This window comes from Micromonospora sp. LOL_015, assembly GCF_048060275.1.
Taxonomy (GTDB): Bacteria; Actinomycetota; Actinomycetes; order Mycobacteriales; family Micromonosporaceae; genus Micromonospora_E.
The window spans coordinates 114075-228595 of sequence record NZ_JBHMIO010000006.1 but is presented as its reverse complement, the minus strand read 5'-3'; the positions used below and the strand labels follow the sequence as shown (position 1 = coordinate 228595).

Here is a 114521-nt window from a genome sequence, read left to right as displayed (position 1 = left end):
TATCTGGGACTTACACCTTCCGGCGTACCTATCACGCCGACGGCAGCCTGGCCTCAAGCTACTACCCAGCAAAGGGGGGCCTGCCGTCCGAGAACCTGAAGTACGAGTACGACCCCGTCACCGGACTTGCAGAAAGAGTCGCTATCGGCGTGTCCGATCAGTACGTGGCCAATACCGAGTACACACCTTTCGGTGATCCTGCACTGATTGTTTATCAGCCGGAGTCAACAGCATTCGTCGAGCGGGCATTTATTTATGATGACGTGACCCGCCGGTTGACTCAGGCGAGTACCAACCGCCAGGTGGTTCCCCAACAGATCGCGGACGTTACCTACAGCTATGACCCTGCCGGCAACATTACCAGGATTGCCGATGTTTCCACTGGTGGCGCTATTGATACGCAGTGTTTTGAGCACGACTACTTCCGCCAGTTGACCGAGGCGTGGACGCCGGGCAACGGTGATTGTGCCCAGTCGCCTAGCGTAGGGTCGCTCGGGGGGCCGGCGCCATACTGGCTGTCCTGGACGTTCGACAGTGTTGGGAACCGACTGACGGAGGTCTCGCACGCGGCAGGTGGGGACACTGTCCGGTCGTACAGCTACCCGGCCGCTGGTGGTAGCCGGCCGCATGCCCTTCTGTCCGTGACGACCACCGGTCCCGGCGTCAGCAGTTCGACCTCCTTCACCTATGACTCTGCTGGTAACACCGCGACACGGCCGAGCCCGACGTCTGGCACGCAGGTCTTGGACTGGGACTCCGAGGGACGGTTGTCGGAGGTTGACGACCCCGGTGACGATCATTCTTTCGTCTACGACGCGGATGGGACTCGTCTGGTCAGGCGGGATGGTGCGGGTAAGACGCTGTACCTGCCGAACATGGAGGTTCGGTACAACACCTCTACCGGGTCGACCACCGCCGACCGCTACTACACGTACGTTGACGGTGTCTACGCGATGAGGAACGGGCTTGGTCTGACCTGGCTGGTTGGTGACCACCAGTCGACGCATTCAATAGCCGTCACCTCGTCCAGCACGCAGCCGGTCACGCGTCGCAGGCAGACGCCGTACGGTATGCCTCGGGGCAGCGCGCCGAGCTGGCCGAACCTCAAGGGTTTCGTTGGCGGCGATGTCGATCCGACAGGGCTCGTTCACATCGGAGCACGCGAGTATGACTCCGAGCTTGGCCGGTTCACCAGTGTTGACCCTGTCCAGGATTTCGCAGAGCCGCAACAGTGGCACGGATACAATTACGCGAACAACAGCCCCGTCACCTTCTCTGACCCGACAGGGCTCTACGCTATCGGCGATAGTGCTGGGCACGTCAGGTCGTATCGCGAGAAGGAAAAGGATGGAACATACAGGGTTGATGATTATACGCCAAAAAATGCTCCAGACCATATGTTTCAAAAGGTTGTTTATGTTCTCAATCCTAGATATAAAGTTGAGGCTAATGGTTTCGGCCAGACGTTTCTGAATGGTTATCCGCTTCCTTCTGGTGGACCTAGTCCGGCCGAGCTGATTGGCTATCTCGAAGAACATTGTCAAGACCAGCATGCGTGCAACTTCGATTTTGCCTGCGGGAATTTCCTGAGTTGTGATCCTGCGATGACTGACCTGGAAGCCACCGCGGTCCTGCGGCACATCTGCGATAGAGGGCATTGTGATACCGACTTCCGAATCAAGGTCGAGGACGACAACATACTCCTCGTCGGGGTCGTGCACGGAATGTTTGGTATGCCTGGTGGGGTCGGTGGCGGTCGCAGGCGGGGTGCTGGTGGCGGTATAGGTACCGGTCATCGGATCAACTTGAGCGCCTGCAAAAACAGCTTCGCTGCCAAGACCGAGGTTCTCATGGCGGACGGCTCCACCAAAAAGATATCCGATGTGAATGTTGGGGATGAAGTCCTCGCCACCGATCCCGAGAGTGGCCTAACTGCGGCTCGAATGGTGACGGCGGTTATAGTCGGATCGGGCATCAAGCATCTTGTCCGGGTCGCTGTCAAGTCACAGTCGACAGGCGAGCGTGAAGGGTCTGTCGTTGCTACCAACGAACATCCGTTCTGGAGCGTTACAGACGGTCACTGGAATGACGCCGAGGATCTAGAGGCGGGCGAAGTGCTCCGGGCAAACGACGGGTCTTCGCTAGCGGTTCTCGACGTTGAGAGATCTCTTGATATTGCCACCGTTTACAACTTGACGGTTGCCGGTATTCACACGTATTATGTGCTCGCCGGCAACATGCCGGTCCTCGTGCACAATACGAACTGCCCTCCGGGGAAGTTGTCGGATCCCCTTCCCCGGGGTATGAACAACAAGATCGCCCAAGCGTATGACGACGTAAAGGCTGGGAGGCTCACCTCTCACGATACGTATCGCGGAGGTGAGCATCCGTGGTGGGCGGATGCAAAGGAGTATCGTGTTCCTGGTCGGCCTGATTCGGATAGAATTCTCGTGAAGACTTTGCCTAACGGTGCACAGGCCTATGGCTGGACATCTACGCACTATCGTAAGATTCAGCGTTTCAGTGCACCACACTTTCCGGACTCGGGTTGGAACTAATGTGTTGCGAAGTGATCGATGCGGCGATCCGGGGTTGTTGTATCGATGTTCGGACCGAATCGGAAATATATTCAAGGACTGTTGATGAGCAACGACGTAGAAGTTTCGCACTACGTTCTATTTGACGAAAGGACTGGGGAGGTGCTTGTCGCGGGCGACCATCTATCCGGATTTTTCGTTGATGTTGCGGACGAATTACCGAAAGTCATTTTTCGTGGAGTGCGCGAAATTAATGAGATTAAGGCCCGAACTGAAGATGGTACTCTAGAGATTTTCGATTGCCGTAGGGTCAAGGTTGGCGAATATTTTGTGGGTCACGTAGTGCGTGGGGGGGTTGAAAGGACGTCGGTTGGAGGCGTTGTCGTGACGAGTGTTGCGTTTCGATCCTTTGGCGGCCGCTGTGAATATGTAGGGGCTGAGGAGATCTGGCGACACTGGGTGTCGGACGCGGCGCCAAAGGCGGGAGAATGGCTTCGGTGGCCAGTTGATCGTCAGGAAGACTGGTTACACGTTGTCCAGAACTCGTGGTTTGCAAGTGGTCGTAGAGCCGGCCGCTACGGCACGAATGAGGATCTACTACTTGACGGATCCGAGATGCGCACTAGGGCGGGATTCTATTGCGCTTTAGGTGAGGCAGCTAATGGTCCTCGCGGCTACTTCGGATCCAACCTCGACGCTGTTGCTGACTGCCTTTCGTTTACCTATGGTGGAGCTCGACTTTCAAGAGTTTGCTGGCGAAACTTTACAGATTCTGAGATTTTGTTGGGTCGTTCTTTTGTAAAGTCCGTTGTAAGTCTTTTCCTGGAATTTGGTATTGAAGTGAATGTCTGATATCTCTTGTTGTCAATATCGTTCGGAGTTGGAAATTCCACCTGGCAGCGCAGCGGATGCCGTGGTTGGCATTACTCAGTTATGGGCCGCGAGTCTGACTGCGATGAGTGGCTGAGAGGACCCCGGTCACCCTTGTGTCGGCTGGTTGATGCAGGCGAATCCGGGACGTTTGCCTCCCAAACGATGCGAGGTGTGATGGCGGCTGCAGCGGCTGCATCCTGTCGCGGCCTGGAACTGCGTCTCCTCATCAACACAGACAACCTCAGGCGTGTGAGTAGAGCCTGCTGTCCGGCGATGGTGTTCGAGTCGATGCCGCCCGAGCGATCGTCGCTGCTCAACAGCCTCAGCTACCCGGCGGTTACTCCTTGCATCATCAGGAGGATCCCGGGCCGGTCAGGGCCCGGCGGGCGGGTACGCAGAGTAGGGTCAGCCGCGTGAGCGCGAAGACGTGAACCGCGTACCGCCGGGCTCCCCCGACCTCGCCCGGCGGGCGCGTGCAGGCCGCGAACGAAAGGCACCCCTGTGACCAGCCCAGCCAAGACCCGCGTCGCCATCGTCTTCGGCGGCCGCAGCACCGAGCACGCGATCTCCTGCGTCAGCGCCGGCAGCATCCTGGCCGCCCTGGACACCGACGAGTACGAGATCGTCCCGGTCGGCATCACCCGCGCCGGGCGGTGGGTGCTCACCACCGGCGACGGCAGCCAGCTGGCCATCACCGACCGGCAACTGCCGGAGATCACCGACCGGTCCGGCTCGGCCGTGGTGCTGCCCGCCGACCCGACCGGCAACGGGATCATGGTGCTCGACCCGGCCGACGGCCCGGCCGCCGCCCTGGCCGGCGTCGACGTCGTCTTCCCGGCGCTGCACGGCGCGTACGGCGAGGACGGCACCATCCAAGGGCTGCTGGAGATGGCCGGCATCCCGTACGTCGGGGCCGGGGTGTTCGCCTCGGCCGCCGCGATGGACAAGGAGTTCACCAAGAAGCTGGCCACCGTCGAGGGCATCCCGACCGGCCCGTACGCGGTGCTGCGCCCCGGGGTGAGCCTCAGCGACGCCGACAAGGAGCGCCTCGGCCTGCCGGTGTTCGTCAAGCCGTCGCGCGCCGGTTCGTCGTACGGCATCACCAAGGTCTCCGACTGGGCCGACCTGGACGCCGCCGTCGCCACCGCCCGGGAGATCGACCCGAAGGTGCTGATCGAGGCGGCGATCGTCGGCCGTGAGGTCGAGTGCGGGGTGATCGAGGGCGAGGCCGGCGGCGGCCCCGAGGCGTCCCTGCTGGCCGAGGTACGGGTGGTCACCGACCACGAGTTCTACGACTTCGAGGCCAAGTATCTCGACAACTCCTGCGAGTACGACATCCCGGCCGGGTTGTCGGAGCAGGTCACCCGGCAGGTGCAGGACTACGCCTGCCGCACCTTCACCGCGCTGGACTGCGCCGGGCTGGCCCGGGTCGACTTCTTCGTCACCGACGACGACCAGATCTACCTCAATGAGATCAACACGATGCCGGGGTTCACCCCGACGTCGATGTTCCCGCGGATGTGGGCGGCCGCCGGCCTGGAGTACCCGAAGCTGGTGGACCGGCTGATCCGTACCGCCCTCAGCCGGGGCACCGGGCTGCGCTGACCGACCGCCGGGACCGAGACCGGACCAGAGGAGCGGACCGAGACCGGACCCAGAGTCAGGCGCGGCAGCCGCGCGGGGCGGCATCCGCGTCGCTGGGCACCGTCTCGATCAGCGGGTCGGCGAACGCGGTCACCCACTGGCCCGGTTCGTCGTAGGAGCCGGGCACGCTCACCCGCACCGGGATCTCCCGGTCGACGGTGGTCCAGACGGTGGCGTCGGCCTGCTCGGCGGCGTGCCAGCAGACCCCGTCCAGCGCGTACACCAGGTCGGTCGGTGGGAACTGCGCCGCCGGCACCCCGCAGGCGACGGTGATCGGCGGTTCGCCGTACGCCGCGTTCTGCTCGGCGCCGGCGGTGACCCGCCGCTGCGGCAGGTCGCGCAGCGTACCCGGCAGTTGGGAGACCAGCGCCCGGCAGACGATCTCGGCGCGTTCGTCCAGCGTCGCGGCGGCGATCTGCACCGGCGTGGTCGGCACCGGCGCGACACCGGCGGACGCCGACGCCGACGGGTCAGCGGCGGCACCGGGGTCGTCGTCGGACCCGGCCGGGGCGAGCCGGCTGAACGCGGCGAGCGCCACGATCACGGTCAATGGCAACGCCACCACGGTCGCCCAGATCGCCGCCTGCCGGGTCGTCCGGTCCGGCCCACCCGGAGCCGGCCTGTCCGGAGACCGTCCGTCCGGAGCCGGGCTGCCGGCCGGCGACCCGGCGGCAGAGACGTCCACCTGCTCAGTTGTCACAGTCGTACCACCGAACACGTCAGGGTCCGGGTGATGCCCGGCACCATCTGGACCCGGCTGACTATCATCGTCCCGAGTTCGTCCACGGTGTGCGCCTCGGTGAGCACGACCACGTCGTACGGCCCGGTCACCGCGTCCACCCGGACCACGCCGGAGATGTCCGCGATCGCGTCGGCGACGTCGCGTGCCTTTCCGACTTCGGTCTGGATGAGGATGTATGCCTGGACCACGACCCGACTCCTATCCGCCGCCCGGGAGCGGCTCGAACGTGAAACTACCGTACGGAGCAGGCCGGATTCATGACGGTGCCCGAGTGGAGACGACAATGATCGAGGTGGACCGGTGAATGTGGCACAGGCCGGTGAATTCGGGCTCATCTCCCGGGTCACCGCGCGGCTGCACCCGGGGGCCGCCACCCTGCTCGGCCCCGGCGACGACGCGGCCGTGGTGGCCGCCTCGGACGGCCGGGTGGTCGCCTCCACCGACGTGCTCGTCGAGGGCCGGCACTTCCGGCGGGACTGGTCCAGCGCCGTCGACGTCGGGCACCGCGCGGCCGCCGCGAACCTCGCCGACATCGTGGCGATGGGGGCGGTGCCGACCGCGTTGCTGGTGGCGCTCTGCGCCCCGCCCGAGACCGACGCCGGCTGGGCCGAGGACCTGGCGGTCGGCCTGTCCGACGAGGCGGCCAAGGTCGGCGCGAGCGTGGTCGGCGGCGACATGTCGGCCAGCCCGACCCTGACCATCGCGGTGACCGCCCTCGGCGACCTGCACGGCGCCGCCCCGGTGCTGCGCAGCGGAGCGCACGCCGGTGACGTGCTGGCCATCGCGGGCCGGCTCGGCTACGCCGCCGCCGGCTACACGGTGCTGTCCCGCGGCTTCCGGTCACCGAAGCTGCTCGTGGAGGCGTACCGACGCCCCGAGGTGCCGTACGCCGCTGGCCCGGCCGCCGCGAACGTCGGCGCCAGCGCCATGATCGACATCTCGGACGGGCTGATCGCCGACCTGGGCCACGTCGCCACCGCCAGCCGGATCGGTATCGACCTGCGCCGGGCCGCGTTCGAGGTGCCGCCGCAGATGCGCGACACCGCCAACGCGCTCGGCGTCGACCCGTACCAGTGGATCTTCGGCGGTGGTGACGACCACGCCCTGGCCGCGACGTTCCCCGAGGATCTGCCGCTGCCCAAGGGCTGGCGGCGGGTCGGCCACGTGGTCAAGGGCGCCGGGGTCACCGTCGACGGCCAGCCGTACCAGGGCGTCGCCGGCTGGGAACACTTCCAGTGAGGCCGCGCCGGTCACCGCCGAGCCACCGCCGGTGACCGCACTACGCTTTACCGCGTGACTGATCTGCTTCAGGCTGGCGTCGAGATCCGCCGGGTCCGCTACACCGACGCGGTGGCGCAACGCCTGGTGGCCGCCGCCATGGCCGATCTGGGTGCCCGCTACGGCGGCACCGGCGACGACACCCCGGTCGACCCGGCCCACTTCGACCCGCCCGGCGGTGCCTTCCTGATCGCCCACCTGGACGGGGCACCGGCCGGCTGCGCCGGCTGGCGCAGCCACGGCACCTCCGGCGAGGACGCCGAGTTGAAGCGGATGTACGTCGCCGACGCCGCCCGCGGGCGCGGGGTGGCCCGCGCGCTGCTGGCCGCCGTCGAACGCTCCGCCGCCGGCCAGGGCCGCCGCCGGGTCATCCTGGAGTGCGGCGACAAGCAGCCCGAGGCGATCGCGCTCTACAGCAGCAGCGGGTACGCCAGGATCCCGAACTTCGGCTACTACCGGGACTCGCCGGGCTGCCTGTCCTTCGGCCGGGTGCTCACCGCCGACTGGTGACGGGTGTTCACCGCCCGACTGATGACCGTGCACAGTCAGCCGCCGGACCCGATCGGGTCCGGCGGCTGCTGAAACGTCGAGGTCGTGGGCGGCGCGGTCAGGCGCCCCGGACCACCTTGCCGGCCTTGAGGCAGGAGGTGCAGGCGTTCACCTTGCGGGTGTTGCCGCCACCGGCCGGGGTGCGAACGGTCTGGATGTTCGGGTTCCAACGGCGGTTGGTCTTCTTCTTCGACCACGGCACGTTGTGACCGAAGCCCGGCCCTTTGCCACAGACGTCGCACACGCTAGCCACGGGATACTCCTGGGGATTTGTCGTTCATCAGGTCGCCGGTCGCCGGGACACACCACGCCCAGACAACCTGGCCAGGCTACCCGATCGACCACGCGGGCGGCCAATCGCCCCGCCCCGACCGTCCCGCTGCCGCCGCCCGGCCGCACCGGGTCGTCTCCGCGCGCCGGCCGCCCGGCCGCACGCGGGTCGTCTTCACGGCGGCTGTCGGCGTGCGCCAGTAGGCTCATCGCCGTGCTGGACACCCTTGACGCCGCCGCCGTGCGCCGGTGGTGTTCGGGTGCGCTGGCAGCGCTGCGTCGCCACCAGGGCGAGATCGACGCGCTCAACGTCTACCCGGTGCCGGACGGTGACACCGGCACCAACCTGGTCCTCACCCTCACCTCGGCCCAGCATGCCCTGGCCCTCGACCTGGACAACTCCTCCGAGGGGGAGCAGACCTCGCACGGACGGGTGCTGCGGCTGATGGCCCGGGGCGCGCTGCTCGGCGCCCGGGGCAACTCCGGGGTGATCGTCTCGCAGATCCTGCGCGCGCTGGCCGACGCGCTCACCGACACCGCCGTGGTGCGCGGCCGGGCCCTCGCGTCGGCGCTGACCGCCGCAACCGACGCGGCGTACGCGGCGGTCGCCCGCCCGGTCGAGGGGACGGTGCTGACCGTGGTCGCCGCCGCCGCGCGGGCCGCCGACCGGACCGGCTCCGAAGACCTCGCCACCGTGGTACGGGCCGCCGCCTCGGCTGCCCGCGACGCCCTCGCCGCGACGCCCGGTCAGCTGCCGGTGCTGGCCCGCGCCGGGGTGGTCGACGCCGGGGGTCGCGGCCTGTGCCTGCTGCTCGACGCGTTGGCCGCCGTGGTCGGCACCCCGCTCACCGACAGCACCGACAGCACCGACAACCCTGACAACGCCGACAGCCCTGACAGCACTGACAACCCCGTCGGCCGCGCCACCGACCCCGGCGGCGCCGGCCGCGCCGTCGACCCCCACAGCGGGGCCGGCTCCGAGGAGTACGCCTACGAGGTGCAGTTCCTGCTCGAAGCGCCGGCCGGGGCGGTCGACCGGATGCGGGCCGCACTCGCCGAGATCGGCGACTCGCTGGTCGTCGTCGGCTCCGACGCAGCGGGCGATGACGACAGGGACGATGACGACAGGGACGATGACGACAAGGACGATGACGCCAGGAACGGTCCGGTGTGGAACGTGCACGTGCACGTCGACGACATCGGCGCCGCCATCGAGGCCGGCATCGCCGCCGGCCGCCCGTACCAGATCTCGGTCACCCGGTTCGCCGACCAGCCGGCACCGCCGCTCGCCGGCCGGGCCGCCGTGGTGGTCGCCGCCGGCACCGGCCTCGCCGCCCTGTTCACCGGTGAGGGTGCCGGCGTGGTCGGCGGCTCACCGTCCACCGCCGAGCTGCTCGACGCCATCCGCCGCACCGGCGCCGCCGAGGTGGTGGTGCTGCCCAACGACCCGGACACCCAGGCCGTCGCTGGCCTCGCCGCCCGGGAGGCCGAGGCCGGCGGCGTCACCGTCGCCGTCGTGCCGACCCGGTCACCGGTGCAGGCCCTCGCTGCGCTTGCCGTCCGCGACCCGCGACGCCGCTTCGACGACGACGTGATCGCGATGGCCGAGGCGGCCGGGGCCTGCCGGTACGCCGAGGTCTGCCACGCCGCCCGGGAAGCGCTCACCGTCGCCGGCCGCTGCCGCCCCGGCGACGTGCTCGCCCTGGTCGAGGGGGAGGTACTGCTGATCGGCACCGACCTGGCCGGCACCTGCCACAACCTGCTGGACCAGCTGCTCGGCGGCGGCGGTGAACTTGTCACTTTGATCGTCGGCGAGCAGGCACCGGACGGCCTGGGCGAGGCGGTGGCGGCGCACGTCGCCCGCTGCTGGCCGTTCGTCGAGGTGCACACCTTCGTCGGCGGGCAGCCGCACTACCCGCTGCTGGTAGGGATCGAATGACGCAGCCGTTGTTGGAGGCCGGATGACGCAGCCGTGCACGATGGACACTCCGCTGAAGGTCAACCTGGGCGCGAAGACCGCCAAGGCGATGGCCGACCACCTCGACCTGCACACCGTCGGGGACCTGCTCTACCACTTCCCGCGCCGCTACGACCAGCGCGGCGAACACACCGACATCCGCTCGCTGGAGGTGGGGGAGCAGGTCACCGTCCTGGGCCAGGTGCGGCGGACCACCGTACGGCCGATGCGCCAACGGCGCGGCAAGCTGCTCGAAGTGGTCGTCGAGGACGGCACCGGCGGCACCCTGACGTTGACCTTCTTCGGCAACCAGGCGTGGCGGGAACGGGACCTGAAACCGGGCCGCTGGGGGCTGTTCGCCGGCAAGGTGACCGAGTTCCGGGGCGTACGCCAGCTCAACGGCCCCGAGTACGTGCTGCTCGGGGACGGCGCCGCCGACGGCGAGGTGGCCGCCGAGGACCCGGTGGAGGAGTTCGCCGGTGCGCTGATCCCGGTCTACCCGGCCGCCGCCGCCGTACCGACCTGGGTGATCGCCCGCTGCGTACGGACCGTGCTGGACGTGCTCACCCCACCCGAGGATCCGATGCCGGCGGCGGTACGGGCCAGCCGCAACCTGCTCGGCCTGCACCCGGCGCTGCGGCAGATCCACCGCCCGGCCGACGAACCCGAGCTGTTCCAGGCCCGGCGGCGGCTCAAGTGGGACGAGGCGTTCGCCGTACAGCTGACGTTGGTGCAGCGCAAGCTGCGCGCCGCCGACTGGCCGGCGCGGCCCCGGCCCCGCGCGGACGCCGGCCTGCTGGCCGCGTTCGACGCCCGCCTGCCGTACGAGCTGACCGACGGTCAGCGGCGCATCGGCGAGGAGATCGCCGCCGACCTGGCCACCGCGCATCCGATGCACCGGCTGCTGCAGGGCGAGGTCGGCTCCGGTAAGACGGTGTGCGCGCTGCGGGCGATGCTGCAGGTCGTCGACGCCGGCGGGCAGGCGGCGCTGCTCGCCCCGACCGAGGTGCTCGCCGCCCAGCACCACCGGGGCATCCAGGAGCTGCTCGGCCCCCTGGGGCGGGCCGGTGAGCTGGACGGCGACCCGGCCGGCACCCGGTTGACGCTGGTCACCGGGTCGCTGGGCGCGGCGGCCCGCCGGGCCGCCCTCGACGAGGTCCGCGACGGCCGGGCCGGCATCGTCATCGGCACCCACGCCCTGCTGTACGAGGGCGTCGACTTCGCCGACCTGGGCCTGGTCGTCGTCGACGAGCAGCACCGGTTCGGGGTGGAGCAGCGCGACTCGTTGCGGGCCAAGGCCGAGCAGCCGCCGCACGTGCTGGTGATGACCGCCACCCCGATCCCGCGGACAGTCGCCATGACCGTGTACGGCGACCTGGAGGTGTCCGCGCTCACCCAGCTGCCCGGCGGCCGGTCGCCGATCGTCTCGCACGTGGTGCCGGCGGCGGAGAAACCGGCCTTTCTGGAGCGGGCCTGGCGGCGGGTCCGCGAGGAGGTGGCTGCCGGCCATCAGGCGTACGTAGTCTGCCCGCGCATCGGTGACGCGACCGGAACCGGCGCCGACGAGGAGCCCTCCGGCGACGGCGACGATCCCGGGGCGCGGCGGCCGCCGCTGGCGGTGACCGAGGTGGCGCCGCTGCTCGCCGACGGGCCGCTGCACGGGCTGCGGATCGAGGTGCTGCACGGTCGGCTGCCGGCCGACGCCAAGGACGCGGTGATGCGCTCCTTCGCCGCCGGTGACGTCGACGTGCTGGTCGCCACGACGGTGGTCGAGGTGGGGGTGAACGTGCCGAACGCCACCGTGATGATCGTGCTGGACGCCGACCGGTTCGGGGTGTCGCAGCTGCATCAGCTGCGCGGCCGGGTTGGTCGGGGCTCGGCGGCCGGGCTGTGCCTGCTGGTCACCGATGCCGCCGAGGGCACGCCGGCCCGCGAGCGACTGGCCGCGGTCGCGTCGACCACCGACGGGTTCCGCCTGGCCGAGCTGGATCTGGAGCAGCGCCGCGAAGGTGACGTGCTGGGCGCGACCCAGTCGGGTCGCCGGTCCCATCTGCGGCTGTTGTCGCTGCTGCGCGACGCCGACCTGATCGGGCAGGCCCGGGCCGAGGCGATCGACCTGCTCGGCGACGATCCGGAGCTGGCCCGGCATTCGGCGCTGGCGGCATCCGTCGGCACCTTGGTCGACGCCGAACGCGCCGAGTACCTGGAGAAGGGCTGAATCCGCGGCCGGGAGCGGCTGCGGCGGACCGGGGTACGGGGCTGCGGCGGGCCGGGGAACGGCTGCGGCCGGACAGGCGGAAGGGCGCCGACCGGGGGGATCGTCGGCGCCCTTCCAGGGGTGGTGCGGGGGGATGACTTGTCAGTCAGTCACGACCCAGGGTGGCTGACTCAGGCGGTGAAGGTGACCCGCCGACGACGCGCCAGGTAGAACAGCACGCCACCGATGGCCAGCAGCGCGATGGCGCCAGCGGCGAGACCGCCAGCGGCGGCACCGGTGACCGGCAGGGAACCGCCGCCCTCGCCACCGGTGTCACAGTCCTCCGGCAGCTCCCAGGCGAAGGCCTCGGACTCGTCCTCGAAGCCCTCGACGACCAAGGTGACCGCAAGGCCCTCGAACGCGTCGAACTCGGCCACGCCCGACTCACCGGGGCCGACAGTGACGGTGCGGGTGTCGCCCTCGTTCGGTACGAAGTCGACGGTGATGGTCTCGCCGTCCTCCGGATTGTTGATCGTGAAGATCAGCTGGTCGCAGGTGGACTCGATGATGCGCTCGGGCTCGCTGGGCTCCACCGCCGGCGGCTCGGTTGGCTCCGGCGTGACCGGCGCGGTCGGGCTCGGTTCGACGCTCGGCTGCACGGTCGGCTCGGTAGCGGAGACTTCAGACGGTTCACAGGTACTCCCGAGTGAGGGGTTCAGGGGCCCGGCGCGGACGTGCGGCAACCTGACTGGTGAGGTGCAGTCGATGATTGGTGCGACAACGACCCGTGTCGTGCGTCGTGTCCGGCGTTGTCCCACCGGCACAGCGCCTGACTCTAGCTGTTCCTGAACTGACAGGGTGCCCCACAGGTCCGGCTAAGGATGATGTTGTCGTTCCGAGATATTTCATAGACGCAACGTGTTCGCCTTCCGCTTTCCGAGTGGTTGTTGCCCACTCGGGTGTCTCTTTGCAACAACAGACGCACCTGGTCACACGAGGGCGGATTAAGCCGTCCGGGTCGGCATTCGACCGGTTCGGCTGATCGCGTAGCGTGCCGGGGATGAGTGCACCGGCCGCCGTGGGGGTCCGCCGCCGATGACCCGGATCATCTCCGGCCGGCTCGGCGGCCGGCGGATCGCCACACCGCCTGGCGCGAACACCCGGCCCACCTCCGACCGGGTCCGTGAGGCACTGTTCAGCACCCTCGGCACGATGACCGACCTGGTCGGGGCGCGGTTCGCCGATCTCTACGCGGGCAGCGGCGCGGTGGGTCTGGAGGCGCTGTCCCGGGGCGCCGAACACGTCCTGCTGGTCGAGTCCGACGCGCGGGCCGCCCGTACCGTGCGGGCGAACATCGCCGCGCTGGGAGCTGGCACCGGTGCGCGGCTGATCACTGCCAAGGTCGCGACCGCGCTGGCCACGCCGCCGGACGGCGGCGGCTACGACGTGGTCTTCGCCGACCCGCCGTACGCGGTGACCGACACCGAACTCCGGACCGCCCTGGACAGTCTCGTCGGCGGCGGCTGGCTCGCCCCGTACGCCGTCGTGGTGATCGAGCGGTCCGCCCGGGGACCGGCGTTGACCTGGGTGGAAGGCGTCACTGCCGAGCGCGGGCGGCGTTACGGCGAGACCATGCTTTGGTACGGTCGGCGATCATGAGACGAGCGGTGTGCCCCGGCTCTTTCGATCCGGTCACCAACGGACATCTCGACATCATCGGCCGGGCCAGCCGGCTGTTCGACGAGGTCATCGTGGGTGTCCTGATCAACCAGTCCAAGGCTGGCCTGTTCACCATCGACGAGCGAATATCGATGCTCCGCGAAGTAACCGGGTCGTACCGCAACGTTCGGGTCGCTTCGTTCCGTGGCCTACTGGTGGATTTCTGCCGTGCTCAGGAGGCGGCCGTCGTGGTCAAAGGCCTGCGGGCGGTCAGCGACTTCGACTACGAACTGCAGATGGCACAGATGAACATTGGCCTGGCCGGGGTGGAGACGCTGTTCATGCCGACCAACCCGCTCTACTCGTTCCTCTCTTCCAGCCTGGTCAAGGAGGTCGCCAAGTGGGGCGGTGACGTCTCGGCTCACCTGCCCGAGGCGGTCCACGACCGGCTGCTCGCCCGGGTCACCGCGCCGCCGACCCAGCAGGTGTGAACCGGGCTGGCCCGGCAGCTCCGGGCGGGCCGACCGAGCCGCGATGAACCGCCCGGCGCGTCGCGACGCGCCCGAACTCGGGGTGGGATGGACCACATGTCGTCCTGGGTCGCATCATGATGGAGCGCCGACCGGTCCGGCAGTTGGGATGATGACGTTCTGGCCCGGCCTTGCCATCATGGTGGGTCGACCCTCCGACAACAGGGAGTGAGATGCCGGTGGATCCATTCGACCGCATCGACGAGATCATCGCGATGGTGGAGACCGCGCGGGCCGTGCCGATGTCCCGGAACAACTGCATGATCGACCGGGCCGAGATGATCGGTGTCCTGGACCAGTTCCGGGCCGAGCTCCCCGCCGACCTGCGCCGGGCGGCGGCGCTGCTGGAGGAACGCGACAAGATCATGGACGCCGGCAAGCGCGAGGCGGACCGGATCATCAGTGAGGGCGAGGCCGAGCATGCCCGGCTGGTGTCGGTGAACGAGATCACCGTCTCCGCCGAGCACGAGGGTGCGCGGATCGTCGCCGAGGCCCGCGCCGAGGCGCAGCGGCTGCGCGCCGAGGTCGACGACTACGTCGACACCGCGTTGGCCAACTTCGAACAGTTCCTTACCCGGGCGCTGGCTTCGATAGAGCGTGGCCGGGACAAGATGCACGCGTTGCGGGAGATCGGTACCTTCTCCGGTGAGGAGAACGAACGCCCGCTGCCCTTCTGACTGACCGGTGCCCCGGTTCGACGCCGTCGCCGCTGCTCGGGTAACCTGTTTTGTCGGCCTCTACCAGGCCGGAGTCCAACTATGCGCAATCACTCGTCGAAGACACTCAACCCCAGGTCGCCGCTGGTTCTCGACACCCGGGAACTGCCGCGTCGCCCTGGCGCGTTGCGTACGGTGAGCCGGGTGGTGCCCGCGCCGGCGGACCTCGGGCTGGAGCTGAACGGCGTACCGGAAGGTGCCGACCTGAGCCTCGATCTACGGCTCGAGTCGGTCTCCGAAGGGGTGCTCGTTTCCGGGACGGTCTCCGGACCGGTCTCCGGCGAGTGCGGGCGGTGCCTGCGCTCGATCAGCGAGTCGCTGACCGTCCCGATCCAGGAGCTGTACGCATACGAGAACAGCACCACGGACGAGACGGCCGACATCGACGAGGTGGGCCGGTTGCAGGGCGATCTGATCGACCTGGAGCCGGCACTGCGGGACGCGGTGGTGCTTGCACTGCCGACCACCCCGCTGTGCCGCAGCGACTGCCCTGGGCTGTGCCCCGACTGCGGGGTGCACTGGGACGAGCTGCCGGACGACCACAACCACCAACAGGTCGACCCGAGGTGGGCCGGCCTGTCGCAACTGACCCGCCAAGAGGAGTAAGAACCGTGGCCGTTCCCAAGCGCCGGATGTCCCGCAGCAACACCCGTTCCCGCCGGTCCCAGTGGAAGACCACGCCGGTGGTGACCGTCGAGTGCCCGCAGTGCAAGTCCGCGAAGCTGCCGCACACCGCGTGCACCGTCTGCGGCACCTACAACGGCCGCCAGGTCATCGAGGTCTGATCCGGTCGTCGTGACGCCGCCGGTCTTCGACCGGGCGGCGCGGATCTCCCGGCGAACGCCGGGTGCCTCGTCCCAGGAGCCGGCCGGTCGGTCGGCACCGGCCGGCGCTGACTCCGGGACCGGCACCTCGCGGATCGCCGTCGACCTCCTCGGCGGGGATGGGGCACCCGCCGTCGTGGTTGACGGCGCTCTGCGCGCCTGCCGCGCCGATCCCGATCTCCAGCTCCTGCTCGTCGGCCCGCCGGATGCGGCGGACGACGTTCGCGCCGCGCTGCCCGACGAGCAGCGGAGCCGGATCACCGTACGGCCGACGGGTGACACCGTCCGCGCGGCGGCCGACACCGGCGAGCTTTCCGTCACCGCCGCGGGTTCTGTCACCGGCCGGGCCGACGAATCGATCCGGGCCGGCATGGCCGCCGTCGCCGACGGCGCGGCCGACGCGTTCATCTCCGCTGGGTCCAGCGGCGCGATCGTCACCGCCGCCGCGCTCGGTCTCGGCCGGTGGCCGACCGTACGCCGGCCCGCCCTGGTCGTCACCCTCCCGGCGGTCGCCGGCCCGGTGGTGCTGCTCGACGTCGGCGCCACAGTAGAGGCGCGCCCGGCCACCCTGACCCAGCACGCCCTGTTCGGGGCCGCATACGGTGCCGTGCGGCTCGGCCTGGACCGGCCCCGGGTCGGACTGCTCTCGATCGGCGCCGAGCCAGGCAAGGGCGACCGGGTCCGGCGTACCGCCGACACTCTGCTGCGGAGCCTCACCCTGCCCGCCGACGGCCGGTATGTCGGCTTGGTCGAAGGACACGACGTCATGCTCGGCGACGGCATCGACGTGGTAATCACCGACGGCTTCACCGGGAACGTGCTGCTCAAGGGCATCGAAGGTGCGTACGCGATGGCCGGCGGCCCGGAACCGGGCCGGGTCGCGCCCCGGGCGGCGGCCCTGCTCGGCGTCGCCGGGACGGTGGTCGTCTGCCACGGTGCCGCCACCGGTGCCGACATCGCCACCGGTATCACCCTCGCCGCCGGACTGCACCGTGGCCGGGTGACCTCGACTCTCGCCCGGATGCTCGATGACATCACCCGGCTGATCGCAGAACAGGACGAGGTATCGCCATGAGTAACAACCAGTCCCGTCGTCCGCCGGTTGCGCACCTGGAGGCCGCGTTCGGTGTGGCGTTCGAACCGGATCTGCTGGAACGGGCGTTGACCCACCGGTCGTACGCGTACGAGAACGGCGGTCTGCCCACCAACGAGCGGTTGGAGTTCCTCGGCGACTCGGTGCTCGGCGTGGTGATCACCTCGGCGCTGTTTCACAGCCACCCCGACCTGCCGGAAGGGCAACTGGCCAAGCTTCGGGCCAGCGTGGTCAACATGCGGGCGCTCGCCGAGGTGGCCCGGTCTCTCGGCCCGCATGGGCTTGGCCCGTACCTGCTGCTCGGCAAGGGGGAGGAGAGCACCGGCGGGCGGGACAAGGCGAGCATCCTGGCCGACACCCTGGAGGCGCTACTCGGTGCGATCTACCTGCAGTACGGGCTGGACACCGCGTCAATCGTGATCCGCCGGCTGTTCGACCCGTTGATGGCGGACTCCGCGAGCCGGGGCGCCGGGCTGGACTGGAAGACCAGCCTGCAGGAGCTGACCGCGACCCTCGGGCTGGGCGTACCCGAGTACCGCATCGACGACGCCGGTCCGGACCACGCAAAGACCTTCACCGCCTGGGTGGTGGTCGCCGGACAGCGCTACGGCGGGGCCGAAGGCCGCAGCAAGAAGGAGGCTGAGCAGCGGGCCGCCGAAGCCGCGTGGCGTACCCTTTCCGCGCAGATGGTGGACTCCACCGCGGTCGCCGGCACCGCAGCGGCCGTTGACCAGCCGGGTCCGGCTTCCGACGCCGACGCCGGTCCGCCGGACGAGGTCGCTGCCGGTCCGCCGGAGCCCGAGGACGGGCCGCCGGCCAGCCCGTCCGCCCAGGTCTGAGCACGAGAACACCACCGGCACCGGTCGGAGAAAGGCATGTCATGCCAGAGCTGCCCGAGGTCGAGACGGTCCGGCAAGGGCTGGCTGGCTGGGTGATCGGCCGGCGGCTGGACACCGTGGAGGTGCGCCATCCCCGGGCGATTCGCCGGCACCTGCCCGGCCCGGTGCACTTCGCCGCCGTACTCGCCGGCCGGCAGATCATCGACGTACGCCGCCGTGGCAAGTACCTGTGGCTGCCGCTGGACAGCGGCGACGCGGTGGTCGGCCATCTCGGCATGTCCGGACAGCTGCTGCTGCAGCCGGCCCACGCCCCGGACGAGACGCACCTGCGGGTCCGTTTCCGGTTCGTCGACGGCGACCCGCAGCTGCGCTTCGTCGACCAGCGGACGTTCGGCGGGCTCGCTGTGTCGGCCGGTGGCGCCGAGTTACCGGCCGAGATCGCGCACATCGCCCGGGATCCGCTCGACCCGGACTTCTCCGACACTGCGTTCGTCGCAGCGGTACGCCGACGTCGCACCGAGATCAAGCGGGCACTGCTTGACCAGTCGCTGATCTCCGGGATCGGCAACATCTATGCCGACGAGGCGCTGTGGCGGGCCGGCCTGCACGGCACCCGACCGACCGACCGGCTGCCGGCCGCGACGGTCACCAGGCTGCTGGCACAGGTACGGGACGTGCTGCGGGCGGCAGTTACCGAGGGCGGCACCAGTTTCGACGCGCTCTACGTCAACGTCAACGGCGAGAGCGGCTACTTCGACCGGTCACTCAATGTGTACGGGCGGGAGGATCAGCCCTGCGCCCGGTGCGGGGCGCTGATCCGCCGGGAGTCGTTCATGAACCGGTCGTCGTTCAGCTGCCCGCGCTGCCAACCTAGGCCGCGGGCCGTTCGCCGCTGACCGACGTCAGCTCAGCGCGCCGACCCGAACATCTGCGTCCAGTAGAGGGTCCCGTTCGACGAGGTGGCCGTGCCGACCCCCATGGCGACCGCGTCGCAGTTGAGGATGTTGGCCCGGTGGCCCGGGCTGTTCAACCAGCCCTCCATGACCGCCTCGGCGGTGGGGTAGCCGGCCGCCACGTTCTCGCCGATCGCCTGCTCGTAGCCGGCCCGCTTGGCGCGTTCCCACGGGTCGCTGCCGTCGCTGCCTTCGTGCGACATGTCGTTGTTGGTTGCCTGGTCCTCGCTGTGCAACCGGGACGCCTCGGTCAACTGGTCGTTGATTGTCACCGCGCCGCACCCGTTGTCGTCGCGCGCCGCGTTGACCAGCGCCAGGACCTGCTGCTGCCGGCTGGTGTCCCCGGTGGCGGTCTGCTGCGGCGCGGCGCTGGTCTTCGCCGGCGCGGCGGTCGTGCGCTCCGGACGGGAGCTTTCCGGGGCGGCGGCGCTACGGCGTGGGCTCGGGGCAGCCGAGGTCGGCGGTGGCGGTGCGGGGCTCACAGCCGGGGTCGGGGCGGCACCGAGTTCGGCGTCGAGCACCTCCGGCTCGCCGATCTGCGGGTCCTCCGTACCAGCGGACTGTTCGGTGAGTGGGTCGGTGACCGGATCGACATCCGTTGCCACGACGGTGTCGTCGGTGCCATCGGTTGAGTCGTCGCCGAACCCGGCGCGTAGCATCGCGCCGCCGCCACCGATCGCCACCAGCAGCACGACGACCAGCGTGGCCAGGGTGACCGGCCCGACGGCGGGCCGGCGCCGTCGGCCGTCGGCAACCTCCGGGTCGGAGTCGTCGCGCGCGTCGGACCGCCGCCGACGGGCGACGCGGGTCAGCGACCCGGTGTCGGTCGGGACCTCACGCGGACCCCGGTCGTCGTCGGTCCAGCGATCGTCGCCGCTGGCCCAGCCGTCGTCACCACCGGGCCAGCCGTTGGCCTCGCCGGGTCCGTCGGCCAGGTCTCGCAGCACGCTGTACCGGTGCGTCTCGGTCTCGTCGTGCCGGGTGTCGCGGCCGGCCCCGTCGTGTCCGTGCGGAGCCCCGGCGTACCCCGGCCCGTCGACGTACCCCGGTCCGTCGACGTACCCCGGCCCGTCGACGTACCCCGGCCCGTCCGGGCGGGCGGTCAGGTGGGTGTCGTACCCGTCGTCGGTGGGGAGGCCGTACGGCTGCGGGTGGTGTTCCGCCCCGCCGGGGAGCTGCCCGGTCGGGTCGGCGGGGTAGCCGCCGTGGTCCACGCCGTCGTACGCCGGGTGACCGCCGCCGCCGTAACTGCCGAGGTCGTAACCGCCGTCGCCGGGGAACCGGCCGGCGGTCGGGTAATCGTCGGCCGTCGCCAGGCCGGAGTACTCGTCGGCCGACGAAGGGCCGGGTCGCCAGCCGGCGTCGAGGTGGCCACGCCAGGAACTCTGTCCGAACCGGTCGGTGTCCCAGCCGGCATCACCGAATGCGGTGTGGCCAGCGGGCGGCGTCGGATCGCCGGGGATGGATCCATCGACCCGGTCGTTGCGCCGGTACAAGGTCGTTGCCTCCGCAGGTGGGTGGTCGGCCCAACGGGCCGCGTCCGGTGGGACCGGGGCGCTGTGCCGGGTGCGACGTTAAGGCGTTCGGTCGCGCCCGGCAACGCTGCTAAGACAAACCGGCGATGCCGCTAAGGAAGAGATAAGGCGGACAGCTGTCCGGCTGAGGTTCTGCCGTTGACACTGTGATCTGTGCCGCTAAACCACCGCTCTTCGTACCTTTTGGGCGATAGATTCGTGAAGGAGGTGGGGATCCACGTCTGGTGGAACTTGACGAAGCGGCGACTTCGGCGGACCATGGGGGTGTCGCCAGTCGCGCCCAGTCGCGCCCCCGCATGCCCGGGGGTTGACCGACGTGAGGGTTCACGGGCGCGCGTTGGCCGGCCTTTCCGGCAGCGCATTACAAGGAGACGAAATGGCGAAGGCCCTCTACGGCCACGTTGGTGCAGCACCCGACCGGCGCCTGCTCGACGAGGTCACCCGATTGCGTGCCACTGTACAGGCACTGGAGTTCGAGATCACCCGACTGCGGGCGGAGAACGACCGGCTCGCCGCAGCGGTCGCCGAAAGCGACGATCTGCTGCGGATCCCCGAGCCTGCGCTCACCTGATCTCCACGGGCGCCGGTGCAGGCCGGCGCCCGCCGCCAGTGACCGTACGTACCGCTGATCGCACGCACCCCGCGCGCCGACACTCAAGTGCCGGCGCGCAGCTTTTTGTCCGGCCCCGTCCGTTGCCCCGTTCACGTCCGTCCGTCTGCGGCCCGGTCCGGGCCCCGGCCACGGTGTCCCAGCCGCGTCGGATCCGGTGCCCGTCCGACCGACGGGTTAGCCTGTGCCGTACTGACCAGCACTGACGGCCGCACGGCGACCCGTCGGACGAGGAATCGGACCGTGCATCTCAAGAGTCTGACGGTGAAGGGCTTCAAGTCCTTCGCCTCCGCCACCACCCTGAAGCTGGAGCCCGGGATCACCTGCGTGGTCGGCCCGAACGGCTCCGGCAAGTCCAACGTCGTCGACGCCATCGCCTGGGTCCTCGGCGAGCAGGGCGCGAAGGCGCTGCGGGGCGGCAAGATGGAGGACGTCATCTTCGCCGGCACCGCCGGTCGGGCCCCGCTGGGCCGGGCCGAGGTCACGTTGACCATCGACAACACCGACGGTGCGTTGCCGATCGAGTACACCGAGGTGTCGATCACGCGCCGGATGTTCCGCTCCGGTGAGAGCGAGTACGAAATCAACGGCAACCACTGCCGGCTGCTCGACATCCAGGAACTGCTCTCCGACTCCGGCATCGGTCGGGAGATGCACGTCATCGTCGGCCAGGGTCAGCTCGACGCCGTACTGCACGCCAAGCCGGAGGACCGGCGGGCCTTCATCGAAGAGGCCGCCGGCGTGCTGAAACACCGCAAGCGCAAGGAAAAGGCGCTGCGCAAGCTGACCGCGATGCAGACCAACCTGGATCGGCTGACCGACCTGACCGGCGAGCTGCGCCGCCAGCTCAAACCGCTGGGCCGGCAGGCCGAGGTGGCCCGCCGGGCCGCCGGGATTCAGGCCGATCTACGCGACGCCCGGCTGCGGCTGCTCGCCGACGACCTGACCACCCTGCGGACCACCCTCGACAAGGAGATCGCCGACGAGACGGCGCTGCGGCACCGACGCACCGAGGTGGAGTCCGAACACACCGAGGTGCAGTCCCGGCTGGCCGAACTGGAGTCGGCGCTGGCCGAGGACGCGCCGCTGCTCGCCGCCGCCCAGGACACCTGGTACAAGCTCGCCGCCCTGCAGGAACGCTTCCGGTCGACCGAGCAGCTGGCCGGGGAACGGCTGCGGCACCTGTCGGGGATGCCGAACGACGAGCGACCCGGGCGTGACCCGGACCAGCTCACCGACGAGGCGCACCGGGTCCGTGAGCAGGAGGAGGAGCTGCGGGCCGCGCTGACCGAGGACCAGATCCGTCTCGCCGAGGCGGTGGAGGGCCGCCAACAGCTGGAGACGCAGCTGGCCCAGGCCGAGCGGGCGCTGGTCGCCGCCGCCAAGGCGATCGCCGACCGGCGGGAAGGGCTGGCCCGGTTGACCGGACAGGTCAACTCCGCGCGGGCCCGTACCTCCAGCGCCGCTGACGAGATATCCCGGCTCACCGCCGCGCACGCCGATGCGCAGGCCCGCGCTGACCAGGCCCAGCAGGACCTGGACGCGGCCACCGAACTGTCCACCGAGGCGGACCGGGACAACGCCGACCTGGACGCCCGGTACGCCGAGGCGGTCGCCGCACACGACGCGGCCGCCGCGCAGGTACGGCAGCTGTCCGACGCCGAGCGGAGGGCGGAGAAGGAGGCCGCCACCTGGCAGGCGCGGGAGGACGCGCTGGCGATGGGGTTGCGCAGGGGCGACGGTGCCGGCGCGCTGCTGGCCCGGGCCGACCAGGTGCCCGGCCTGCTGGGCAGCCTGGCCGGCCTGCTCACCGTCGCGCCCGGACACGAGGCGGCGCTGGCCGCCGCGCTGGGCGGTCTCGCCGACGCGGTGGCGGTCACCGGCGTCGACGAGGCGGCCGAGGCGATGCGGCTGCTCAAGATCCAGGACTCCGGTCGGGCCAGCCTGCTGGTCGCCGGGCCCGCCGGGCCGGGGATGATCGGCTCGCCGGACACCCTGCGGCCGGCCCTGCCGCCCGGGGCGACCTGGGCACCGGACGTGGTCAGCTGCCCCGACGAGCTCCGGCCGGCACTGCACCGGGCGCTGCGGGACGTGATCCTGGTCGGCGACCTCGCGGCGGCCACTGCGGCCGCCGCCGACCATCCGCAGCTGCGGGCGGTCACCCCGGACGGCGACATCGTCGGCGCCTACGCCGCCGCCGGCGGATCCGCCAAGGCCCCCAGCTTCATCGAGGTACAGGCGGCGGTCGAGGAGGCCCGCAGCAACCGGCTCACCGCCGAAGCCACCGTCGCCGAGCTGCGCGGGCAGCTCGACACCGCGCGGGAGGCGGCGGCCGGCCTCAAGGAGCAGGTCGCGCAGGCCGCCGCCGACCGGCGGCAGGCGGAGGGGCAGCGTAACGCCGCCGCTCGCCGGCTCGCCGAACTCGGCGCTGCGGCCAGGTCGGCACGGGCCGAGGCGGAGCGGCTCGGCGCCTCCCGGGACAAGGCCGCCGAGTCCCGGGACCGAGACTTGGCCACGCTGGAGGAGCTGGAGGAGCGGCTCCGGCTGGCCGAGGCGACCCCGATCGACGAGGAGCCGTCGACCGCCGAACGGGACTCCCTCGCCGCGATGCTGCCCGGTGCCCGGCAGAACGAGATGGAGGTCCGACTCGCCGTCCGCACCGCCGAGGAGCGGGTATCGTCGATCGCCGGCCGGGCGGACTCACTGCTGCGGCAGGCGGCGGCCGAGCGGGCCGCGCGGGAACGCGCCGCCGCCCGCCGGGCCGCCCGGGCCCGGGGCGCGCAGATCGCCCGCGCGGTCACCGCCGGGGCCCGGTTCGCGCTGACCAGGCTGGCCGACTCGATGGTCGACGCGGCCGCCGCCCGTGACGAGATCGCCAGCGCCCGCGCCGCGCGGGAGGCCGAGCTGCAGGAGGTACGCGGCGCGGCCAAGCGTCTCGGGGCTGAGCTGGAGCGGCTGACCAGCGCGGTGCACCGCGACGAGGTGGCCCGCGCCGAGCAGCGGCTGCGCATCGAGCAGCTGGAGGCGAAGGCGGCCGAGGACTTCTCGCTGGACGTGGAGACCCTGCTCGTCGAGTACGGCCCGCACCAGCCGGTGCCGCCCACCCAGGCCCAACTGGCGGCGGCCGCCGCCGAGGGCAAACCGGAACCGCAGCCGGTGCCGTTCGACCGGGCCACCCAGGAGAAGCGGTCGGCGAAGGCGGAACGGGAGCTGGCCCTGCTCGGCAAGGTCAACCCGCTGGCGTTGGAGGAGTTCGCCGCGCTGGAGGAGCGGTACAAGTTCCTCTCCGACCAGTTGGAGGACCTGAAGGCGACCCGCAAGGACCTGCTCACCGTCGTCGCGGACGTGGACGACCGGATCCTCGAGGTTTTCTCCAGCGCGTACGCCGACACGGCCCGCGAGTTCGAGCAGGTGTTCACCGTGCTGTTCCCGGGTGGCGAGGGACGGCTGGTGCTCACCGACCCGGACGACCTGCTGACCACCGGGGTGGAGGTGGAGGCCCGGCCACCGGGCAAGAAGATCAAGCGGCTGTCGCTGCTGTCCGGCGGGGAGCGGTCGCTGACCGCCGTCGCCATGCTGGTAGCCATCTTCCGGGCCCGGCCCAGCCCGTTCTACATCATGGACGAGGTGGAGGCGGCGCTGGACGACGTCAACCTCGGCCGGTTGATCACCCTGATGGCCCAGCTGCGGGACCGCAGCCAGCTGATCATCATCACCCACCAGAAGCGGACCATGGAGGTCGCCGACGCACTGTACGGCGTCACCATGCGCAACGGTGTCACCCAGGTGATCAGCCAGCGGCTCAAGTCGGCCGACGAGTCGGCTGGTCCGACCGTGCCGGAGCCGCCAACGCCTACTGCGGAAGCCCCGCAGCCTGCTGAGGAGGCCGAGGCGCCGGCTGCACCGTCGGATCGGTGAGCTGGCGGCGGGCCACCTCACGCAGCGCGCCGTCGGCCGTTGTGCCCTCCAGCGTCACCTCGGCCGTCGCGCCGTTGTGCAGCAGCGTACTGACCGCGTTGCCGAAGTACGGACCGTCCAGCTTGCGCCAGCGCACCGACGGCCTCGGCAGTCCGGCGGAGCGGGCCAGCGCCCGCAGCGCCGCCGTCGGCCCCCGCCACCAGCCCAACCGCATCAACGGCCGCATCAGTGCCGGCACCTGGTTGTGGATCGGTGAGCAGGTGAGCTGGTGCACCGGGGTGCGAACCTGCCCAGGCAGCGCGGCCCGCGCCACGTACGAGTGGTGCACGTCGCCGGAGAGCATGCTGATCGAGGCCGGCGGCGGGTGACCTGGCCCGGCACCGACCCGGGCGAACAACTGCCCGAGGTCGTCGAAGGAGCGCCGGAACGCGGCCCAGTGCTCCAGGTCCAGGACCTGGCGCAGCCACTCCGACGACGCCGCGACCCACCGCCGGGGCGACTCGGCCAGCCGTTCGTTCCACGACTCGAGGTGGTGGATGCCGGGCGGCATCAGCCAGGGCAGCGACGCGCCGACCACCAGATGGTCGTAGCGGCCGTGGGCCCGATCGGTGAACCAGGCCCACTCACCGGCTGGCAACATGCTGCGTGCTCCCGGCCGCAGTACCCGGCTGCACCGGTTGTCCAGCACGATCACCCGGGTCCGGCCGACGTCCAGCGAGAAGCTCCACTGGTACTGCACCTGCGACCAGCGCTGCGGGTCGTGCGCGACGTCCGCCTCGGCGTCCACCCGGGCGCCGAATTCGCGCAGCACATCGGTGGCGTCGTCGGCGGCGGTGACCGCCCGGAACACCGGGTCGGCGGCGACCTCGTCCGGGGCCAGGTTGCCCAGGTGCTGGTAGACCCAGTAGGAGGCGAGTCCGCTGCTGATCCGCTCCGGCCACCAGGGCTCGCCGCGCATCCGCGCCCGCCAGGCGGCCGAGGTGTTCCAGTCGTCGATCACCTCGTGGTCGTCGAAGATCATCACGCTGGGGACGGTCGACAGCAACCAGCGGATCTCCGGGTCCCGCCACGACTCCAGGTACAGCCGGGTGTACTCGGGGAAACTGACCACCTGGTCGGCTGGGGCACCGGGCGGCAGCCCACGATGTCGCCGCCGCCGCAGGAACCGTCGGATCACCGGCGACGTCTCGTCGGCGTACACCTGATCGCCGAGCAGGAGCAGCAGGTCGGGCCAGTCGCCGCCGGCCGGGTCCAGGCCGGCCAGCCGCCGGGCGTACGCGTCGAGCGCGTCCGGCGGCAACCGTCGGGCGGTGGAGTGCTGGGTGGTCTCCCGGCAGGATCCGAAGATCAGCCGCACCGGCTGGGCGTCGTCGTCGGCCCGCCGGGTCCGGATCACACTGCCCGGGTACGGCGAGTCCGGCTCCGGCCAGACCCGCCGGTCGTCGAGGAAGACCTCGTAGCGGTGGCTGGAGCCGGGGGCCAGCCCGTCGACCACCACGAGCGCGTAGTGGTGCCCGAACGCGCTGAAGGTGCGGGCCGAACCGCCCGCCGTGCCCGTCGTCGCGACCCGTACCGTGGCCGGGGCGTCGGTCTCCACCCAGACGGTGGCCTGCCCGCCGACCACCCGCCGCAGCAACGGCCCGATCAGTAGCCGGGGGCCGGCCGCCGGTCGGAGCTGCGGGTCCGGTCCACCGGCGGTTGTGCCGTCGGTCACCGGTGGTCCCTGCCGGGCTGGTGTGCAGACATGGTCGACCTTTCGCCAGGGACGCGGGACGGCCTCTTTTGTACCCCGCATGCAGGCCCGTCACCCAGTTCCCCGACCTGTTCCTGTGGGGTGTGGTCGCCGGCCGGCGACGCGGATGGTAGGGGTGTGGTCGCCGGCCGGCGACACTGTACCGGGGGGCGGGTGTCACCGATGGGTGCGGTGGGCGGGACGCGGTCGCGGCCATCTGTCAGGATTTCCGCATGGATTACCTCGTCCTTGCCGCGATCCTGCTCGGTGTGCTGCTGCTCGCCGGTCTGGGGCTGGTGGTGCCCCGGTTGCGCCGGCAGCCTCCGCTGCCGCCCGCGCCGCCGACCCCGCTCGGCGGCGAGCAGCCGCAGGAGCGCCCACCGACCGACGCCGACGGCGAGCGTCCGGTCGGCATCGCGGTCGAGGACCGTCCGGTCGCGCCACCGGCCGAACCGGAGCAGGCACCCGCGGAGCCGGTGGCACCGGCCCCGCCGACCCTGGAACGTCCGGAGCCCACGGCCGGGCGGCTGGTCCGGCTGCGGACCCGGCTGTCCCGGTCGCAGGGCCTGCTCGGCAAGGGACTGCTGAACCTGCTCTCCCGGGACCGGCTGGACGAGGAGGTCTGGGAGGAGATCGAGGAGAGCCTGATCACGGCGGACGTCGGCATCGAGCCGACCCGGGAGATTGTCGACCGGCTGCGGGAGCGTACCCGGGTCCTCGGCACCCGCAGCGCCACCGAACTGCGTACGCTGCTCACCGAGGAGCTGGTCGCCGCGCTGGACCCGCAGCTCGACCGGGCGTTGAACACCGGCGGCGAGCCGAGCGTGGTGCTGGTCGTCGGGGTCAACGGGGCCGGCAAGACCACCACCTGCGGCAAGATCGCCCGGGTGCTGGTCGCCGACGGCCGTACCGTGCTGCTGGGTGCCGCCGACACGTTCCGCGCCGCCGCCGCCGACCAGCTGACCACCTGGGCCTCCCGGGTCGGCGCCGAGGTGGTCCGCGGCCCGGAGGGTGCGGACCCGGCCAGCGTCGCCTTCGACGCGGTGAAGCGGGGCATCGACACCAAGGTCGACGCGGTGCTGATCGACACCGCCGGTCGGTTGCAGAACAAGATCGGCCTGATGGACGAGCTCGGCAAGGTCAAGCGGGTGGTGAGCAAGCATGGTCCGGTGCACGAGACACTGCTCGTGCTGGATGCCACCACCGGGCAGAATGGGTTGGAGCAGGCCCGGGTGTTCACTGAGGCGGTGGAGGTGACCGGGGTGGTGCTGACCAAACTCGACGGCACAGCCAAGGGCGGTATCGTCATTGCGGTGCAGCGCAAACTCGGCATTCCGGTCAAACTGGTCGGTCTCGGGGAAGGTCCGGACGACCTCGCCCCGTTCGATCCGGCGCAGTTCGTCGACGCCCTGATGGGCGCCGATCCACGTGAGATGGATGCGTAGCCTCGGGTGACGTACCGCAATCAGGAGCCACGTCTCGGGAGACCGTACGTGACCCAGCAGGAAATCCCACTGCGTGGCGGCAACGTCAGCACCGTGGTGCGGGTCGGAGACACCGTCCGGCGCAACGTCGGCCCGTGGACCCCCTCGGTGCACGCGCTGCTGCGGCATCTGGAGTACGTCGGGTTCACCGGCTCGCCCCGGGCCCTCGGCATGGACGAACGCAACCGCGAGGTCCTCTCCTACGTCGAGGGGGAGTGCGGCGAGTATCCGCTGGCGCCGCACTGGGTAAGCGACGAGGCGCTGGTCACCGTCGCGACGATGTTGCGGATGTTCCACGACGCCCAGTACGGGTTCAATCCGCCGCGTAGCGCGGTCTGGCGTTCGTTCGGCCCGCCGCCGCCGGACACCGAGGTGATCTGCCACCACGACGCGGCCCCGCACAACGTCATCTGGCGTCCGGACGGCACCCTCGCCCTGATCGACTTCGACCTGGCGTCGCCGGGGGCGCGGATCTACGACGTCGCGTACGCCGCGTGGACCTGGGTGCCGCTCTTCTCCGACCGGGACTCCTACACGCTGGGCTGGCGGCAACCGGACCGGCCGCGCCGGCTACGGCTGTTCGCCGACGCGTACGGGCTGATCCCCCGCGACCGGCACCGGCTGGTCCGGACCATCCGTAAGCGGGTCGTTGACCATGTGGAGGGGATCCGGCGGATGGCCGCCGCCGGAGATCCGGCGTTCGTCCGGATCGTGCACAAGGGCCATCTCCGCCGGCCGATGCGGGACCTGCGGCTGCTCGACTACGAACGACACATCCTGGAGTACGCGTTGCGCTGACCCGCGGCGGGCCGGGGCGGCAGTGGTCCGGGGACAGGTGACGAGTTCTGTCGTCCTCCGGACAGCCGGCGGTGGCTAATCGGTTGATCTGGCCCTGCCTGATCTGGCGATAGTGAAGTGTTCTTCACATGTTGGAAACAACCCGTCACGTGTTGGAAACGGCACGGGCACCCTGCGTGAAACAGCTGCCCAGCAAGCTTCGCGCAACCGGCGAACGGGCGATGCTGCCTCTTGGAGCCGGTTATGTTTCCAACTGAGAGGAGGCAGCGTGCCGGAACTAGATTCTGGTGCCACCGCCTGGATTTTGACTTCAGCCGCCCTGGTGTTGCTCATGACGCCCGGATTGGCGCTGTTCTATGGTGGCATGACGCGGTCCAAGTCCGTGCTCAACATGATGATGATGAGCTTCGGTGCGATCGGCCTGGTCAGCCTGCTGTGGGTCTGCTACGGCTACAGCATCGCCTTTGGCACCGACGTCGGCGGTGTCACCGGTGACCTCTCCATGGCCGGCCTGCGCGGCATGCTCGAGTCGGGCTCCGAGGGCGGCATCCCGGACCTGCTGTTCGTCGTCTTCCAGATGATGTTCGCGATCATCACCGTCGCACTGATCAGCGGTGCGATCGCGGACCGGGCGAAGTTCGGCGCCTGGCTGCTCTTCGCCGGCCTGTGGGCCACCCTGGTCTACTTCCCGGTCGCGCACTGGGTGTGGGGCGGCGGCTGGATCTTCGAGCTCGGCGTCCTCGACTTCGCCGGTGGTACCGCGGTGCACATCAACGCCGGTGCTGCGGCGCTCGCGCTGGCCCTGGTGCTCGGCAAGCGGGTCGGCTGGCCGAAGGACAAGTTCAAGCCGCATAACCTGCCGATGGTCCTGCTCGGCGCCGGCCTGCTGTGGTTCGGCTGGTTCGGCTTCAACGCCGGCTCCGCAGTCGCCGCCGACGGTGCCGCCGCGGTCGCCTTCATCAACACCCAGGTGGCCACCGCGGCCGCCGTGCTGGGCTGGATCGTCGTCGAGTGGTTCCGTGACGGCAAGCCGACCACCCTCGGCGCCGCCTCCGGTGCCATCGCCGGTCTGGTCGCCATCACCCCGGCCTGTGCCTTCCTGGAGCCGCTCGGGGCGATCGCGCTCGGCATCATCGCCGGTGTGGTCTGCGCCCTGGCGGTCGGCCTCAAGTACAAGCTCGGGTACGACGACTCGCTCGACGTGGTCGCCGTGCACATGATCGGCGGCATCATCGGTTCGCTGCTGATCGGCTTCCTGGCCGTCGAGGTGCTGGCCGGAGAGGGCAACGCCGGACTCATCTACGGCGGTGGCATCGACCTGCTCGGTCTGCAGGCGCTCGGTGTGGTCGCGGTGCTGGTCTACTCGTTCGTCGTCGCCTACATCATCGGCTTCGCGATCGAGAAGACCATCGGCTTCCGGGCCAGCGCCGACGCCGAGGTCGAGGGCATCGACACCGCCGAGCACGCGGAGAGTGCCTATGAGTTCGGTAGCACCTCGGGTGGCGGGTTCGCCGCCGCCGGCATCGGGAAGGCGCCCGCCGGTTCGGGCGAGTCCGCACCGGTCAGCGAGAAGGTCGCCGGTTAACGTTCCCTGATGGAGGGGTTAGACATGAAACTGGTGACCGCGGTCATCAAGCCGTACCAGCTCGACGCGGTCAAGGAGGCCCTGCACGCCCTCGGCGTCGCCGGCCTGACCGTGAGCGAGGTCCAGGGATACGGACGCCAGAAGGGCCACACCGAGGTGTACCGGGGTGCCGAGTACACCGTCGAGTTCCTGCCGAAGATCCGGATCGAGGTGCTGACCGACGAAATCGACGTCGAGAAGGTCGTCGATGCGGTCGTCACGGCGGCCCGTACCGGAAAGATCGGCGACGGCAAGGTCTGGGTGACGGCCGTCGAGGACGTCATCCGGGTCCGCACCGGCGAGCGTGGTCTCGACGCGCTCTGAGTCGGCGAGCCCACCCAACCGGTAGGGAGAACACATGACCGACGGAGTCGGGGTCCGGCAGCGTCCTGCGGCCGGCCCCGGCCCGTCGCTGTCCGACGGCATCGGTGCCGCCGCCCGCGTGGACCGGGCGGCGGCACTCGATGTCTGGCTGACCTCGCTGATGCCGGCCGGGCTGGCCGGGATCGCCCTGGTGGCGGTCGGCGGACTCGGTCGGTTGCAGTGCTCCCCGTACAGCGATCTCGACCTGGTGCTGCTCCATCGTGGCGTCGCCGGGATGGACGAGATCGCCGCCCGCCTCTGGTACCCGATCTGGGACGCCCGCCTCGGGCTGGACCACTCGGTGCGTACCCTGCCGGAGGCGCTGTCCGTCGCCCACGACGACGTCAAGGTCGCGCTCGGCCTGCTCGACGCCCGGCACGTCGCCGGCGACCGGCAACTCACCGCCGAGTTGCAGGCCGCCGCGACCGACCAGTGGCGGCGCACCGCCGTCCGCCAACTGCCGGCGCTGCGCGAGGTCACCGAGGCCCGCTGGCGGACCCACGGCGAACTGGCCTTCCTGCTGGAAGGCGATCTGAAGGAGGCCGCCGGCGGGCTGCGCGACGTCGGGATCCTGCGCGGCATCGCCCTGGCCGGCATCGCCGACAGCATGCGTCCGGCCGCCCGCGCGGCCCATCTGCGGCTGCTGGACACCCGCGACGCGCTGCACGTCGCCGTCGGCCGGCGGGTGGACCGGCTGGTGGCCCAGGACCGCGCCACCGTCGCCGGGCTGCTCGACCTGGACGATCCGGACACCCTGCTGCGCCGGGTCGCCTCCGACGCGCGCACCATCACCCACGCCCTCGACGACGCCTGGCGCAGCGCCGACCGGCTGCGCTCCGGCCGGCGGCGCGGCGGCGGCCCGCCGGTGCGTCGGCCGGTGGCCCGCGACGTCGTCGAGCACGACGGTGAGCTGGTCCTCGCCCGGACCGCGATCGGGGCCCGCCCGGACCCCAGCCTGTCGCTGCGGGTCGCCGCGGCCGCCGCCACCAGCCGGCTACCGATCGCCCGGGCGACCTGCGAGTGGCTCGCCGCGTACTGCCCGCCGCTGCCGGCGCCGTGGCCGGACGCGGCCCGGGCCGCGCTGATCACCCTGCTCGGTGCCGGTCCGGGTCTGGTGCCCACCTGGGAGACCTGCGACCGGTACGGGCTGGTCGACGGCTGGCTGCCGGAGTGGCCCCGGATGCGCAGCCTGCCGCAGCACAACCCGGTGCACCGGTTCACCCTGGACCGGCACCTGGTTCAGGCGGCGCAGGAGGCGACCGGGTTCACCCGCGAGGTGGACCGGCCCGACCTGCTGCTGCTCGGTGCCTTCCTGCACGACGTGGGCAAAGGGCTGCCCGGCGACCACAGTACGGTCGGCGCCCCGGTGGCGGCGCGGATCGCCGCCCGGACCGGGCTGCCGCCGACCGACGTCGACATGATCGACAAGCTGGTCCGGCTGCACCTGCTGCTGCCGGAGGTGGCCACCCGGCGTGACCTCAGCGATCCGGTGACGATTTCCCAGGTCGCTGCTGCGGTGGGCGACACCACCACGCTCGGCCTGCTGCACGGGCTGGCCCGCGCCGACGCGCTGGCGACCGGTCCGGCGGCCTGGTCGGACTGGAAGGGACGGCTGATTGCCGAACTGGTCCGCCGAGTACACACCGCGCTGGACACCGGGGTGCTTCCCGAGCCACCGAGACCCGATCCGGCGCTGGTGGCGGGTCCGCTACCGGCCGTACACATCGATGGTGGCGACCGGGTCGCGGTGGCCGCCGCGGACCGGCACGGCCTGCTCGCCGCGGTCGCCGGCTGCCTGGCCCTGCACCGGCTGGACGTGCTGACCGCCGACGCCTCCACGGTCGACGGGCGGGCGTTGGTCGAGTTCCGGATCCAGCCCCGGTACGGCACCCCGCCGGACACCATCGCGCTCACCGCCGACCTGCGGCGGGCGGTCACCGGTGACGTCTCGGTCACCCAGCGGCTTCGGGGCCGGGCACTCGCCGCCCGCCGGGCGGGGGCCGATTCCCGGGTGGTGTGGCACCGGGAGGCCGCCACCGACGCGGTGGTGCTGGAGCTGCGGGCGGCCGACTCGGCCGGCCTGCTCTACCGGGTGACCAGCGCGCTCGACGAGGCCGGCGCCCAGGTGCGGGCGGCCCGGATCTCCACCCTGGGTGGCGACGTGGTCGACGCCTTCTACCTGGTGGGGGTCGGCCCGGACGACGCCGAGCGGGCCCGACTCGAAGCCGCGGTGCTGGCCGCCGCCGGATGACCGGGCGGCGCAGCGGCGGAGCCGGGTGCCGGAGTGGCGAAAGCGGTCGGCTGATGCGGGCGGTGGAGTGGCAGAAGCGGTCGGTACGGACGGCGGCTAGGCTTGCCAGGTCGGGCGGAGTCCCGTCCCGACACCGCCGTGAGTTGCCCTGCCGGATCGACATACAGGATGTTGCGTCGTGTTTGACACTTTGAGTGATCGACTGTCCGGGATCTTCGGCAAGCTCCGGGGCAAGGGTCGGCTCACCGACGCCGACATCGACGCGACGGCCCGGGAGATCCGGCTGGCGCTGCTGGAGGCGGACGTCGCGCTGCCGGTGGTGAAGGCGTTCATCGGCCGGGTCAAGGAGCGCGCCCGTGGCTCCGAGGTCTCCCAGGCACTCAACCCGGCCCAGCAGGTCATCAAGATCGTGCACGAGGAGCTGGTCGGGGTCCTCGGCGGCGAGCAGCGCCGGCTTCGGTTCGCCAAGCAGCCGCCGACGGTGATCATGCTGGCCGGGTTGCAGGGTTCCGGCAAGACCACCCTCGCCGGCAAACTGTCCAACTGGCTCAAGGCGCAGGGGCACCAGCCGCTGCTGGTCGCCGCCGACCTGCAACGCCCGAACGCGGTCGGCCAGCTGCAGGTCCTCGGCGAGCGGGCCGGGGTCGAGGTGTTCGCCCCGGAGCCCGGCAACGGGGTCGGCGACCCGGTGGCCGTCGCGAAGGCGTCGATCGAGCACGCCCGCCGGTCGGCGCGCGACGTCGTCATCGTCGACACCGCCGGCCGGCTCGGCATCGACGCCGAGATGATGGCCCAGGCCGCCGCGATCCGCGACGCGGTCGCCCCGGACGAGGTCATCTTCGTCATCGACGCGATGGTCGGGCAGGACGCGGTCCGCACCGCCGAGGCGTTCCGCGACGGCGTCGGCATCACCGGCGTGGTGCTGTCCAAACTCGACGGCGACGCGCGCGGTGGTGCGGCGCTGTCCGTCCGGCAGGTCACCGGCGAACCGATCCTGTTCGCCTCCACCGGGGAGAAGCTGTCCGACTTCGACGTCTTCCACCCGGACCGGATGGCCAGCCGGATCCTCGGCATGGGCGACGTGCTCACTCTGATCGAGCAGGCCGAGCAGGCCTTCGACGCCGATCAGAAGGAGAAGATGACCGCCAAGCTGATGGGCGGCGAGCAGTTCACCCTGGAGGACTTCCTCGACCAGCTCATCGCGGTGCGCCGGATGGGGCCGATCGCCAACGTGCTGGCCATGATGCCCGGCATGGGGCAGATGAAGGACCAACTGGCCGAGGTCGACGACAAGCACTTCGACAAGGTCACCGCGATCATCCGCTCGATGACGCCCGGGGAGCGGAGCAACCCGAAGATCATCAACGGGTCGCGCCGGGCCCGGATCGCCAACGGCTCCGGGGTCACTGTGATGGACGTCAACCAGCTGCTCAACCGCTTCGCCGAGGCGCAGAAGATGATGAAGCAGATGGGCGGGATGATGGGTCTGCCCGGTGGCGGGCGGCGCAAGGCGACCAAATCGCCGAAGAACAAGCGCAAGGGGAACAAGGGCGGTAACCGTGGCGGCGGTGCCCGCCAGCGCGGCGGCGGGGTGCCGGCCGGCTTCCCGGGCGGTATGCCGCAACTGCCGCCCGGTCTCGACCCGAACGCGCTGGGCGGCGGCGACGGTCTGCCGCCCGGCTTCAAGCTTCCCAAGATCGACTTCAACAAATTGAACAAGCGGGAGAAAGGCTGAGCGCCGTCGACCCCGCAACCGTGCCGCTGCACGTCCGCGGGGTCGTACTGCCCGAGGACCGGACCCGGGACCTGTGGCTGGTCGGTGACCGGGTGACGCTGCACCCGGTGCCCGGCGCGACCACCGTGGTCGACGGCGGCTTCATCCTGCCCGGCTTGGTCGACGCGCACTGCCACCTCGGGATCGCCCGGGGCGGGACGCCGATCGGCTCGCTCGACGACGCCCGCCGGCTGGCCGGGGTCGATCGGGACGCCGGCGTACTGGCGCTGCGCGATGCCGGGTCCCCGTACCCGTACCCGCAACTCGACGACGAACCGGATCTGCCCCGGCTGGCCCGTGCCGGCCGGCACGTCGCGCCGCCCCGGCGCTATCTTCGCGACATCGGCGTCGAGGTGCCAGCGGAGCGGTTGTCCGACACGGTGGCCGAGCAGGCCAGGGCGGGCAACGGCTGGGTCAAGTTGGTCGGCGACTGGATCGAGCGGTCCGCGGGGGACCTCGCCCCGGCCTGGTCGGCGGAGGCGATGACCGACGCCATCGCCACCGCGCACCGGGCCAACGCCCGGGTCGCCGCGCACACCTTCGACGAGGAGGCGGTACGGATCCTGGTCCGGGCCGGGGTCGACTCGGTCGAGCACGGCACCGGGCTGAGCCCGGACCTGATCGACGAGATGGCCCGCCAGCGGACCGCGCTGATCCCGACGATGATCAACATCGCGACGTTCGGCGGGATCGCCGACCGGGCCCGGGAGAAGTTCCCCCGGTACGCCGCCCACATGATCAGCCTGCGGGACGGGTTCCCCGAGGTGGTACGCGCCGCGCACGAAGCCGGCGTACCGGTCTTCGTCGGCACCGACGCCGGTGGCGGCATCGCCCACGGCCGGGCCGCCGACGAGATGCTCACCCTGCACACCGAGGCGGGCATGCCGGCCGAGGCGGTGCTGGCCGCCGCCTCCTGGGGCGCCCGGGACTGGCTCGGCTTCCCCGGCCTGGTCGAGGGCGGGCTCGCCGACCTGGTCGTGTATCCGGCGGACCCGCGCGCCGACCTGCGGGTGGTCCGCGCACCTGAGCGGATCATCCTGCGTGGGCGGGTGCTGCGCTGAGCTGGCCGCTGGTCTCGCGCTCACCGTGACGGCCGGTGCTGCGCTGACCCGTCGGCGGCGGGTGCGTCGCGCAGCCGCCACCGCCGGCGCATAGGATGTCCGGTCATGGCCCGCGTGCTCACACCTCGTGCGGAGGACTTCCCCCGCTGGTACCAGGATCTGATCGCCAAGGCGCAGCTCGCCGACAACGGACCGGTGCGCGGCACCATGGTGATCCGGCCGGCCGGGTACGCCATCTGGGAGCGAATGCAGTCCGAGATGGACAACCGGATCAAGGCGGCTGGCGCGGAGAACGCGTACTTTCCGCTGTTCATCCCGGAGAGCTACCTGCGCCGCGAGGCCGAGCACGTCGAGGGCTTCTCACCGGAGCTCGCGGTGGTCACCCACGGCGGCGGCAAGCAACTCGCCGAGCCGGTGGTGGTCCGGCCGACCAGCGAGACGGTGATCGGCGAGTTCATGGCCAAGTGGGTCGACTCCTACCGGGACCTGCCGCTGCTGCTCAACCAGTGGGCCAACGTGGTGCGCTGGGAGCTGCGCCCCCGGGTGTTCCTGCGGACCAGCGAGTTCCTCTGGCAGGAGGGGCACACCGCGCACGCCGACGAAGCCGACGCACGGGCGTACGCCCGACGGATCCTGCACGAGGTCTACCAGGACTTCATGGTCAACGTGCTCGGCATCCCGGTGCTGGTCGGGCGTAAGACCGCCCGGGAGCGCTTCGCCGGAGCCACCAGCACGTACACCCTCGAAGGGATGATGGCCGACGGCAAGGCGCTGCAGCTGGGCACCTCGCACGAGCTCGGGCAGAACTTCGCCCGCGCGTTCGACATCACCTACACCTCCGCCGAGCGGGCCGTCGAACACGCCTGGACCACCTCCTGGGGGGTCTCCACCCGGATGCTGGGCGGGCTGATCATGGTGCACGGCGACGACAACGGGCTGCGGGTGCCGCCACGGCTGGCCCCGGTCCAGGCGTACGTCATGGTGGTCAAGGCCGGCGACGGGGTCGCCGAGGCGGCGGCCAAGCTGCGCGGCGCGTTGCGTGACGCCGGCGTTCGGGTCGGCCTGGACGACCGGGTGGACACGCCGTTCGGCCGCCGGGCTGTCGACGCCGAGCTCAAGGGATACCCGGTACGCGTCGAGGTCGGCCCGCGCGACCTGGCCGCCGGCAACGCGGTGCTGGTCCGGCGTATCGACGGGTCGAAGACCCCGGTGCCGGTCGCCGACGTGGTCGGCGCGGTCCGCGACGCCCTCGACGCCGACCAGCAGCGGCTCTACGACCAGGCGCTGGCGCTGCGTCAGACGCGCACCGTCGAGGTCGGCACCCTCGCCGACGCCGTCGCCGCCGCGGCGACCGGATGGGCCAGGGTGCCGTGGTCGGTGGTCGGCCCGGCGGGTGAGGCCGAGGTCAACGCGCAGGGCGTCACCGTACGCTGCCTGCTGCGTCCGGACGGCTCGGTGCCCGACTCCGACGACGAGCCCGACCTGGTCGCGGTGCTGGCCCGCTCGTACTGACGCCCTGCCCTGCCGTTCGTGGGCGGTGTCGCTGTCGTTGGGCATGGTGAGCGAGGGAGATGAGCATGCGGTTTCAGCCCGGTCAGTTGATCATGCATCGGAATGTGCGGCGCGGGCGTCTCGGCTGGGTCCGTCCGGCCCGGGTCGTCGTCGACGACGAGCGGGGCCTGCTGGTCTGGGTCGACCGGGGCTCGCCGGTGGTCAACGAGGTGGCCGACGACGGCCGTGGCATGCGGGCGATGCCGTTCACCGAGTGGATCACCCGGTCGTACCGGATCAAGCACGGCCGCTGGCTCGGCCCCCCGGTGCTGAAGTTCCTACCCGCCGGAGCCGCCCACTCGGTGTGGTGGTTCCGCGACGACGCCGGGAACTTCCTCAACTGGTACGTCAACCTCGAAGAGCCCGGCGTGCGCTGGGCCGACGGCGACCTCGCCGGGGTGGACGTGGTCGACCAGGACCTGGACGTGGTGGTCCGCCCGGACCGCAGTTGGGTCTGGAAGGACGAGGAGGAGTTCGCCGAGCGGCTCGCCTTCCCGGAGCACTACTGGGTGCGTGACGAGGCGGCGGTACGGGCTGAGGGACGGCGAGTGATCAAAATTGCCGAGGCGGGTGATTTTCCGTTCGACGGCACCTGGTGCGACTTCCGGCCGGACCCGGCCTGGACGCCGCCGGCCGAGCTGCCGCCCGGCTGGGACCGCCCGCCGGCAGCAGGCTGACCGCCGGGCACCGGACTGGCCGGCGACCCACCGGGGCCACCGGGTGTGGCGGTACGCCGCGGGTCTGGCACAATAGCGTGTTGGTATCCGGTACGTGTTCGGCGCCCTCTACCCGGGCACGTCGCCAGTCCACCCGAGCTGCCTCTGGCCCAACCCCACTGTGCCGGTCGGCGTTCACCCGCGCACCGCCCTCGGGGGCCGGTGAAGATCGCAACAGGAGCGAACAAACCGTGGCCGTAAAGATCCGGCTTCTGCGGATGGGCAAGATCCGCAACCCGCAGTACCGCATCGTCGTCGCCGACTCGCGTACCAAGCGCGACGGGCGGGCGATCGAGTTCGTCGGGATCTACCACCCGAAGGAAGATCCGTCGGTCATCGAGGTGACCTCGGACCGTGTCCAGTACTGGCTCTCGGTCGGCGCCCAACCGAGCGAGGCCGTCCAGCGCCTGCTGGAGAAGACCGGCGACTGGCAGAAGTTCAAGGGCCTGCCCGCCCCGCCACCGCTGCTGGTGGCGCCCGAGCGGGCCGACCGCAAGGCGGCGTACGAGGCGGAGGCCAAGGCCGCTGCGGGCGTCGCGGACACGCCGACCAAGCCGGCGAAGAAGGCCGAGAAGAAGGCCGAAGCGAAATCCGGGACGAAGGCCGAAGCGAAGTCCGAGCCGGCGGCTGCCGAAGCGCCGGCCAAGACCGAGGAGCCCACCGGTGCCGGCTCCGGCGAGCAGGCCTGACATGGTCCTCCGGCCCGCGCTGGAGCACCTGGTCAAGGGGATCGTCACCCACCCCGACGACGTACGGGTCCGGCTGGTCGACTCGCGCCGGGGCAAGCGCCTGGAGGTACGGGTGCACCCGGAGGACCTCGGCACCGTGATCGGCCGCGGCGGGCGCACCGCCAAGGCGCTGCGTCAGGTGATCGGTTCGATCGGCGGGCGTGGTGTGCGGGTCGACATCGTCGACTCGTACTGATGCTGTTGATCGTCGGTCGGATCGGCCGACCACACGGAATCCGTGGCGAGGTCACGGTCGAGGTCCGGACCGACGAACCGGAGATCCGGTTCGCCGCCGGATCGGTGTTGATCACCGATCCGGCGGCGGTGCCGGCCGCCCGCGAACCGCAGCAGCCGCCACCGCCCGGCGCGACCCTGGTCCGTGTCCCTGACCGGTTGACCATCGAGGCGGTCCGCTGGCATCAGGGCCGACCGTTGGTGCAGTTCGCCGGGGTTGTCGACCGCGACCTTGCCGAGGCGTTGCGGGGCGTACTGCTCTGCGTGGACAGCAGCGAGATCGCCACCCCGGAGGATCCGGACGAGTACCACGATCACCAATTGGTCGGCCTGTCGGCGGTCACGCCGTCCGGTGAGGCTCTCGGCGAGGTGGCCCGGATCGACCATGCGCCCGCATCCGATCTGCTGGTGCTCCGCCGGCCGGGCGGCGGGTCCGCCCTGGTGCCGTTCGTCCGGGCGATCGTGCCGGAAGTGGATCTCGCCGGTGGACGGGTGGTCGTCGACGCCCCACCCGGCCTGCTCGACCTGTGAGCGCCCCGATGCCGTCCGGCGCGGCGGCGCTGCAGGTAGACGTCGTCACCATATTTCCGGACTATCTGGCGCCGCTGGACCTGTCGCTGATCGGCCGGGCGCGCCGGGCCGGCCTGCTCAGTGTCGAGGTGCACGACCTGCGCCGCTGGACGCACGACGTGCATCGGACGGTGGACGACACTCCGTACGGCGGTGGTGCCGGAATGGTGATGCGCCCGGAGCCGTGGGGTGCGGCGTTGGACGAGTTGGCCGCTGCCGGACGGCCGCCCGCGCGGCTGGTGGTGCCGACCCCGGTGGGGGAGCGGTTCGACCAGGCGATGGCGCAGCGGTTGGCCGCCGAGCCCCGACTGATCTTCGCCTGTGGCCGCTACGAGGGGATCGACCAGCGGGTGATCGACGAGGCGGCGGCAGCGCTGCCGGTGACCGAGGTGTCCCTCGGTGATTTCGTCATCTTCGGCGGCGAGGTCGCCGTGCTGGCCATCCTGGAGGCGGTGACCAGGTTGATTCCCGGAGTGCTCGGCAACGCCGGATCGCTCGTCGAGGAGTCCCACTCGGACGGGTTGCTGGAGGGGCCGGTCTACACCAAGCCGCCGCAGTGGCGAGGACGCGAGGTGCCGGAGATACTACGATCGGGCGATCACGGCCGGATCGCCCGGTGGCGGCGAGATCAGGCGCTGCTCCGTACGGCGTCGCGTCGGCCGGATCTGATCGCCGGACTGCCTGCCGGAAAACTCGACAAAAAAGACATTGCGCTGCTGGTGGCGGCCGGATTTCAACTGCCGGCCGGTGATGTGGCAGAGTAGTGGGGTTGCCGCAGACGGGCATGCGTGTCCGGCTGCGAGGATCCCGCCAGCGGGAAGGCATCGAACGTTGAGGCATCGAGCGTTCCGGCCCGGGATCAGAATCATCCATCCGCGCACCGCGAGACGGTGCGCCTTGAGTAGCCCAAGGATGCAGCGATGAACACGCTGGACGCTCTTGACGCCCAGTCGCAGCGGACCGACCTTCCGGACTTCCGCGCCGGTGACACGCTCAAGGTGCACGCCCGGGTCGTCGAAGGTAACCGTTCCCGGGTGCAGGTCTTCCAGGGCGTGGTGATCCGCAGGCAGGGTGCCGGCCTGCGGGAGACCTTCACTGTCCGCAAGATCAGCTTCGGTGTCGGAGTCGAGCGGACCTACCCGGTCAACAGCCCGGCCATCGACCGGATCGAGATGGTGACCCGTGGTGACGTCCGTCGCGCCAAGCTGTACTACCTGCGGGAACTCCGTGGCAAGGCCGCCAAGATCAAAGAGAAGCGGGAAAAGCAGGTCAGCTGAGCCCGCTGATCCCGGTTCCCGATCTCAGGACTGCCGCTGGGAGCTTTCGCCAACTACCCTTGCGGTAGTGACCGATGGGGAGCGCTACGTCCGCGGCGATCGTCGCGGCGGCGGGAGTCAACTGTGCTACCGCTCGTGGCGCCTGACGAGAGGCGCCGTGGGCGGTAGCGCCGTGTCTCGGGACCGGGGAGATGCGTAGCGTGTATCAACAAGGAGACCAGGATCAGTGGCAGCGGCGGGCCGCGTCGGGCGCGCGCTCGCAGCGCAACCGTCGGGACGGCCGGTCGGTGGCACGCCCGCGTCGGTCGGGCCGGTCCGGCATGCAGATGGTGCAGCGCCGGCGTCGGCAGATGCCACTGTGGCAGGAGTTGCCGCTGTTGCTGGTGGTGGCCTTCTGCCTGGCGGTATTGATCCGCTCCTTCCTGCTGCAGGCGTTCTTCATCCCGTCCGGCTCCATGGAGGACACGCTGCTGGTCGGTGACCGGGTGTTGGTCAACAAAGTTGTTTACGACGTCCGGGATCCGGTGCGCGGCGAGGTCATCGTCTTCCGGGGCACCAACGACTGGGCACCGGAGCCCACCGACGACCCGGACCTCGGTTTCGTCGCTAAACTCGGCCGCACCGTTGGCGATCTGGTCGGGGTTGGTCGACCGGGTGAGAAAGACTTCATCAAGCGGGTCATCGGCGTGCCGGGTGACCGGATTCGTTGCTGCGACGACCAGGGCCGGTTGACCGTCAACGACCAGCCGCTGGACGAGGCCGGCTACGTCCTGGAGGACTCGCCGCTGGACGTCCCACCGAGCCCAGGTGAGTGCCGATCCCGGCAGTTCGCTGAGGTCGTGGTTGAGCCTGGACAGCTGTTCGTGATGGGCGACCATCGACTGGTCTCACAGGACTCCCGCTGCCAGGGCCCGGTGCCGATCGACAACGTCATCGGTCGGGCCTTTGTGATCGTCTGGCCCCAGGACCGCTGGGACGGACTGTCCGTGCCGGACACCTTCGACAGCCTGCCGCCGACGGCTCCGACCCCGGCGGCGGTCGACCAGCCGGCGGACGTTCCGGAGACCTCCGGTGACCTGGTGATCGTGCTACCGGTGATGATTCCGCTACTTTTTGCTTCGCGCTCCGTGCCGCTGTTCTCAGCCAGACGTCGTAGGCTCCGGTTGTGATCGACGAGCAGACCGAGAAGAAGCCCAGTTCCTTCTGGCGCGAACTACCGATCCTGTTGGGTGTGGCGGTCCTCGTCGCGGTCCTGGTCCGGGCGTTCGTCCTGCAGACCTTCTACATTCCGTCGCCGTCGATGGAGCACACCCTCGACATCAACGACCGGGTGCTGGTCAACAAGGTCGTCTACCACTTCCGATCGCCCGAGCGCGGCGAGATCGTCGTGTTCCGGGCGCCACCGGAGTGGAGCAGCAACCCGGACGGTGAGGACTTCATCAAGCGGATCATCGGGGTCGGTGGAGACCGGGTCGAGTGCTGTGACGCCGAGGAGCGGTTGATCATCAACGGCCAGCCGCTGGACGAGCCGTACATCTACTCCGAGGGCGGGATCAGCGATCCCGCCGCGGTCGGTCCGTTCGACATCACCGTGCCGGAAGGACGGCTCTGGGTGATGGGCGACCATCGGTCGGCCTCGGGCGACTCGCTGGAGCACTGGGACCGCAGCGGCGACATCGACTACGCGACCATCTCCGAGGGCGCCGTGGTCGGCCGAGCGTTCACCGTCTTCTGGCCACTGGACCGGGCCACCTGGCTCACCGTGCCGGAGCCGTTCGAAACCGTTCCGAGTTCGGGACCGTGACCGGTCGGTCCACGCCAACCCGGACGGTGCGCTCGGCAGCGGCTGCGGCCCACCTGTCGTGCCGGCCGGCTTGTTCTCCTACTCTGGTCGGGTGACCGACGCGGAGCTGACGGTGGACCGCGCGCCGGAGCCGGCGCGCAACCGGTACGCGGCCCGGGTCCTGCTCGTCGACTCTGCGGGTCGTGTGTTGCTGCTACGCGGGTGCGATCCGGCCCGTCCCGGACACCGGTACTGGTTCACCCCCGGCGGTGGACTGGAGTCCGGCGAGAACCCGGTCGACGGCGCGGTCCGCGAGTTGGCCGAGGAGACCGGCCTGCGCGTGAAACCTACCGAGTTGGGCGCGCCGGTCTGGCGGGAAACCGTCGAGTTCCCGTTCGACGGCTGGTGGTACCGCCAGGAACAACACTTCTTCCTGCTGCGGGTGCCCAACTGGCAGGTCGACACAAGCGGGTTCGACGACATCGAACGCCGTACGATCGACGCCCATCGGTGGTGGTCGGTCGGTGAGCTCGCGACCACCCGGGAACGGGTCTATCCGCCGGAGCTGCCGACCCTGCTGCGCCGGCTGACGGGAGAGGCCGAACTGTGCTGACTCCACCGCGTACCGTGGTGCGTCGCGACGCCGGGCTCTATGCGTTGGAGCAGGCTCTGCGGCGGCGCGGGTTCGCCCATGTGGCCGGCGCTGACGAGGCCGGCCGGGGTGCGTGCGCCGGGCCGCTGGTGGCGGCCGCAGTGGTGCTCGCGCCGGGCCGCCGGGGCGAGATCGACGGACTGGCCGATTCGAAGTTGCTCACCCCGGCGGCGCGGGAGCGGGTCTACGCCTCGGTTCGTGACCGGGCACTCGCCCACCGGATCGTGGTCGTATCAGCCGACGAGATCGACCGTCGGGGCCTGCACGTGTGCAATCTCGCCGCGATGCGCCGGGCACTGGCCGGGCTCAGCCCCGCACCTGAGTACGTGTTGATCGACGGGTTCGGCGTTGACGGGCTCGGTGCGCCCGGGCTCGCGGTGTGGAAGGGCGACCGGGTGGCAGCTTGCGTGGCGGCGGCCAGTGTGCTCGCGAAGGTCACTCGGGACCGGTTGATGGTCGAGCTCGACGGGCGGTTCCCGGGTTACGGCTTCGCCGAGCACAAGGGCTACGCCACCGCCGAGCATCAGGCCGCGTTGAGTCGGCAGGGGCCGTGTGTCGAGCACCGGTTCTCGTACGCCAACGTGGCGGCCGCCTCGGGCCGGTCCGCGAGTCCACCCCGCTCCCGCCGACCGGCCGCTGAAGCTGGCCGGGCCGATGGAACCGGCTCGGCCGAGATCGGCATCCGTGAGCCGATGGGGCGTCCGGACCCCATCCGGGGTACCGTCGGCGTGGCGTTGGACGAGCAGCTTCGCCAACCGGCGCTACTGGGGAAAGATGTGGTCATGGAAGGCGGATGGCGATGAGCGCCGAGGATCTCGAGAAGTACGAGACAGAGATGGAGCTGCAGCTCTACCGGGAGTACCGCGACATCGTCCGCCAGTTTTCGTACGTCGTCGAGACCGAGCGTCGCTTCTACCTGGCGAACCAGGTCGACCTGCACGTGCGCAATTCTGACGGCGAGGTGTACTTCGAGGTCGAGATGCACGATGCCTGGGTGTGGGACATGTATCGTCCTGCCCGTTTCGTGAAGAACGTCAGAGTAATGACGTTCAAAGATGTAAATGTGGAAGAGTTGGACAAGCCGGAAATCTCACTACCGGCAGATTCCGGATTCAGCGGCTGACATCAATGGCCGGTCCATAGCAGATCGACTGCGGCGAGTTCCGTTTTCCACAGCTGAGCCAGCATCCACAGCCTGTCGTCCGCACATCGAGGCCGTACCCCGGTCGGGTGCCAGCCTGTCGGCATGAGATTCCTGCTCCTGCCGATACTGGTCGCGGCGATCCTGTTCAGCACTGCGCCCGCAGTCCCCGCCACGGTGTCGGTCGCCGCTGCCAAACCACAACCGACCGGGTCCGCGCGCCCAGCCGCAGACCCGCGTTTCCACCTGCCACTGGCCGGCGCCGTCACGCTGAGCCGCCGATTCGACCCGCCCCCGGTGCCCTGGGGGCGCGGACACCGGGGCGTCGATCTCACCGCTGACGTCGGTGCCACCGTGTACACCGCCGGAGCCGGTACGGTCAGCCACTCCGGTCGGATCGTCGACCGGGGCGTGGTCAGCATCAGCCACCCGGGTGGATTCAGGACCACATACGAACCCGTGGACGGCTGGCTCGCTGTCGGCACTGCGGTCAGCGCCGGCCGTCCGATCGGCGCCGTCACCGAAGGCCATCCAGGCTGTCCTGCCGACGCGTGCCTGCACTGGGGCCTGCGGCTGACGGACGGCAGCTACCTCGATCCGTTGCTGTTGCTCGGCAACGGACGTGTCCGCCTGCTGCCGCTCGGGTCAGCCGGCCCGGTGTAGCAGCGCGGGCAGCAGCTCCGCGAGCCGGTCGTAGTCTGCTGCCCGGTTGTAGACCTGAGCGCAGATTCGCAACCACGCCCGATCGGACCACCAGGCGACCGACACCTCAGTGGCCAGGTCGTCGGCGATCCGACGACGCAGCGCGGCCGCTGCGACAGCGCTGTCGGCCACGCCGGTCGGTAGCGGGACCAGGCGCATGGCCAGCTGGGCCGACTCCGGTCGGTGCGGATCGGGTACCGGCAGCCGCTGCGGCGGGACCCCTAGCGCGTCGGCGATGGTCCGCTGGCCGTAACCGACCAGTGCGGCGTTGTGCGCTCGGACCCGGTCCAGGCCGAGGCTGCGCAACGCGTACAGGCCAGCCGGCGCAGCCAGCCACGCGGTGTAGTCGCGGGTGCCCTGCCACTCCACCCGCGACGGGAACCCGGATTCCTGCTCCCAGGAGACTCCCAGCGGCTCAAGCCGTTCCCGCCATCGGGGCGCGACCGCCAGCAGCGCCGTGCCGCGCGGCGCGAACGCCCACTTGTGCAGGTTGCCCACCCAGAAGTCGGCGCCGATCCGGTCGACCTCGACCGCCAGCATCCCCGGTACGTGGGCGGCGTCGACCAGGACCGGTACGCCGGCGTCACGGGCCACCGGGACCAGCTCGGCGACCGGAAACACCTGCGCGGTCGACGAGGTGACCTGGTCGACCACGAGTAGTCGGGTCCGGCCCGGCCGGAGCGCGGCGCGCAGCCGCTCGACGACCTCCTCGGCCGGTGCCCCCAGCGGCACCGCTACGACTCGTACCGTCGCGCCAGTACGCCGGCACTCCCGCTCGACCGAGAGCGCGACCGCGCCATACCCGTGGTCGGTCAACAGCACCTCGTCACCGCTACCCAGACGCAGCGTCTGCAGCACGGTAGCGGCGGCGACGGTGATGTTGTCGACCAGTGCGGCGCATTCCGGGTCGGCGCCGAGGAAAGCGGCCAGATGGCGGCGGGTGTGGCCGATCCGATCCAGCAGACCCTGGGTGAAGAACCGCTGCGGGTCGGCCTCCATCTCGTCGCGTAGCCGCTGCTGCACCCGCTGTACCGAGACCGGGACCGCGCCGAACGCGCCGTGGTTGAGGTGGGTGACCGCTGGGTCGAGGGAGAACAGCATCCGTGCGCCGGGTAGCGGTTCGGGTGGGGCCAGGCCGCCGCTCATCAGATGCCTTCCGTGGATACTCCGGCCGTCCGGCCGGGGAGGAAACGGACTCCTGCGGAGCAGGACAGGGGAAGTCGATTCGTCGCCGAGGCGGATCGACGTCCAGTACCCGCGCGCCAGGGCACCCGGCGTGCGGACAGGTGTGCTAACGAGGCGTTGCCCTTCCGACGACAACCAAGCCGGTCGGCCTACCTCCGGGCTGGTGGGAAGTAACGTCTGTGGAGTCTGTGTAAGACCGATGGGCGGTACTCTGTCCCTTGCCGTTGATTCGGGTCGGCTGTGGTCGGCGAAGCAGAGAACTCGACCCGTGAGGGTCGAATCTCCCTGCTTCAGCAGGGGGGAGATGCCAACGGCACATTCTAGGCGAGCCGTCTCGGCCCGGTCCGGCGAGCGGCCCCTCCCCGGGCCGGCAGCCTCAGGCCCGCGGATGTGCCTGCCGGTACGCCGCCCGCAATCGCTCCACCGACACGTGGGTGTAGAGCTGGGTGCTGGCCAGCGAGGCGTGCCCGAGCAACTCCTGGACCGACCGCAGGTCGGCGCCACCCTCCAACAGGTGGGTGGCCGCCGAGTGGCGCAGTCCGTGCGGGGTGACGCGGGGTAAGCCCGCGTCGCGGGCAGCCGCGGCGACGATCCGGCGCACCACCGTGGCCTGGAGCCGGCCACCCTTCGCGCCGAGCAGTAGCGCCCCGCCGGAGCGGGGCGACTCGAGCGTCGGTCGCCCCCGGGCCAGCCAGTCGTGGATTGCCGCCCCGGCCGGCACCCCGTACGGCACGGTCCGCTCCCGGCCGCCCTTGCCCAGCACCCGGAGTACCCGTCGGCCCGGGTCGAGGTCGGCGAGGTCGAGCCCGCAGAGTTCGCTCACCCGGACCCCGGTCGCGTACAGCAGCTCCAGGACCAGCCGGTCGCGCAGCCGCAGCGGGCCGTCCGGACCGGTGCCGGTCGGTTCCCGGGTCTGTTTCCCGGCCGGCTGAGCCTCCGAGTCGGTGCCGTCGCCGTCCGGCATCAGCTGCGCGGCCTGCTCGACCCGCAGCACCGCCGGCAGCGTCCGGTGCGGTCGAGGGCTGGCCAGCGCCGCACCGGGATCGGCTCTGGTCAATCCGGTTCGGTGCGCCCAGCCGCTGAAGGCACGGGCGGCCGCCGCCCGCCGGGCCAGCGTGGCGCGGGCGGCGCCGAACGTCCGTTGCCGAGCCAGCCAGCTGCGCAACACCGTGATGTCGAGTCCGGCGGGTGAGTAGACCCCCATCCGGGCGGCGTGGTCGAGTAGCGACACGACGTCACCGACGTACGCCCGTACGGTGTGGGCCGAACGGTTGTCGACCAGAGCGAGGTGCCGCGCGAAGGCGTCCACGGCGTCGCGCAGGCCGGACGGCAACCCGGCGTGCCGCGCGGCGGTGCCCCGGCTGCCGTCGTCGCTCATCCCCCGACCGTCGGCCCGGCGGCCTGATCGGTCAAGTCGCCACGCCGACCGACCCCGGTGGCGGACCGGGGCGGCAACCGGTAACGCCCATCCGCGCCGGTGAGCAGGCCTCGGGCCTGCAGAGCGGAGACCTTACGCATGGCGGTGCGGATGTCGACGCCGGCTCGGCCGGCCAGCTCGTCCAGGTCGACCGAGCCACGGCCGGGAACCGCTTCCAGGACCCGCGCCGCCTGGGGGTCGAGCGAGTCACGGGGACGCTCGGGCCCGCGTGGTGGTGGTGCGAGGTCGATACCGATCCGGCCGATCTCCTCCTGCACGTGGGCGACCCCGGCGACGAGCCGGGCCTGCGGGTGGTCGCGCAGAATCTCGTGACAGCCGACCGACACGGCGGAGGTGATCGGCCCCGGCACCACCATGGTCGCCCGGCCCAGGGCCAACGCGCGCCGGACTGTCTGGGCGGCTCCGCTACGGGCACCGGCCTCGACCAGCACGGTCCCGGCCGTCGCGGCGGCTATCAACCGGTTGCGGGTGAGGAACCGGTGCCGCAGCGGCTCGGCGCCGGGCAGCCACTCACTGACCAGCAGCCCGGACTCGGCGATCTGGTCGAACATCGCGGTGTTGCCGGCGGGGTACGGCCGGTCGATCCCGCAGGCCAGCACCGCTACCGTGCAGCCGCCAGCGGCGAGCGCACCGCGATGGGCGCAGGCGTCGATGCCGTACGCACCTCCGGAGACGATCGTCCAACCCTGCTCGGCAAGGCCGTGGCCGAACTCCATGCTGACGTGACGTCCGTACTCGCTGGGTGCCCGGGAACCGACCACGGCGACCGAACGGGCCAGCGCCTCGGCGAGCGGCCGTGGCCCGCGTACCCACATGGCCAGCGGTGGCGCACCGTCGCGGGAACCCCGGTAACCGGCACCGCCCGACCCGCCGTCGGGGCGACGGGCCAGCCGGGTCAGGTCCTCGACCTGGCGCGGCCAGTCCGGATCCTCCGGCGTCACCAGCCGGGCGCTGACCCGCGCCGCCCGGTCGAGAGCGGCGGCGGCCACCTGCAGCGGATCGGCGGTCGCCAGCCGCGCGGAGCTCGCCGTCCGGGTCGGTTCGTCCGGACTCCACCCGCCGCGTAGCCGGGCCAGCGCCTCGACCGGACCGACCGCCGCCACGAGCCGGTGAACGGCTTCGTTTCCGGGCTCGGCGAGCCAGGTCAACGCGATCCGGGCCAGCCGGCTGCCGGCCGGTTCGGTGCCCGGCATCACAGCTCGCCCGTCCGCAGCTGGATGGCTTCGTCGATGTCGGTCGAGTCCGGCCGGGACCGTCCGTCCAGGTCCGCGATTGACCAGGCGAGTCGCAGAATGCGGTCGAAGCCGCGGGCGGAGATCGCCCCGACGTCCAGCCGCCGCCGCAGTGCGGCGGTCTCGCCGGCGGCCAGCCGCCACGGCGGGCGTCGTAACGCGGGCCCGGGGACCACCGAGTTGGTCCGCCAGCCCTGGCCGGCCCAGCGCTGCCGGGCGGCCTCACGGGCGGCGGCCACCCGGGCGGCCACCGTCGCGGTCGGTTCCGCCGGCGGCTGGTTCGTCATCAGGTCCACGGCCCGCAGCGCGGTGAGGCTCACCTGCAGGTCGATGCGATCCATCAGGGGACCGGACAGCCGGTTGCGGTAGCGGCGCCGTACCACGGGCGGGCACTCGCAGAACTGATCGCCCGCCGGCCGGGCGCACGGGCACGGATTGGCCGCGAGCACGAGCTGGCACCGGGCGGGGTACTCGGTGACCCCCAGGGCACGGGTGATCAGCACCCGCCCCTTCTCCAGCGGCTGCCGCAACGAATCCAGCACCCGGCTGTGGAACTCGGGTGCCTCGTCGAGGAACAGGACACCATGATGGGCCAGTGAGACCGCGCCGGGGCGGGCCAGCCCGGAACCGCCGCCGACCAGCGATGCGACGGTCGCCGAGTGGTGCGGGGCCTGGAACGGCGGTCGGCGTAGCAGGGCGCTGCCCGGTGGCAGCACTCCGGCGATCGAGTGCAGCGCGGAGACCTCCAGCGCCGCCGTGTCGTCCAACGGCGGCAGCAGACCGGGGAGCCGTTCCGCCAGCATGGTCTTGCCGGCACCGGGCGGCCCGATCAGCGCCAGGTGGTGGCAGCCGGCGGCGGCGATCTCCAGGGCCCGCTTGCCGAACGCCTGCCCGGCGACGTCGGCGAGGTCCGGACCGGCCTGGACGACGCCTGGCTTCGGTGGCGGGGGATCGAGCAGCTCGTCGGCGCCGCGGATGAACGCGATCAGCCGGTGCAGCGTGTCGACGGCCTTGACCCGCACCCCCGGCACCACCGCCGCCTCGGCCGCGTTGGCGGCCGGCACCACCACCTGGGTCACCCCGGCCCGGGCCGCTGCCACCACCATGGGCAGCAGGCCGCGCACCGGCCGTACCGTGCCGTCCAGGCCCAACTCGCCGAGCAGCGCCACACCGTCGACCGGGGCAAGCGGCAGCTCTCCGGTGCCGCCGAGCAACGCGGTGGCCACTGCGAGATCGAACCCCGAACCGATCTTGGGCAGCGTCGCCGGTAGCAGGTTGACGGTGATCCGCCGGCTCGGCCAGTGCTGCCCGGAGTTGACGATCGCGGCGCGTACCCGGTCCCGTGCCTCGTGCAGGGTGGTGTCCGGCAACCCCGAGATGATCACTGCGGGGAGCCCGGCGGCGAGGTCGGCCTCCACCTCCACGAGATGCCCGGTGACGCCGACCAGGCCGACGCAGAGCACCTTCGCGTAGCTCATCGTCCGGTCTCCAGCGGTCGGTCGTCCTCCGTGGATGGTGGTGGTCGGTCGTCGGCGCGCGGCGGGCGATGGATGTCGTTTCTCATGGCACGACGGTGGCTGTCCACGACCGGGCCGCCGGGCCGGGCAGGTGCGCGCCTGTGGACGAAGGTCCCGCTGTGGACAACGCGGAAACCGGTTGACGCCGGCTGCTAGGCGGCGGCTGCCGGGCGACGCCGACGGGTCGGGCGATGCTGGTCAGAAGGCCGCCGTCAGGCGCCGGACCTGGGCCGCGCCGGACCGACCGACGGTCACGCAGATCAGATCGAATCGCACCGGCCGCCGGCCATGTCCCGGGTTGGCGGCCAGCCAGCCAGCGGCCAGCCGGCGGATCCGCCGGGCCTTGGCCGCGGTGACCGCTTCCTCCGGCGCGCCGTAGCGGTCACTGCGTCGGGTCTTCACTTCGCAGAACACGATGGTGTCGGCGTGCCGGGCGATGATGTCGATCTCGCCGGCCGCACAGCGCCAGTTGCGTTCGATGACGATGAGCCCGGCGTCAACGAGGTGCCGTACCGCACAGCGTTCGCCGTAGGCGCCGACGGCCTGCCTGATGTTGGTCATGTCCGGCAAAGTGCCCGGCGGTGCTGGCTCACGCCCGGTGCGGTACGCCGTGGTTGTGGACGGCGGGCTTGCTGTGGATGCCGCGAGGGCACCGGCCGCCGACCTGCTAGCGCCGGTCTACCAGCACCGGTACAAGATCGCCCGAGAGGTCAGTGGAGCGGACCCGAGTGGCGGCGGCGGTTGCGGTGACATACGGTCCCTGTCCGTGGACCCGAACCGAAACTATCCGGACGACCCCGATCCCCGGTGGTACTCCGAGCGCACCTACGTCGATCCGTCCTGGCAATCCACCGAGTCGAGCAGCGACCGGTTCGGTGACGATCCGTTCGGCGGCACCAGCCGGTACGCCAGTGGCGACAGCACCGGTGAACTGCGGGCAGCCCGGGCTGCCCGGGCGGATACGACGGAAGGTGGCCGGCGGCGCGCGGCGCCGGAACCGGCGTCGGCACCGCCGTTTGCTCCGCCGGCGTCGGCACCGCCGTTTGCTCCGCCGGCGTCGGCACCGCCCGGACCGGCGAGCGGTCCACCGTTCGCGACCCCGGAGCCCCGGTCGGAGCCGGGTCCAACGGTCGATGCCGGCCGGCGGTCCGAGTCCGCAAGGCGGCCCGACCCCGGTCGGCGGCCCGACCCGGCGCGGCCGGACGAGTCGGCTAGTTCGGTCGACATTCCCACCGGGCTCATGCCGCCGGTCACCCCCCGTCCGGCCGGTGATCCGCCGTCGATGGGGGAGTACGGCGGCCGGCGGGCACCGGTGGGCAGCGTAGTTAGCGACGGGGTGTACCGCAGTCGACGTCCTGCGCTGGGGATCCTGTTCGCCGTCCTGGTGATGATCTTCGAGGTGCCGGCGTTGCGGCTGTTGCTGGACGGAGCGCTGGCCGATCCGGCCGAGGTCGGCGCGGTGGTCGCCGGTACGGCGCTGATGATCGGACTGCCCGCGTTCGGTATCGGTCTCTACGCGCTGGCCACCGGGGCGACCAAGGTGGGTTCCCCGGTCGAGGCGTGGCTGCGTCCACCGACCGCGCATCTGCTGGTCGGCCTGCTGCTGTTCGTGGTGGCCGGACTCGCGGGCTGAACCATGCGGGCTGGCCGGGTCGTGACCCGGCGCAGGGCGTACACTTGACAACCGGCGACCGCCTCGTGCGGTCGACCTCGCGCGCCCTTCTCCCCGGCGACAGCCGTGGGGGCGACGGTCCCCTGGTCCTGATCATTCAGGCCCACCATGACCGCCGACCGGGCGCCAGGACGCCCGGCCGCCGGCCGGCGTGACAACCAGGGACGTACAGGGAGAAGACACCATGGCCGTGGTGACCATGCGTCAGCTGCTGGAGAGCGGTGTGCACTTCGGGCACCAGACCCGGCGCTGGAATCCGAAGATGAAGCGGTTCATCTTCACTGAGCGTAACGGCATTTACATCATCGACCTGCGCCAGACCCTCGACTACATCGAGAAGGCGTACACCTTCGTCCGTAACACGGTGGCCGACGGCGGCAACATCCTGTTCGTCGGGACCAAGAAGCAGGCGCAGGAGGCCATCGCCGAGCAGGCGACCCGGGTCGGTCAGCCGTACGTCAACCACCGCTGGCTCGGCGGCATGCTGACCAACTTCCAGACGGTGTACAAGCGACTGCAGCGGATGAAGGAGCTGGAGGCGCTGGACCTGACCGGCACCGCGCAGGGCTACACCAAGAAGGAGACCCTGCAGCTGTCCCGGGAGAAGGACAAGCTCAGCCGTACGCTCGGCGGCCTGCGGGACATGCAGAAGGTGCCGGCGGCGATCTGGGTCGTCGACACGAAGAAGGAGCACATCGCCGTCGACGAGGCCCGCAAGCTGGGCATTCCGGTGATCGCGGTGCTCGACACCAACTGTGACCCGGACGAGGTCGATTTCCCGATCCCGGGCAACGACGACGCGATCCGCTCCGCCGAGCTGCTCACCCGGGTCGTCGCGACCGCCGTGGCGGATGGTCTGATTGCCCGTTCCGGCAAGTCGCGTGGTGCCGAGGAGAAGCCGGAGCCGGGCGCCGTGGCCACCGACGAGCCGCTGCCCGAGTGGGAGCGCGAGCTGCTTGAGGGGCCGGCCAACAAGGAGAACGAGCCCTCGGCCGGCAAGGAAAACGAGCCCGCTGCCGCCGCTGCGGAATGACGACCACCCAAGCCGTCTGACGAGACTGAAGAGAGAGTCATGTCCAACTTCACCGCCGCGGACGTCAAGAAGCTCCGCGACCTCACCGGCGCCGGCATGATGGACTGCAAGAAGGCGCTGCAGGAGGCCGAGGGCGACTTCGACAAGGCCGTCGAGATTCTGCGGATCAAGGGTGCCAAGGACGTCGGCAAGCGGGCCGGCCGCACCGCCGCGAACGGCTTGGTGGCCCACGCCGGGTCGGCGCTGCTGGAGCTCAACTGCGAGACCGACTTCGTCGCGAAGAACACCGACTTCATCGATTTCGCGCAGTTGCTGGTCGAGCACGGCGAGCAGATCAAGGCCACCGACGCGGAGGCGCTGCTCAGCTCCACCCTGCCGGACGGTCGGCCGGTCGCCGACGCGGTCCAGGAACAGTCCGCCAAGATCGGCGAGAAGCTGGTGCTCAACCGGTTCGCCCGGCTCGACGGCACCGTCACGGTCTATCTGCACCGCAAGGCGCAGGACCTGCCGCCGCAGGTGGGCGTCCTGGTGGCGTACTCCGGCAAGGAGGACGAGGCGGCCGACGCCGACGCCCGCGGTGTGGCGATGCAGATCGCCGCGATGCGGCCGCGCTTCCTCACCCGTGAGGAGGTGCCGGCGGAGACGGTCGAGTCGGAGCGCCGGATCGCCGAGCAGACGGCCCGCGAGGAGGGCAAGCCAGAGGCGGCCATGCCGAAGATCATCGAGGGCCGGGTGAACGCCTTTTTCAAGGACTTCGTCCTGCTGGAGCAGGCCTCGGTGGCGGACAACAAGAAGACGGTCAAGAAGGTGCTGGCTGAGGCCGGCATCGATGTGACCGGGTTCGTCCGGTTCGAGGTCGGCCAGGCCTGACCCGGTCCGGGCCGGGTGTCCGGCGCGTCGGCCGGTCGGCGGCCGCGCAGGCAGGTCCCCGGTGAGGATCGAGACGATCGATCGACAGAGGAGGCCGTTGGTGTACGTGACAGGCACCACGGCCTCCTCGTTCCGTAGTGTGGGCACGAGGGTGAGTACGGCGGCGCTGAGGGCAGCTAACGAAGGGCGGGTCGGATGACGCAGGTAATGAGTGGACACACGCTGGCGGCGGACGACCCGACCGCGCCCCCACCCGGTCGGTCCCGGCGGGTGGTGCTGAAACTGTCCGGAGAGGTATTCGGCGGCGGAGCGATCGGCGTCGATCCGGATGTGGTGCAGGACATCGCCCGGCAGATCGCCACTGTCTCCCGGCTCGGGGTCCAGGTTTCGGTGGTGGTCGGCGGCGGTAACTTCTTCCGCGGTGCCGAGCTGCAGAAGCGCGGTATGGACCGGGCCCGAGCCGACTACATGGGCATGCTGGGCACTGTGATGAACTGCCTGGCCCTGCAGGACTTCCTGGAGAAGGAAGGCGTCGAAACCCGGGTGCAGAGCGCCATCACGATGGCCCAGGTCGCGGAGCCGTACATCCCGCTGCGGGCGATCCGGCACCTGGAAAAGGGCCGTGTGGTGATCTTTGGCGCGGGTGCCGGTATGCCGTACTTCTCCACCGACACCGTCTCGGCGCAGCGTGCCCTGGAGATCCACGCCGACGTGGTGCTGATGAGCAAGAACGGCGTGGACGGGGTGTACACCGCCGATCCACGGACCGACCCGACCGCCAGCAAGCTCGACACGGTGACCTTCGCCGAGGCGCTGCGGCGCGGGCTGCGGGTCGCCGACGCCGCCGCGTTCAGCCTCTGCATGGACAACGACCTGCCGATGTTGGTCTTCGGCGCGCAGGGCGACGACACGATCGTGCGCGCAGTCGCCGGCGAGCGCATCGGTACCTTGATCACGACCTAACCGGCCGGACCGTGCGGCGGATCCGTACCGGCAGGTGCCAGCAGGGACACCGGACCATCAGAAGGAGGCGACGGAACAGGTGATCGAGGAGACTCTGCTCGAAGCAGAGGAGAAGATGGAGCGCGCCGTCGAGCACGCCAAGGAGGAGTTGGGCGCGATCAGGACCGGTCGGGCCACTCCGGCGATGTTTTCCCGCATCGTGCTTGACTACTACGGAACCCCGACGCCGATCACCCAGATGGCATCCGTCGGGGTGCCCGAGCCGCGGATGGCCATCGTCAAGCCGTACGACATGTCGCAGCTCGCCGCGATGGAGAAGGCGATCCGCGACTCGGACCTCGGAGTCAACCCCAACAACGAGGGGACCCAGCTCCGGATCCTGCTGCCGCAGATGACCGAGGACCGCCGGCGAGAGATGATCAAGGTGGCGCGCGGCAAGGGCGAGGACGCCAAGGTCGCCATCCGCAACGTCCGTCGCAAGGCCAAGGAAGAACTCGACCGCATCGTCAAGGACGGCGAGGCCGGCGAGGACGAGGGACGCCGGGCCGAGAAGGAACTGGACGATCTCACCCACCGGTACGTGTCCAGCGTCGACGATCTGGTCAAACACAAGGAAACCGAGCTGCTCGAGGTCTGATGTCCTACCCCGAGACCGCTGGCGGCGATCAACCGGACGCTCGAACGAGGGCGCGGCACCCCGGCGCCGCGCCCGAACCGTCAGCTCCGGAGACCCGTAACGGCCACCCGCTGGCCGAGCGGTCCCAGCCGTACGGCGGCCCGAACGGAGTGCCCGGCGCCGGTTACGGTACCGCCGGTTACGGGGGCGCCGCGTACGGGGGTGCGGCCCATGGCGGTCCCCTCCCCACTGGGCCGTACACCGGTACCGGGGATTTCCCGAATGCCGGTTCCCACCTCGGCAACGGCGGTCTGCCCCAAGCCGGCGCGCCGACCGGCAACGGTCACGGCAACGGTCACTGGTCGACCGGGTACCGGGACGGCGAGCAGACAGAGCCGTCGACGGACCCGGACCCGCAGGTCGGGCCCGACAGCTCGGCAGCGCGTCGGCGGGCCGGCGCGCGACGCCGTCGATCCGGCCGGTCTGGTCCGGCCCGGCCGGCGACCGAGCGCTCCGACCCGGATCAGCCGCTGCCGGAGCCGACCGGCTCTCGTCGGGCCGGTCAGAATCCGTCCGGCGAAACCGGGAACGCATCGCCGGCTGCCGACCGTCGGCCGTCAGCCGGTCGAGATCTGCCGGCCGCCATCGGCGTCGGCCTCGGGCTGGTCGTCGTGGTGCTCGGTTCGTTGTTCCTGTGGCGGCCAGCCTTCCTGGTCGTCCTGCTGGCCGCCGTCAGCCTGGGCACCTGGGAGATGATCCGAGCGGTGCGCACCAGCGGCGCCCGCCCGCCGATGACCCCGTTGCTTGCCGGTGGCGCGCTGATGTCCGTGCTGGCCTGGCGGATCGGCCCGGATGCTCTGGCGCTCGGGCTGCTGGTGACGGTCCTGGCGATGCTGATCTGGCGGCTGGGCGACGGACCGTCCGGGTATCAGCGGGACGCGGCCACGGCCACGCTGATCACGGTCTACGTCCCGTTTCTGGGCGGTTTCGCCGCGTTGCTGGCCAGTCGGCCGGACGGCGACCTGCAGATTCTGGTCACCCTGGCCGCGGTGATCCTCTCCGATACCGGTGGCTATGCCGCTGGCGTCTTCTACGGCAGGCACCGGATGGCACCGACGATCAGCCCGAAGAAGTCCTGGGAAGGCTTCGCCGGGTCGGTGGCCGCCGCCGGGATCGGCAGCGCGGTGCTGCTGTTTCTGTTGCTCGACGTCATGCCGCTGTGGGGGGCGCTGTTCGGCGTGGCGGTGTCGGTCGCGGCTGTGCTGGGGGACCTCGGCGAGTCCATGCTCAAGCGGGATCTCGGGGTCAAGGACATGAGCAACCTGCTACCCGGACACGGCGGGCTGATGGACCGGCTCGACTCGATCCTGTTCGCGTTGCCGGTCTCCTACCTCGTGCTGTCGTTGATCGCGTTGGCCGGCTGAGCGGTCGTTCAGAAGGGGGTGGCCGGTCGATTCGCCCACCGTGGCGAGCTGGCCACGGCGGGATCGTGGGAGACTGGTCCTGCCATGAGAAGTCTGCCACTGACCCCGAGCCGTCCGGTGACCGCCGCGTCCGACGGTCGCCCCGCCCTGCCGCCCCAGCACCTGGCCGATCTCGATCTCGGCCAGCGGCAGACGCTGCTGGCCGGGCTCGGCCAGCCCGCGTACCGGGCGAAGCAGATCTCGACGCACTACTTCGGCCGGCTGACCCGGGACCCGCAGGCGATGACGGATCTGCCGGCCGCCGTCCGGGCCGGGGTCGCCGAGCGGCTGTTGCCGACCCTGCTCACTCCGGTGCGCGAAGACGCGTGTGACAGCGGTGCCACCCGCAAGGCGCTCTGGCGGTTGCACGACGGAGCCCTGGTGGAGAGCGTGTTGATGGGTTACCCGGACCGGGTGACCGTCTGCGTGTCCAGCCAGGCCGGGTGCGGGATGGCCTGTCCGTTCTGCGCCACCGGTCAGGCCGGGCTGACCCGAAACCTGTCCACCGCGGAGATCATCGACCAGGTCGTCCACCTCGCGGGAGTAGCCGCGGCGGGTGGCGTCACCGGGTCACCGCCCCGGCTGTCGCACGTCGTCTTCATGGGGATGGGCGAACCGTTGGCCAACTACGGCCGGGTGATCGCCGCCGTCCGCCGGCTCTGCGCGCCACCACCGGAAGGGCTGGGCCTGTCGCAGCGGCATGTGACCGTCTCGACCGTCGGACTGGTGCCGGCGATGCGCCGTCTCGCCGGGGAAGACCTATCGGTAACTCTTGCGCTGTCGTTGCATGCGCCCGATGATGATCTGCGCGACGAACTCGTGCCAGTCAACCAACGGTGGAAGGTCGCCGAAGTCCTGGACGCCGCGTGGGAATACGCGGACCGTACAGGTCGGCGGGTGTCCATCGAGTACGCGATGATCCGGGATGTGAACGACCAGCCATGGCGAGCCGATCTGCTGGGTCGATTGCTGGCTGGTCGCATGGCCCATGTGAATCTTATTCCGCTCAATCCGACTCCGGGCAGTCGTTGGGACGCCAGTCCCAAGCCGATCGAGCGGGAATTCGTTCGTCGGCTGCGTACAGCCGGCGTCGCGGTGACCGTCCGCGACACCCGGGGCCGGGAGATCGACGGAGCATGCGGGCAGCTCGCGGCCGCTGAGACGGCGTCGTGAGCTACCGGTGTGATCAGCGAGTGAATCAGGAGACGTAGTGGCGAGTCAGGGACAGCGCTTCCGGCGCCGGGCGCTTCGTCGGGGCTACAAGGTCGACGAAGTGGATGCCTTCCTCGACCGTGTCGAGGCCACACTCGCCGGCGAGCCGGTGGGGTCACCGGTTTCCGCACAGGAAGTGCACGATGTCGTATTCAGAGTCCGGTTCAACGGCTACGACGAATGGCAGGTCGACCTGCACCTGGACCGGGTGGAACGACAGCTGACCGAGCTGGAGGAGCGTGGCCCAGCCGGTCGTGGCGCGGACACCCGTGCCGGCCGCCCCGACCGGCTGACCCCGGCCGGGCGTGACGATCGTCCCGTGCCGTCGGCCGCCGCCGCGCTGCCGCCGCGGCCGATGCCCGGTCAGCCGGGGCCGATGCCCGGTCAGCCGGGGCCGATGCCCGGTCAGCCGGGGCCGGCCCCCGATCCGTACGGCCACTACGCCGACCAGCCGACCGGCAGTTACGGCCGCTACGAGGACCCCCGGGGCAGCTACCCGCCGGGAGCTCCGGCAGGCGGCCCGCCGGTCCCGGCACCGGGCGGGCCGCACCGCGGCTTCGGTCCCGGCCCGGACGGTCGGTTCGACGGCTTCGAGCAGGGCCGGCATGGCAAGGCCGACATGACGGCCGAGGTCTACTTCCCGGATCGGCGATCTGGCCCGTCCGGTCCGCCGCCAGGTGGACACCCCGGCCATCCCGGCATGGGTGGTTCCCCCGGCGGCCACCCTGGGATGGCTGGCGGCCACCCCGGCATGGGCGGCCCTCCCGGCGGTGGCCACCAGGGCATGGCGGGCGGCCGCCCGGCGATGCCGGGTCAGCCAGGCGTCGCCGGCTACCCGGGTGGGCCGGGCAGCCCCGGCCACCTGCCGGGCGGACCGGCGGGACCGTCCGGTGGTGGCAGCCTGCAGCGGGTGGACCAGATCCGGCGGACCTTCCAGGTCCGCCGGTTCGGCAGCGGCTACGACCCGGCGCAGGTGGACCGGCTGTTCGAGGAACTCCTTACCGCGATGGCCGGCCGGGGACCGATGCCGGTGGACACGGCGGAACTCGACACGGTGCAGTTCGGGCTGGTCACCGGCGGCTACTTCGAGGCCGAGGTCGACGCCGCACTGAAGGAGGTACAGGACATCCTGCAGCGCGGCCGGTGACCGCCGGCTGCGGCCGCCCTTGGCTGGATCAGCGCCAGCGGTCAGGCGCCGGATCAGCGCCAGCGGTGCGGCCCGGGCCCGGTCAGGAACGCAAGCCGTTGCGTCGTAGCACGGCGTCGCCGACAACGATGGCCAGCAGTCCAACGGCCAGGCCGATCAGCCAGATGTCCTCGACGCGGCCCTCATGGTTGCCGATCAGCATGGAGAGCAACACCAACGCTGAAACGACAGCACCGATCCGCCCCAACTTGCGATGGCCCGGCTTGTGCTGGTCGGGTGAGGTCACCGGCTCGGTTCCGGCCACGGCTGGTCCTCCTCTCGAACCGGCCCGTTCCGATGAACGGAGCCCGGTCACTCGCATGGATCCCGCCCAGTCTGGCATGGTGCCGGCGAGCGCGGCATCGCGACCCCGCCGTGGGACCCGTGCGGGAGCTGGTGGATCCGGACGTCGCCAGCCGGGGCGACTGCTGCCTCCGGTAGCGTTTCCGGCGTACACATCGCTTGTGACCGAGGGGGTCTGTACGGTGCGACTGACGGGAACCGGGCACGCCAGTATGCGGATCGACACGGCTGCGGGCAGCATCCTGTGCGACCCGTGGGTCAACCCGGCCTACTTCGCCTCATGGTTTCCCTTTCCGGACAACTCCCAGTTGGACTGGGAATCCCTCGGACAGGTCGACTATCTGTACGTCTCCCACCTGCACCGGGACCATTTCGACGCGGCGCACCTCAAGCACTTCGTGTCGAAGAAGGCGACCGTGCTGCTGCCCGAGTACCCCACCTCGGAGCTGGAGGACGAGCTGCGTGAGCTCGGCTTCACCAGCTTTCTACGGACAAAGACCAACGAGGTGGTCGAGCTGGACGGCGGCCTCAACGTCATGATCCAGGCGTTGACCAGCCCGACCGACGGCCCGATCGGTGACTCGTCGTTGTGGGTCGAACACGACGGCATCCGACTGCTCAACCAGAACGACGCCCGTCCCACCGATCTGTCGGTCTTCGCCGCACTCGGCCACGTGCACGCCCACCTGCTGCAGTTCTCCGGCGCCATCTGGTACCCGATGGTCTACGAGCTGCCCACCAACGCCAAGACCGCCTTCGGCAAGCAGAAACGGGAGCGCCAGTTCGATCGCACCTGGCGGTACATCGATGATCTAAAGGCATCGTACGTCTTTCCGATCGCCGGGCCGCCCTGCTTCCTCGACGACGCGCTGTGGCAGTTCAACGACATCCACGGCGACGAGGGCAACATCTTCCCCGACCAGCAGGTCTTCCTGTCCGAGTACACAAAGGTCGGCGGCACCAACGGAGTGGTGCTCCTGCCCGGTTCGGTCGCCGAGGTCACCGCCGACGACTGCCGCACCACGCACCCGCAGCCGGTCGACGAGTTCTTCGCCAACAAGCAGGCCCACCTGGTTGAGATGCGGGAGCGCAAGCGCCCGGTCATCGAGGCCGAGAAGGCCTCCTGGCGGCACCCGGAGATTGACGTACTGGGCGAGATGAAACGTCGTATCGAGCCGTTGCTGGAGGAGTCGGTCTACCTGGCCAAAGGGGTCGGCGGCCCGGTCCGGTTCGACCTGGTCGACTACGACGGCGAGTCGGTCGAGTCGATCGTGGTGGACTTCCCCGGCAAGCAGGTGCGGCCGTACGCCGACGAGAAGGTCCGCTACCGGTTCCGCACCGACCGGGCACTGGTGGAGCACCTGCTGCACACCGGCGAGGTCGACTGGGTCAACTCGCTCTTCCTGTCCTGCCGGTTCTCCGCCGCGCGGATCGGCCAGTACAACGAGTTCGTCTACGCCTTTTTCAAGTGCCTGTCCACTGAGCGGCTGCAGTACGCCGAGGGCTGGTACGCCGAGCAACGCCCGGACGCCGAGGACGTCAAGATCGGTGACTGGATCGTGCAGCGCCGCTGCCCGCACCTGAAGGCCGACCTGACCCGGTTCGGCATCATCGACGGCGATCAGCTCACCTGCCAGCTGCACGGTTGGCGGTTCGACCTGACCAGCGGGCGGTGCCTGACCAGCGTAGGGCACGAGATCCGGGCCCGCCGGGCGGGCACTCCGGCACCGGCGGAGTGCCAGATCCCGGCCGGCGAGCCGGCGGCGCAGGCCTAGCACCTGCCTGGCGCCGACGGCCTGGGGACCGCCGCGCCTAACGTCCGCCGCGCCCCAGGTCGGTGAGGATCCGCCGGGCGGCGTTGTGCCCGGCGGCGCCGATCACACTGCCCGCCGGGTGACAGCCGGCGCTGCCCGCGTACAGGCCGGGCAGCCCGGTGGCGTACGGCATCCGGTCGGTGAACGACACGGTGTTGTCCACGTGGTGGATGTGCCCTCCGGTGATGCCGAAGTGCGCCTCGATGCCGGGTGGGGCGAGCGGCACCGCGTCGGCGACCAGCGTGCTGGTGCCCGGCGCGTACCGGTCGCAGACGGCCAGCAGCTGTTCGACGTACCCGGGCAGCTGGGTCGACCACGACGAACCCGTCGGCTGCCACGGCACCGACTGGACGAACAACGCCGACGAGTGATGTCCGGCGGCGTCGCGCAGTGACGGGTCGGCCGTGGTATGCAGGTACCACTCGATGGTTGGCTCGGCCGGCAGCCGGCCGGCCCGCACATCGGCCCACATCGCCCGCAGCGCGGTCATCGGCGACTCGCCGCCGCCGGGCAGCAGCGACGCCGACCCGGGCAGCAGATGGATGGTGGCCCCGAACGGGCTGGGCGCGGCGTCCGGCAGGCAGCTGAACCGGGGCAGCCCGGTCAGCGCCAGGTTGACCTTCAACGTGCTGCCCGGCCGGCGGGTGGCGGCCATCCGGTCGGTCAACATGGCCGGCAGCGCGCCGTCGGGGGCCAGCTCCAGCAGCCGGTACGGGTCGCAGGCACCGAGCACCACCTCGGCGGCAACCGACCGGCCGTCGGCGACGACGACGCCGCTGGCGTTGCCGGCGTCCACGGTGATCCCGGTGACCGGTGTGTCGGTGACGATCCGCGCCCCGGCGGCTCGGGCGGCGTCGGCGAAGGTCCGCGACACGGTGCCCATCCCGCCGGCGGCGATCATCCAGGTGCCATCCGCGCCGGGCAGCCGGCACATGTTGTGGACCAGGAAGTTATGGCCGGTGGCGGGATCGTCCGGGCCGGCGGTCAGCCCGCTCAGCCCGTCGGTGACGGCGTACATGGCGACCAGCAGCTCGGAGCGGAACTCGAAGCGGGCCAGGTAGTCGGCGACCGAGCCGCGGACCAGGTCGATGAAGACCTGCCGCAGCGCCGGGCGGACGTAGCGCTGCGCGGTCTGCTCGACCGGCAGCGGCTCGGCCAGCCAGGCCGGTGCCAGGTCGTCGCGTAGCGCCGCCAGTTCGGCCTGCATGGCGTCGTCGGCGGCCACGTCGGCGGCGGAGAGAGTCGCCGCCATCTGCGCCCGGGTCGCGGCCCGGTCCGTGCCGAACAGCAGGTACGGCGACCCCGGCCCACCCGGGGTGGGCAGGAAGTAGTGCGGGTCGCGGCGCAGCACCGGGATGGTCACGTCGAGGGTGGCCAGCAGTTCCGGCGGCATCAGCCCGAGCAGGTACGAGCCGGTCGAGTGGCGCAGCCCTGGCACCCGGGTGAACGGCTGCTCGGTGCGGGTGGCGCCGCCGATCACCTCGGCCGCCTCCAGCACCAGCACGTTCAGCCCGGCCCGGGCCAGCAGGACCGCCGCGACCAGACCGTTGTGCCCGGACCCGATGACGACCACGTCGGCCCGGGCCGGCAGGCCGGCCGTGTTGGGCAGGTCCGCGCGGTCCGACGTGTCGGGTCGCGGTGCCGGAGACTGTGACGTACCCATGTCCCGACCCTAGTCGCCGTGCGGCGTCCATGATGGGCCTGCGATAGTCGAGACGTGTTCGCATGGTGGGGACGGACCGTGGTCCGGTTGCGATGGGTGGTGCTGGCCGCCGCCGCGTTGCTGGTCGTCGTCGGAGTGACCTGGGGGACCGGCCTGTTCGGGGCGGTCTCCGGTGGCGGTTTCGCCGACCCGGCGGCCGAGTCGACGCAGGCCCGGGAGCGGATCAACGCCGAGCTGGGCAACCAGGACGTCGACGTGCTGGTGCTGTACCGCAGTGACACGGCCACCGTCGACGACCCGGCGTTCCGCGAGCCGGTCACCGAGACCCTGGCGTCGCTGGCCACCCGGCCGGAGGTGACCAGTGTCACCAGCTACTACGACACCGAGTCACCGGCGCTGGTCGCCACCGACCGGCTGGCCACCTACGCCCTGGTCCAGCTCGCCGGCGACGACGAGGACGCCAAGACCGCCGCCTTCGAGCAGATCCGACCGCTGCTGGACGCGCCGGGGCTGACCACTCGGGCCGGCGGTGCCGTGCCGTTCCTCGACCAGGCCAACGAGCAGACCATCCGGGACATCACCCGGGCCGAGCTGATCGCCCTGCCGATCCTGCTGGTGCTGCTGGTGCTGATCTTCGGTGGGCTGGTCGCGGCGTCGATGCCGCTGCTGGTCGGCGTGCTCGCCATCCTCGGCGCGTTCGTGGCGGTCCGGGCCCTCACCCTGGCCACCGAGGTTTCGGTGTTCGCGATCAACGTGATCACCCTGATCGGGCTGGGCATGGCGATCGACTATGCGCTTTTCGTGGTCAGCCGGTTCCGGGAGGAGTTGGCCGCCGGCCACCCGACCCCGGAAGCGCTGGTGCGCACGGTCGCCACCGCCGGGCGTACCGTCGCGGTCTCCGGCCTGATCATCGGTACCTCGCTGATCAGCCTGCTGATCTTCCCGCAGCCGTTCCTGACCGGGATCGGCTTCGGCGGGATGGCCGCGGTGCTGGTCGCCATGCTCGCCTCGGTGACCGCGCTACCCGCCCTGTTGGCGGTGCTCGGCCCGCGGATCAACGCGCTCACCGTACCGTTGCCGTGGCGCCGCCGGGCGGTGCCGCCACCGCCGGGGGAGGCCGGCCGGGCCGGCGCCTGGGCCCGGATCGCCCGCAGCGTGATGCGGCGTCCGGTGCGGTACGCCACCGTCGTGGTGGTCGGGCTGCTGCTGCTGGCCACCCCGTTCCTGCGGGCCGAGTTCGGTGGCTTCGACGAGCGGGTGTTGCCGGCCGGTGCGCAGTCGCGGGTGGTGGCCGAGACGATCGCCGGGGAGTTCCCCGACGGCGCCAGCATCGGCCCGATCGAGGTGCTGGTCTCCGGCGCCGGCCCCGACTTGGTGCAGGCCTTCGCCGAGGACATCGCCGGGCTGCCGGGCGCCACCGGTGCCCAGATCGCGGCGGTACGCGACACCTCGGCGCTGATCCGGGTCAGCTACGTCGGCGAGCCGACCGGCGACGAGGCCGAGGCACTGGTTCGGGCCATCCGCCACCTGCCGCCCCCGGCCGGGGCCGAGGTCCTCGTCGGCGGCCGCACCGCCGCCGACATCGACATGCTGGACAGCCTCGGCAGCTACCTGCCGTGGATGGCGCTGCTGATGGCCACCGCCACCATGGTGCTGCTGTTCCTGGCGTTCGGCTCGGTGGTGTTGCCGGTCAAGGCGGTACTGATGAACCTGGTGTCGATCGGCGCCTCGTTCGGCGTGGTGGTCTGGGTGTTCCAGGACGGGCACTTCGCCGACTGGCTCGGCTTCACCCCGACCGGGTTCATCGATCCGACCAACCCGATCCTGATGTTGGCGGTGCTGTTCGGTCTGGCGACGGACTACGAGGTGTTCCTGCTGTCGCGGGTGCGGGAGGAGTGGGACCGCACCGGCGACAACACCGCGTCGGTCGCCGCCGGGCTGCAGCACACCGGACGGATCATCACCGCCGCGGCACTGCTGCTGATCGTGGTGGTGGCCGGCTTCGCCACCGGCGGCATCTCGTTCATCAAGCTGATCGGGGTTGGGATGATCGTGGCGATCGTCGTCGACGCGACCCTGGTGCGGGTGCTGCTGGTGCCGGCGACGATGCGGCTGCTGGGTCGGTGGAACTGGTGGGCGCCGGGTCCGTTGGGCCGGCTGTACCGCCGGTTCGGGCTGCACGAGACCCCGGCGCAGCCGCAGTTGGCATCGGTCGGCTCCGGTGCCGGCGCCGACGGCGCCACCGGCTGAACGCCAGCGTGGCGGAGTAGCCGGCCAGCACGATCACGTGCAGCAGGTAGAGCCAGAGCAGCACCGCGACCGCCGCGCCGACCTGGTCGAGCCCGCCGAACGGCACCCCGAGGTCCAGCGGCAGCGAGCAGAACAGGATGAACCCGTGCAGGAAACCGGACAGGTTGGCGGCGGTGAACGAGCCGACCGCGACCGTGGCCAGCCAGTCCGGTTTGCCTGGCCCGACCACCCGGAACACCCACACCAGCACTGGGCTCAGCCCCAGCCAGACGGCCAGGAACGACACCACCACCCCGAGCGCGCCGGCCCAGCCGCCCCGGGCGAACAGCCCGGCGGCCGACGGTAGGGCCAGCAGCACCAGCAGCATCAGCGCCGGTGCTGCGCCGAGCAGCGGCAGCAGCAGCACCCGGCCCCGCCAGCCGACCATCGACTCGGCCGGCTCCGGCGGTGGTGCCACCGACACGAACGCTCGGCGCAGCCCTTCGCCGTACAGCGAGGCGGGCAGCACGGCGGCCAGCGCCAGCACCGGGGTAAGGTGCAGGCCGGCGTCGATCAGGGCGGCGGCGGCCCGGTCGGCGCCGAGCTGTCCGGGCAGGGTGTCGATCGCCGGGTCGGTGAGCCGGCGGATCCGGCCCGCACCGGCGAACAGTCCGGTCAGCCAGATCGCCAGCAGCACCACCGGGACGACCGCGATCGCGCCGAAGAAGGTGATCGAGGCGGCGTGCAATGACAGGTCCCGCCCGCGCAGCGGCCGGAACGCTGCCCGGACGAGCCGGCGACCTCGGGAGACCATGTCCCTCAGCATTCCCCACCGGGGCGGTCGCCACTCCCGTACGGGCGGTCGGCCGGCGCGGGGTGGCCGTCCGGTCCGGCGGCGGTTGGCTTGCCGACATGGCCCGGTGCGCCGCCGTGGCGGGGCGGCGCGGCTAGTCTGGTCGGTGCATCATGTCCCGCGGAAAGGGGTGAGCACGTTGGCACAGCCGGCATTCGTGCCCGATCCGGAGCCGCGGCGTGAGCCGTCGTTCGACGTACTCGGCGATTTCGACGAGCCGTGGACCGCGCAGCTCGCCCTTGACCTGTTGCCGGAGACCAATGGTCCCAAGGTCGAGGTCCTCAGCGGGAGCGTGATCGTGACACCATATGCCGGAGTTGACCACCAGTCGGTCGAGCGGGAGCTTTCCTACCTGCTGCATCGGGCTGCGCGCAGGGCCGGCCTATGGGCCTATCCGGAGATCAACGTGGTTTCCGGGGCTGACCTGTTCATACCCGACCTGGTCGTGCTGCGGACGTCCGGTGGCGGCAGGACGACCGTTGACGTGGCGGACGCCGTACTGCTGGGCGAGATCGTGTCGCGCGGCAACCGGCGCAAGGACGTGATCGACCGGCCCCGGCAGTACGCCGCAGCCGGCGTTGCCTGGTTCCTCCGAGTGGATCTTCGGAACCGAGTGCCGGCGCTGGTGTTGCACGAGCTGAGCGACGGGGAGTACCGGCCGGTGGCGGCGGCTGCGGCCGGGACCACGTTCGTGATGAAGGAGCCGTTCGAGTTCACCATCGATCCGGCCGATCTGCTCGACGAGGCCGACGACGGCGTACGGTGACGCGGTGTCCGGGCGGCTGCGCCGCTACGGGACAATGAGTCGGTGACTTCCTCCCCACGGGATATCGTCCTGCTCGGCTCCACCGGCTCGATCGGCACCCAGGCGGTCGACATCGTCACCCGCAGCCCTGACCGGTTCCGCATCGTCGGGCTCGGTGCCGGCGGCGGCAACGTCGAGTTGCTCGCCGTACAGGCACTGCAGTTGCAGGTCGAGGTGGTGGCGGTGGCCCGGGCCTCGGCGGCGCAGGACCTGCAGCTCGCCTTCTACGCCGAGGCGTCCCGGCGCGGCTACCCGACCGGTGGGTTCCGAATTCCGAAGATCCTGGCCGGCCCGTCGGCGATGGCCGAACTCGCCGAGTGGCCGTGCGACGTGGTGCTCAACGGGGTGGACGGCTCCCGGGGGCTGGCCCCGACGTTGGCGGCGTTGCGGGCCGGTCGGACCCTGGCGCTGGCCAACAAGGAGTCGCTGATCGCCGGCGGCCCGATCGTGCGGGCGGCGATCCAGCGCCCGGACCAGATCGTGCCGGTGGATTCCGAGCACTCGGCGCTCGCCCAGTGCCTGCGCTCCGGTGCCGCCGACGAGGTGCGCAAGCTGGTGGTGACGGCGAGCGGCGGCCCGTTCCGGGGGCGGGCGCGCGCCGAGCTGACCGAGGTCACCCCGGAGCAGGCGATGGCCCACCCGACCTGGAACATGGGCCCGGTCATCACGATCAACTCGGCGACGTTGGTGAACAAGGGCCTGGAGATCATCGAGGCGCACGAACTGTTCGGCATCCCGTACCCGAGGATCGAGGTGGTGGTCCACCCGCAGTCGGTGATCCATTCGATGGTGGAGTTCGTGGACGGTTCAACGATCGCCCAGGCCAGCCCACCGGACATGCGACTGCCGATCGCGCTGGCCCTGGGCTGGCCGGCCCGGGTGCCGGCGGCGGCCGCCCCGGTCGACTGGACCCGGGCGCAGAGTTGGGAGTTCGCCCCGCTCGACGAGACGTCGTTCCCGGCGGTGGCGCTGGCCAAGCAGGCCGGCGCGGACGGCCGCTGCCGGCCGGCGGTCTACAACGCCGCGAACGAGGAGTGCGTGGCGGCGTTCGTCGCCGGCAGGCTACCGTTCCTCGGCATCGTCGACACGGTGGAGCGGGTGCTGCAGTCGGCACCGGATTTTGGTGAACCGGGTACGGTCGACGATGTGCTCACTGCGGAATCCTGGGCGCGAACCCGGGCGCATGAGCTGATCGGTGCATCGGCGGAGGGAGCTTGATGGCGTACCTGCTCGGGGTGGTTCTCTTCGCCCTCGCGATTCTCATCTCGGTCAGCCTGCACGAGGCCGGTCACATGGTGACCGCGAAGAAGTTCGGGATGAAGGTGACCCGGTACTTCGTCGGTTTCGGCCCGACCATCTGGTCGTTCCGGCGCGGTGAGACCGAGTACGGCCTCAAGGCCATCCCGCTGGGTGGCTTCTGCAAGATCGTCGGCATGACCCCGCAGGACGACGACGTGGCACCCGCCGACGAGTCCCGGGTGATGTGGCGCTTCCCGGTGTGGAAGCGGACGGTGGTGATGTCCGCCGGTTCGGTGACCCACTTCGGGCTGGCGATCGTCGCCCTCTGGCTGGCTGCGGTCTTCATGGGTTTGCCGAACCCGGACTTCCCCGCCACCGAGGAGCAGGCCCGTCAGGAGCCGGCGGTGGTCGCGGTCACCGACTGTGTGGTCGTCGAGTACGTGGCCCGTGCCTGCGAGGCCGGCGACCCGGCCAGCCCGGCCGCGCAGGCGGGCCTGCGCGACGGCGACCGGATCCTCGCGGTGAGCGGCACCCCGGTCGACACCTGGGGTGACATGCTGGAGGCGATCCGGGGTGCCGATCCGGGGCCGGCGACCGTCCGCTACGAGCGGGACGGGACGACCGGCACCGTCGAGGCGGAGCTCGCCGCGGTGCAGCGTCCCGAGCTGGGCACCGACGAAGGCCCGTTGAGTACGGTCGCCGCGCTCGGTGTCGGGTTGCGGATCGAGAAGCCGGGCATGGTGACGTACGGGCCGATCGAGGCGTTCGGCGCGACCGGCGACTACCTGCGCCAGATGGCGGTCGGCACCGTCGAGGCGATGATGCGGATCCCGGAGAAGATCCCGGCGCTGTGGGCGTCGATCACCGGCGCGGAGCGCGACATCGACACCCCGATCAGCGTGGTCGGTGCCAGCCGGCTCGGCGGGGAGGCGGTGGCCAACGACGCCTGGGAGCTGTTCGTGCTGCTGTTCATCTCGCTGAATTTCTTCGTCGGGGTGTTCAATCTGCTGCCGCTGCTGCCGTTGGACGGCGGGCACATCGCGATTGCCTGGTTCGAGAAGGCCAGGTCCTGGCTGTACGCGGTGCTCGGCCGGCCCGATCCGGGCCGGGTCGACTATTTCAAACTGATGCCACTCACGTACGCGGTTCTGCTGATCGGTGGCGCGTTCACGCTGCTGACCATCACCGCGGACGTGGTCAACCCGATCACGCTGTTCTCGAGGTGAGTTGAAGTGACCGCAGTCAGTCTGGGCGTGCCCGCAGTGCCGCCGCCGCCGTTGGCGTCGCGCCGGGCCAGCCGGCGGATCATGGTCGGTCCGGTGCCGGTGGGTGGCGGTGCGCCGGTCTCCGTACAGTCGATGACCACCACGGTGACCTCGGACATCAACGCCACCCTGCAGCAGATCGCCGAGCTGACCGCGTCCGGCTGCCAGATCGTGCGGGTCGCCGTGCCGTCGCAGGACGACGCGGACGCGTTGCCGACGATCGCCCGTAAGTCGCAGATCCCGGTGATCGCCGACATCCACTTCCAGCCGAAGTACGTCTTCGCGGCGATCGACGCCGGCTGCGCGGCGGTACGGGTCAACCCGGGCAACATCCGGCAGTTCGACGACAAGGTGGCCGAGATCGCCAAGGCGGCGTCGGCGGCCGGAACCCCGATCCGGATCGGCGTCAACGCCGGTTCACTGGACAAGCGGTTGCTGGCCAAGCATGGCAAGGCGACCGCCGAAGCGCTGGTGGAGTCGGCGTTGTGGGAGTGTTCGCTGTTTGAGGAGCACGACTTCCGGGACATCAAGATTTCGGTCAAGCACAACGACCCGGTGGTGATGATCCGGGCGTACCGGCTGCTGGCCGAGCAGTGCGACTATCCGCTGCACCTCGGGGTGACCGAGGCCGGCCCGGCGTTCCAGGGCACGGTGAAGTCGGCGGTGGCGTTCGGCGCGCTGCTGGCCGAAGGGATCGGCGACACCATCCGGGTGTCCCTGTCCGCGCCGCCGGTGGAGGAGATCAAGGTCGGTACGGCGATCCTGGAGTCGCTCGGGTTGCGTGAGCGGGGCCTGGAGATCGTTTCCTGCCCGTCCTGCGGGCGGGCGCAGGTGGACGTGTACACCCTGGCCGACCAGGTGACCGCCGCGCTGGACGGGTTTCCGGCGCCGCTGCGGGTGGCGGTGATGGGTTGCGTGGTGAACGGGCCGGGTGAGGCTCGGGAGGCCGACCTCGGGGTGGCGTCCGGCAACGGCAAGGGTCAAATTTTCGTCAAGGGTGAAGTGATCAAGACGGTGCCGGAGTCGCAGATCGTGGAGACCCTGGTGGAGGAGGCGCTACGGATCGCCGAGGAGACGGGTGCCGAGTTGCCGGAGGAGATGCGTGAGCTTCTTCCTGGGCCGACGGTCACGGTGCACTGAGGCGTGACGCGCGCCGGCCCGGGGCCGGCTGTCGTTTCTGATCCCGTTGGCGGACGTCGGTCCGCCAACGGGATCGTCTTTGTGCCGGTCAGGGGGGCGTCTGCCGGCAGCGGCGGATTGGTGGGGGGTGCACCTCCGGCGACATTCTCATCGGCGTACGCCGATTGACAAAGTTTAGGCTCCCGACTTAGTCTGCGGCCACTTCGCTGGTGCTGGCTGCTCGTTGCGACCGCCGGTGCCCGTCCCTCCGTGCCTGACCCGCAGGCACACCCCACGGCGAGGAGCGACATGACTCAACAGACAACGACGGCTCGCGGCAGACGGTGGCGTGCTGGCCTGATCGCCGGCGGTGTGACCGCCGCGCTGGTCGGCGGTAGCGTCGCCGTCGCGGCCAGCGCGCACGCGGCCGCCGGCTGCCGGGTGGTCTACTCGGCGCCCGCCCAGTGGCCCGGCGGCTTCACCGCCAGCGTGAACGTCACCAACCTGGGTGACCCGCTCAATGGCTGGCAGCTGACCTGGGCCTTCCCGTCAGGACAGCAGGTCACCCAGGCCTGGAACGCCACCATCACCAGCTCGGGCAGCCAGGTCACCGCGACCAACGTCAGCTACAACGCCAACCTCGGCACCAACGCGACCGTCTCGTTCGGCTTCAACGGCTCCTGGTCGGGTAGCAACACCGCGCCGACCTCGTTCGCGCTCAACGGTGTCACCTGCACCGGCAGCGTGGGTCCCAGCACGCCGCCGCCGACCGACCCACCGTCGCCGACGGTGCCGCCGACCACCGCGCCGCCGTCCCCGACACCGACCGCGACCCCGCGTCCGCCGGGCAACCCGCAGGACGTCGTCGACGCCATGCAGCCCGGCTGGAACCTGGGCAACACCCTCGACGCGACCGGCGACAACGTCGGCGGCAGCGGTGAGACCTCATGGGGCAACCCGCTGGTCACCCGGGACCTGATCCGCACAGTGAAGTCGCAGGGCTTCAACAGCATCCGGATCCCGACGACCTGGACGCACCACCACGGCGGCGCGCCCAGCTACACGATCGACCCCACCCGGCTCGCCCGGGTCAAGCAGATCGTCGACTGGGCCCTCGCCGAGGACCTGTACGTGATGATCAATCTGCACCACGATTCGTGGCAGTGGATCAACACGATGCCCAGCAACCGTACTGGCGTCCTGGATCGCTACTCGGCGCTGTGGACCCAGCTGGCGAACACCTTCCGCGACTCGTCGCCAAAGCTGCACTTCGAGAGCGTCAACGAGCCGCAGTTCAGCAACAGCTCCGGCGATGCCCAGAACGCCCAGCTGCTCGACGAGCTGAACCGCAGGTTCCACCAGATCGTCCGCAACTCTGGCGGTAACAACGCCACCCGGCTGCTCATCCTGCCGACCCTGCACACCTCATCCGACCAGGCCCGGCTCGACGAGCTCGCCAGCACTTTCACCGCGCTGAACGACCCCAACCTGATCGCCACGGTGCACTACTACGGCTACTGGCCGTTCAGCGTCAACGTCGCCGGTGGCTACCGCTTTGACGCCACCGCCCAGCAGGACGTGATCGACTCGCTCAACCGGGTACAGAACACCTTCGTCTCCCGGGACATCCCGGTCGTCATCGGTGAGTTCGGCCTGCTCGGCTTCGACCGGCACACCGGCACCATCCAGCAGGGCGAGAAACTGAAGTTCTTCGAGTTCTTCGGCTACCACACCCGGACCCGCGGCATCGCTACCCAGCTGTGGGACAACGGCCAGCACCTCGGCCGGACCAGCTTCCAGTGGAGCGACCCGGAGCTGATCGCCCAGATCAAGTCGGCCTGGACCACCCGCTCCGGCACCGCCGCCAGCGACATGATCTTCGTGCCGCGGACCGGCGGCGTCACCGCGAAGACCCTCGCGCTGAACCTCAACGGGCTGACCTTTCAGGGGCTGCGGCAGGGCAACACCGACCTGGTCCGGGGGACCGACTACACGGTCAGCGGCAATCAGTTGACGCTGACCGCGTCCACCGTCACCCGCCTGGTCGGCAACCGGGCGTACGGGGTGAACGCCACCCTGCACGCCCGCTTCTCGTCCGGCGTACCGTGGCGAATCAACATCATCTCGTCCGACCCGCCGGTGCTGAGCAACGCGAGTGGTACCACCTCGTCGTTCAACATCCCGACGACCTTCCGCGGTGACCAGTTGGCCACCATGGAGGCGCGGTACGCGGACGGTTCCAACGCCGGCCCGCACAACTGGACGTCGTACAAGGAGTTCGACGTCACCTTCCGGCCGAACTACGCCGCGAACAGCATCACCCTGACGTCGGAGTTCTTCGCCGAGGTCAACGACGGCTCCCCGGTGACGCTCACCTTCCACTTCTGGAGCGGCACGACGATCACCTACACCGTCGTACGGAACGGTTCGTCGGTGACCGGCACCGCCTCGTAACATCTTCCCAGCACCCGGTGGGTGCCGCCGACACACCCGGCGGCACCCACCGGCCCGGTACCTACCCGGCCCTGAGGGCCGACTGGTCAGCAGCAGTCCGGCCCGCAGCAGTCCGGCTCGCAGTCGCAGCGCGTGGTCAGCTCCAGCATCGTGATCACCTCCCGTCCCCATCCGGTGGGCACCATCGCCCTGGTACCGGCGGCGGGCAGGCCGCCGTCGGCAGCTTCTCGGCCATCTCGGCCATCTCCGCCCGTAGCGCGGTCAGCCGGGCCAGCTCCACGTCGACCTCGGCGATTCGGCGGCGCAGTAGCTGCTCCGCCGGCTCACACGGGCAAACACCGGTGTCCCGGACGGCGAGCAGATCGGCGATCTCCCGCAGCCGGAGCCCGAGCCGCTGACAGCCCCGGATGAACCGGAGCCGGTCGACCGCCGCGGCGCCGTACACCCGGTAACCGGTGGGGGTCCGCTCCGGCGGGTGCAGCAGCCCGGCCCGTTCGTAGTAGCGGACGGTGTCCGGCGACACGCCGACAGCGGCGGCGAGGGCGGCGACCCGCAGGCCGGGCCGCTCAACCGCCGTCTCGAATGTGTCGGCCCCGGATCCACCGGTCCCGGACGCGTCGCCCGCCCCGGCGGCGCAGCTGGTGCGGTCGAGAATCTCGACTCTGGTGCCCGTGGTCATGATGACGACGGTAGACCTCGGAGCGCGCTCCAAGGTCAAGCCGAATTCGCTGGCCGTGCCGGAGCAGCCCGTCGATGATGGCCGACATGACGATCGACATGTTCACCGACCCGGCCGCCGATCCGCGTGCCATTCCGCCCCGGCTCGGCGACGAGCGGGCCACCCTCGCCGGGTTTCTCGACTGGCACCGTCGGACCCTGGAACTCAAGTGCGGTGGACTCGACCCGCAGCAGTTGGCTCGCCGGTCGGTGCAGCCGTCGGCGCTGTCGCTGCTCGGGCTGGTGCGGCACCTCGCCGACGTGGAACGGTACTGGTTCCGGCGGGTGATGGCCGGCGAGGACGCCCCGCCACGCTTCTACTCCCAGACCGTACCCAACGACGACTTCGACGGTTCCGTCGCCGACCCGGCGGCCGTCACCCAGGCGTGGGCGGCATGGCGGGAGGAGATCGAGTACGCCGAACGCTTCGTCGCCGACGCCGCCGGACTGGACGTCACCGGCTCCGCCCGGCGCGGCCCGATCTCGCTGCGCTGGGTGTTGATCCACATGATCGAGGAGTACGCCCGACACAACGGCCACGCCGACCTGTTGCGGGAATGCATCGATGGGGCGGTCGGCCAGTAGAACGCGGCCGATCTACCGCTGGCAGCCCGCCGGCCGCCCCCGTCGAACGTCAGCGGGTCGGCTGGGGCGGCTGAGTCCGCAGGTCGCCGACCCGCAGGAACTCGGCCGCCGCGGAGATCAGCCCGAACACGGTCAGCGCCGGCAGCGTCCAGGCGGCGGGCAGTGCGGCGGTCGGAAACGCCAGCACGATGACCACGCTGGCGCTGGCGATCCGGTACCAGCTGAGCGCGTGCCAGGTCCGCCACCAGTACATTTGGTTGGCGAGCAGATAGAACCCCACTCCCCAGTAGAAGGCGTAGTGGCCGAACCGGGTGCCGGTGTCGTCGTGCGGCACTGCGGCTTGGTGCAGGCCGTACGCGATCAGGATGACGCAGGCGACCATCGGCAGGTGCAGGTAGGTGAACCCGTCCCGGGCGAGTTTGGCCCGGTCGACGCCGGTCTGCGCCTCCAAGGCGAGCCGGGCCGAGTCGATCGTGGTGAAGTACGGCCACCAGAGAGCTCCGACGGCGACCGCCGACGTGACGACGATGACCATGACTTTGGTGGAGACCGGCTGGTCCGCGACGGCCAGGCCGACCGAGATGATTGCCTCGCCGAACGCGATGAGCATGATCAGCGCGTACCGGTCCACCCAGTGCCGGGTGGACCGGGGCCGCCAGGATTTCACCCCGACGGGGTAGCTGCCGGCGAGTTGAATGGTGAGCGCGGCGACCCAGAGCAGCGTGACGGCCGGGTTCGCGGCCAGCCGCTCGGGTGACGCCAGCTCGACCACGGCGAACCCGGCGAGCAGCAGCAGCGCGGCGGTGGACGGTACGGCGTTCTGCCGGGCGAGCGCCCGCAGCACCGGCTCGGTGCGCGACGCCTGCAGGATCAGCAGGGTCTGCATGAGCTGGCTGGCGAGATAACTGGCGACGATGATCAGCGAACCGGGCAGACTTCCCGGGGCCGGCTCGAAGGCCTGGGGGGTGGCGATGCCGATCACCAGGATCGAGGCGGCGATGCCGATCGTGGTGCAGCGGACCAGGACCGTCTCGGTGTGGACCGCGTTGGTGAGCCAGGAGAAGGAGGTCCAAGCCCACCACAGCAGCGCCAGCAGGGTCAGCCCCCGGACGATGCCCAGGGCTGAGGCGTTGCGGGTCATCAGGGTGGTGACCTGGATGAACGCGAAGACGAAGACCAGATCGAGAAAGAGTTCCCGGGGGGTGACCCCGTGCAGCCGGGACGTCTCGGATTCGGCCAGCCGGTGCAGTTGGGTGTGCCGGCGATGGAACACGGTCCGGTCGGCGACCACCATCGCCACGACGCAGACGGCCAGCAGCGCCAAAGCGCCCAGCACCGGGACCCGGGTGGCCACCGGGAGCAGACCCAGCAGCAGAGCGATGCCGAGGATCGGGCTGCGACCGAGCAGGCGTCCGGACAGCCATTCGAAGGCGACCAGCGCCAGCAGATAGAGCAGTACCCCGCCGTACAGGATGACCACGTCGGCGGTGTCCCAGGGGTGCTCGGAGCTGCCGGAGGTCCAGGGATGCTCGGGGCCGCCGCCGATGGTGGCGATCGCGTGTTTGAGTCCGAGAGCGAAGAAGATCAGCCCACCGATCATCGGCAGGTGCAGTCCGCTGTACACGTCCCGGGCCATCCGGGTCTGACCGGCACCGGCGCGCCGGGACAGGGCGTGTTCGGCGAGGATCTTGGCGAGGTCGAAATAGGTCCACCACAGGGCCGACACGACGATCAGGCCGAGCGTGGCGGCGGCGAGCAGCGACCAGGTGACCGGGATGTCGGCGCGGACCGCGCCTCCGGTGCCGACCGAGATGATCGTCTCGCCGAGCGCGATCAGGACGATCAGCGCGTGCCGTTCCGCCAGGTGCCACGCGGAGACGAGCTGCCAACTGCCGCGACCGACCGCGGTCAGCACCACGAAGTCGATGGACAGCGCTACGGCGAACAGGACCAACCGGACCAGGTCGGCGTCGAACCGGGCCGGCAGGTGCGGCGGCAGCAGCGCCGAGGACAGCAGGACCGACGCCGACGCGGCGAGCGTCAACCAGGCGATCGCGGCCGGACGCCGTCCGGCCGGACCTTCCGACCAGCGGGACCGGGTGAGGACCGCGAGTACGCCGACCCGGATCGCCAGGTAGCCGACCACCACGATGACCGGCCCCGGCAGCCTGCCTGGCGTGTCGAGGAACGTCTCGGGCACGGAGACGCCGATCACCAGCAGGATGGTGGCGATGCCGGCCATCATCAGCGGCATACCGCCCCGGTCCAGGTGGACCACGTTGCCGAGCCAGACGACCGGGGTCCAGCAGTGCCACAGCAGCAGGATCACCATGACCCCGTGGAGCATGCCGACTGCGGTCAGATTGGCCGCCATCAAGGTGGTGATCTTCAGGAAAGCGAACACGAAAAACAGGTCGACGAACAGTTCCATCCAGCTGACGTCGCCGGTCACCAGCGGGTTCCGGCGCACCAGGCGGAGACCGCCGGCGGTCGGATGCGGGTGCGGGCTGTCGTCGTGCACGCCCCAACTCTGGCAACCATCGCCCCGGACCGGAGCGGATCGCTGAATCCTCGGCTGTCCGGATGGGGCCGTCCGGGCAGGGCAGCCGAGGTGCGGCGGTCGGGTCAGCGTGGCCCGGAGCGGCCGGAGGGCGGGCTCCGACGTCGTTGTCGGGGCCCGCCCTCCGGGGCTGTCAGGGGTAGATGACGGTCCGGGTCAGGCCGCGTCGCCGGTGGAGCCGGCCGGCACGGCGCGGCGGGCCGCCGGGTAACGGATGCTCTCCACCATCTCGGAAATTTCCTCCGGTGGCGGTGCCGTCATCTTCGACACGACGATCGTGACGATGAAGTTGACGATCGCACCGATGGTGCCGATGGCCTCCGGGCTGATGTCGAAGATGTGCGGATTCGCCGAGGTGCCGAAGACCTCCAGGGTGTAGATCATGTAGCTGGCGGTGAAGACGAGACCGGCGATCATGCCGGATGCCGCGCCGACCGCATTACATCGCTTCCAGAAGATCCCGAGCACGATGACGGGGAAGAAGGTCGAAGCGGCGAGACCGAATGCGAACGCCACCACCTGGGCCACGAACGCCGGCGGGTTGATGCCGGCGTACACCGAGATCAGGACCGCCAGACCCATGGCGATCCGTCCGGCGAGCAGCCGCTGCTGGTCGGTCGAGTCCCGCTTCACCCGGCGGAAGTACAGGTCGTGCGAGAACGACGAGGAGATGACCAGCAGCAGACCGGCGGCGGTCGACATTGCGGCCGCCATGCCGCCGGCGGCCACCAGGCCGACGATCGGTGCCGGCAGGCCGGCGATCTCCGGACTGGCCAACACCAGGATGTCGTTGTTGACGATCAGGTCCGCCCCGGACGTGGGGCTGTTGCTCACCGTCTGGATCGTCTGCGCGTTCTCGTTGACCGTGACCAGGCCGGTCGCCGCCCAGTTCTCGATCCATCTGGGCAGCGAGTCCGCCGCCACGCCGTTGACGTCCTGCAGCAGGTTCAGCTTGGTGAATGCGCCCACCGCCGGTGCGGTGGTGTAGAGTAGCGCGATGAAGAACAGCGCCCAGAACGCCGAGTAGCGGGCGCCCCGGACCGTCTTTGTCGTGTAGAACCGGATGATCACGTGCGGCAGGCCAGCGGTACCGATCATCAGTGACATTGTCACCAGGAACACGTCGATCTGCGGTCGGGCGGAGAACGCCTCGGTAAACTGGCTCAGCCCCATCTGGGTGCTGAGCGCGTTGAGTTCGCCGAGGATCTGCCCGAAGGTGACCTGCGGGATCGGCAGCCCGGTCATCTGCTGTGCCACCGCGATCGCCGGGATCAGGTAGGCGATGATGAGTACCGTGTACTGCGACACCTGGGTCCAGGTGATGCCCTTCATGCCACCGAGCACCGCGTACGCGAAGATGATCAGCGCCGCGACGATGACGCCGCCGGTGATGTCCAGCCCGAGGAACCGGCTGAACACGATGCCGCCGCCGCGCATCTGTCCGACGACGTACGTGAAGGAGATGATGATCGCGGCCACGGCGGCGATCGTCCGGACGGTCTCCGAGTAGCGGTCGCCGACGAATTCCGGGACCGTGAACTTGCCCCACTTACGCAGGTAGGGGGCGATGAGCAGGGCCAACAGCACGTAGCCGCCGGTCCAGCCCATCAGGTAGATGGAGCCGTCGGAACCGAGGAACGCGATCAGGCCGGCCATCGAGATGAACGACGCGGCCGACATCCAGTCGGCGGCGACGGCCGCACCGTTGGCGACGGTCGGGATTCCCTGACCGGCCACGTAGAAGCCGGTTGTTTCCTTCACCCGGCTGCGCCAGGCGATGCCGAGGTAGAGGGCGAAGGTGAGGATGATGAAGCCGAGCGTCCAGCCCTGGATCTGGGTCACTTCTCTCCCCCTTCCGCCGGTCGCTCACTGACACCGAACTGGTCGTCCATCCGGTCCATCATCTTCGCGTAGACCAGAATCAGGATGACAAAGGTGTAGATCGATCCCTGCTGGGCGAACCAGAACCCCAGTGGAAACCCGAGGATCTCGATGTTGTTCAACGGCTGGATAAGCAGGATTCCGCAGACGAACGACACGACGAACCAGATGGCGAGCAGGATCACCATGAGGCGCAGGTTCTTGCGCCAGTACTCCTGGCGCCAACCATTGTCCGGTGGTGACGTCGCCGGTGGCGGTTCCCCGCCACCGGCGTTCTTATCGGGGGTTACGTCAGTCACTGTGGGGCCTCCTAGTCGTTATGGGAACGGCAGGTGACGGGTCGTGACGCGGCGACCGGCAGGCCACCGTGCCGCGACTGTGCCGCTGTCCGATCCGCACCTCCGTCGGTCAGTCGGGACCGCCCGACGGCTTGTGCGGTCGGTCACACCCTTAATCTGGGAAGAGAACGTGACCCGGCCCGGACAGGCAATAGTTGATCTGCCTTACGCCGGGTTGGGGCGGTGAACGGTCTACCCGGGCCTGCGAGCGGTCGGCGGTCGTGGACGAGCGGGGGAGCGTCGCCCGGTTCGCGCGTTTTGTGGTGACTATCTGGCCGTCCAGCGGCCCCGCTCGACCACTCACCGATTGCCGGCTGGGGCACACCAGGGATCCCGGCCTAGCATCCGGTCATGGCTGACACCGCATCCACCGCCGCCCCCGCCCGTCGGCGCATCCTGCACGCCGGCAGCCTCGGCATGATCATCGGCGGTCTGCTCGCGCTGGTCGGCTCGCTGCTCCCCTGGGTGATCACACCGTTCGGGCCGCTCTCCGGCACCGCCGGACCCGGCCTGTGGACGCTGTCCGCCGGATTCATCGCCGTCGCCGGCGCGCTGCTGCCGTACCGCAAGGTGGCCATCGCACACGCCCTGCTACCCGGGCTGGCGGTCGCCGTCATCATCGGCTGGCAGGCTGCCCGGCTGATCTACCTCAGCTCGACCACCGGCAGCTGGGGGCAGCTGATGCCCGGTATCGGGATGGTCATGGTCGCCGGCGCCGCCGTCGTGCTGCTGCGTACTGCGATCCGGCTGATCTCGATCCGCTGACGGCCCGGTGGACCGGCCACCGGCCGGCCACTGAGCAGCGACGGAAGACCGGCGGCGGACGACCGAACGTACGGTGCTGATCTCCATTGGAGCTGGGAGACTGAGCCGGTGACCTACCCCAACCCATACCAGTCGGGGCCGCAGCAGCCGATGCCCACCTCGGGGCAGCCGTACCAACCGGGCGGCTACGCCTCCGTCCCCGGCCCCGCGGTGCCGAAGTCGGTCGGCGCGGCGGTCGCCCTGGAACTGGTGCCCGGCCTGTTCGGCATCTTCGGGATCGGCAACATCTACGCCGGCAAGATGGCCACCGGCATCGTACTGATGGTTTCGTTCTGGGTGTTCTTCTGGATCAACGTCCTGCTCACGTTCATCGTCATCGGCTTGATCACCCTGCCGATGACCTGGGTGGCATATCTGGTGGCCGGCCCGGTCCTGGCGCTGCGGGCGACCGAGCGGTACAACTCGCGGCTGCTGTCCGGCCACCGCTGACCGGCGGCGGGAAACCGCCGCCGGTCAGTCGCCACTCAGTTGTGCGGCACCGTCTCCGCCGCAGGCCGCAGCGGGCAGCCACGTACCGTATACGCCACCAGCCCGGCCACCGCCAGCAGTGTCGCGCAGACCGTGGCGGCGGAGGTCCCGGCCGGCTGGACCAGCCACGCACCGAGCTGCATCCGCAACTGTCCACTGGGCCCCATCCACGGCATGATCGCGACGATGGTCCAGACCAGCGGAGCGATCCAGGACAGCGCGGCACCGAGCAGCGCGGCACCGAGTGCGGTGAGCCCGAGCAGCCCGGCAGTGTTGCGGGCGACGACACCGAGCGGCTCGAACCGGGCGTCGGTGAGCGTGGTGACCAGCAGCAGCCCGATCACCGCGGCGGCGCAGAGCAGCAGATGTGCGGCCCGGCGGGTCGGCCAGCTGACCGACGCGGTGTGGTCGAGGGCGTCGTCGGCGCCGCTGAGCGTGGTGCCGATCGCGACGACCGCGAGCATCACGGTGACACTGATCATCCGGGTGTTGATGGTCTGTCCGTCGGAGAAGACCGGCCAGCTGACCCAGGTCAGCGCGATGACACCGACGACGACGGCGGCGGCCATCGGCACTCGACGGGCGCGTAGGTGCAGGCTCAGCCACCTCATTGGTCACCTGCCAGCAACAGCTCCTCGATCCGGTCGAAGTCGCAGTCGAGAGCCGCGTCGCGGGCCTGCCCGACGACCTGTCGCTGCTGCTCGGCCGGCAGACCCGTCAGCGCCAGGTACGACGCGTCGGCCAGCTGCCGGTCCTCCGGAGACCACCAGCTCTGCGGTTGCGGCGGCTCGCCGACCAACCAGGCCACCGCAACCTCCTGAGCCAGGTACGGGGCCGGCTTGAACACCAGGTAAGGCTCGTCGCCCTCGCACTCCTGTGACCACGCGGACCGCAGCAACTCCGCCTGAAAGTACCCGCTGGACAGATCGGCCCGGCCCGTCCGGCTGATGTCCGGGGTACCGAAGACCAGCACGTCTGAGTCGTTGCGGACCGCCGTCTGCTCGGGTGCGGCCCAGGCGGCCAGCTGGTCGCTCTCCACCGCACGCGTAGGCGGATTCGGCAGCTTGGCCCCCAGCGCCGCGAGCGTCTCCCGGACCGGTCCGACGACGTCGGGCAGCACCGCCGCGTGCACCCTGCGGACACACACCTGCGGGCCGTCGTCGTCGCAGACCAGCTCGACGGCGGCGGGGTCGACGACAGCCGCCCCGGTGTATCCGTTGGTGGGCAGCAGCGGGATCGCCACGGCGGCACCGAGGACGGTGGGCAGCACCGCCAGGGCGAGCACACCACGGCGCACCGCGCCGATCAGCAGCAGCGCGGTGCCGGCGAGCGCCGTCAACCACATCGCCTGCAGCAAACTGACCGAGGTCGGGATGGTCTGGAAATTGTCGATTTCGTTGGGCGCCGCCGGGATGAGCAGCAACGCCGACGGGTCCGGCCGGGTCTTGACGAAGTATTCGTCGAGGTTGGACCTCGTGACGAAGTCCGGGATCAGACCGACCACGGCGAACCCGACGACTGCGAGGACCGGCGCGGTGACGATCCAGGGCACGGCCCGGCCGGCGGCCAGGCCCAACCAGCTGGCGGCGACCATCGCCAGCGCGCCGACCGCGGTGATGCCGAGGACGGTACCGGGGAAGTAACCGGCCGTCGGCGCCACCCAGAACGTCCCGATGGCGAGGACCAGTAGGTACACCGCGATCATGGCGGCGGCGTACCCGACGGTGAGCGGTAGGGTCCGTCGCCAGCGCGGCCGTACGGTGGTGGCGAACAACTCGCCGACCCGGTGCTGCCGGTCACGCCGGCCCAGCCACGCGCCGCCAGCCAGGGCCAGCGGGAACAACAGCAGCAGCGAACCACGTCCGTACATCGCCAGCTGCGTCCACCGGCCGGCGAAGGACTGGGTGGAGGCGAGGGTGACGGACGCGCCGACCACCACGAGCAGTCCGGCGAGGGCGGGTACCGCCGACCGGCGTACCTCGGTCCGCATGATCCGCCCGGTCATGCCGGGACCTTCCCCCGGTACGCGCGCAGCAGCGCCGAGTAGCCACGTTCGGTGGCGCTGTCCCCGGCGTCGCCGGCGCTGCCCTGCTCGGCCAGCTGCGCCGGGGTGCCCTGCCAGACCAACTGGCCCTCGTTGACCAGCACCACATCGGTGCAGGCCGCGGCGACGTCCTCGACCAGGTGGGTGGAGACCAGCACGCAGCTGTCCGAGCCGACCTCGCGCAGCAGCTCCCGGAAGTCCAGCCGCTGCTCCGGATCCAGGCCGACGGTCGGCTCGTCGAGCAGCAGCACCTCCGGATCGTTGACGATCGCCTGGGCAATTCCGGCCCGGCGCAGCATTCCACCGGAGAGCGTCTTCAACTTTGAGTCGGCCCGGCTGGTCAGACCGACCCGGTCGACGGCGCGCTGCACGGCACCGGGAACGGTGGCCTTCGGCATCTCTTTGAGCCAGGCCATGTACTCGACGAACTCCCGTACCGTGAAGCGCGGATAGAAGCCGAAATGCTGTGGCAGGTAACCCAGGCGCTGGCGGACTCGGCGCAGATCGGCCCGGCCGGTCACGTCCTCGCCGAGCAGGGCCAGCCGGCCACCGGCCGGCTTCAGCACCGTGGCGAGGGCCCGCATCAGGGTCGTCTTTCCGGCGCCGTTCGGGCCGAGTAGGCCGTGTACGCCGGTGCCCAGCGCCAGGTCCAGCCCGTTGACGGCAAGGTGCCGGCCGGCCCGAACGACCAGGCGCTCGGTGTGCACCGCCCACGCGTACGTGGAGGGTGCGGTCTCTGCCGCGCTGACCGCACGAATCATGAATCTCTCCTTGAGTGGACACTCTTGGTACCTGGCAGATCACCGCCAGGTGGGAAATGGAACCGATCGGCCGCACGTGCGTACGGCCCGGTCGGCGGGTGGAGTCAGGACCGGTCGGACGAGATCCGGCCGAGGTACAGCCGGTTGTGGTCGCCTGCCCGCACCGCCGTCACGGCCACCAACGCCACGGTGGCCAGCGCCCAGCCGGGCCAGCTGCCGGACCTCAGGATGACCGGGAGCTGCTGACCGACCAGGCTGGGCAGGATCACCCCGACCGCCCAGACGACCGTCAACCCGAGTGCGGCCCGGTCCACCCCGACCAGCCCGCCCAACGCGAGTGCGCCGGCGGTGAAGGCCAGACCGGGCAGCAGCCACAGCGCGGGGGACTGCCCGGTCGACCAGCCGGCCGCCGCGAGTACCGGCACGACCACGGTCAGTACCGCGAGGGTGCGGCGCAGCAGCAACGGCAGCCCGGTCCGGGGCATCGTCGCCATCAACTCCCAGGCCGGGTCGGTGCGGCGACTCCACGCCGCAGCCACCGGCAGCAGTGGAGTCACCGGAGCGACCAGCAGCACCAGTGAGGGCAGACTGGCGAAGGTCGTCTCGAACAGAACCGCGATCAGCATCAACGCGCCGGCGGTGGCCAGCCAGGGGAGGATCCGTGCGGCGAACCCGGAACGCCGCAACCGGCGACGGCGTACCGGTGCCGGGCCGGCCTCGATCCCGGCCGCGACGCCGACCGCCACCCGGTCGAGCAGTTGCCGGTCGGCCGGGCCGACGCTGTCGGACAGCTGCATCCGGCAGGGTGCGCAGGACTCCAGGTGGGCTTCGACTGCCCAGACGGTCGCCTCGTCGATCCGAGGGTCACCGGACGCGTAGCGGGAGATGAGGGTGGGGGTGGGGTGGGTGGTCATGACAATGCCTCCCGTAGCGCGATCCGGGCCCGTCGCGCGTACGTCTTCACGGTTCCTTCCGGCATGCCGAGCAGCACCGACGTCTCCCGGGTGGTCAGACCGTCGAGGACCATGGCGCGCAGTACCTGCCGCAGGTTGGCTGGCAGGGCCAGCAGCGCCTGTTCCAGGTCGGCGTTCATCCGGCCGGCCAGTGCCTCGTCCTCAGCGGCTGGGGCGACGGTGGCGGCGGTCTGCACCGCCGGGACCCGTTCCCGGCGGGCGCGGGCGCGGAACGCGTCGACCAGCCGGCGGGCGGCGATGGTCCACAGCCAGCCGACCGCACTGCCCTTCGCCGCGTCCTGAGCCTGGCTGCCGGCCGAGCGCCATACCGCCAGGTAGGTGTCCTGCAGTACCTCGGCGACCATGTCGTCGTCGGCGCACCTGCGGCGTAGCCGCGCGGTCAACCAGGGCGACGTCCGACGGTACAGTTCGTCGAAGGCCCGCCGATCGCCCCGGGTGATGCGGCGCAGCAGCTCACCCTCGTCGAGTGCGTCCAAGCTCCGTCCCACAACAGGCAAGACGATCCGCGCCCCCACGATGGTTCTTCACCTTGAGTGAGCTGGGTCACAGAGCGTCGTCAATGGCCGGTTTCGCCGGCGACAGTGGTTCCTTGATGTGCGCAACGCCGCTGTCTCCCGGCGCAACGCTCTCGCGGCTCACGCGGCCCGGTGCGTAGAGTTTCAGGTCGCATCGGTGACGCTCCAGGGGGGTTCCTCTTTCGTCGCCGACCGCCCCGTTCGAGAGGAGGACTCCCGGTGAGGTCTTACACCGCCTCCACAGGCGATCACGGAGAGCCCCTCCGTGAGGATGCTGCGGGCCGCGTTGATGTCCCGGTCGTGGGCCTGCCCGCACCGGCAGGTCCACGACCGGACGGCCAACGGCAGGGGTTCAGCCAGTTCGCCGTAGCCCGAGGACCGTCGGGTCGACGGGAACCAGCGGTCCACGACCACCAGGTCCCGGCCGTACCAGTCGTCCTCGATCACGATCGTTTGGGTTTCACGAACGAGCCGGGTGGTGAGTTGTGCAGGTGGTCGCGGCGGCGGTCGGCGATCCGGGCATGAATCCGGGCCACCGTCAGCCGGGCCTTGGCCCGGTTCGCGGAGCCTCTGGCCTTGCATGCGAGGTTCCGCTGGGCGCGGGCCAGCCGATCGCGGTCGCGGCGTTCGTGCCTCGGGTTGGGGATCTTCTCCCCGCTGGACAGGGTGAACAGGCTGTCGAGGCCGGCATCGACCCCCACCACAGCACCCGACGCCGGGGCCGGCTCGATCCGGTCGTCGCAGGGCGATTTGAACGTCGGGTACCGGGCGCGTTTCGCCCAGAGGTTGGTGGACGCGGTCTGCAGGTGCCGCAGCGCCTGCTGCAGAGGGACGCAGGAGACGTCGTTGAGGAACGCGAGGTCGTCGGTCTTCTTCCACGCGGTGAGCATCGCCGACGTGGCGTTGTAGGTGACCCGTTGCCGACGCGGGGCCCACGCCTCGGTGCGGGCGGCCAGCGCCATGTTGTAGACCAGCCGGACGCAACCGAACCTCCGGGCGAGCTCGGCGGCCTGCCCGGGGGTGGGGTGGAAGCGGTATCTGAACGCCCGCTTCACGGTCCTGGACGCAGTCCACAGTCTAACGATTCGGTCGTGAGCCGTGAGGTCGCGTGTGGGGTGCACGCCGGTCCACCTTGGTGGCGGACCGGCTCTCCCTGCCCTGCTCCGCAGAAGTTCCGGTTGCTTCCCGGCCGCAACGCCGGAGTATCCACGGAAGGAATCCAATGACGGTGGACGACGTACGGCCGCTTGGTGAGCCGGCTGCGGCCGGGGTCGACCCGGCGCAGCTGGCGGTCTGCCTCGACGTCATCGAGGCGCTGTCGGCGCTGCCGTCCGACCATCCGGACGTGGTACGGGTGCAGCGGGCCACCGCGAAGCTGTACAAGTCGGTGAAGCGCCAGCGGCGGGCCGAGCGACGCGACGCCGTCCTCTCCGCCGACCGGGCCGTCACCGCCGCGACCGCCACCGGGGCACCTGGGCGCATCGACGACGAGACCAAAGGCGTCCCGCTGGTGTCGTCGACCGTCGGCGCCACCGCCGGCATCCTGCGCCAGCCCCGCGCCTGCTACATCTGCAAGGAGCGCTATCGGGAGGTGGACGCGTTCTACCACCAGCTCTGCCCGCCGTGCGCCAAGCTCAACCACGAGCGCCGTGTCGCCCGTACCGACCTGACCGGCCGCCGGGCGCTGCTCACCGGCGGCCGGGCCAAGATCGGCATGTACATCGCGCTGCGGCTGCTGCGCGACGGCGCGCACACCACGATCACCACCCGGTTCCCGCAGGACGCCGCCCGCCGGTTCGCCGCCATGGACGACAGCGACCAGTGGCTGCACCGGCTGCGAATCGTCGGCGTCGACCTGCGCGACCCGGCCCAGGTGATCGCGGTCGCCGATGCGGTGGCCGCGCAGGGTCCGCTGGACATCCTGATCAACAATGCGGCGCAGACCGTCCGGCGCAGCTCCGGCGCGTACGCCCAGCTGGTCGCCGCGGAGTCGGCGCCACTGCCCGACGGGCCGCTGCCGGAGATCGTCAGCTTCGCCTCGGTCGGTGGCCGAGGCACCACCGCGACGGCGATCGCCGGACCGTCACAGCCGTCGGCGATCACCCCGCAGGCGCTCACCGCGTTGGCGTTGACCAGTGGCTCGGCCACCCCGGACCGGATCGCCCTGGCCACCGCGATCGACGCCGGTGGGCTGGTGCCGGACCTCGACCCGGTGAACAGCTGGGTGCAGCGGGTGCACGAGGTCGACGCGGTGGAGCTGCTGGAGGTGCAGCTGTGCAACTCCGTCGCCCCGTTCATCCTGATCAGCCGGCTGCGACCGGCGATGGCCGCTGCGGCTGCCCGGCGCAAGTACGTGGTGAACGTGTCGGCGATGGAGGGAGTGTTCAGCCGCGGCTACAAAGGGCCCGGTCACCCGCACACCAACATGGCCAAGGCCGCGCTGAACATGCTGACCCGCACCAGCGCGCGGGAGATGCTGACCGACGGCATCCTGATGACCGCCGTCGACACCGGCTGGATCACCGACGAACGGCCGCACCCGACGAAGACGCGGCTGGCCGACGAGGGCTTCCACGCGCCGCTGGACCTGGTCGACGGCGCGGCCCGGGTGTACGACCCGATCGTCCGTGGCGAGCAGGGCGAGGACCTGTTCGGCTGCTTCCTGAAGGACTACGCACCGGCCGCCTGGTAGGCCGCAGCCGCAGGCGGGTGGTCACCGGCCGCGGACTCTCCCGACCGCTCCGGCGTACCGACCGGCCCGTCGCGGTCGCTCACGGCTGCCAGCAGCCACGACACTGCGCTCAGACAGGCGAGCATGGCGATCGGGACGGTGACCCGGTCCGCCGACGCGCCCAGCCACCAGTCGACGTCCGACGGCCCGGTCACATAGGTGGCCACCAGCGTCGTCGCGTACCCGCAGCTGAGTAGCCAGATCCAAAGGTCCGACCCGGCTCCGAGCGCGGCACGTCGCTGACGGACCAGCAGGGCCCCGGCCAGCGAACAGCAGACGGCCACGGCCACCAGCGGACCGACCGTTTCCCACAGCGCGTCGAGGGTGGGGGGCAGGCGGCTGGTCAGGCGGGCGGTGTCGCCGAACAAACTGCCCAGCGGCTCGGCCTGCTCGATGTCCGATGTCGAACCCACCAGGCGGGACAGCCCGACCCAGGCCAGGCCCGACCCGACCGGCAGCCAGACCAGCCGCGCCCGGCCGAGGTCACGGCGTTCCCGGACCGTCACCAGGGCGGCGAGGATGCCGCCGGCCACCAGTCCTTCGTTCTTGCTGAGGACGGCGGCGGTCAGCAGCACCAGCCCGAGAGCGGGACGGGCGAACGGATCGCGGCCGAGCAGCAGAGCCGCGGCGGCACCGACCAGACACGCCGACCACAGGGCGTCGGCGTAGCCGGCGGCCACGTACTCCGCTCCGGTCGCCCAGGTCGCCAGTCCGACCGCGACCCCGGCGGGCCAGGCGAGCCAGGGTCGGCTCCGGGTGAACGCGGTCGCGACCGCCACGACGGCGGCGGCGACCGCCGAGAACGTGGTCACGGCCGACACCACCTGCGCGGTCCGGTAGCTCTGGCCGAACAGGCTCCAGGCCGCGGCGACCGGTGCGGAGGCCAGTGGCGGGTAGTCGGTGTGCGAGAAGGCGAAGCCGGGGCTGGCCATCGCCGCTCGGGCGATCTCTGCGTCGTAGGTGAAGTACCCGGCGTGCAGCCACCAGATCGAGTGCGCGTCCCAACTTGTCGGCGGGTGCAGGACGAGAAGAAACGGTACGGCGAGCACACCGGCCGTGACGCCGACGGCCAGCCACGGTGCGCCGGCCAGCGAAGGTACGGTGGGTGGAGCCGGCTGTGGTCGGCGCAGCCACCAGCCGCAGGCCGCCCAGGTGATCATGAAGGCCGTTGCCAGCCAGCTGCGGAAATTGGCGCCGAAGACCAGCATCAGCACTACCGCGACCGTGCTGACCAGCGCCGTGGCGAGCGGAGCGAGCAGCAGGGCGACGGGCATGGACCGGACGATCGTGAACGTCAGCGGCAGCCCTGCTGCCACGATGAGCGCGACCGTCAGCAGGTGATCGGCGGACATCAGTCGAGCACCGCCGGCTGTGGCACCGTCGGCTGGAGCACGGTCAGCTCGACGTCGAACCGGCGGCCCACCGTGGTGTCCCGGTGGACGAGGCTGGCCCGGTATTCGGCGTCCCGGCGGTTGGTGACCACGGTGCCGCCGGCCAGCGCGGTGAACTCACTGAAACGCTGCAGCCAGAGATGCTTGAGCGGCGGATCGATGAGCACTCGGCTGCCCGGCGGCACGGTCGCGACGAACTCGCGGCGGATCTTCTCGAAGTCGTGGTGCAGACGTCGGTCCGACGCCAGTTGACCCGGTGACCGGGCGTATCCGACACCAGTGACCCCGGCGTCGTAGGCACCCCGGCCGGCGAGCGCCACACACGGCAGGGCGAGCATGACCACGAGCACCTGAGCCAGCTGCCGGCTCGGGCGTGATCGTCGTAGTTCCACTGGTGCTCCTGTTCCTGGTCCGCGAGGCAGGCGACAGGTGGGTAAACGCTCAGCTGGGCCGACGGGTAACTCGGTCGGCGGATCTGGTGACCAGCGACTGACCGCCCGCCGCCCGACTGCCAGTCGGCGATCCGCGCGCTGTCGCGCAAATGGGGCAACGAAGCCGATGACGTCCGACATCCTGGTGTCGACGACTGCCGCGTACGCCGGATCGGTGTGCGCCCTCCTCGACAGGGACAAGCCCTGGGAGCGCTTACGGCCGCACCGGTCCGCTGTGGAGTGGTGATGTGCCCGGTGTGAGCCGTCGCAACGATGAAGTACTGAGAGCGCTCCCAGAATCATCACCGCCGATCCCTGTCATCAGGTGTCGTCACCCCCGGCGTACCACCCGTACCTGTCCGGCCGGCACCGTCACCGTCCCGGCGCAGCTCGCGCCGGTGATCAGCTCCGCCCCGGTGCCCGGCAGTTCCGCTGGGAGCGGCACCTTGGCGTCGGTGGCGGAGTGGTTGATCGCGATCAGGTAGTCGGCTGCCGGCCCGGTCCGGCGGACCAGCTCCACGCCGTCGGGGACGCCGGCCGGCGGTGCGATGCCCGCGTCGGCGTACACCTGGGTCATGACCGGGGCGAGCGCGGCGGCGCCGAGGCGGGTGGAGATGTACCAGGCGGTGCCGGCGCCGTACCGGTGCCGAGTGACCGCCGGACCCCCGGCCGCCGGGCCGTCGGTGTAGCGCAGCACCGCCTCGGCCCCGGCCAGCTCCACCGCCTCGGCCCACACATCACCGGTCAACCGGCCGTCCGGCCCGGCCAGGCTCTGCTCCAGCACGGTCCGGCCCTCACCCAGCTCGACCGACTCGTCGGCGCGCAGCGGCAGGAACTCGTCCACGGTCAACCCGAGCAGGTCCCGCAACGCGCCCGGGTACGCGCCCGGGTGGACGGTGTCGGTGGCGTCCACGATGCCGGAGAAGTACGACACCAGCAGAGTCCCGCCGTCGGCGACGTAGCGGCGCAGGTTCTCCGCCGCCGCCGGGGTGGTCAGGTACAGGCTCGGCACTACCACCAGCGGATACTCGTCCAACGCAGCCTCGGGGTGGGCGAAGTCGACGGTCAACCGGTCGCGCCACAGCCGCTCGTAGCAGGCCTCGACCCGTTCCCGGAAGTCCAGGTCGACCGAGGGACGCCACTCCAGCTCCACGGCCCACCAGGACTGCCAGTCCCACAGGATCGCCGCGTCGGCGACCACCGTCGTGCCGCGCAGCTCGTCGAGGCGGGGCAGCACCTCGGTGCCGAGCGCGACCACCTCGCGCCAGATCCGGGTGCCGGTGCCGCCGTGCGGCACCATCGCCGAGTGGAACTTTTCCGCCCCGAACCGGGCGGCCCGCCACTGGAAGAACAGCACCGACTCGGCGCCGCGCGCCAGGTGGGCGAGGCTGTTGCGGGCCAGCTCGCCGGGGCGTTTGGCAATGTTGCGGGGCTGCCAGTTGACCGCCGAGGTGGAGTGCTCCATCAGCAGCCACGGCCGACCGCCGGCCACCGAGCGGGTCAGGTCGGCGCACATCGCCAGCTCGATCGCGTTTTCGGCCCGCTCGGCCTGCAGGTAGTGGTCGTTGGCGACCACGTCGACCTCGTCGGCCCACCGCCAGTAGTCCAACGTCTTGCAGTTTGCCAGCATGAAGTTGGTGGTCACCGGCACGTCGGGGGTGTGCCGGCGCAGGATGTCGCGCTCGCGGCGGAAGTTGGCCAGGTGTGCGTCGGAGGAGAACCGCAGGAAGTCCAGCTGCTGGGCCGGGTTGACGGCGGTCGGCGCGGCGGTCGGTGCCTCGACCTCCGCCCAGTCGCCGTAGCGCTGCCCCCAGAAGCTGGTGCCCCACGCGGTGTTCAGCGCAGCCAGGTCGTCGCCGTAGCGCTCCCGCAGCCAGTCGCGGAACGCCTGAGTGGAGCCGGTGCAGTAGCAGAGGGCGTTGGCGCCGCCGTACTCGTTGTGCACGTGCCACAGCACCAGCGCCGGGTGGGCGGCGTACCGGGCGGCGATCGCTTCGGTGATCCGGGTTGCGGCCTGGGCGTACGCCGGTGAGCTGGGGCAGAACGACTGCCGAGCGCCGCCGCCGAGCACCGCGCCGGTGCGGTCGACCAGCCGGGCGTCCGGGTACGCGCGACGCAACCAGGCCGGCGGTACGGCGGTCGGGGTGGCCAGGTCGACGGCGATCCCGCCGTCGTGCAGCAGGTCCAGCACCTCGTCCAGCCAGCCGAAGTCGAACTCGCCGGGGGCCGGTTCAAGCAGCGCCCAGGAGAAGATCCCGACGCTGACCAGGTTGACCCCGGCCGCGCGCATCAGTGCCACGTCCTGCGGCCAGACCTCGGCCGGCCACTGCTCGGGGTTGTAGTCCCCGCCGTACGCCAGCCGGTCCAGCCGGGGGATCGGTGGTCTCTGCACCATGTGACACTCCGAAACTGTGCGCGCTCCCAAGACAACACCGACATGATTTCACATGCCACAGCAGCGGAGTCAGCCCCGATGTGGCTTTCGACACAGCTACGTAGGGCACCAACACCGTGAGCGCTCACAGCTGTTTTTCCCCTGTCACCATCTGACGGCTTCTCGATCGCCGAATGAGCGCCGAATGAGTTCAGTGACGCCGCTGTTCGTGCTGACCTTCCTGCTGCCCATCGGGTGCGCCGTCCACCTGAGCCTGCACAAGGTGCAGGTCTCCGGCCTCGGGCTGGCCGGGGCTCGCGCAGCGAGGTCTTCGCCGGCCTGGCGAACTATCGGGCCGCGCTGGCGGACCCGACGCTGCTGACCGGGGCGTTGCGGGTCCTCGGCCACGGCGCGCTGCTGATGCCGGTGATGCTCGGCCTGGCGCTGCTGTTCGCCCTGCTGCTGGACCGCCCCCGGCGCGGCCTGCAACGCTTCAGCTGGGTCGCGATCTTCCTGCCGTACGCCGTCCCGGCGGTGATTGCCAGCCTGCTCTGGGGGTTCCTCTACCTGCCCGTGACCAGCCCGCTCAACGACATGCTCGACTGGCTCGGCGGGCCGCAGCCCGACCTGCTCGACACCGGCACGGTCTTCCAAGCGGTCGTCAACATCGCGCTCAGGGGTGGCGGCGGGTTCAACATGATCGTGCTGTTCACCGCCCTGCGGGCCATTTCGCCGGAGCTGTACGAGTCGGCCCGCATCGACGGCTGCTCGGAGCTGCAGATCGCCTGGCGGATCAAAATCCTGCTGCTCACCCCGGCGCTGGTAATGACGTACCGGGGTGGGCAGTTCTGGCGCTGGGTGGCCAACACCGCGCTGCTCGCCGGGGTGCTGGTGCCCGGGGTGATCCTCGCCGTACCGCAGTACCTGCTGCTGGCCAAGGTCGGACCGGCCGACACCTACTGGTCGATCCTGCTGCCCAGCATCATCAGCCCGTCCGGCATATACCTGGCCCGGATCTACGCGGCGGCGGTGCCGGACACCGTCATCGAGGCGGCCCCCACCGACGGCGCCGGCGAGTTCCGGATCTTCCGCCAAGTGGCGGTGCCGATGATGGTCCCCGGCCTGATCACGGTGTCCTCTTTCAGTTCGTGGCGATCTGGAACAATTTCCTGCTGCCGTTCATCATGCTGGCCGACGACGACAAGTTTCCCGTTACCCTTGGCCTGTACACCCTGCTGAACCGGGGTTCGACCACCCCGGCCCTGTACAGTTTGGTGATCACCGGATCGCTGTTGTCGATCATTCCGTTGGTGGCGCTCTTCCTCTCCCTGCAGCGGTACTGGCGGATCGACCTGCTATCCGGATCGATCAAGGCCTAAGGAAGACAATGTGACCGTGGCCGGAACCGAGCGTAACCGGGCCCGCCCCGAGCGGGCCCGCCCCACTATGGACGACGTCGCCGCGGTCGCCGGGGTGTCCCGGGGGACCGTGTCACGGTGGCTCAACGGCGGACACAACGTCAGCGGCCCGGCCGCCGAGGCCGTCGAACGGGCCGTTCGCAAGACCGGGTACGTGGTCAACCAGCACGCCCGCAGCCTGGTCACCCAGCGGTCCGACTCGGTGGCGTTCATCCTGTCCGAGCCGCAGGACCGGCTCTTCGAGGACCCGAACTTCAACGCCCTGCTGCGCGGCTGCACCCAGGCGCTGGCCGAGCGGGACATCACCCTGCTGCTGACCATCGCCGGCACCTCCGAGGACCGCAAACGGGTCGGCCGCTACGTCACCGCCGGCCACGTCGACGGCGCGCTGCTGGTCTCCACCCACGCCGGCAGCCCGCTGATCGACGAACTGAAGGGGCGGGGCCTGCCGTTCGTGGTCTGCGGCAAACCGCTCGGTCACGAACGCGACGTCAGCTACGTCGCCGCCGACGACCGCGACGGCGCCCGGCAGATGGTCTCCTATTTGCGCTCCCGGGGGCACCGGACGATCGCCACCATCACCGGCCCGCTGGACACCCCGGGTGGGGTCGAGTGCCTCGCCGGCTACCACGACGTGCTTGGCGACACCGACCCCCGGCTGGTGGTCACCGGCGACTACACCCGGGCCGGGGGAGAGGCGGCGATGGAGCAGCTGCTGCGCCAGGCCCCCGACCTCGACGCCGTCTTCGTCAGCTCCGACCTGATGGCCGCCGGGGCGATCGCCGCGCTGCACCGGGCCGGCCGCCGGGTGCCGCAGGACGTCGCGGTCGGCGGCTTCGACGACTCCGAAGTGGCCACCGCGTCGCTGCCGCCGCTGACCACCATCCGCCAGCCGCTGGGGCGGATCAGCGCCGAAATGGTCCGGCTGCTGCTCGGCCACCTGGCCGGCGACTCATACGCCGCAGTGATCCTGCCGACCGAACTGGTGGTGCGGGGCAGCGCCTGACCCCTGGTGCCCGGATCGGGTCTGCCGGGCGGCATCGGATCTGGCAGGCTGGTAACTGTGCTGACGGTGCCGGTGCGGCAGCTCGGGGAGACCGAGCGTGGGGCGGTGGAGCGGATCCTCGACCTCGACCCCTATGCCGCGCCGCAGGTCGCGGAGCGGATCGCCGCGCGCGGACTGGCCTGGTGGCGTACGGACGGCCGGGTCTTCGGCTACGGGCCCCGCCGCCAACTCGAGTCGCTGTGCTGGCTCGGCGGGCATTTGACCCCGGTGCACGCCTCGCCGGCTGCGGTCGCGGCGTTCGCCGACCGGCTCGCCAACGAGGAACGGGTCTGCTCGTCGATCGTCGGTCGGGCAGATGCCGTACTCGGGCTGTGGGAACGAATCGGCGGGCAGTGGGGCCCGGCCCGGGAGATCCGCACCGACCAGCCGTTGCTGATTGCCGACCGGCCGCCGGCGGTGCCGGCCGACCCGGGGGTACGCCTGGTCCGGCCCGACGAGATCGACCTGCTCTTCCCGGCGGCGGTGGCCATGTACACCGAGGAGGTCGGCGTCTCCCCGGTCGCCGAGGACGCCGGGCGCGGCTACCGGCGGCGGGTCGCCGAGCTGGTCCGGGCCCGTCGCACGTACGCCCGGATCGTCGACGGCACGGTGGTCTTCAAGGCCGAGCTGGCCGTCGTCACCCGGCACACCGCGCAGGTCCAAGGAGTCTGGGTCGATCCGGTCTGGCGCGGCCGGGGGCTGGCCACCCCGGCGATGGCGGCGGTGGTCCGCGACGCGTTGCGCCGGATCGCCCCGACCGTCAGCCTGTACGTCAATGACTACAACACCGCCGCCCGCCGGGTCTACGACCGGTGCGGGTTCCGCCGGGTCGGCTCCTTCGCCACCGTCCTGTTCTGACGGCGGCCGTCCGGTCGGAGTCGGACGCGCGGTCCCGTCACCGGCTCGGGCTGGTCGAGAGCTAGACGAGCGACACCCGGTAGAGCCGGCCCACGGTGGCACACGGATCCGGGGTCACCCGCGCGGTGGTACCACCAGGACGGCCAGTACGCCGACGAGCACCGTCCAGCCGGCGGTGGCCGGCCACCTGGGCACCGACAGGAACCGCCCGGCGTCGGACGGGTGATCGGCCGGGCCGACGCCGGGCGGGTGGTCGCCCGATGCGCCGGTGGTGAGCGTGCTCATCTGGTGGGCCGGACCGGCGGGATCACGTAGTTTCGGCGATCGGAGTAGGTCGGGTCGCGGGTCACCTGCCCTGCCGTCGCCACGCACCACACCACGATCAGTAGCAACAGCAGCCGCTCCAACGTGCCGACCAGCAGCCCGCCGCCGACCAGCAGCATGCCCAGCCCGACCGCGGCGGACAGCGGCAGCGCGGCGGCGGCCCCGAGCAGCGCCAGCCGACGCAGCGGACAGGTCGACACCGGCGACCAGAACACGGCGATCATCGCGAAGACGCAGCAGGCGACGGCGACGATGCTGGCCCCGCCGTGCACCAGGTCGGTCGCGGTGACCGGGTGGTGCGGCGGCAGTGGGCAGCCGTCCCGGCAGGAGACGGTCGCCGAGACCGTCGTCGCGCCGGCCGCCGCGACCAGCAGCCAGGCGGCGGCGCGGACCGGGCGCAGCGCCCCGGCGAGCAGCAGCAGGCTCACCGCCAGGGCGAGCAGTCCCGACTGGTACGCCAGTACGTAGCCGCCCTCGCCGACTCCGGACTCGCTGACGTACCCGCGCAGTCCCGGACCGGGGCCGGCGACCACCGCGACCGTCACGGTCACCGCTCCGCCGACCGCGCCGACCGCCGCCCCGACCGCCCACCACCTGGTACGCCTCACCTGCTTACGGTGTCACGTGGTCACGGCTCACGTGGCTGCGGATGCGTCGGTGGTGCCGGTGGTGCCGGCCGGTGGTGCCGGACCGGTCGGATCACTGCCCCCGGCCGCAGCAGCGCCACCAGCCGCGCCTGGACGTGTCGGGTGACGCCGTCCCGGCCGTCGGAGGATATTTTCGAGGGCCGGCTGGTCACCGAGCCGGCGCGGGTGACCGGGCTCGATCGGGCGTGGCACACTGTCAACGCGCTCGCCCTGAACGCGGCCCAGTCCCGGGATCTGACGGCAACCTGCACATTGAGCAGGTGTCGGTGCATCCGGCAGCCGCCGGTCAGGGCATCGGCCGGCGGCTCATCGAGCACCTTGCCGGGGTCGCGGCTGCGCGCGGTGTGCCGGCACTGACCCTGACCACCTTCGCCGAGGTGCCGTGGAACGCCCCGTACTACCGGCGGCGGTGCGCCTTCCGCGCCCTCGCCGCCGACGAGCTGACCCCCGGCCTGCGGGCGGTACGCGACCGGGAAGCCGCCCACGGCCTGGACCGCTGGCCGAGGGTCGCCATGCGCCGCGACCTGTGACCGGCGCCGGCCCACCCGTTGCCACCGCCCGTGGCATCCGCGTCGGCGGGCTCAGCGCACAGGCCGGCGGGCAGATCCTCGGTCAACCGACTGCGGGTACGGGCGCCGACGAGCGGGACGATGTCGCCGCCCTGAGCTGCCACCCATGCGATCGCCAGCTGAGCCACGGTGCAACCCTTCTCCTCGGCCACCCGCCGCAGCGCCTCCACTAGGGCGACGTTGTGTTCGACGTTGTCGCCCGAGAACCGTGGCATCCGGCCGCGGTGGTCACCCGGTCGCGCTTGGGTGTTCTGCCAGTGACCCGGGATCAGGCCTCGGCTCAGGACGCCGTACGCGGTCATTCCGACGCCCAGTTCCCGCAGCGTCGGCAGCACGTCGGCCTCCACCCCACGCGAGATCAGCGAGTACTCGATCTGCAGGTCGGCGACCGGGTACACGGCGTGCGCCCGGCGGATCGTCTCAGCGCCCACCTCGGACAGTCCCACGTGCCGCACGTACCCGGCTTCAATCATCTCTTTGATCGCGCCCACCGTCTCCTCGATCGGCACGTGCGGGTCCAGTCGTGCCGGCCGGTAGATGTCGACGTAGTCGACGCCCAGCCGGGTCATCGAGTGGATCAGGAAGTTCTTCACCGCCGCCGGCCGGCTGTCCTGCCCGAGGAAACCGCCGCCCGGCGCGAGCAGCGCCCCGAACTTGACACTCAGCACGTAGCTGTCCCTCGGCAGACCGCGTAGCGCCTCAGCCAGCAGCATCTCGTTGTGCCCCGTGCCGTAGTGGTCGCCGGTGTCGATCAGCGTCAGCCCCGCGTCCAGCGCCGCATGCACGGTCGCGACGCTCTCGGCACGGTCGGAGACGCCGTAGACGCCGCTGGTCATCCCCATCGCACCCAGACCGAGCGCGCCGACGGCCGGACCAGTCGTTCCCAAGGTTCGTTTCTGCATGTGCCCACCTTGCTTTCCACGAGCGGACGGCCGGTAGCGGAGCGTTTATCGTGGGAGCGCCGCTCCCTGTCTCGTCCCTCGCGCGTGGGGCAACCGCAGAGGAGCATGGAGATCATGCAGCGTGAGCAGGTCGCCGACTTCCTGCGCCGCCGCCGCGAGGCAATCCGCCCCGCCGAGGTGGGCATCGCCGTCGGCCCGCGCCGCCGCATCGCGGGCCTGCGGCGCGAGGAGGTCGCGATGCTGGCCGGCATGTCGGTGGACTACGTCGTACGCCTCGAGCAGGGCCGCAGCAGCCAGCCCTCCACGCAACTGCTCGGCGCCCTGGCCCGCGCCCTGCGCCTGTCCGACGACGAACGCGACCACCTGTTCCACCTGGCCGGCCACCAGCCCCCGCCCGCCGACGGCGTGGCCCGTCTCGCCCGCGCCGGCCTGGTCCGCATGCTGGACCTGCTGGGCGACACGGCGGCGATGGTCGTGTCCGACCTGGGGGAGGTGCTGGCGCAGAACGCGACCGCCAAGCTGCTGACCGGCGACCACACCGGGTTCACCGGTGTACGGCGGTATCTCGCCTATCGCTGGTTTGCCGAACCCGACTCCCGCCCGGTCCACCCGCCTGCGGAGCAGGAGCGCCATTCCCGCCAGCTGGTGGCCGACCTGCGTGCCGTCGCGGGCCGACGCTGCGACGATCCGACGGTGACCGGCCTGATCGCCCGGTTGCAGGCAGCAAGCTCCGAGTTCCGCCGGCTGTGGGCCGAGCACGAGGTCGGCACCCGGCGGGCGGATCGCAAGACGTTCGTGCACCCCCGCGTCGGGCCGATCGTGCTTGACTGCGAGACGCTGGTGACCCCGGACCTGGGCCAGGAGCTGGTGGTGTTGACGCCGGCCGACACCGAGTCCCGCGAGCGCCTCGACCTACTGCGCGTGCTGGGCGTCGAAGAGTTCCCGGTCAGCTGACCGGCCGGGTCGCCACCGCAGGCGGGCGACTTCGAGATCCTTCTTATCCCTCAGTCCACGTACGGCACGGCGTCGAGGAGGTCAGGATACGGCGCCTGGCTGGGCCGAGGGCGTGAGCTGAAAGCCTGCCGGTTGGCGCTCGGTCGTGGCGGCCAGTTCGGCGACCGTGGCGGCCGGGGTGGGGATCAGCGGGGTGGTGGCCAGCCAGGCGTAGATTTCCGGCAGGCTCAAACCCGTTGGGACCGCCCCGGTGAAGGCCTCGAAGTACAGCGGGGTGTTGGGGCCGATGCGCCAGCTCTCGGCTAGGCCGCCGACGTCGACGGTGTCGAAGCCGAAGTTGTCGATCAGCTCGGTGACCTGCGCTTTGGCGGCGGGGTCATCGCCGGTGACGGGCAGGGCGGTGCGGTCCGGGGCGTCGGCCGGGCGGGCAAGTTCGCGCAGCAGCCTGCCGTTGACGTCGTGGAACGCCTTGACCACCGATGAGCCGGACAGGAACCGTTGCACGAGTTCGCTGGAGGTGAGTTCGTCGGCGTCGAGCTCCGGGCGCGCCCAGCTCGTCACGGCCGGTGCGTAGTTCATGGTGTCGATCACCGTCTTGCCGGCGAGCGCCTCCTGTGGCAGTTGCTCGTAGTTGGCCAGCGGGATGGTCGCGACCACGAGGTCGCCTGCCTGCGCCGCCTCGCCCGCGCGAGTTGCTGATCACCACGTGCCAACCGGCGCCGACCGCGCTGCGGGCGATGGCGGAGCCAGGGTGATGGACCTGCTCATCGCGGCAACCGCGCACGCCCATGACGCCGCCGTCTACACCCGCAACGCCGACGATCTCGCAGGGCTCGAAGACCTCATCACCATCCACACGATCTGACTCGAACGCGGCCACCAGCCCGTAGGTGTTCCGATCAGGATCAGCAAGTGTGGCCGGAGGTGCCGTACGTGCGATTCTCCGCCACCGCTGCCCGCCCATCGTCAAAATCGAACAGGCGATCGAGGTGGTAGTGCAGCACTGCGGTGGCCTCTTCCGGGGTGCGTTGGCCGACCAGGAGACTGGTGCCGAGACCATTGGCCAGGGCGATCAGCCGGCTCGCTTCGAGGGCGGGGTCCGCGTCGGGGGCCAGGAGGCCGGTGGTGCGCGCGCGGGTCAGGGTGTCGGCGAGTTGTTGCTCCAAGCGGTCGACGCCCCGGATGAATGGTTGTTCGGCGACCTGCGGGTCGGTCATCGCCAGGACGGCGTAGGACGTGCCGACCAGGTGGAAGACGCGGCTGGGTTCGTCGGTCGGCAGGGCTTCGAGTAGGAACGCTTCGACGACCGCTCGTGGCGGTGGCGGGTCGGGTAGCCCGGCCAGGCGCTGCGCCCAACGGTGGTGGCTCTGCCGTTCCAGGTGTCGCAGGGCGCCGATCAACAGGTGTTCCTTGTTCTGAAAGTAGTACTGCACGAGTCGGAGTGACACGCCTGCCTCGGCGGCGACCGAGCGCATGGTCACGGCGTGCAGGCCTTCCCGGCCGGCGATCCGGACGAGGGCGTCGGCGATCTGTGCCCGCCGCACGGCGCGGTCGGTGGTCCTGGGCACCGCGGTCCCTCTCGTTGTGTTTGGTCTGGCTACCCTGTGCTGACCTTTCGCTTGATACGGTTGTATCACTACGGGAGTGGCATGGCGCAGAACGGGGTTGCCGGTGACGCCGGTGCCGGCCGCAGCGGGCTAGCAGCGAGGACCGTGCTGGCGGTGGCGTGTGTCGCGCAGTTCATGGTGGTGCTCGACATCTCGGTGGTGAACGTCGCGTTGCCGTCGATCCGCGACGCGCTGCGGTTCGACGAAACCAGCCAGCAGTGGGTGGTCAACGCCTACGCGTTGACGTTCGCCGGGTTCCTGCTGCTCGGCGGACGGCTGGCCGACTCGTTCGGGCGCCGTCGCATCTTCCTGGCCGGGCTGGTGCTGTTCGCCGGAGCGAGTCTCGTCGGGGGCCTGACCGGCTCGGCGACGCTGCTGGTCGCCGCCCGTGCCGCGCAAGGGCTGGGAGCCGCCGTGCTGGCACCGGCGACACTGACGATTCTGACCGCGACCTTCCCCGAAGGGCGGGTGCGGACGCGGGCGTTGGCGATTTGGACCGCCGTCGGCGTCGCCGGAGGTACGGCGGGCAACCTCGCCGGCGGCGCGCTGACGGAGTACCTGACGTGGCGGTCGACGTTGTTGATCAACGTGCCGATCGGGGCGGTGGTGGCCGTCCTGACGGTGCGTCATGTGGTCGCCGACCGCACCGACGCCGCACGTCCAAGACTGGACGTGACCGGGGCGGTGCTGGCCACGGCGGGGTTGGGAGGGCTGGCGTTCGGAATCGCCGAGGCGGCGGACGTCGGGTGGTCCTCGCGGTCGGCGGTTGCCGGCCTGGCGATCGGCTCGGTGCTGTTGGCGGCGTTCGTGGCGGTCGAGGCGCGGTGGGCGGCGTCGCCGTTGATCCCGTTGCGGTTGTTCACTGTTCGCTCGGTGTCGGTGGGCAACGTGGCCATGCTGTTGGCGGGGGCGTGCCTCAACCCGATGTGGTTCTTCCTCACGCTGTCCATGCAGAACGCGCTCGCCTACAGCCCGGTGCAGACCGGGCTGGCGTTCCTGCCGCACACGGTGGTGACGGTCGTGGTGGGTGCTCTCACGACGCCGTGGCTGATGCGTCACGCCGACGGGCGGATCCTGATCGCGGTGGGGTCGTCGCTGGCGGCAGCGGGGTTCTGGTGGCAGTCACACCTGACGGTGCAGAGCAGCTACCTCGCGGGGATCCTCGGCCCAGCCGTCGTGTTCAGCATCGGCAGTGGACTGCTGAACACTCCGATCACCACTGCGGTCACCTCGGGTGTGCCGACGCCGGACGCAGGTGCGGCGTCCGGATTGATGAACACCACCAAACAGGTCGGCGGTGCGCTGGGGCTGGCGGCTCTGGTCACTGTCGCGGCCGGGCCCGGCACCGGCCCAGCCGCTCAGCTCGACGCCTACAACCGCGCGTTCTCCACGATCGCCATGATCATGGTTGCCGTGGCGGTCGTGGCACTGGCGTTGCCCGCCCAACGCGATAGCCAATGACCTCCGGCCTGCCTTCCGCAGCGGCGGTTCAGCAGCCGACCGCCATGATGCTCGGCTCCGGGATCGACGTCACCGCAGATCGAGCCGCATGAGCACCCGAGGGAACCCGGCGAGTACCGAGGTGGTGTCGGCTGCCTTCACGAAGCCGGCGTGCTCGAAGACCGCGCGGGTACCGACATAGGCCATCGTGCGGTCCACCTTTTCGCCACTGTTGTCGACGGGGTAACCCTCAATCGCCGGTGCGCCGCGCTCGCGGGCAAAGCCGACGGCACCGGCGAGCAGGTGGTGCACGATACCCTGCTTGCGGTGGCCCGGCCGTACCCGAAAACACCACACGCTCCACACATCGAGATCGTCGAGGTGCGGGATTCGCCTGTTGCGGGCAAAGCTCGTGTCGGCTCGCGGGTGCACCGCCGCCCAGCCGACCACCTCGTCGCCGTCGTAGGCGAGGACTCCGGGAGGGGGATCGAGACCGACGAGTCCGCGTACCCGCTCACCGCGTATCGGTCCGCGCAGCTGCAGGTTCTCCTTCGAGCCGATGCTGTAGCTCAGGCACCAGCACACGTTCGCGTCCGGTCGCTTCGGGCCGACGACAGTCGCGACGTCCTCGAACACCGTCGCCGGGCGTACTTCGATCGTCATGACGCCTACCCTGCCACCGTCCACCGACACACGGCGGTCAGCTGCGGCGCGGTGCCGCTCGGCGGTGCGGCTGCGGCACCGGCGGCACCGGGAGGCCGGCGGCCCCCAGCGCCTCCCGCTGACCGCGCGCGGCGAGCCGGTCGGCGCGTTCGTTCTCCACGTGGCCGGCGTGGCCCTTCACCCAGTGCCAGTCGACCTCGTGGTGACGGGCGACGGCGGCGTCGAGTTCCCGCCACAGGTCCTCGTTCTTGACCGGCTCGCCGGCTTTCGTACGCCAGCCGTTGCGTTTCCAGTTCGCCATCCACGACATGACGCCGTTGCGGACGTACGTGCTGTCGGTGTAGAGGTCGACGGTGGACGCCCGGGTCAGCGCGGCCAGCGCCCGGATCGGGGCGGTGAGCTCCATCCGGTTGTTCGTCGTCGCGCCGGCCTCACCGCCGCACAACTCCTTCTCGGCCTCGCCGTAGCGCAGCAGCGCACCCCAACCGCCCGGCCCCGGATTGCCGCTGCACGCGCCGTCGGTCCAGATCTGCACCCGTGTCGTCCTCAGCCCCGCCACCCGGACAACCTACTGGCGGGTGCGAGGCGGTCAGGCGCCGGGCAGTCGGGTGGCCCGGCCCGGCGCGGCGATCCGCAGATCGGCTTCGATCTTGGCGGCGGTGGCCAGCAGGTGCGGCAGCAGTTCGCGGCGGATCGACTCGACGGTGTTGCGGCTGGCGTGCACCGAGATGTTCACCGCGGCGACCACGGTGCCGGCCCGGTCCCGGATCGGTGCCGCCACCGACCGCAGGCCCTCCTCCAACTCCTGGTCGACGATGGCGTACCCCTGGGCGCGGACCCGGTTCAGCTCCGCCCGCAACGCCGCCATGGTGTGGACGGTACGGCCGGTGAGCCGGTCCAGCCGGCTGCGCTCCAGTCGGGCGACCGCCTCATCTTCGGGCAGGTGCGCCAGCAGCACCCGGCCGACCGAGGTGGCGTACGCCGGGAACCGCGTCCCGACGTTGATCGACACCGTCATGATCCGCGAGGTCGGCACCCGGGAGACGTAGACGATCGAGTCGCCGTCCAGCACGCACACCGACGACGACTCGTGCACCTGGGCGACCAGCCGTTCCAGGTGCGGTTCGGCCACCTCGGGCAGCGAGATGCTGGACAGGTAGGCGTAGCCCAGCTCCAGCACCCGGGGGGTGAGCGAGAACATCCGCCCGTCGGTGCGGACGTAGCCGAGGTCGACCAGGGTGAGCAGGAACCGGCGGGCGGCGGCGCGGGTCAGGTCGCAGATCCGGGCCACCTCGCTGAGTGTCAACTCAGGATGCTGGGCGTCGAAGGCGCGGATCACGGCCAGGCCACGCTCCAACGACTGCACGAAATGAGCTTCCCGCCCGTGCTCGCTCATAATTCTCCTGTGGTGATGGTCGCCGAACCCTAACCGGATTCCACGGTGCCCGGATCCGCCGATGATCTTGTTCCGCTGTCGGGGATCCGACCATCCGGTCCCAGGTTCTCGGCCAGCTCCCGCTGTGCCACCGCGTACGCGCTGTTCGCGGCCGGCACGCCCGCGTAGACCGCCGTGTGCAGCAGCACCTCGTTGATCTCCTGCGCGGTCAACCCGTTGCGCAGCGCCGCCCGCACGTGCATCGCCAGCTCGTCGGTGCAGTGCAGGGCGGTCAGTACGGCGAGCGTGACGCAGCTGCGGGTCCGCCGGTCCAGCCCGTCGCGGGTCCAGACGCTGCCCCATGCGTACCGGGTGATGAAGTCCTGGAAGTCGGCGGTGAACTCGGTCGTGTTGGCCACCGCCCGGTCCACGTGCGCGTCGCCGAGAACCGCCCGGCGTACCGCCATCCCGGCGTCATACCTCGGATCCGACGACGACGGTACGGCCCGAGGGCCGGGCGACGGGGTCGTGGCGTCAACCGGCGGATCGGTCGGCATCGCCGGTCACCTCCTGTCCAGTGAGATGCGTCAGGATCAGCTCGGACACCTGCTCAGCCTGCTCGACGCTGGCCAGATGGGCAGCGTCGGCGACGATCCGCAAAGTGGCGTCGGGAATGCCGGCGACGATCGTCTCGCTGTGCGACGGCGGGGTGGCCGGGTCGTCGGCGCCGGCGATCACCAGGGTCGGCGCGGCGATCCTCGGCAGCAGCCCGGTCAGGTCCATCTGTCCGATAGCGACGCAGCAGCCGGCGTACCCCTCGGCCGGGGTGGCCGCGATCATCTCGCGGGCGGCGGCGAAGACGTCGGGTCGCCGTACGGCGAACCCGGGGGTGAACCAGCGGACCGCCACCGTGTCGGCCACCGCTCCGGTGCCTTCGGCCCGCACCGTGGCCGCCCGGTCGGCCCACGCCTGCGCCGGGCCGAGCAGCGCCGAGGTGCAGCAGAGCACCAGCCGGTCGACCCGGGCACCGGCGTGTCCGGCCAGCCACATTCCGGTCATCCCGCCGAGGGACACCCCGGCCACGTGGACCCGGTCCAGCTCCAGACGGTCCAGCAGGGCGAGCACGTCGGCCCCGAGATCGTCCAGACTGTACGGACCGGGCGGTACCGGGGAGCGGCCGTGCCCCCGGGTGTCGTAGCGCAGCACCCGCAGCCCGGCACCGGTGAGCACCGGCACCTGCGGATCCCACATCGCTCTTGTGCTGCCCAGCGAGTTGGCCAGCAGCACCACCGGCGCACCGTCGGGTCCGACGATCTCGTGGTCGACCGCCACCGGGTGGCTGTCGGTGGTCATCAGCGGTCCTCCTGCGTCGGTCGGCTGTGGTGGTCGCGCAGCGCCCGGTCGATCAGCTCGCCGTACGCGCCGAGGTAGCCGGCGGGGTCGAGCAGCTCGTCCAGCTGTGCCCGGCTGAGTACCGTGCTGACCTGCGGGTCGGCGGCCAGCCGTTCGGCCAGCCCGGCGGCGGGCCCGCCGCCGGTGACCGCCGCCTTGACGATCTCGTTGGCCCGGTGCCGGCCGAGCTGCCCGGCCAGTGCCCCGCTGACCCGTTCGGCGAGCAGCGCCCCGCCGGTCAGGTCGAGGTTGGCCCGCATCCGTACGGCGTCCACCCGCAGCCCTTCCAGGCAGGTACGCAGCCAGTAGGCGGCCGAGCCGACCGACTCCAGCAGGTTGCGCAGCGCCCGCCACTCGGCGTGCCAGCCGCCGGCCGCCCGTTGGTGCTCCTGGGTCATCGCGGCCAGCAGGGTGGCGACCAGGCCGGGGACCTGGCCGGCGCAGGCGACGGCGGTGACGGCCGCGACCGGGTTGCGTTTGTGCGGCAGGGTCGACGACCCGCCGGAGCGTTCCTCGGCTAGCTCGGCGACCTCGGTCTGGGCGTGCAGCGTGACGTCGCGGGCGATCTTGCTGATGCTGCCGGCGGTGCCGCCGAGCACGCCGGCCAGGTCGGCCAGCCGGCTCCGGTCGGTGTGCCAGGGCAGCTGCGGGGCGGCCAGGTCGAGCTCGGCGGCGAGCCGGTCGACCAGGGCCGGGCCGTCGGCGCCGAACGCGGCGAGGGTGCCGGCGGCACCACCGAGCTGAACGGCGGGGACCTCGTCCCGGGCAGTGCCCAGCCGGCGGACGGCGGTGTCCAGCGCGGTCAGCCAGCCGGCGGCGACCAGTCCGAAGGTGGTCGGCAGCGCCTGCTGCAGCAGGGTCCGGGCGGGCAGCAGGGTGTCCCGGTGCGTCTCGGCCAGCCGGGCGGCGGCCGAGGCGGCCCGCCGCACGTCGTCCAGCATCGGGCCCAGCGCCCGGCGGACCACCAGCATGGCGGCCGTGTCCAGGATGTCCTGGCTGGTGGCCCCGGCGTGCACGTACCGGGCGGTGTCCGGCCCGACGGCGGCGCGTAACGCGGCGACCAGCGGCACCACCGGGTTGCCGGCGCTGGTCGCACCCGCGCCGATCGCCGCCGGGTCGAACCGGTGGTCGCGGGCGGTGGCGGTGATCGCCTCGGCGGCGGCTGCCGGCACCGACCCGCAGGACGCCTGGGCGCGGGCCAGCGCCGCCTCGGCGTCGAGCATGGCGTGCAGCCAGGCCCGGTCGTCAACGGCGGCCCGGACTTCGCCGGCGGCGAGCAGCGAATCGAACAGACCGACCGGCGAGGGTACGTCGACCGGCACCTCGTCACCGACGACCCGCCGACCGTCGGCGTGCTGGTCGTCGACGGCGGACCCCGGGTCAGACGGCGAAGAAGACGGTTTCATGCTCGCCCTGCAGCCGGATGTCGAACCGGTAGCCGTCCGGCTCGGCGGTCGCGATCAACGTGCCGCGTCGGGCCGGCGGCAGGCCGGCCAGCACCGGGTCGGCGGCATTTGCGTCGACCTCGTCCGGGAAGTAGATCCGGGTGACGACGCGGTGCAGCAGCCCACGGGCGAACACCGACACGGCGATGTGCGGGGCCTGCGGTCGCCCGTCCGGGCCGGGCACCGGCCCCGGCTTGCGGGTGCGTACCGCCCACCCGCCGGTATTGTCGGTGGGGCAGCGGCCGAAGCCGCGGAACCCGGCCACCGCGCCGCGCGGATCGTCCGGGTGGTCGAACCGGCCCTGCGGATCGGCCTGCCAGGTCTCGATCAGACCGTCCGGCACCGGGTCGCCGGCGCCGTCGAAGAGCCGACCGCGCAGCCAGATGGCCGCCGGATCGGTCTCGTCGACCACGAACGGCCCGTCCGGCCAGGGCAGGCCGATCCCCAGGTACGGCCCGACGGTCTGCGCCGGGGTCAGCCCGGTCTGCTGGTCCCAGTCCGCCGCGGTCACGCTGGTGGTCACGATTCCTCCATCGGGGTCGCCTCGGTGCCGCGCAGCACTATGTCGAACCGGAAGCCGAGCGCCCACTCCTCGACCGTGTTGGCCAGGTCGAAGCTGGCGATCAGCCGTTGCCGGGCGGCCGGGTCGGGGATCGAGTTGAAGACCGGGTCGTAGGCGAACAGCGGGTCGTCGGGGAAGTACATCTGGGTCACCAGCCGCTGGGTGAAGGCCCGGCCGAACAACGAGAAGTGGATGTGCGCCGGCCGCCACGCGTTGAAGTGGTTGCGCCACGGGTAGGCGCCGGGCTTGATGGTGACGAACCGGTAGCGGCCCATCGAGTCGGTCATCGCCCGGCCGACGCCGGTGAAGTGCGGATCGAGCGGTACGTCGTGCTGGTCGAGCTTGTGCAGGTAGCGCCCGCCGGCATTGGCCTGCCAGACCTCCACCAGGGTGTCCGGCACCGGCCGGCCGTCGCTGTCGCGGACCTGGCCGTGCACGACGATCCGCTGCCCCTGGGCTTCGCCGTCGCCGCTGCGGCTCAGGTCCGCGTCGGCTGCGGTGACCCGGCCCTCGCCGAGCAGCGGGCCGGTGATCTCGGTGAGCGTCTGCGGGAGCAGCACCGGCGACTCGGCCGGGGCGCGCAGCACCGTGGACTTGTAGTCGGGGGAGAGCAGCGGCGGATGCACGGCGGTGTCGTCGCGCCGGTAGCGCGGCAGGAGCAGCCCGCCGGGGCGGTCGGCCTGTACGGGCGTGGTGTCGGGCATGGCGGTGCCTCCTTGGATCAGCTCTACCCGCCGGGGTCAGGGGTTCAGCAGCTGGCGCAGGGCGGCCAGCTCCTGCGGGGTGGGTTCGTCGGTGGTCGTCAGGTCGGTGGCGATCTTCAGCGGCCAGCCGGTGGCCGCCACGGCCTGCTCGACACCCACTCCGGGGTGCAGCTGGGTGAGGGTCAGCTCGCAGGTGTCCGGATCCGGGCGCAGCATGCCGAGGTCGGTGATGACCAGGGTGGGACCCCGGCCACGCAGGCCGAGGCGTTGCCGGTCGCCGGGGCCTGCGCCGAAGCCGACCGAGGTGACGAAGTCGACCCGGTCGACGAACGTGCGCCGGCTCTGCGGCACGATGACGATCACTTCGCCGCACGAGGCGGCGATCTCCGGGGCGCCGCCCGCGCCGGGCAGCCGTACCTTCGGGTCGGTGTAGTCGGTGCCGATCACCGTGGTGTTGATGTTGGCGTACCGGTCGATCTGCGCGGCGCCGAGGAAGCCGACGTCGATCCGGCCGGGCTGCAGCCAGTAGTTGAAGATCTCCGGCACCGAGACGACGGCGTCGGCGGTCTCGGCGAGTACCCCGTCACCGATGGACAGCGGCAGCCGGCCGGGCTTCGCGCCGATGGTGCCGGACTCGTAGACCAGCACCAGGTTGGGGGAGTGGGTTTGCCGGGCCAGGTTGGCCGCGGTGCTGGGCCGGCCGATGCCGACGAAGCAGCGGGCGTCGTCGCGCAGCGCCCGGGCGGCGGCGACGGTCATCATCTCGTCGCGGGTGAACCTGTCGACGGCCGGTTGCTCGTTCACTCGGCACCACCGTACGTCGCGTCGCTCCCCGCCGTGGCCAGGACGTGTTCGTCGAGCCAGCGGGTGAAGGTGTCCCGGTCCCGGCTGATCTCGTCCCACTGCTGGTAGTAGTCGTTGGCCCGGTCGCTGTAGTCCATCGCGTACGACGGGTACGCCCCGCCGGGCACCTCGGCGACCCGGGTGACCGCCCAGCCGGGCAGCACCACCGCGCCGGGCCGGGGGGTCAGCTCGTCGACGGTCTCCTCGACGGTGACCAGCGACCGTGCGGACGCCAGCACGACCTCCTTGTGCACGCCGGTGATGCCCCAGATCTGCACGTTGCCGTGCCGGTCGGCGCGCTGTGCGTGCACGATGCCGACGTCGGGGTTGAGCGCCGGTACGGCGGTGAGCACCTCGCCGGTGAACGGACAGGTGATCGGCGCGATGGTCGGGGTGCGGTCGACGAGGTCGGTGCCGACGTACCCGCGGAGTACGGCGAACGGCAGGCCAGCGGCGCCGGCGACGTACCGGTTGGCCATCCCGGCGTGGCTGTGCTCCTCGATCTCCAGCGGACGGGGCCAGCCGCGCTGCACCGCGTCGCGGAACCGGTGCAGCGAACCGACCCCGGGGTTGCCGGCCCAGCTGAAGATTAGCTTCTTGGCGCAGCCGGCGCCGATCAGCTGGTCGTAGACGACGTCCGGGGTCATCCGGATCAGCGTGAGGTCGCGTCGGCCCTGCCGGATGATCTCCTGTCCGGCCGCGGTCGGGATCAGGTGGGTGAATCCCTCCAGGGCGACGCTGTCGCCGTCGTGGACAAGGTCGGCGACAGCATCAGCCAGCGAGGAAATTTCAGCCATACATCATTCCCGGTGCGTGTGATGAACAAAAGTTCGCTAAGCGAACGGTACGGCCGGGGTTGCCGGCCTGTCAACGCGGCTGCTCCAGTCCAGCGGCAGCCCCACGTAGTTCTCCGCCAGGGTGGTCGCCGCCGCGGTGGAGGTCGACACGTACTCCAACTGGGCCACCTGGAGCCGGTGACTGAACTCGTCGGCGTCGGTGGGCCGGTGCAGCAGCCCGGTCATCCAGGAGGAGAAGTGCTGGACCCGCCAGATCCGGCGCAGGCACCGGGCCGAGTACTCGTCCAGCCCGGTCCCGCGTCCCTGACGGAACCAGGTGGTCAGCGCCTCGGCCAGGAAGCGGACGTCGGCGACCGCCAGGTTCAGCCCTTTCGCGCCGGTCGGCGGCACGATGTGCGCCGCGTCGCCGGCCAGGAACAGCTGGCCGTAGCGCATCGGTTCGGTAACGAAGCTTCGCATCGGGGTCACCCCCTGTTCCAGGATCGGGCCCTCCTCCAAGGTGAAACCGTCGTTGGTCGCCAGCCGGGTGTGCAGCTCGTCCCAGATCCGCGCGGTCGGCCAGTCGCTCAGCTCGGTCCCGTTGGGCACCTGCAGGTAGAGCCGGGTCACCTCAGGGCTGCGCATGCTGTGCAGGGCGAACCCGCGCTCGTGCTGGGCGTAGATCAGCTCGTGTGCCGAGGGGGCGGCCTGGGCCAGCACGCCGAGCCAGCTGAACGGGTACGTGTGCTCGACGGTGCGCCGGGCCGAGGCGGGGATGCTGTCTCGGGAGACGCCGTGGAAACCGTCACATCCGGCGACCATCAGGCAGTTCAGTTCGCGTATCGTGCCCTCGTGCGCGAACCGAATGACCGGGGCATCGCTGTCGATCCCGGCCAGCTCGACATCGGAGACGTCGAACAGGATCTCGCCGCCGGCTGCCAGCCGGGCGGCGATCAGGTCCTTCACGACCTCCTGCTGGCCGTAGACGGTGATCCCTCGGCCGCTGGTCAGCGCGGCCAGGTCGATCCGTCGGCTGACGCCTTCGAAGCGCAGCTCAAGGCCGGTGTGCACGAGTCCTTCGCGGCGCATCCGGGTGCCGACGCCGGTGTCGGCGAGCAGTTGCGCCGTGTCGTGTTCGAGCACCCCGGCCCGGACCCTGCTCTCCACGTACGCCCGCCCGCGGGTCTCCAGCACGACCGAGTCGATACCCTCGAGATGCAGCAGGTGGGCGAGCATCAAGCCAGCTGGTCCCGCTCCGATGATGCCAACCTGGGTTCGCACGACGCTCCCTCCACCTGCCGGATTGGCAGGAATCTTCCGATATGTGACATTGACGCGAGCCCTCGCTGGGCCGTACGTTCATCATAAGAACCACCGTTCGGTCAGCGAACGCCCCTGACTGACCCAACTCGATCCCATCCCCTGGAGGTCCCATGCGACGGCCCCTCGTCGCCTTCACCCTGGCTACCGCGCTGCTGGTCACCGCCGCCTGTGGTTCCGACTCGTCCACCGACGAGGGCGGCGGCACCGACGACGTCACCGACGTCACCGTCGGCATCATTCCGATCGTTGACGTCGCGCCGATCTACCTCGGTGAGGAGAAAGGCTTCTTCGCCAAGCGCGGCATCAACCTGACCATGGAGAGCGGTCAAGGTGGTGCCGCGATCGTCCCCGGCGTGGTCAGCGAGCAGTTCCAGTTCGGCTTCAGCAACGTGACCTCCCTGCTCACCGCGCAGACCCGTGACGTGCCGGTGCAGATCGTCGCCAACGGCGTGGCCTCGACCGGAAACCCCGAGGCCGACTTCGGCGGCGTGGTGGTCCGCGAGGACAGCCCGATCCAGACCGCCGCCGAACTGGCCGGCAAGAAGGTCGCGGTGAACACGCTGAAGAACATCGGCGACACCAGCGTCCGCGAGTCGGTGCGCAAGGCCGGCGGCAACCCGGACGACATCGAGTTCGTCGAGATGGCCTTCCCGCAGATGCCGGCCGCCGTCGCCAACGGCGACGTCGACGCCGCCTGGATGGTCGAGCCGTCGCTCGCCATCGCCAAGGACGCCGGTGGCCGGGTCGTCGCCTGGAACTTCGTCGACACCGCCCCGAACCTGACCGTCGCGGTCTACTTCACCAGCACCAAGCTCGCCCAGGAGAACCCCGAGCTGGTCGAGAACTTCCAGGAGGCGATGGCCGAGTCGCTGTCCTACGCCAACGCCCACCCCGACGAGGTGCGCACCGTGCTGCGCAGCTACACCGACATCGACCAGGCGATCCTGGACGCGATGACGCTGCCGATGTGGCCGGCCGAGATCAACCGGGCGTCGATCGAGCGGGTGGCCGAACTCGGACTCGCCGACAGTGTCTTCGATGCCGAGCCCGACCTGGACGCGCTGCTGCCGTGACAGCGGTCGACAACGCCCCGGTCGGGGCCGGCGGAGCCGGCCCCGACCGGGGCACGTCAGCAGCAGCCCGCCGGGCCGCACCGAGCCGGCGCCGTCGGCCGCCGACGGCGCTGTTCGGCGTCGCCGGCCTGGCCGGTCTGCTGGTCCTGGTGCAGGTCCTCCCGTCGACCCCGCTCGTCTCGGCGCGCTACCTGCCGCCGGCCACCGAGATCCTCGCCGCCCTGGTCGAGCTGCTCGGCGACGGTGCCTTCTGGTCGGCGCTCGGTGACACGCTGACCGGCTGGGCGATCGGCCTGGCCATCGCGGTCAGCGCCGGCATCGTCCTCGGCGTGCTGATCGGTTCGGTGCCGGCGCTGCGCGCGGTCACCGCCTCGACGATCGAGTTCCTGCGGCCGATCCCGTCGGTCGCGCTGATCCCGCTCGCCGTGCTGCTCTACGGTACCGGCCTCGAATCGACCCTGCTCCTGGTCGTCTACGCGGCGTTCTGGCAGGTGCTGGTCCAGGTCCTGTACGGCGTACAGGACGTCGATCCGGTCGCCGACGAGACCGCCCGCAGCTACGGCCTCGGCCGCTGGGCCCGGATTCGCCACGTCATCTGGCCGACCTCGTTGCCGTACGTGATGACGGGCGTGCGGCTCGCCGCCGCGGTCGCCCTGGTGCTGGCGATCACCGCAGAGCTGGTCATCGGCGCACCCGGGCTGGGCAACCGGATCGCCGTCGCGCAGACCTCCGGCGCCGTCGACCTGATGTACGCCCTGGTGGTGGTCACCGGACTGCTCGGCGTCGGGATCAATCTGATCGCCCGGGCGGTCGAGCGGCGGGCACTGTCCTGGCACCAGTCGATGCGCGGCGAGGTGATCGTGTGAGTGTGACCGGGGTGTTGAAGCGGGCCGGGCTGGTCGTCGCGCTGCCGGCCGTACTGTTCGCCGTCTGGTGGTTCAGCAGCGCGGGTAGCACCAGCTTCTACGCGCCGCCGCTGAGTAAGATCCTCGGCACCTTCGCCGAGACCTGGACCGTCGAGCGCCTACGTGCCGACGTGCTGCCCAGCCTGCTGCGGCTGGCCGCCGGTTACGCGGTGGCGGTGCTCGTCGGCGTCGCGCTGGGCGTACTGGTCGGCAGCATCCGCACCGTGCGGGCCACGCTGGAACCGGTACTTGAGTTCTTCCGGGCCATCCCGCCGCCGGTGCTGGTGCCGATCATCATGCTTTTCGCCGGCATCGAGAACACCATGAAGATCGTGGTGATCGCGGCCGGCTGCGTATGGCCGATCCTGCTCAACACCGTCGAGGGCGTGCGCGCCACCGACGAGGTGCTCTCCGACACGGCCCGCTCCTACGGCCTGACCGGTCCGGCCCGGCTGCGGCACCTGGTGCTGCCGGCGGCCAGCCCGCAGATCGCCGCCGGCATGCGCCAGGCTCTGTCGATCGGCATCATCCTGATGGTGATCAGCGAGATGTTCGCGGCCAGCAACGGTCTCGGGTTCACCATCGTGCAGTTCCAGCGCACCTTCGCGATCCCGCAGATGTGGACCGGCATCCTGCTGCTCGGTCTGCTCGGCTTCGCCCTGTCGGTGCTCTTCCGCTTCGTCGAGATGCGGGCGTTGGCCTGGTACCACGGCCTGCGCCAGGCGCAGCGCAGCTCTTGACCCGCTGCCCGGCTCGGCTGCCCGCGTGGCGGCGCCGGAAAGGATAGAGAGGTAACGAGCCCATGCTCGATGTCCAGGGCCTGCGCAAGGTCTACGACGGGCGGCAACGCCAGGTCGAGGCGGTGCGCGACCTCACCTTCACCATCGACGACGGTGACCTGGTCTGCCTGGTCGGCCCCTCCGGCTGCGGCAAGACCACCCTGCTCAAGTGCATGGCCGGGCTGCTGCCGGCAACCTCCGGCGAGGTCCGGCTGCGCGGCCGGCCGATCACCGGGCCGCCGCCCGGCATGGCGGTCGTCTTCCAGGAGTACGGGCGCAGCCTGTTCCCGTGGATGAGCGTGCGGGACAACGTCGAGCTGCCGCTGCGGCAGAAGCGCATCGCCCGGGGCAAGCGCCGGGAACTGGTCGACGAGGCGCTGGCCGCCGTCGGTCTGGCCGACACCCACAACGCCTACCCGTGGCAGCTGTCCGGTGGCATGCAGCAGCGGGTGGCAATCGCCCGCGCGGTCGCGTACCAGCCGGATGTGCTGTTGATGGACGAGCCGTTCGCGGCGGTCGACGCCCAGACCCGCGCGGACCTGGAGGACCTGATCCGCCAGCTGTGGCAGCGGCTCGGGGTGACCATCCTGTTCGTCACTCACGACATCGACGAGGCGGTCTACCTGGGGCAGCGGGTGCTGATCCTGTCCTCGTCGCCGACCGTGGTGCAGGAGAGCCTGCGGATCGACCTGCCGGACACCCGCGACCAACTGCACACCCGCGCCGAGCCGCGCTTCACCCAGCTGCGCGGGCACGTCTACGAGCAGATCCAGGCGGCCAAGCGGGGGCAGCGACCACCCGCCCAGGCCGGCCGGCCCTGACCCTTCCCGCCCTTCCGAGGAGGACCGAGATGCCCGTGGCCTATCTCGTCGCCGGAGTGCGCACGCCGTTCGGCCGCTACGCCGGGGCGCTCGCCCCGGTGCGTCCGGACGACCTGGCCGCCCACGTGATCCGCGAACTCGTCGCCCGGCACCCCTCGGTCGACTGGGACGCCGTCGACGACGTGGTGCTCGGCTGCGCCAACCA

General features: G+C 70.7%; 109 protein-coding genes and 3 pseudogenes (2 of these 112 cut by a window edge). 67 read left to right on the top strand and 45 right to left on the bottom strand.

All coding sequences use genetic code 11. The features are described 5' to 3' along the window. The 3 genes from ACFHWU_RS09050 to ACFHWU_RS09040 all read left to right on the top strand — a co-directional run. Window positions 1-2558, top strand: the 3' end of a protein-coding gene (locus tag ACFHWU_RS09050) for a polymorphic toxin-type HINT domain-containing protein (RefSeq protein WP_416590277.1). Its footprint begins 4189 nt before the window's first position; the window shows 2558 of its 6747 coding nt (coding positions 4190-6747); the start codon falls outside the window, past its left edge; it ends in the stop codon at window positions 2556-2558. Between the two features lie 84 nt (window positions 2559-2642). Beyond that, window positions 2643-3389, top strand: a complete 747-nt coding sequence (locus ACFHWU_RS09045; RefSeq protein ID WP_416590276.1) for a barstar family protein — start codon at window positions 2643-2645, stop codon at window positions 3387-3389. 522 nt (window positions 3390-3911) lie between these two features. Then, a complete protein-coding gene (locus ACFHWU_RS09040; protein ID WP_278167754.1) occupies window positions 3912-5015 on the top strand; it encodes a D-alanine--D-alanine ligase family protein in 1104 nt (367 codons plus the stop codon). Window positions 5016-5070: 55 nt separating this feature from the next. Here ACFHWU_RS09040 and ACFHWU_RS09035 read toward each other — a convergent pair whose 3' ends face one another. Further along, window positions 5071-5739, bottom strand: coding sequence for a DUF3515 family protein (locus tag ACFHWU_RS09035; RefSeq protein ID WP_416590275.1), 669 nt, complete (start codon window positions 5737-5739; stop codon window positions 5071-5073). Window positions 5740-5750: 11 nt separating this feature from the next. After that, a complete protein-coding gene (locus tag ACFHWU_RS09030; protein ID WP_123600471.1) occupies window positions 5751-5984 on the bottom strand; it encodes an Lrp/AsnC ligand binding domain-containing protein in 234 nt (77 codons plus the stop codon). 112 nt (window positions 5985-6096) lie between these two features. On the opposite strand from ACFHWU_RS09030, the gene ACFHWU_RS09025 reads away from it, so the two are divergent. Continuing rightward, window positions 6097-7035, top strand: a complete 939-nt coding sequence (locus ACFHWU_RS09025; protein ID WP_416590274.1) for a thiamine-phosphate kinase — start codon at window positions 6097-6099, stop codon at window positions 7033-7035. Window positions 7036-7098: 63 nt separating this feature from the next. Further along, window positions 7099-7584 (top strand): GNAT family N-acetyltransferase, encoded by a 486-nt coding sequence (locus ACFHWU_RS09020; RefSeq protein ID WP_416590289.1) that lies wholly within the window; start codon window positions 7099-7101, stop codon window positions 7582-7584. Between the two features lie 97 nt (window positions 7585-7681). On the opposite strand, the gene rpmB is transcribed toward ACFHWU_RS09020, so the two are convergent. Next, a complete protein-coding gene (gene rpmB / locus ACFHWU_RS09015) occupies window positions 7682-7876 on the bottom strand; it encodes a 50S ribosomal protein L28 (RefSeq protein WP_123600473.1) in 195 nt (64 codons plus the stop codon). Between the two features lie 231 nt (window positions 7877-8107). Between rpmB and ACFHWU_RS09010 the strand changes: the two genes are divergently transcribed. Then, window positions 8108-9832 carry a DAK2 domain-containing protein gene (locus ACFHWU_RS09010; protein WP_416590272.1) on the top strand — a complete coding sequence of 575 codons (1725 nt, stop codon included), beginning with the start codon at window positions 8108-8110 and terminating at the stop codon, window positions 9830-9832. A gap of 22 nt (window positions 9833-9854) precedes the next feature. After that, window positions 9855-12068 (top strand): ATP-dependent DNA helicase RecG, encoded by a 2214-nt coding sequence (gene recG / locus ACFHWU_RS09005; protein WP_416590271.1) that lies wholly within the window; start codon window positions 9855-9857, stop codon window positions 12066-12068. A gap of 170 nt (window positions 12069-12238) precedes the next feature. Here the strand turns inward: recG and ACFHWU_RS09000 are convergent, their stop codons facing one another. Beyond that, a complete protein-coding gene (locus ACFHWU_RS09000) occupies window positions 12239-12706 on the bottom strand; it encodes an LPXTG cell wall anchor domain-containing protein (protein WP_416590270.1) in 468 nt (155 codons plus the stop codon). 436 nt (window positions 12707-13142) lie between these two features. On the opposite strand from ACFHWU_RS09000, the gene rsmD reads away from it, so the two are divergent. From rsmD to mutM, 8 genes are all read left to right on the top strand, one after another. Further along, the gene (gene rsmD, locus ACFHWU_RS08995; protein ID WP_416553116.1) at window positions 13143-13706 is read left to right on the top strand and encodes a 16S rRNA (guanine(966)-N(2))-methyltransferase RsmD; all 564 of its coding nucleotides are present in this window, start codon (window positions 13143-13145) and stop codon (window positions 13704-13706) included. Further along, window positions 13703-14197, top strand: a complete 495-nt coding sequence (coaD, locus tag ACFHWU_RS08990; protein ID WP_278167761.1) for a pantetheine-phosphate adenylyltransferase — start codon at window positions 13703-13705, stop codon at window positions 14195-14197. The genes rsmD and coaD overlap by 4 nt, the downstream gene beginning before the upstream one ends. A 218-nt stretch (window positions 14198-14415) precedes the next feature. Next, window positions 14416-14913, top strand: coding sequence for a hypothetical protein (locus tag ACFHWU_RS08985; RefSeq protein ID WP_123604406.1), 498 nt, complete (start codon window positions 14416-14418; stop codon window positions 14911-14913). Between the two features lie 81 nt (window positions 14914-14994). After that, on the top strand, window positions 14995-15558 hold the full coding sequence (locus ACFHWU_RS08980) for a YceD family protein (protein ID WP_416553114.1): 564 nt from the start codon (window positions 14995-14997) through the stop codon (window positions 15556-15558). 5 nt (window positions 15559-15563) lie between these two features. Further along, entirely contained in the window at window positions 15564-15737 is a 174-nt protein-coding gene (gene rpmF / locus ACFHWU_RS08975; RefSeq protein WP_123600480.1) for a 50S ribosomal protein L32, read from the top strand. A gap of 133 nt (window positions 15738-15870) precedes the next feature. After that, entirely contained in the window at window positions 15871-16851 is a 981-nt protein-coding gene (locus ACFHWU_RS08970; RefSeq protein ID WP_416553164.1) for a phosphate acyltransferase PlsX, read from the top strand. Beyond that, a complete protein-coding gene (gene rnc / locus ACFHWU_RS08965; protein ID WP_416590267.1) occupies window positions 16848-17708 on the top strand; it encodes a ribonuclease III in 861 nt (286 codons plus the stop codon). The genes ACFHWU_RS08970 and rnc overlap by 4 nt, the downstream gene beginning before the upstream one ends. Window positions 17709-17749: 41 nt before the next feature. Then, a complete protein-coding gene (gene mutM / locus ACFHWU_RS08960; RefSeq protein ID WP_416590266.1) occupies window positions 17750-18604 on the top strand; it encodes a bifunctional DNA-formamidopyrimidine glycosylase/DNA-(apurinic or apyrimidinic site) lyase in 855 nt (284 codons plus the stop codon). An 11-nt stretch (window positions 18605-18615) separates the two neighbouring features. Here mutM and ACFHWU_RS08955 read toward each other — a convergent pair whose 3' ends face one another. Further along, on the bottom strand, window positions 18616-20157 hold the full coding sequence (locus tag ACFHWU_RS08955; RefSeq protein WP_416590265.1) for a CAP domain-containing protein: 1542 nt from the start codon (window positions 20155-20157) through the stop codon (window positions 18616-18618). A gap of 415 nt (window positions 20158-20572) precedes the next feature. Between ACFHWU_RS08955 and ACFHWU_RS08950 the strand changes: the two genes are divergently transcribed. Both ACFHWU_RS08950 and smc read left to right on the top strand, forming a co-directional pair. After that, entirely contained in the window at window positions 20573-20767 is a 195-nt protein-coding gene (locus ACFHWU_RS08950) for a hypothetical protein (RefSeq protein ID WP_123600485.1), read from the top strand. A 282-nt stretch (window positions 20768-21049) separates the two neighbouring features. Continuing rightward, window positions 21050-24625: pseudogene (gene smc, locus ACFHWU_RS08945) on the top strand (chromosome segregation protein SMC); the annotation flags it as partial. A 34-nt stretch (window positions 24626-24659) separates the two neighbouring features. On the opposite strand, the gene ACFHWU_RS08940 reads toward smc, so the two are convergent. Next, entirely contained in the window at window positions 24660-26438 is a 1779-nt protein-coding gene (locus ACFHWU_RS08940; RefSeq protein WP_416590264.1) for an alkaline phosphatase D family protein, read from the bottom strand. A 251-nt stretch (window positions 26439-26689) separates the two neighbouring features. Here ACFHWU_RS08940 and ftsY point away from each other — a divergent pair, with 251 nt between their 5' ends. From ftsY to ACFHWU_RS08840, 20 genes are all read left to right on the top strand, one after another. Beyond that, entirely contained in the window at window positions 26690-27901 is a 1212-nt protein-coding gene (ftsY, locus tag ACFHWU_RS08935; RefSeq protein ID WP_416568487.1) for a signal recognition particle-docking protein FtsY, read from the top strand. A 6-nt stretch (window positions 27902-27907) separates the two neighbouring features. Next, entirely contained in the window at window positions 27908-28738 is an 831-nt protein-coding gene (locus ACFHWU_RS08930) for a phosphotransferase (RefSeq protein WP_416553102.1), read from the top strand. Window positions 28739-29069: 331 nt separating this feature from the next. Then, window positions 29070-30323 carry an ammonium transporter gene (locus ACFHWU_RS08925; RefSeq protein WP_416553100.1) on the top strand — a complete coding sequence of 418 codons (1254 nt, stop codon included), beginning with the start codon at window positions 29070-29072 and terminating at the stop codon, window positions 30321-30323. Between the two features lie 24 nt (window positions 30324-30347). Continuing rightward, on the top strand, window positions 30348-30686 hold the full coding sequence (locus tag ACFHWU_RS08920) for a P-II family nitrogen regulator (RefSeq protein ID WP_199757473.1): 339 nt from the start codon (window positions 30348-30350) through the stop codon (window positions 30684-30686). A gap of 34 nt (window positions 30687-30720) precedes the next feature. After that, window positions 30721-32976 carry a [protein-PII] uridylyltransferase gene (locus tag ACFHWU_RS08915; RefSeq protein ID WP_416590263.1) on the top strand — a complete coding sequence of 752 codons (2256 nt, stop codon included), beginning with the start codon at window positions 30721-30723 and terminating at the stop codon, window positions 32974-32976. Between the two features lie 178 nt (window positions 32977-33154). Then, entirely contained in the window at window positions 33155-34711 is a 1557-nt protein-coding gene (gene ffh / locus ACFHWU_RS08910) for a signal recognition particle protein (RefSeq protein ID WP_416553096.1), read from the top strand. A gap of 20 nt (window positions 34712-34731) precedes the next feature. Next, window positions 34732-35811, top strand: coding sequence for an amidohydrolase family protein (locus tag ACFHWU_RS08905; RefSeq protein WP_416590262.1), 1080 nt, complete (start codon window positions 34732-34734; stop codon window positions 35809-35811). 105 nt (window positions 35812-35916) lie between these two features. After that, entirely contained in the window at window positions 35917-37323 is a 1407-nt protein-coding gene (gene proS / locus ACFHWU_RS08900; RefSeq protein ID WP_416590261.1) for a proline--tRNA ligase, read from the top strand. A 65-nt stretch (window positions 37324-37388) separates the two neighbouring features. After that, window positions 37389-38039, top strand: coding sequence for a DUF402 domain-containing protein (locus tag ACFHWU_RS08895; protein ID WP_416553090.1), 651 nt, complete (start codon window positions 37389-37391; stop codon window positions 38037-38039). Between the two features lie 230 nt (window positions 38040-38269). Next, window positions 38270-38767: a 30S ribosomal protein S16 gene (rpsP, locus tag ACFHWU_RS08890; protein ID WP_416553088.1), complete on the top strand. Its 498-nt coding sequence runs from the start codon at window positions 38270-38272 to the stop codon at window positions 38765-38767. Further along, window positions 38742-39002, top strand: coding sequence for an RNA-binding protein (locus ACFHWU_RS08885; RefSeq protein ID WP_199757474.1), 261 nt, complete (start codon window positions 38742-38744; stop codon window positions 39000-39002). Before rpsP ends, ACFHWU_RS08885 begins: the two co-directional genes overlap by 26 nt. Before the next feature lie 2 nt (window positions 39003-39004). Continuing rightward, complete coding sequence (gene rimM / locus ACFHWU_RS08880; protein ID WP_416553162.1) at window positions 39005-39571, top strand: ribosome maturation factor RimM; 567 nt, start codon at window positions 39005-39007, stop codon at window positions 39569-39571. A 29-nt stretch (window positions 39572-39600) separates the two neighbouring features. Further along, complete coding sequence (gene trmD, locus ACFHWU_RS08875; protein WP_278174412.1) at window positions 39601-40374, top strand: tRNA (guanosine(37)-N1)-methyltransferase TrmD; 774 nt, start codon at window positions 39601-39603, stop codon at window positions 40372-40374. A 156-nt stretch (window positions 40375-40530) separates the two neighbouring features. Then, a complete protein-coding gene (gene rplS, locus ACFHWU_RS08870) occupies window positions 40531-40887 on the top strand; it encodes a 50S ribosomal protein L19 (protein WP_416553086.1) in 357 nt (118 codons plus the stop codon). A gap of 320 nt (window positions 40888-41207) precedes the next feature. Further along, window positions 41208-42056 (top strand): signal peptidase I, encoded by an 849-nt coding sequence (lepB, locus tag ACFHWU_RS08865; protein ID WP_416590288.1) that lies wholly within the window; start codon window positions 41208-41210, stop codon window positions 42054-42056. Next, window positions 42053-42691, top strand: a complete 639-nt coding sequence (gene lepB, locus ACFHWU_RS08860; protein WP_416553084.1) for a signal peptidase I — start codon at window positions 42053-42055, stop codon at window positions 42689-42691. Before lepB (ACFHWU_RS08865) ends, lepB (ACFHWU_RS08860) begins: the two co-directional genes overlap by 4 nt. 91 nt (window positions 42692-42782) lie before the next feature. Continuing rightward, complete coding sequence (locus ACFHWU_RS08855) at window positions 42783-43283, top strand: NUDIX hydrolase (protein ID WP_416553082.1); 501 nt, start codon at window positions 42783-42785, stop codon at window positions 43281-43283. Next, window positions 43277-44125 (top strand): ribonuclease HII, encoded by an 849-nt coding sequence (locus ACFHWU_RS08850; protein WP_416568481.1) that lies wholly within the window; start codon window positions 43277-43279, stop codon window positions 44123-44125. Before ACFHWU_RS08855 ends, ACFHWU_RS08850 begins: the two co-directional genes overlap by 7 nt. Then, entirely contained in the window at window positions 44122-44445 is a 324-nt protein-coding gene (locus ACFHWU_RS08845) for a DUF2469 domain-containing protein (RefSeq protein WP_123604412.1), read from the top strand. Before ACFHWU_RS08850 ends, ACFHWU_RS08845 begins: the two co-directional genes overlap by 4 nt. A 123-nt stretch (window positions 44446-44568) precedes the next feature. Next, a complete protein-coding gene (locus ACFHWU_RS08840) occupies window positions 44569-45126 on the top strand; it encodes a M23 family metallopeptidase (protein WP_416568480.1) in 558 nt (185 codons plus the stop codon). On the opposite strand, the gene ACFHWU_RS08835 is transcribed toward ACFHWU_RS08840, so the two are convergent. The 5 genes from ACFHWU_RS08835 to ACFHWU_RS08815 form a co-directional block, all read right to left on the bottom strand. Next, window positions 45109-46311 (bottom strand): aminotransferase class V-fold PLP-dependent enzyme, encoded by a 1203-nt coding sequence (locus ACFHWU_RS08835; RefSeq protein ID WP_416590260.1) that lies wholly within the window; start codon window positions 46309-46311, stop codon window positions 45109-45111. The two genes, ACFHWU_RS08840 and ACFHWU_RS08835, sit on opposite strands and share 18 nt — an antisense overlap. 415 nt (window positions 46312-46726) lie before the next feature. After that, window positions 46727-47728 carry a tyrosine recombinase XerC gene (locus tag ACFHWU_RS08830; RefSeq protein WP_416553074.1) on the bottom strand — a complete coding sequence of 334 codons (1002 nt, stop codon included), beginning with the start codon at window positions 47726-47728 and terminating at the stop codon, window positions 46727-46729. Beyond that, window positions 47725-48981, bottom strand: coding sequence for a DNA-processing protein DprA (dprA, locus tag ACFHWU_RS08825; protein WP_416568477.1), 1257 nt, complete (start codon window positions 48979-48981; stop codon window positions 47725-47727). The genes ACFHWU_RS08830 and dprA overlap by 4 nt, the downstream gene beginning before the upstream one ends. Further along, window positions 48981-50498 (bottom strand): YifB family Mg chelatase-like AAA ATPase, encoded by a 1518-nt coding sequence (locus ACFHWU_RS08820; RefSeq protein WP_416590259.1) that lies wholly within the window; start codon window positions 50496-50498, stop codon window positions 48981-48983. The genes dprA and ACFHWU_RS08820 overlap by 1 nt, the downstream gene beginning before the upstream one ends. Window positions 50499-50735: 237 nt before the next feature. Beyond that, window positions 50736-51098, bottom strand: a complete 363-nt coding sequence (locus ACFHWU_RS08815) for a YraN family protein (RefSeq protein ID WP_416553068.1) — start codon at window positions 51096-51098, stop codon at window positions 50736-50738. A 205-nt stretch (window positions 51099-51303) separates the two neighbouring features. On the opposite strand from ACFHWU_RS08815, the gene ACFHWU_RS08810 reads away from it, so the two are divergent. The 8 genes from ACFHWU_RS08810 (at window position 51304) to ACFHWU_RS08775 (ending at window position 59513) form a co-directional block, all read left to right on the top strand. Then, complete coding sequence (locus ACFHWU_RS08810; protein ID WP_416590258.1) at window positions 51304-52170, top strand: hypothetical protein; 867 nt, start codon at window positions 51304-51306, stop codon at window positions 52168-52170. A 223-nt stretch (window positions 52171-52393) separates the two neighbouring features. Next, entirely contained in the window at window positions 52394-53242 is an 849-nt protein-coding gene (gene rpsB / locus ACFHWU_RS08805) for a 30S ribosomal protein S2 (protein WP_416553065.1), read from the top strand. Between the two features lie 39 nt (window positions 53243-53281). Then, complete coding sequence (gene tsf / locus ACFHWU_RS08800) at window positions 53282-54112, top strand: translation elongation factor Ts (protein WP_282229828.1); 831 nt, start codon at window positions 53282-53284, stop codon at window positions 54110-54112. A 195-nt stretch (window positions 54113-54307) separates the two neighbouring features. Then, window positions 54308-55075 carry a UMP kinase gene (pyrH, locus tag ACFHWU_RS08795; protein ID WP_370461410.1) on the top strand — a complete coding sequence of 256 codons (768 nt, stop codon included), beginning with the start codon at window positions 54308-54310 and terminating at the stop codon, window positions 55073-55075. Window positions 55076-55154: 79 nt separating this feature from the next. Continuing rightward, window positions 55155-55712: a ribosome recycling factor gene (gene frr, locus ACFHWU_RS08790; protein WP_123604413.1), complete on the top strand. Its 558-nt coding sequence runs from the start codon at window positions 55155-55157 to the stop codon at window positions 55710-55712. Continuing rightward, complete coding sequence (locus ACFHWU_RS08785) at window positions 55712-57115, top strand: phosphatidate cytidylyltransferase (protein WP_416568474.1); 1404 nt, start codon at window positions 55712-55714, stop codon at window positions 57113-57115. The genes frr and ACFHWU_RS08785 overlap by 1 nt, the downstream gene beginning before the upstream one ends. 84 nt (window positions 57116-57199) lie before the next feature. Then, the gene (gene rlmN, locus ACFHWU_RS08780; RefSeq protein WP_416553060.1) at window positions 57200-58327 is read left to right on the top strand and encodes a 23S rRNA (adenine(2503)-C(2))-methyltransferase RlmN; all 1128 of its coding nucleotides are present in this window, start codon (window positions 57200-57202) and stop codon (window positions 58325-58327) included. A gap of 37 nt (window positions 58328-58364) precedes the next feature. After that, window positions 58365-59513 carry a DivIVA domain-containing protein gene (locus ACFHWU_RS08775; RefSeq protein ID WP_416553058.1) on the top strand — a complete coding sequence of 383 codons (1149 nt, stop codon included), beginning with the start codon at window positions 58365-58367 and terminating at the stop codon, window positions 59511-59513. An 82-nt stretch (window positions 59514-59595) separates the two neighbouring features. Here the strand turns inward: ACFHWU_RS08775 and ACFHWU_RS08770 are convergent, their stop codons facing one another. Next, window positions 59596-59874: a DUF2631 domain-containing protein gene (locus ACFHWU_RS08770; RefSeq protein WP_416553056.1), complete on the bottom strand. Its 279-nt coding sequence runs from the start codon at window positions 59872-59874 to the stop codon at window positions 59596-59598. Window positions 59875-60037: 163 nt separating this feature from the next. Between ACFHWU_RS08770 and ACFHWU_RS08765 the strand changes: the two genes are divergently transcribed. Next, complete coding sequence (locus tag ACFHWU_RS08765; RefSeq protein WP_416553054.1) at window positions 60038-61630, top strand: Rieske 2Fe-2S domain-containing protein; 1593 nt, start codon at window positions 60038-60040, stop codon at window positions 61628-61630. A gap of 37 nt (window positions 61631-61667) precedes the next feature. Here the strand turns inward: ACFHWU_RS08765 and ACFHWU_RS08760 are convergent, their stop codons facing one another. Next, the gene (locus tag ACFHWU_RS08760; protein ID WP_416590257.1) at window positions 61668-63332 is read right to left on the bottom strand and encodes a phytoene desaturase family protein; all 1665 of its coding nucleotides are present in this window, start codon (window positions 63330-63332) and stop codon (window positions 61668-61670) included. A 54-nt stretch (window positions 63333-63386) separates the two neighbouring features. Between ACFHWU_RS08760 and ACFHWU_RS08755 the strand changes: the two genes are divergently transcribed. After that, entirely contained in the window at window positions 63387-65582 is a 2196-nt protein-coding gene (locus tag ACFHWU_RS08755) for an MMPL family transporter (RefSeq protein ID WP_416568470.1), read from the top strand. Here the strand turns inward: ACFHWU_RS08755 and ACFHWU_RS08750 are convergent. Continuing rightward, window positions 65560-66375 (bottom strand): annotated as a pseudogene (locus tag ACFHWU_RS08750) (YhjD/YihY/BrkB family envelope integrity protein); the annotation flags it as partial. The gene ACFHWU_RS08755 and the pseudogene ACFHWU_RS08750 overlap by 23 nt on opposite strands. A gap of 178 nt (window positions 66376-66553) precedes the next feature. Here ACFHWU_RS08750 and ACFHWU_RS08745 point away from each other — a divergent pair. The 5 genes from ACFHWU_RS08745 to ACFHWU_RS08725 all read left to right on the top strand — a co-directional run bounded on the left by ACFHWU_RS08745 (window position 66554) and on the right by ACFHWU_RS08725 (window position 73296). Next, window positions 66554-67180: a Uma2 family endonuclease gene (locus ACFHWU_RS08745; RefSeq protein WP_416568469.1), complete on the top strand. Its 627-nt coding sequence runs from the start codon at window positions 66554-66556 to the stop codon at window positions 67178-67180. A 63-nt stretch (window positions 67181-67243) separates the two neighbouring features. Next, window positions 67244-68437, top strand: a complete 1194-nt coding sequence (dxr, locus tag ACFHWU_RS08740; RefSeq protein ID WP_416568498.1) for a 1-deoxy-D-xylulose-5-phosphate reductoisomerase — start codon at window positions 67244-67246, stop codon at window positions 68435-68437. Next, window positions 68437-69684, top strand: a complete 1248-nt coding sequence (locus ACFHWU_RS08735) for a M50 family metallopeptidase (RefSeq protein WP_278167803.1) — start codon at window positions 68437-68439, stop codon at window positions 69682-69684. The genes dxr and ACFHWU_RS08735 overlap by 1 nt, the downstream gene beginning before the upstream one ends. 6 nt (window positions 69685-69690) lie before the next feature. Next, window positions 69691-70863, top strand: coding sequence for a flavodoxin-dependent (E)-4-hydroxy-3-methylbut-2-enyl-diphosphate synthase (gene ispG / locus ACFHWU_RS08730; RefSeq protein ID WP_416553046.1), 1173 nt, complete (start codon window positions 69691-69693; stop codon window positions 70861-70863). A 288-nt stretch (window positions 70864-71151) separates the two neighbouring features. After that, window positions 71152-73296 (top strand): cellulase family glycosylhydrolase, encoded by a 2145-nt coding sequence (locus ACFHWU_RS08725; RefSeq protein ID WP_416553044.1) that lies wholly within the window; start codon window positions 71152-71154, stop codon window positions 73294-73296. A gap of 154 nt (window positions 73297-73450) precedes the next feature. On the opposite strand, the gene ACFHWU_RS08720 is transcribed toward ACFHWU_RS08725, so the two are convergent. Beyond that, window positions 73451-73975, bottom strand: a complete 525-nt coding sequence (locus ACFHWU_RS08720; protein ID WP_416553042.1) for a MerR family transcriptional regulator — start codon at window positions 73973-73975, stop codon at window positions 73451-73453. Window positions 73976-74061: 86 nt separating this feature from the next. Between ACFHWU_RS08720 and ACFHWU_RS08715 the strand changes: the two genes are divergently transcribed. After that, the gene (locus ACFHWU_RS08715) at window positions 74062-74598 is read left to right on the top strand and encodes a DinB family protein (protein WP_416590256.1); all 537 of its coding nucleotides are present in this window, start codon (window positions 74062-74064) and stop codon (window positions 74596-74598) included. A gap of 49 nt (window positions 74599-74647) precedes the next feature. Here ACFHWU_RS08715 and ACFHWU_RS08710 read toward each other — a convergent pair whose 3' ends face one another. The 3 genes from ACFHWU_RS08710 to ACFHWU_RS08700 all read right to left on the bottom strand — a co-directional run bounded on the left by ACFHWU_RS08710 (window position 74648) and on the right by ACFHWU_RS08700 (window position 79338). After that, window positions 74648-77119 (bottom strand): low temperature requirement protein A, encoded by a 2472-nt coding sequence (locus ACFHWU_RS08710; protein ID WP_416590254.1) that lies wholly within the window; start codon window positions 77117-77119, stop codon window positions 74648-74650. Window positions 77120-77314: 195 nt separating this feature from the next. Beyond that, a complete protein-coding gene (locus ACFHWU_RS08705; RefSeq protein ID WP_416590253.1) occupies window positions 77315-79000 on the bottom strand; it encodes a sodium:solute symporter family protein in 1686 nt (561 codons plus the stop codon). After that, window positions 78997-79338, bottom strand: coding sequence for a DUF4212 domain-containing protein (locus tag ACFHWU_RS08700; RefSeq protein WP_416590252.1), 342 nt, complete (start codon window positions 79336-79338; stop codon window positions 78997-78999). The genes ACFHWU_RS08705 and ACFHWU_RS08700 overlap by 4 nt, the downstream gene beginning before the upstream one ends. A 390-nt stretch (window positions 79339-79728) precedes the next feature. Between ACFHWU_RS08700 and ACFHWU_RS08695 the strand changes: the two genes are divergently transcribed. Both ACFHWU_RS08695 and ACFHWU_RS08690 read left to right on the top strand, forming a co-directional pair. Then, window positions 79729-80142, top strand: coding sequence for a hypothetical protein (locus ACFHWU_RS08695; RefSeq protein WP_416553032.1), 414 nt, complete (start codon window positions 79729-79731; stop codon window positions 80140-80142). A 108-nt stretch (window positions 80143-80250) separates the two neighbouring features. Next, window positions 80251-80631: a hypothetical protein gene (locus ACFHWU_RS08690; RefSeq protein ID WP_416590251.1), complete on the top strand. Its 381-nt coding sequence runs from the start codon at window positions 80251-80253 to the stop codon at window positions 80629-80631. A gap of 35 nt (window positions 80632-80666) precedes the next feature. Here ACFHWU_RS08690 and ACFHWU_RS08685 read toward each other — a convergent pair whose 3' ends face one another. The 7 genes from ACFHWU_RS08685 to ACFHWU_RS08655 all read right to left on the bottom strand — a co-directional run bounded on the left by ACFHWU_RS08685 (window position 80667) and on the right by ACFHWU_RS08655 (window position 86019). Then, window positions 80667-81281: a hypothetical protein gene (locus ACFHWU_RS08685; protein ID WP_416590250.1), complete on the bottom strand. Its 615-nt coding sequence runs from the start codon at window positions 81279-81281 to the stop codon at window positions 80667-80669. Continuing rightward, window positions 81278-82675, bottom strand: a complete 1398-nt coding sequence (locus ACFHWU_RS08680) for a hypothetical protein (protein WP_416590249.1) — start codon at window positions 82673-82675, stop codon at window positions 81278-81280. Before ACFHWU_RS08680 ends, ACFHWU_RS08685 begins: the two co-directional genes overlap by 4 nt. Then, window positions 82672-83475 carry an ABC transporter ATP-binding protein gene (locus ACFHWU_RS08675; RefSeq protein ID WP_416553025.1) on the bottom strand — a complete coding sequence of 268 codons (804 nt, stop codon included), beginning with the start codon at window positions 83473-83475 and terminating at the stop codon, window positions 82672-82674. Before ACFHWU_RS08675 ends, ACFHWU_RS08680 begins: the two co-directional genes overlap by 4 nt. A gap of 104 nt (window positions 83476-83579) precedes the next feature. Then, window positions 83580-84389 (bottom strand): zf-HC2 domain-containing protein, encoded by an 810-nt coding sequence (locus tag ACFHWU_RS08670; RefSeq protein WP_416553023.1) that lies wholly within the window; start codon window positions 84387-84389, stop codon window positions 83580-83582. Further along, window positions 84386-84925, bottom strand: a complete 540-nt coding sequence (locus ACFHWU_RS08665) for an RNA polymerase sigma factor (RefSeq protein ID WP_416553021.1) — start codon at window positions 84923-84925, stop codon at window positions 84386-84388. Before ACFHWU_RS08665 ends, ACFHWU_RS08670 begins: the two co-directional genes overlap by 4 nt. A gap of 183 nt (window positions 84926-85108) precedes the next feature. Then, entirely contained in the window at window positions 85109-85411 is a 303-nt protein-coding gene (locus tag ACFHWU_RS08660) for a zinc ribbon domain-containing protein (RefSeq protein ID WP_416553019.1), read from the bottom strand. Next, entirely contained in the window at window positions 85408-86019 is a 612-nt protein-coding gene (locus tag ACFHWU_RS08655; RefSeq protein WP_416553017.1) for an RNA-guided endonuclease InsQ/TnpB family protein, read from the bottom strand. Before ACFHWU_RS08655 ends, ACFHWU_RS08660 begins: the two co-directional genes overlap by 4 nt. Before the next feature lie 167 nt (window positions 86020-86186). Between ACFHWU_RS08655 and ACFHWU_RS08650 the strand changes: the two genes are divergently transcribed. Beyond that, the gene (locus ACFHWU_RS08650) at window positions 86187-87656 is read left to right on the top strand and encodes an SDR family NAD(P)-dependent oxidoreductase (protein WP_416553015.1); all 1470 of its coding nucleotides are present in this window, start codon (window positions 86187-86189) and stop codon (window positions 87654-87656) included. On the opposite strand, the gene ACFHWU_RS08645 is transcribed toward ACFHWU_RS08650, so the two are convergent. From ACFHWU_RS08645 to ACFHWU_RS08635, 3 genes are all read right to left on the bottom strand, one after another. Continuing rightward, complete coding sequence (locus ACFHWU_RS08645) at window positions 87635-89047, bottom strand: hypothetical protein (RefSeq protein ID WP_416553013.1); 1413 nt, start codon at window positions 89045-89047, stop codon at window positions 87635-87637. The genes ACFHWU_RS08650 and ACFHWU_RS08645 overlap by 22 nt on opposite strands. Continuing rightward, window positions 89047-89478, bottom strand: a complete 432-nt coding sequence (locus tag ACFHWU_RS08640) for a hypothetical protein (protein WP_416553011.1) — start codon at window positions 89476-89478, stop codon at window positions 89047-89049. Before ACFHWU_RS08640 ends, ACFHWU_RS08645 begins: the two co-directional genes overlap by 1 nt. A gap of 370 nt (window positions 89479-89848) precedes the next feature. Beyond that, a complete protein-coding gene (locus ACFHWU_RS08635; RefSeq protein ID WP_416553009.1) occupies window positions 89849-91912 on the bottom strand; it encodes a beta-galactosidase in 2064 nt (687 codons plus the stop codon). Window positions 91913-92146: 234 nt separating this feature from the next. On the opposite strand from ACFHWU_RS08635, the gene ACFHWU_RS08630 reads away from it, so the two are divergent. The 3 genes from ACFHWU_RS08630 to ACFHWU_RS08620 all read left to right on the top strand — a co-directional run bounded on the left by ACFHWU_RS08630 (window position 92147) and on the right by ACFHWU_RS08620 (window position 95212). Further along, on the top strand, window positions 92147-93130 hold the full coding sequence (locus ACFHWU_RS08630; RefSeq protein ID WP_416590248.1) for an ABC transporter permease subunit: 984 nt from the start codon (window positions 92147-92149) through the stop codon (window positions 93128-93130). 156 nt (window positions 93131-93286) lie between these two features. Beyond that, a complete protein-coding gene (locus tag ACFHWU_RS08625) occupies window positions 93287-94315 on the top strand; it encodes a LacI family DNA-binding transcriptional regulator (protein ID WP_416553005.1) in 1029 nt (342 codons plus the stop codon). 57 nt (window positions 94316-94372) lie between these two features. Next, window positions 94373-95212 carry a GNAT family N-acetyltransferase gene (locus ACFHWU_RS08620; protein ID WP_416553003.1) on the top strand — a complete coding sequence of 280 codons (840 nt, stop codon included), beginning with the start codon at window positions 94373-94375 and terminating at the stop codon, window positions 95210-95212. A gap of 114 nt (window positions 95213-95326) precedes the next feature. On the opposite strand, the gene ACFHWU_RS08615 is transcribed toward ACFHWU_RS08620, so the two are convergent. From ACFHWU_RS08615 to ACFHWU_RS08605, 3 genes are read right to left on the bottom strand one after another with little or no spacing between them, the layout of a single operon-like run. Beyond that, on the bottom strand, window positions 95327-95497 hold the full coding sequence (locus tag ACFHWU_RS08615; protein ID WP_416590247.1) for a hypothetical protein: 171 nt from the start codon (window positions 95495-95497) through the stop codon (window positions 95327-95329). Continuing rightward, complete coding sequence (locus ACFHWU_RS08610) at window positions 95494-96144, bottom strand: DUF998 domain-containing protein (protein WP_416590246.1); 651 nt, start codon at window positions 96142-96144, stop codon at window positions 95494-95496. Before ACFHWU_RS08610 ends, ACFHWU_RS08615 begins: the two co-directional genes overlap by 4 nt. Window positions 96145-96164: 20 nt before the next feature. Then, entirely contained in the window at window positions 96165-96500 is a 336-nt protein-coding gene (locus ACFHWU_RS08605) for a hypothetical protein (RefSeq protein ID WP_416590293.1), read from the bottom strand. Between ACFHWU_RS08605 and ACFHWU_RS08600 the strand changes: the two are divergent. Then, window positions 96477-96542 (top strand): annotated as a pseudogene (locus ACFHWU_RS08600) (hypothetical protein); the annotation flags it as partial. The gene ACFHWU_RS08605 and the pseudogene ACFHWU_RS08600 overlap by 24 nt on opposite strands. A 38-nt stretch (window positions 96543-96580) precedes the next feature. Here the strand turns inward: ACFHWU_RS08600 and ACFHWU_RS08595 are convergent. Beyond that, complete coding sequence (locus ACFHWU_RS08595; RefSeq protein WP_416590245.1) at window positions 96581-97654, bottom strand: aldo/keto reductase; 1074 nt, start codon at window positions 97652-97654, stop codon at window positions 96581-96583. Between the two features lie 114 nt (window positions 97655-97768). Between ACFHWU_RS08595 and ACFHWU_RS08590 the strand changes: the two genes are divergently transcribed. Then, the gene (locus ACFHWU_RS08590) at window positions 97769-98608 is read left to right on the top strand and encodes a helix-turn-helix transcriptional regulator (RefSeq protein ID WP_416590244.1); all 840 of its coding nucleotides are present in this window, start codon (window positions 97769-97771) and stop codon (window positions 98606-98608) included. An 81-nt stretch (window positions 98609-98689) separates the two neighbouring features. Here the strand turns inward: ACFHWU_RS08590 and ACFHWU_RS08585 are convergent, their stop codons facing one another. Together ACFHWU_RS08585 and ACFHWU_RS08580 are read right to left on the bottom strand one after the other, a co-directional pair. Then, window positions 98690-99265 carry an NADPH-dependent F420 reductase gene (locus tag ACFHWU_RS08585; RefSeq protein ID WP_416590243.1) on the bottom strand — a complete coding sequence of 192 codons (576 nt, stop codon included), beginning with the start codon at window positions 99263-99265 and terminating at the stop codon, window positions 98690-98692. A 248-nt stretch (window positions 99266-99513) separates the two neighbouring features. Then, on the bottom strand, window positions 99514-100176 hold the full coding sequence (locus ACFHWU_RS08580; RefSeq protein ID WP_416590242.1) for a TetR/AcrR family transcriptional regulator: 663 nt from the start codon (window positions 100174-100176) through the stop codon (window positions 99514-99516). An 81-nt stretch (window positions 100177-100257) separates the two neighbouring features. Here ACFHWU_RS08580 and ACFHWU_RS08575 point away from each other — a divergent pair, with 81 nt between their 5' ends. Continuing rightward, window positions 100258-101676: an MFS transporter gene (locus ACFHWU_RS08575; RefSeq protein WP_416590241.1), complete on the top strand. Its 1419-nt coding sequence runs from the start codon at window positions 100258-100260 to the stop codon at window positions 101674-101676. A 69-nt stretch (window positions 101677-101745) separates the two neighbouring features. On the opposite strand, the gene ACFHWU_RS08570 is transcribed toward ACFHWU_RS08575, so the two are convergent. From ACFHWU_RS08570 to ACFHWU_RS08520, 11 genes are read right to left on the bottom strand one after another with little or no spacing between them, the layout of a single operon-like run. Beyond that, window positions 101746-102318, bottom strand: a complete 573-nt coding sequence (locus ACFHWU_RS08570) for a GNAT family N-acetyltransferase (RefSeq protein ID WP_416590240.1) — start codon at window positions 102316-102318, stop codon at window positions 101746-101748. A gap of 37 nt (window positions 102319-102355) precedes the next feature. Then, a complete protein-coding gene (gene rnhA, locus ACFHWU_RS08565) occupies window positions 102356-102853 on the bottom strand; it encodes a ribonuclease HI (RefSeq protein ID WP_416590239.1) in 498 nt (165 codons plus the stop codon). A gap of 54 nt (window positions 102854-102907) precedes the next feature. After that, complete coding sequence (locus tag ACFHWU_RS08560; RefSeq protein WP_416590238.1) at window positions 102908-103714, bottom strand: IclR family transcriptional regulator domain-containing protein; 807 nt, start codon at window positions 103712-103714, stop codon at window positions 102908-102910. Window positions 103715-103743: 29 nt separating this feature from the next. Continuing rightward, complete coding sequence (gene pcaC / locus ACFHWU_RS08555; RefSeq protein WP_416552973.1) at window positions 103744-104250, bottom strand: 4-carboxymuconolactone decarboxylase; 507 nt, start codon at window positions 104248-104250, stop codon at window positions 103744-103746. After that, window positions 104228-105046: a 3-oxoadipate enol-lactonase gene (gene pcaD / locus ACFHWU_RS08550; protein ID WP_416568132.1), complete on the bottom strand. Its 819-nt coding sequence runs from the start codon at window positions 105044-105046 to the stop codon at window positions 104228-104230. The genes pcaC and pcaD overlap by 23 nt, the downstream gene beginning before the upstream one ends. Further along, complete coding sequence (pcaB, locus tag ACFHWU_RS08545) at window positions 105046-106491, bottom strand: 3-carboxy-cis,cis-muconate cycloisomerase (protein ID WP_416590237.1); 1446 nt, start codon at window positions 106489-106491, stop codon at window positions 105046-105048. Before pcaB ends, pcaD begins: the two co-directional genes overlap by 1 nt. Further along, the gene (gene pcaG / locus ACFHWU_RS08540; RefSeq protein ID WP_416568134.1) at window positions 106466-107053 is read right to left on the bottom strand and encodes a protocatechuate 3,4-dioxygenase subunit alpha; all 588 of its coding nucleotides are present in this window, start codon (window positions 107051-107053) and stop codon (window positions 106466-106468) included. The genes pcaB and pcaG overlap by 26 nt, the downstream gene beginning before the upstream one ends. Then, a complete protein-coding gene (gene pcaH / locus ACFHWU_RS08535; RefSeq protein WP_416568135.1) occupies window positions 107050-107796 on the bottom strand; it encodes a protocatechuate 3,4-dioxygenase subunit beta in 747 nt (248 codons plus the stop codon). Before pcaH ends, pcaG begins: the two co-directional genes overlap by 4 nt. A gap of 36 nt (window positions 107797-107832) precedes the next feature. Beyond that, on the bottom strand, window positions 107833-108558 hold the full coding sequence (locus ACFHWU_RS08530) for a CoA-transferase subunit beta (protein WP_416553156.1): 726 nt from the start codon (window positions 108556-108558) through the stop codon (window positions 107833-107835). Window positions 108559-108596: 38 nt separating this feature from the next. Further along, window positions 108597-109436 (bottom strand): CoA transferase subunit A, encoded by an 840-nt coding sequence (locus ACFHWU_RS08525; RefSeq protein WP_416552963.1) that lies wholly within the window; start codon window positions 109434-109436, stop codon window positions 108597-108599. Window positions 109437-109472: 36 nt separating this feature from the next. Continuing rightward, window positions 109473-110696, bottom strand: coding sequence for a 4-hydroxybenzoate 3-monooxygenase (locus ACFHWU_RS08520; RefSeq protein ID WP_416590236.1), 1224 nt, complete (start codon window positions 110694-110696; stop codon window positions 109473-109475). A gap of 152 nt (window positions 110697-110848) precedes the next feature. On the opposite strand from ACFHWU_RS08520, the gene ACFHWU_RS08515 reads away from it, so the two are divergent. The 5 genes from ACFHWU_RS08515 to pcaF all read left to right on the top strand — a co-directional run. Further along, window positions 110849-111811 (top strand): ABC transporter substrate-binding protein, encoded by a 963-nt coding sequence (locus tag ACFHWU_RS08515; RefSeq protein ID WP_416552959.1) that lies wholly within the window; start codon window positions 110849-110851, stop codon window positions 111809-111811. Next, window positions 111808-112677: an ABC transporter permease gene (locus ACFHWU_RS08510; RefSeq protein WP_416552957.1), complete on the top strand. Its 870-nt coding sequence runs from the start codon at window positions 111808-111810 to the stop codon at window positions 112675-112677. Before ACFHWU_RS08515 ends, ACFHWU_RS08510 begins: the two co-directional genes overlap by 4 nt. Window positions 112678-112679: 2 nt before the next feature. Further along, window positions 112680-113456: an ABC transporter permease gene (locus ACFHWU_RS08505; protein WP_416590235.1), complete on the top strand. Its 777-nt coding sequence runs from the start codon at window positions 112680-112682 to the stop codon at window positions 113454-113456. 62 nt (window positions 113457-113518) lie between these two features. Next, complete coding sequence (locus tag ACFHWU_RS08500; protein ID WP_416552953.1) at window positions 113519-114316, top strand: ABC transporter ATP-binding protein; 798 nt, start codon at window positions 113519-113521, stop codon at window positions 114314-114316. A gap of 29 nt (window positions 114317-114345) precedes the next feature. Further along, a protein-coding gene (gene pcaF, locus ACFHWU_RS08495; protein ID WP_416552951.1) for a 3-oxoadipyl-CoA thiolase crosses the window boundary here: on the top strand, window positions 114346-114521 show its start. It continues 1030 nt past the right edge of the window; the window shows 176 of its 1206 coding nt (coding positions 1-176); its start codon is at window positions 114346-114348; its stop codon lies off the right edge, out of view.

Bases quoted from the DNA above. Each gene is read 5' to 3' on its own strand.
- rsmD (WP_416553116.1), top strand. From the start codon at position 13,143: ATGACCCGGATCATCTCCGGCCGGCTCGGCGGCCGGCGGATCGCCACA.
- ACFHWU_RS08835 (WP_416590260.1), bottom strand. From the start codon at position 46,311: ATGAGCGGCGGCCTGGCCCCACCCGAACCGCTACCCGGCGCACGGATG.
- pcaB (WP_416590237.1), bottom strand. From the start codon at position 106,491: ATGAAACCGTCTTCTTCGCCGTCTGACCCGGGGTCCGCCGTCGACGAC.
- ACFHWU_RS08950 (WP_123600485.1), top strand. From the start codon at position 20,573: ATGGCGAAGGCCCTCTACGGCCACGTTGGTGCAGCACCCGACCGGCGC.
- ACFHWU_RS08725 (WP_416553044.1), top strand. From the start codon at position 71,152: ATGACTCAACAGACAACGACGGCTCGCGGCAGACGGTGGCGTGCTGGC.
- ACFHWU_RS08530 (WP_416553156.1), bottom strand. From the start codon at position 108,558: ATGATGACCGTCGCCGCCGCCCGGGCGCTGCGCGACGACGCCCGCTGC.
- ACFHWU_RS08615 (WP_416590247.1), bottom strand. From the start codon at position 95,497: ATGAGCACGCTCACCACCGGCGCATCGGGCGACCACCCGCCCGGCGTC.
- ACFHWU_RS09045 (WP_416590276.1), top strand. From the start codon at position 2,643: ATGAGCAACGACGTAGAAGTTTCGCACTACGTTCTATTTGACGAAAGG.
- lepB (WP_416590288.1), top strand. From the start codon at position 41,208: ATGCAGATGGTGCAGCGCCGGCGTCGGCAGATGCCACTGTGGCAGGAG.
- ACFHWU_RS08735 (WP_278167803.1), top strand. From the start codon at position 68,437: ATGGCGTACCTGCTCGGGGTGGTTCTCTTCGCCCTCGCGATTCTCATC.
- ACFHWU_RS08815 (WP_416553068.1), bottom strand. From the start codon at position 51,098: ATGACCAACATCAGGCAGGCCGTCGGCGCCTACGGCGAACGCTGTGCG.
- recG (WP_416590271.1), top strand. From the start codon at position 9,855: ATGACGCAGCCGTGCACGATGGACACTCCGCTGAAGGTCAACCTGGGC.
- ACFHWU_RS08770 (WP_416553056.1), bottom strand. From the start codon at position 59,874: ATGCGAGTGACCGGGCTCCGTTCATCGGAACGGGCCGGTTCGAGAGGA.
- pcaH (WP_416568135.1), bottom strand. From the start codon at position 107,796: ATGCCCGACACCACGCCCGTACAGGCCGACCGCCCCGGCGGGCTGCTC.
- ACFHWU_RS08650 (WP_416553015.1), top strand. From the start codon at position 86,187: ATGACGGTGGACGACGTACGGCCGCTTGGTGAGCCGGCTGCGGCCGGG.
- rnc (WP_416590267.1), top strand. From the start codon at position 16,848: ATGAGTAACAACCAGTCCCGTCGTCCGCCGGTTGCGCACCTGGAGGCC.
- ACFHWU_RS08845 (WP_123604412.1), top strand. From the start codon at position 44,122: ATGAGCGCCGAGGATCTCGAGAAGTACGAGACAGAGATGGAGCTGCAG.
- ACFHWU_RS08785 (WP_416568474.1), top strand. From the start codon at position 55,712: ATGTCCTACCCCGAGACCGCTGGCGGCGATCAACCGGACGCTCGAACG.
- ACFHWU_RS08515 (WP_416552959.1), top strand. From the start codon at position 110,849: ATGCGACGGCCCCTCGTCGCCTTCACCCTGGCTACCGCGCTGCTGGTC.
- ACFHWU_RS08525 (WP_416552963.1), bottom strand. From the start codon at position 109,436: ATGGCTGAAATTTCCTCGCTGGCTGATGCTGTCGCCGACCTTGTCCAC.
- ACFHWU_RS08680 (WP_416590249.1), bottom strand. From the start codon at position 82,675: ATGACCGGGCGGATCATGCGGACCGAGGTACGCCGGTCGGCGGTACCC.
- ACFHWU_RS08920 (WP_199757473.1), top strand. From the start codon at position 30,348: ATGAAACTGGTGACCGCGGTCATCAAGCCGTACCAGCTCGACGCGGTC.
- pcaC (WP_416552973.1), bottom strand. From the start codon at position 104,250: ATGCCGACCGATCCGCCGGTTGACGCCACGACCCCGTCGCCCGGCCCT.
- ACFHWU_RS08820 (WP_416590259.1), bottom strand. From the start codon at position 50,498: ATGAGCTACGCGAAGGTGCTCTGCGTCGGCCTGGTCGGCGTCACCGGG.
- rpsB (WP_416553065.1), top strand. From the start codon at position 52,394: ATGGCCGTGGTGACCATGCGTCAGCTGCTGGAGAGCGGTGTGCACTTC.
- ACFHWU_RS08695 (WP_416553032.1), top strand. From the start codon at position 79,729: ATGGCTGACACCGCATCCACCGCCGCCCCCGCCCGTCGGCGCATCCTG.
- ACFHWU_RS08715 (WP_416590256.1), top strand. From the start codon at position 74,062: ATGACGATCGACATGTTCACCGACCCGGCCGCCGATCCGCGTGCCATT.
- ACFHWU_RS08560 (WP_416590238.1), bottom strand. From the start codon at position 103,714: ATGAGCGAGCACGGGCGGGAAGCTCATTTCGTGCAGTCGTTGGAGCGT.
- ACFHWU_RS08635 (WP_416553009.1), bottom strand. From the start codon at position 91,912: ATGGTGCAGAGACCACCGATCCCCCGGCTGGACCGGCTGGCGTACGGC.
- tsf (WP_282229828.1), top strand. From the start codon at position 53,282: ATGTCCAACTTCACCGCCGCGGACGTCAAGAAGCTCCGCGACCTCACC.
- pcaD (WP_416568132.1), bottom strand. From the start codon at position 105,046: ATGACCACCGACAGCCACCCGGTGGCGGTCGACCACGAGATCGTCGGA.
- ACFHWU_RS08575 (WP_416590241.1), top strand. From the start codon at position 100,258: ATGGCGCAGAACGGGGTTGCCGGTGACGCCGGTGCCGGCCGCAGCGGG.
- rlmN (WP_416553060.1), top strand. From the start codon at position 57,200: ATGAGAAGTCTGCCACTGACCCCGAGCCGTCCGGTGACCGCCGCGTCC.
- ACFHWU_RS08590 (WP_416590244.1), top strand. From the start codon at position 97,769: ATGCAGCGTGAGCAGGTCGCCGACTTCCTGCGCCGCCGCCGCGAGGCA.
- ACFHWU_RS08675 (WP_416553025.1), bottom strand. From the start codon at position 83,475: ATGATTCGTGCGGTCAGCGCGGCAGAGACCGCACCCTCCACGTACGCG.
- ftsY (WP_416568487.1), top strand. From the start codon at position 26,690: ATGGATTACCTCGTCCTTGCCGCGATCCTGCTCGGTGTGCTGCTGCTC.
- proS (WP_416590261.1), top strand. From the start codon at position 35,917: ATGGCCCGCGTGCTCACACCTCGTGCGGAGGACTTCCCCCGCTGGTAC.
- ACFHWU_RS08670 (WP_416553023.1), bottom strand. From the start codon at position 84,389: ATGACCACCCACCCCACCCCCACCCTCATCTCCCGCTACGCGTCCGGT.
- ACFHWU_RS08925 (WP_416553100.1), top strand. From the start codon at position 29,070: ATGACGCCCGGATTGGCGCTGTTCTATGGTGGCATGACGCGGTCCAAG.
- ACFHWU_RS08760 (WP_416590257.1), bottom strand. From the start codon at position 63,332: ATGGGTACGTCACAGTCTCCGGCACCGCGACCCGACACGTCGGACCGC.
- ACFHWU_RS08595 (WP_416590245.1), bottom strand. From the start codon at position 97,654: ATGCAGAAACGAACCTTGGGAACGACTGGTCCGGCCGTCGGCGCGCTC.
- ACFHWU_RS08570 (WP_416590240.1), bottom strand. From the start codon at position 102,318: ATGACGATCGAAGTACGCCCGGCGACGGTGTTCGAGGACGTCGCGACT.
- mutM (WP_416590266.1), top strand. From the start codon at position 17,750: ATGCCAGAGCTGCCCGAGGTCGAGACGGTCCGGCAAGGGCTGGCTGGC.
- ACFHWU_RS08840 (WP_416568480.1), top strand. From the start codon at position 44,569: ATGAGATTCCTGCTCCTGCCGATACTGGTCGCGGCGATCCTGTTCAGC.
- ACFHWU_RS08645 (WP_416553013.1), bottom strand. From the start codon at position 89,047: ATGTCCGCCGATCACCTGCTGACGGTCGCGCTCATCGTGGCAGCAGGG.
- ACFHWU_RS08980 (WP_416553114.1), top strand. From the start codon at position 14,995: ATGCGCAATCACTCGTCGAAGACACTCAACCCCAGGTCGCCGCTGGTT.
- ACFHWU_RS08830 (WP_416553074.1), bottom strand. From the start codon at position 47,728: ATGAGCGACGACGGCAGCCGGGGCACCGCCGCGCGGCACGCCGGGTTG.
- dprA (WP_416568477.1), bottom strand. From the start codon at position 48,981: ATGCCGGGCACCGAACCGGCCGGCAGCCGGCTGGCCCGGATCGCGTTG.
- rplS (WP_416553086.1), top strand. From the start codon at position 40,531: ATGAACACGCTGGACGCTCTTGACGCCCAGTCGCAGCGGACCGACCTT.
- ACFHWU_RS08500 (WP_416552953.1), top strand. From the start codon at position 113,519: ATGCTCGATGTCCAGGGCCTGCGCAAGGTCTACGACGGGCGGCAACGC.
- ACFHWU_RS08895 (WP_416553090.1), top strand. From the start codon at position 37,389: ATGCGGTTTCAGCCCGGTCAGTTGATCATGCATCGGAATGTGCGGCGC.
- ACFHWU_RS08720 (WP_416553042.1), bottom strand. From the start codon at position 73,975: ATGACCACGGGCACCAGAGTCGAGATTCTCGACCGCACCAGCTGCGCC.
- pyrH (WP_370461410.1), top strand. From the start codon at position 54,308: ATGACGCAGGTAATGAGTGGACACACGCTGGCGGCGGACGACCCGACC.
- ACFHWU_RS08685 (WP_416590250.1), bottom strand. From the start codon at position 81,281: ATGAGGTGGCTGAGCCTGCACCTACGCGCCCGTCGAGTGCCGATGGCC.
- ACFHWU_RS08915 (WP_416590263.1), top strand. From the start codon at position 30,721: ATGACCGACGGAGTCGGGGTCCGGCAGCGTCCTGCGGCCGGCCCCGGC.
- coaD (WP_278167761.1), top strand. From the start codon at position 13,703: ATGAGACGAGCGGTGTGCCCCGGCTCTTTCGATCCGGTCACCAACGGA.